The sequence below is a fragment of the Flavobacterium cerinum genome, assembly GCF_024496085.1.
Lineage (GTDB): Bacteria > Bacteroidota > Bacteroidia > Flavobacteriales > Flavobacteriaceae > Flavobacterium > Flavobacterium cerinum_A.
On record NZ_CP101751.1, the window covers coordinates 3,977,201 to 4,077,824 of the forward strand.

The 100,624-nt window shown below is 37.4% G+C and carries 104 protein-coding genes, 1 tRNA gene and 1 other RNA gene (1 of these 106 only partly in view); 70 read left to right on the forward strand and 36 right to left on the reverse strand.

Features of this window, described 5'->3' with window-relative positions; translation table 11 throughout:
* On the reverse strand, positions 1–1,982 hold the 5' portion of the coding sequence (locus NOX80_RS18065; RefSeq protein ID WP_256551206.1) for a B12-binding domain-containing radical SAM protein. It extends 220 nt beyond the left edge of the window; 1,982 of the gene's 2,202 nt are visible here — the first part of the coding sequence; its start codon is at positions 1,980–1,982; its stop codon lies beyond the left edge, outside the window.
* Between the two features lie 92 nt (positions 1,983–2,074).
* On the opposite strand from NOX80_RS18065, the gene NOX80_RS18070 reads away from it, so the two are divergent.
* Positions 2,075–6,145, forward strand: coding sequence for a DUF7948 domain-containing protein (locus NOX80_RS18070; protein ID WP_256551207.1), 4,071 nt, complete (start codon positions 2,075–2,077; stop codon positions 6,143–6,145).
* A gap of 22 nt (positions 6,146–6,167) precedes the next feature.
* On the opposite strand, the gene NOX80_RS18075 is transcribed toward NOX80_RS18070, so the two are convergent.
* The 3 genes from NOX80_RS18075 to rpmH all read right to left on the reverse strand — a co-directional run bounded on the left by NOX80_RS18075 (position 6,168) and on the right by rpmH (position 10,355).
* A complete protein-coding gene (locus NOX80_RS18075; protein WP_256551208.1) occupies positions 6,168–7,124 on the reverse strand; it encodes an ion channel in 957 nt (318 codons plus the stop codon).
* A 116-nt stretch (positions 7,125–7,240) separates the two neighbouring features.
* Complete coding sequence (gene carB / locus NOX80_RS18080; protein WP_256551209.1) at positions 7,241–10,093, reverse strand: carbamoyl-phosphate synthase large subunit; 2,853 nt, start codon at positions 10,091–10,093, stop codon at positions 7,241–7,243.
* Positions 10,094–10,193: 100 nt separating this feature from the next.
* Positions 10,194–10,355 (reverse strand): 50S ribosomal protein L34, encoded by a 162-nt coding sequence (rpmH, locus tag NOX80_RS18085; RefSeq protein ID WP_026979292.1) that lies wholly within the window; start codon positions 10,353–10,355, stop codon positions 10,194–10,196.
* 251 nt (positions 10,356–10,606) lie between these two features.
* On the opposite strand from rpmH, the gene NOX80_RS18090 reads away from it, so the two are divergent.
* Positions 10,607–11,122, forward strand: a complete 516-nt coding sequence (locus NOX80_RS18090) for a DUF2892 domain-containing protein (RefSeq protein ID WP_256551210.1) — start codon at positions 10,607–10,609, stop codon at positions 11,120–11,122.
* 141 nt (positions 11,123–11,263) lie between these two features.
* On the forward strand, positions 11,264–11,965 hold the full coding sequence (locus tag NOX80_RS18095; protein ID WP_256551211.1) for a TlpA family protein disulfide reductase: 702 nt from the start codon (positions 11,264–11,266) through the stop codon (positions 11,963–11,965).
* Here the strand turns inward: NOX80_RS18095 and NOX80_RS18100 are convergent.
* Positions 11,962–12,858, reverse strand: a complete 897-nt coding sequence (locus NOX80_RS18100; protein WP_256551212.1) for a lytic transglycosylase domain-containing protein — start codon at positions 12,856–12,858, stop codon at positions 11,962–11,964. The genes NOX80_RS18095 and NOX80_RS18100 overlap by 4 nt on opposite strands.
* Entirely contained in the window at positions 12,851–13,537 is a 687-nt protein-coding gene (locus NOX80_RS18105) for an alpha/beta hydrolase (RefSeq protein WP_256551213.1), read from the reverse strand. Before NOX80_RS18105 ends, NOX80_RS18100 begins: the two co-directional genes overlap by 8 nt.
* A 146-nt stretch (positions 13,538–13,683) precedes the next feature.
* Here NOX80_RS18105 and NOX80_RS18110 point away from each other — a divergent pair, with 146 nt between their 5' ends.
* Positions 13,684–13,965, forward strand: coding sequence for an N-acetyltransferase (locus NOX80_RS18110; protein ID WP_256551214.1), 282 nt, complete (start codon positions 13,684–13,686; stop codon positions 13,963–13,965).
* Positions 13,966–14,048: 83 nt separating this feature from the next.
* Here NOX80_RS18110 and mtaB read toward each other — a convergent pair whose 3' ends face one another.
* Positions 14,049–15,377, reverse strand: a complete 1,329-nt coding sequence (gene mtaB / locus NOX80_RS18115) for a tRNA (N(6)-L-threonylcarbamoyladenosine(37)-C(2))-methylthiotransferase MtaB (RefSeq protein ID WP_256551215.1) — start codon at positions 15,375–15,377, stop codon at positions 14,049–14,051.
* 174 nt (positions 15,378–15,551) lie between these two features.
* On the opposite strand from mtaB, the gene NOX80_RS18120 reads away from it, so the two are divergent.
* The 4 genes from NOX80_RS18120 to NOX80_RS18135 all read left to right on the forward strand — a co-directional run bounded on the left by NOX80_RS18120 (position 15,552) and on the right by NOX80_RS18135 (position 19,738).
* Entirely contained in the window at positions 15,552–17,168 is a 1,617-nt protein-coding gene (locus NOX80_RS18120) for an ABC transporter substrate-binding protein (protein WP_256551216.1), read from the forward strand.
* 60 nt (positions 17,169–17,228) lie between these two features.
* On the forward strand, positions 17,229–17,900 hold the full coding sequence (locus NOX80_RS18125; RefSeq protein WP_256551217.1) for a response regulator transcription factor: 672 nt from the start codon (positions 17,229–17,231) through the stop codon (positions 17,898–17,900).
* Positions 17,901–17,902: 2 nt separating this feature from the next.
* Complete coding sequence (locus NOX80_RS18130) at positions 17,903–19,204, forward strand: sensor histidine kinase (RefSeq protein WP_256551218.1); 1,302 nt, start codon at positions 17,903–17,905, stop codon at positions 19,202–19,204.
* 81 nt (positions 19,205–19,285) lie between these two features.
* Complete coding sequence (locus tag NOX80_RS18135; protein WP_256551219.1) at positions 19,286–19,738, forward strand: PepSY-like domain-containing protein; 453 nt, start codon at positions 19,286–19,288, stop codon at positions 19,736–19,738.
* A gap of 47 nt (positions 19,739–19,785) precedes the next feature.
* On the opposite strand, the gene aspA is transcribed toward NOX80_RS18135, so the two are convergent.
* From aspA to NOX80_RS18150, 3 genes are all read right to left on the reverse strand, one after another.
* Positions 19,786–21,177 (reverse strand): aspartate ammonia-lyase, encoded by a 1,392-nt coding sequence (aspA, locus tag NOX80_RS18140; protein WP_256551220.1) that lies wholly within the window; start codon positions 21,175–21,177, stop codon positions 19,786–19,788.
* Positions 21,178–21,329: 152 nt separating this feature from the next.
* Positions 21,330–22,499, reverse strand: coding sequence for a GlmU family protein (locus NOX80_RS18145; RefSeq protein ID WP_256551221.1), 1,170 nt, complete (start codon positions 22,497–22,499; stop codon positions 21,330–21,332).
* A gap of 107 nt (positions 22,500–22,606) precedes the next feature.
* A complete protein-coding gene (locus tag NOX80_RS18150; RefSeq protein ID WP_256551222.1) occupies positions 22,607–22,858 on the reverse strand; it encodes a type B 50S ribosomal protein L31 in 252 nt (83 codons plus the stop codon).
* 242 nt (positions 22,859–23,100) lie between these two features.
* On the opposite strand from NOX80_RS18150, the gene NOX80_RS18155 reads away from it, so the two are divergent.
* The 5 genes from NOX80_RS18155 to NOX80_RS18175 are packed head-to-tail and all read left to right on the forward strand — an operon-like array spanning position 23,101 to position 28,889.
* On the forward strand, positions 23,101–23,628 hold the full coding sequence (locus tag NOX80_RS18155) for a DUF4199 domain-containing protein (protein ID WP_256551223.1): 528 nt from the start codon (positions 23,101–23,103) through the stop codon (positions 23,626–23,628).
* A 9-nt stretch (positions 23,629–23,637) separates the two neighbouring features.
* Positions 23,638–24,594 (forward strand): glycosyltransferase family 2 protein, encoded by a 957-nt coding sequence (locus NOX80_RS18160; RefSeq protein WP_256551224.1) that lies wholly within the window; start codon positions 23,638–23,640, stop codon positions 24,592–24,594.
* 26 nt (positions 24,595–24,620) lie between these two features.
* On the forward strand, positions 24,621–26,351 hold the full coding sequence (locus tag NOX80_RS18165; RefSeq protein WP_256551225.1) for a phospho-sugar mutase: 1,731 nt from the start codon (positions 24,621–24,623) through the stop codon (positions 26,349–26,351).
* 1 nt (position 26,352) lies between these two features.
* Positions 26,353–28,179, forward strand: a complete 1,827-nt coding sequence (locus NOX80_RS18170; protein WP_256551226.1) for an ABC transporter ATP-binding protein — start codon at positions 26,353–26,355, stop codon at positions 28,177–28,179.
* Between the two features lie 8 nt (positions 28,180–28,187).
* Positions 28,188–28,889, forward strand: a complete 702-nt coding sequence (locus NOX80_RS18175; protein ID WP_256551227.1) for a hypothetical protein — start codon at positions 28,188–28,190, stop codon at positions 28,887–28,889.
* A gap of 94 nt (positions 28,890–28,983) precedes the next feature.
* On the opposite strand, the gene NOX80_RS18180 is transcribed toward NOX80_RS18175, so the two are convergent.
* The 3 genes from NOX80_RS18180 to NOX80_RS18190 are packed head-to-tail and all read right to left on the reverse strand — an operon-like array spanning position 28,984 to position 33,930.
* A complete protein-coding gene (locus NOX80_RS18180) occupies positions 28,984–29,712 on the reverse strand; it encodes a hypothetical protein (RefSeq protein WP_256551228.1) in 729 nt (242 codons plus the stop codon).
* A 47-nt stretch (positions 29,713–29,759) separates the two neighbouring features.
* Entirely contained in the window at positions 29,760–32,228 is a 2,469-nt protein-coding gene (locus tag NOX80_RS18185) for a TonB-dependent receptor (protein WP_256551229.1), read from the reverse strand.
* On the reverse strand, positions 32,212–33,930 hold the full coding sequence (locus NOX80_RS18190) for a M23 family metallopeptidase (protein WP_256551230.1): 1,719 nt from the start codon (positions 33,928–33,930) through the stop codon (positions 32,212–32,214). Before NOX80_RS18190 ends, NOX80_RS18185 begins: the two co-directional genes overlap by 17 nt.
* Before the next feature lie 187 nt (positions 33,931–34,117).
* Here NOX80_RS18190 and NOX80_RS18195 point away from each other — a divergent pair, with 187 nt between their 5' ends.
* The 4 genes from NOX80_RS18195 (at position 34,118) to rny (ending at position 36,485) form a co-directional block, all read left to right on the forward strand.
* Positions 34,118–34,408 (forward strand): hypothetical protein, encoded by a 291-nt coding sequence (locus tag NOX80_RS18195; RefSeq protein ID WP_256551231.1) that lies wholly within the window; start codon positions 34,118–34,120, stop codon positions 34,406–34,408.
* A gap of 7 nt (positions 34,409–34,415) precedes the next feature.
* Entirely contained in the window at positions 34,416–34,709 is a 294-nt protein-coding gene (locus NOX80_RS18200; RefSeq protein WP_256551232.1) for a cell division protein ZapA, read from the forward strand.
* A gap of 53 nt (positions 34,710–34,762) precedes the next feature.
* A non-coding RNA gene (gene ssrS / locus NOX80_RS18205) (6S RNA) lies at positions 34,763–34,868 on the forward strand.
* A gap of 51 nt (positions 34,869–34,919) precedes the next feature.
* Positions 34,920–36,485 carry a ribonuclease Y gene (rny, locus tag NOX80_RS18210; RefSeq protein ID WP_256551233.1) on the forward strand — a complete coding sequence of 522 codons (1,566 nt, stop codon included), beginning with the start codon at positions 34,920–34,922 and terminating at the stop codon, positions 36,483–36,485.
* A 79-nt stretch (positions 36,486–36,564) separates the two neighbouring features.
* On the opposite strand, the gene xerD is transcribed toward rny, so the two are convergent.
* Entirely contained in the window at positions 36,565–37,470 is a 906-nt protein-coding gene (xerD, locus tag NOX80_RS18215) for a site-specific tyrosine recombinase XerD (RefSeq protein WP_256551234.1), read from the reverse strand.
* A gap of 88 nt (positions 37,471–37,558) precedes the next feature.
* Here xerD and NOX80_RS18220 point away from each other — a divergent pair, with 88 nt between their 5' ends.
* Entirely contained in the window at positions 37,559–38,146 is a 588-nt protein-coding gene (locus tag NOX80_RS18220) for a porin family protein (RefSeq protein WP_256551235.1), read from the forward strand.
* A 50-nt stretch (positions 38,147–38,196) separates the two neighbouring features.
* Here NOX80_RS18220 and NOX80_RS18225 read toward each other — a convergent pair whose 3' ends face one another.
* Complete coding sequence (locus tag NOX80_RS18225) at positions 38,197–40,599, reverse strand: T9SS type A sorting domain-containing protein (RefSeq protein WP_256551236.1); 2,403 nt, start codon at positions 40,597–40,599, stop codon at positions 38,197–38,199.
* Between the two features lie 191 nt (positions 40,600–40,790).
* Positions 40,791–41,396, reverse strand: a complete 606-nt coding sequence (locus NOX80_RS18230; RefSeq protein ID WP_256551237.1) for an outer membrane beta-barrel protein — start codon at positions 41,394–41,396, stop codon at positions 40,791–40,793.
* Positions 41,397–41,569: 173 nt separating this feature from the next.
* On the opposite strand from NOX80_RS18230, the gene NOX80_RS18235 reads away from it, so the two are divergent.
* From NOX80_RS18235 to NOX80_RS18245, 3 genes are all read left to right on the forward strand, one after another.
* Complete coding sequence (locus NOX80_RS18235; protein WP_256551238.1) at positions 41,570–42,124, forward strand: porin family protein; 555 nt, start codon at positions 41,570–41,572, stop codon at positions 42,122–42,124.
* Positions 42,125–42,256: 132 nt separating this feature from the next.
* Positions 42,257–42,670 (forward strand): type II 3-dehydroquinate dehydratase, encoded by a 414-nt coding sequence (gene aroQ, locus NOX80_RS18240; protein WP_256551239.1) that lies wholly within the window; start codon positions 42,257–42,259, stop codon positions 42,668–42,670.
* A gap of 63 nt (positions 42,671–42,733) precedes the next feature.
* Entirely contained in the window at positions 42,734–45,217 is a 2,484-nt protein-coding gene (locus tag NOX80_RS18245; protein WP_256551240.1) for a DUF5686 and carboxypeptidase regulatory-like domain-containing protein, read from the forward strand.
* A 44-nt stretch (positions 45,218–45,261) separates the two neighbouring features.
* Here NOX80_RS18245 and NOX80_RS18250 read toward each other — a convergent pair whose 3' ends face one another.
* From NOX80_RS18250 to NOX80_RS18260, 3 genes are all read right to left on the reverse strand, one after another.
* Positions 45,262–45,948 (reverse strand): dienelactone hydrolase family protein, encoded by a 687-nt coding sequence (locus NOX80_RS18250; RefSeq protein WP_256551241.1) that lies wholly within the window; start codon positions 45,946–45,948, stop codon positions 45,262–45,264.
* Positions 45,949–46,036: 88 nt separating this feature from the next.
* Positions 46,037–50,566 (reverse strand): LamG-like jellyroll fold domain-containing protein, encoded by a 4,530-nt coding sequence (locus NOX80_RS18255; RefSeq protein ID WP_256551242.1) that lies wholly within the window; start codon positions 50,564–50,566, stop codon positions 46,037–46,039.
* A 105-nt stretch (positions 50,567–50,671) separates the two neighbouring features.
* The gene (locus NOX80_RS18260; RefSeq protein ID WP_256551243.1) at positions 50,672–54,706 is read right to left on the reverse strand and encodes a M14 family zinc carboxypeptidase; all 4,035 of its coding nucleotides are present in this window, start codon (positions 54,704–54,706) and stop codon (positions 50,672–50,674) included.
* 440 nt (positions 54,707–55,146) lie between these two features.
* Between NOX80_RS18260 and NOX80_RS18265 the strand changes: the two genes are divergently transcribed.
* The 3 genes from NOX80_RS18265 (at position 55,147) to NOX80_RS18275 (ending at position 56,769) form a co-directional block, all read left to right on the forward strand.
* Entirely contained in the window at positions 55,147–55,323 is a 177-nt protein-coding gene (locus NOX80_RS18265) for a hypothetical protein (protein WP_256551244.1), read from the forward strand.
* A 157-nt stretch (positions 55,324–55,480) separates the two neighbouring features.
* Positions 55,481–56,374, forward strand: a complete 894-nt coding sequence (locus NOX80_RS18270) for an HNH endonuclease (RefSeq protein WP_256551245.1) — start codon at positions 55,481–55,483, stop codon at positions 56,372–56,374.
* A complete protein-coding gene (locus tag NOX80_RS18275; RefSeq protein ID WP_256551246.1) occupies positions 56,371–56,769 on the forward strand; it encodes a (deoxy)nucleoside triphosphate pyrophosphohydrolase in 399 nt (132 codons plus the stop codon). Before NOX80_RS18270 ends, NOX80_RS18275 begins: the two co-directional genes overlap by 4 nt.
* A 73-nt stretch (positions 56,770–56,842) precedes the next feature.
* Here NOX80_RS18275 and NOX80_RS18280 read toward each other — a convergent pair whose 3' ends face one another.
* The 4 genes from NOX80_RS18280 to NOX80_RS18295 form a co-directional block, all read right to left on the reverse strand.
* Complete coding sequence (locus NOX80_RS18280; protein ID WP_256551247.1) at positions 56,843–57,997, reverse strand: WG repeat-containing protein; 1,155 nt, start codon at positions 57,995–57,997, stop codon at positions 56,843–56,845.
* 363 nt (positions 57,998–58,360) lie between these two features.
* Entirely contained in the window at positions 58,361–58,846 is a 486-nt protein-coding gene (locus NOX80_RS18285) for a hypothetical protein (protein ID WP_256551248.1), read from the reverse strand.
* Positions 58,847–58,849: 3 nt separating this feature from the next.
* Positions 58,850–59,266 (reverse strand): hypothetical protein, encoded by a 417-nt coding sequence (locus NOX80_RS18290; RefSeq protein ID WP_256551249.1) that lies wholly within the window; start codon positions 59,264–59,266, stop codon positions 58,850–58,852.
* A 52-nt stretch (positions 59,267–59,318) separates the two neighbouring features.
* Positions 59,319–60,026, reverse strand: coding sequence for a S24 family peptidase (locus tag NOX80_RS18295; protein ID WP_256551250.1), 708 nt, complete (start codon positions 60,024–60,026; stop codon positions 59,319–59,321).
* Between the two features lie 253 nt (positions 60,027–60,279).
* Here NOX80_RS18295 and NOX80_RS18300 point away from each other — a divergent pair, with 253 nt between their 5' ends.
* From NOX80_RS18300 to NOX80_RS18365, 14 genes are all read left to right on the forward strand, one after another.
* On the forward strand, positions 60,280–60,534 hold the full coding sequence (locus tag NOX80_RS18300; RefSeq protein ID WP_256551251.1) for a hypothetical protein: 255 nt from the start codon (positions 60,280–60,282) through the stop codon (positions 60,532–60,534).
* A gap of 1 nt (position 60,535) precedes the next feature.
* On the forward strand, positions 60,536–60,754 hold the full coding sequence (locus NOX80_RS18305; protein ID WP_256551252.1) for a hypothetical protein: 219 nt from the start codon (positions 60,536–60,538) through the stop codon (positions 60,752–60,754).
* Between the two features lie 658 nt (positions 60,755–61,412).
* Entirely contained in the window at positions 61,413–61,664 is a 252-nt protein-coding gene (locus NOX80_RS18310; RefSeq protein WP_256551253.1) for a hypothetical protein, read from the forward strand.
* A gap of 131 nt (positions 61,665–61,795) precedes the next feature.
* A complete protein-coding gene (locus tag NOX80_RS18315) occupies positions 61,796–63,442 on the forward strand; it encodes a hypothetical protein (RefSeq protein WP_256551254.1) in 1,647 nt (548 codons plus the stop codon).
* Between the two features lie 3 nt (positions 63,443–63,445).
* Positions 63,446–63,682 (forward strand): hypothetical protein, encoded by a 237-nt coding sequence (locus NOX80_RS18320; protein ID WP_256551255.1) that lies wholly within the window; start codon positions 63,446–63,448, stop codon positions 63,680–63,682.
* Between the two features lie 21 nt (positions 63,683–63,703).
* Entirely contained in the window at positions 63,704–64,036 is a 333-nt protein-coding gene (locus NOX80_RS18325; protein ID WP_256551256.1) for a hypothetical protein, read from the forward strand.
* Between the two features lie 2 nt (positions 64,037–64,038).
* Positions 64,039–64,830 carry a DNA adenine methylase gene (locus NOX80_RS18330; protein ID WP_256551257.1) on the forward strand — a complete coding sequence of 264 codons (792 nt, stop codon included), beginning with the start codon at positions 64,039–64,041 and terminating at the stop codon, positions 64,828–64,830.
* 25 nt (positions 64,831–64,855) lie between these two features.
* A complete protein-coding gene (locus tag NOX80_RS18335; RefSeq protein WP_256551258.1) occupies positions 64,856–65,161 on the forward strand; it encodes a hypothetical protein in 306 nt (101 codons plus the stop codon).
* Complete coding sequence (locus NOX80_RS18340) at positions 65,158–65,577, forward strand: hypothetical protein (protein ID WP_256551259.1); 420 nt, start codon at positions 65,158–65,160, stop codon at positions 65,575–65,577. Before NOX80_RS18335 ends, NOX80_RS18340 begins: the two co-directional genes overlap by 4 nt.
* Before the next feature lie 12 nt (positions 65,578–65,589).
* A complete protein-coding gene (locus tag NOX80_RS18345) occupies positions 65,590–65,859 on the forward strand; it encodes a hypothetical protein (RefSeq protein WP_256551260.1) in 270 nt (89 codons plus the stop codon).
* Between the two features lie 4 nt (positions 65,860–65,863).
* Positions 65,864–66,259 (forward strand): hypothetical protein, encoded by a 396-nt coding sequence (locus NOX80_RS18350; RefSeq protein ID WP_256551261.1) that lies wholly within the window; start codon positions 65,864–65,866, stop codon positions 66,257–66,259.
* A complete protein-coding gene (locus NOX80_RS18355) occupies positions 66,256–66,879 on the forward strand; it encodes a hypothetical protein (protein ID WP_256551262.1) in 624 nt (207 codons plus the stop codon). The genes NOX80_RS18350 and NOX80_RS18355 overlap by 4 nt, the downstream gene beginning before the upstream one ends.
* Positions 66,880–67,088: 209 nt before the next feature.
* Complete coding sequence (locus NOX80_RS18360; protein ID WP_256551263.1) at positions 67,089–67,304, forward strand: hypothetical protein; 216 nt, start codon at positions 67,089–67,091, stop codon at positions 67,302–67,304.
* A 2-nt stretch (positions 67,305–67,306) separates the two neighbouring features.
* Positions 67,307–67,534, forward strand: a complete 228-nt coding sequence (locus NOX80_RS18365; protein WP_256551264.1) for a hypothetical protein — start codon at positions 67,307–67,309, stop codon at positions 67,532–67,534.
* Positions 67,535–67,715: 181 nt separating this feature from the next.
* Here NOX80_RS18365 and NOX80_RS18370 read toward each other — a convergent pair whose 3' ends face one another.
* The gene (locus NOX80_RS18370) at positions 67,716–68,177 is read right to left on the reverse strand and encodes a hypothetical protein (RefSeq protein ID WP_256551265.1); all 462 of its coding nucleotides are present in this window, start codon (positions 68,175–68,177) and stop codon (positions 67,716–67,718) included.
* Positions 68,178–68,495: 318 nt separating this feature from the next.
* Here NOX80_RS18370 and NOX80_RS18375 point away from each other — a divergent pair, with 318 nt between their 5' ends.
* The 22 genes from NOX80_RS18375 (at position 68,496) to NOX80_RS18480 (ending at position 81,285) form a co-directional block, all read left to right on the forward strand.
* On the forward strand, positions 68,496–68,816 hold the full coding sequence (locus NOX80_RS18375) for a hypothetical protein (RefSeq protein WP_256551266.1): 321 nt from the start codon (positions 68,496–68,498) through the stop codon (positions 68,814–68,816).
* A gap of 386 nt (positions 68,817–69,202) precedes the next feature.
* Positions 69,203–70,516 (forward strand): hypothetical protein, encoded by a 1,314-nt coding sequence (locus NOX80_RS18380; RefSeq protein ID WP_256551267.1) that lies wholly within the window; start codon positions 69,203–69,205, stop codon positions 70,514–70,516.
* Complete coding sequence (locus NOX80_RS18385; RefSeq protein ID WP_256551268.1) at positions 70,503–71,387, forward strand: hypothetical protein; 885 nt, start codon at positions 70,503–70,505, stop codon at positions 71,385–71,387. The genes NOX80_RS18380 and NOX80_RS18385 overlap by 14 nt, the downstream gene beginning before the upstream one ends.
* Before the next feature lie 20 nt (positions 71,388–71,407).
* Positions 71,408–71,962, forward strand: coding sequence for a hypothetical protein (locus NOX80_RS18390; RefSeq protein ID WP_256551269.1), 555 nt, complete (start codon positions 71,408–71,410; stop codon positions 71,960–71,962).
* 37 nt (positions 71,963–71,999) lie between these two features.
* Entirely contained in the window at positions 72,000–72,554 is a 555-nt protein-coding gene (locus NOX80_RS18395; RefSeq protein ID WP_256551270.1) for a hypothetical protein, read from the forward strand.
* 77 nt (positions 72,555–72,631) lie between these two features.
* On the forward strand, positions 72,632–72,982 hold the full coding sequence (locus tag NOX80_RS18400; protein ID WP_256551271.1) for a hypothetical protein: 351 nt from the start codon (positions 72,632–72,634) through the stop codon (positions 72,980–72,982).
* Between the two features lie 3 nt (positions 72,983–72,985).
* Positions 72,986–73,252: a hypothetical protein gene (locus NOX80_RS18405; protein ID WP_256551272.1), complete on the forward strand. Its 267-nt coding sequence runs from the start codon at positions 72,986–72,988 to the stop codon at positions 73,250–73,252.
* 25 nt (positions 73,253–73,277) lie between these two features.
* Positions 73,278–74,126 (forward strand): bZIP transcription factor, encoded by an 849-nt coding sequence (locus NOX80_RS18410; protein ID WP_256551273.1) that lies wholly within the window; start codon positions 73,278–73,280, stop codon positions 74,124–74,126.
* Complete coding sequence (locus NOX80_RS18415; protein ID WP_256551274.1) at positions 74,095–74,277, forward strand: hypothetical protein; 183 nt, start codon at positions 74,095–74,097, stop codon at positions 74,275–74,277. Before NOX80_RS18410 ends, NOX80_RS18415 begins: the two co-directional genes overlap by 32 nt.
* Entirely contained in the window at positions 74,250–74,807 is a 558-nt protein-coding gene (locus NOX80_RS18420) for a hypothetical protein (RefSeq protein ID WP_256551275.1), read from the forward strand. Before NOX80_RS18415 ends, NOX80_RS18420 begins: the two co-directional genes overlap by 28 nt.
* A gap of 12 nt (positions 74,808–74,819) precedes the next feature.
* Positions 74,820–75,302 (forward strand): hypothetical protein, encoded by a 483-nt coding sequence (locus tag NOX80_RS18425; RefSeq protein ID WP_256551276.1) that lies wholly within the window; start codon positions 74,820–74,822, stop codon positions 75,300–75,302.
* A 1-nt stretch (position 75,303) separates the two neighbouring features.
* A complete protein-coding gene (locus NOX80_RS18430) occupies positions 75,304–75,588 on the forward strand; it encodes a peptidoglycan-binding domain-containing protein (RefSeq protein ID WP_256551277.1) in 285 nt (94 codons plus the stop codon).
* Position 75,589: 1 nt separating this feature from the next.
* Complete coding sequence (locus NOX80_RS18435) at positions 75,590–75,988, forward strand: carboxypeptidase-like regulatory domain-containing protein (protein WP_256551278.1); 399 nt, start codon at positions 75,590–75,592, stop codon at positions 75,986–75,988.
* Positions 75,988–76,473, forward strand: a complete 486-nt coding sequence (locus NOX80_RS18440) for a hypothetical protein (RefSeq protein WP_256551279.1) — start codon at positions 75,988–75,990, stop codon at positions 76,471–76,473. Before NOX80_RS18435 ends, NOX80_RS18440 begins: the two co-directional genes overlap by 1 nt.
* 73 nt (positions 76,474–76,546) lie before the next feature.
* A complete protein-coding gene (locus NOX80_RS18445) occupies positions 76,547–77,815 on the forward strand; it encodes a hypothetical protein (protein ID WP_256551280.1) in 1,269 nt (422 codons plus the stop codon).
* 32 nt (positions 77,816–77,847) lie between these two features.
* Positions 77,848–78,126, forward strand: a complete 279-nt coding sequence (locus tag NOX80_RS18450) for a hypothetical protein (protein WP_256551281.1) — start codon at positions 77,848–77,850, stop codon at positions 78,124–78,126.
* Entirely contained in the window at positions 78,095–78,622 is a 528-nt protein-coding gene (locus tag NOX80_RS18455) for a hypothetical protein (protein ID WP_256551282.1), read from the forward strand. The genes NOX80_RS18450 and NOX80_RS18455 overlap by 32 nt, the downstream gene beginning before the upstream one ends.
* On the forward strand, positions 78,592–79,092 hold the full coding sequence (locus tag NOX80_RS18460) for a M23 family metallopeptidase (RefSeq protein ID WP_256551283.1): 501 nt from the start codon (positions 78,592–78,594) through the stop codon (positions 79,090–79,092). Before NOX80_RS18455 ends, NOX80_RS18460 begins: the two co-directional genes overlap by 31 nt.
* Complete coding sequence (locus tag NOX80_RS18465) at positions 79,092–79,559, forward strand: hypothetical protein (RefSeq protein ID WP_256551284.1); 468 nt, start codon at positions 79,092–79,094, stop codon at positions 79,557–79,559. The genes NOX80_RS18460 and NOX80_RS18465 overlap by 1 nt, the downstream gene beginning before the upstream one ends.
* Before the next feature lie 5 nt (positions 79,560–79,564).
* Entirely contained in the window at positions 79,565–80,581 is a 1,017-nt protein-coding gene (locus NOX80_RS18470) for a hypothetical protein (RefSeq protein WP_256551285.1), read from the forward strand.
* A gap of 7 nt (positions 80,582–80,588) precedes the next feature.
* Complete coding sequence (locus NOX80_RS18475; RefSeq protein ID WP_256551286.1) at positions 80,589–81,020, forward strand: hypothetical protein; 432 nt, start codon at positions 80,589–80,591, stop codon at positions 81,018–81,020.
* A 4-nt stretch (positions 81,021–81,024) separates the two neighbouring features.
* The gene (locus tag NOX80_RS18480) at positions 81,025–81,285 is read left to right on the forward strand and encodes a hypothetical protein (protein ID WP_256551287.1); all 261 of its coding nucleotides are present in this window, start codon (positions 81,025–81,027) and stop codon (positions 81,283–81,285) included.
* A gap of 98 nt (positions 81,286–81,383) precedes the next feature.
* Here the strand turns inward: NOX80_RS18480 and NOX80_RS18485 are convergent, their stop codons facing one another.
* The 3 genes from NOX80_RS18485 to NOX80_RS18495 form a co-directional block, all read right to left on the reverse strand.
* Entirely contained in the window at positions 81,384–81,692 is a 309-nt protein-coding gene (locus NOX80_RS18485) for a hypothetical protein (RefSeq protein ID WP_256551288.1), read from the reverse strand.
* Positions 81,693–82,567: 875 nt separating this feature from the next.
* On the reverse strand, positions 82,568–83,935 hold the full coding sequence (locus NOX80_RS18490) for a tyrosine-type recombinase/integrase (RefSeq protein WP_256551289.1): 1,368 nt from the start codon (positions 83,933–83,935) through the stop codon (positions 82,568–82,570).
* Between the two features lie 66 nt (positions 83,936–84,001).
* A tRNA-Met gene (locus NOX80_RS18495) sits at positions 84,002–84,075 on the reverse strand.
* Positions 84,076–84,221: 146 nt separating this feature from the next.
* Between NOX80_RS18495 and NOX80_RS18500 the strand changes: the two genes are divergently transcribed.
* Both NOX80_RS18500 and NOX80_RS18505 read left to right on the forward strand, forming a co-directional pair.
* Positions 84,222–84,614 carry an START-like domain-containing protein gene (locus NOX80_RS18500; protein WP_256551290.1) on the forward strand — a complete coding sequence of 131 codons (393 nt, stop codon included), beginning with the start codon at positions 84,222–84,224 and terminating at the stop codon, positions 84,612–84,614.
* Between the two features lie 52 nt (positions 84,615–84,666).
* On the forward strand, positions 84,667–85,506 hold the full coding sequence (locus NOX80_RS18505; protein WP_256551291.1) for an aminotransferase class IV: 840 nt from the start codon (positions 84,667–84,669) through the stop codon (positions 85,504–85,506).
* Here the strand turns inward: NOX80_RS18505 and NOX80_RS18510 are convergent.
* The 5 genes from NOX80_RS18510 to NOX80_RS18530 all read right to left on the reverse strand — a co-directional run bounded on the left by NOX80_RS18510 (position 85,503) and on the right by NOX80_RS18530 (position 90,071).
* On the reverse strand, positions 85,503–86,063 hold the full coding sequence (locus tag NOX80_RS18510) for a YqgE/AlgH family protein (RefSeq protein WP_256551292.1): 561 nt from the start codon (positions 86,061–86,063) through the stop codon (positions 85,503–85,505). The genes NOX80_RS18505 and NOX80_RS18510 overlap by 4 nt on opposite strands.
* Positions 86,064–86,178: 115 nt before the next feature.
* Positions 86,179–86,454 (reverse strand): HU family DNA-binding protein, encoded by a 276-nt coding sequence (locus NOX80_RS18515; protein WP_136402359.1) that lies wholly within the window; start codon positions 86,452–86,454, stop codon positions 86,179–86,181.
* A 179-nt stretch (positions 86,455–86,633) separates the two neighbouring features.
* A complete protein-coding gene (fmt, locus tag NOX80_RS18520) occupies positions 86,634–87,581 on the reverse strand; it encodes a methionyl-tRNA formyltransferase (RefSeq protein ID WP_256551293.1) in 948 nt (315 codons plus the stop codon).
* A complete protein-coding gene (locus NOX80_RS18525) occupies positions 87,582–89,474 on the reverse strand; it encodes a RecQ family ATP-dependent DNA helicase (RefSeq protein WP_256551294.1) in 1,893 nt (630 codons plus the stop codon).
* A 57-nt stretch (positions 89,475–89,531) separates the two neighbouring features.
* A complete protein-coding gene (locus NOX80_RS18530; RefSeq protein ID WP_256551295.1) occupies positions 89,532–90,071 on the reverse strand; it encodes an AAA family ATPase in 540 nt (179 codons plus the stop codon).
* Positions 90,072–90,218: 147 nt separating this feature from the next.
* Here NOX80_RS18530 and NOX80_RS18535 point away from each other — a divergent pair, with 147 nt between their 5' ends.
* The 4 genes from NOX80_RS18535 to NOX80_RS18550 all read left to right on the forward strand — a co-directional run bounded on the left by NOX80_RS18535 (position 90,219) and on the right by NOX80_RS18550 (position 93,389).
* The gene (locus tag NOX80_RS18535; RefSeq protein ID WP_371926065.1) at positions 90,219–90,503 is read left to right on the forward strand and encodes a DUF493 family protein; all 285 of its coding nucleotides are present in this window, start codon (positions 90,219–90,221) and stop codon (positions 90,501–90,503) included.
* Positions 90,504–90,515: 12 nt separating this feature from the next.
* Positions 90,516–91,232: a DUF4290 domain-containing protein gene (locus NOX80_RS18540; RefSeq protein ID WP_256551297.1), complete on the forward strand. Its 717-nt coding sequence runs from the start codon at positions 90,516–90,518 to the stop codon at positions 91,230–91,232.
* 14 nt (positions 91,233–91,246) lie between these two features.
* Positions 91,247–92,554 carry a UDP-N-acetylglucosamine 1-carboxyvinyltransferase gene (gene murA, locus NOX80_RS18545; protein ID WP_256551298.1) on the forward strand — a complete coding sequence of 436 codons (1,308 nt, stop codon included), beginning with the start codon at positions 91,247–91,249 and terminating at the stop codon, positions 92,552–92,554.
* Between the two features lie 64 nt (positions 92,555–92,618).
* On the forward strand, positions 92,619–93,389 hold the full coding sequence (locus NOX80_RS18550; protein WP_256551299.1) for a sulfite exporter TauE/SafE family protein: 771 nt from the start codon (positions 92,619–92,621) through the stop codon (positions 93,387–93,389).
* A gap of 50 nt (positions 93,390–93,439) precedes the next feature.
* On the opposite strand, the gene hisS is transcribed toward NOX80_RS18550, so the two are convergent.
* Entirely contained in the window at positions 93,440–94,810 is a 1,371-nt protein-coding gene (gene hisS / locus NOX80_RS18555; protein ID WP_256551300.1) for a histidine--tRNA ligase, read from the reverse strand.
* A gap of 228 nt (positions 94,811–95,038) precedes the next feature.
* Here hisS and NOX80_RS18560 point away from each other — a divergent pair, with 228 nt between their 5' ends.
* Positions 95,039–96,280 (forward strand): ABC transporter permease, encoded by a 1,242-nt coding sequence (locus tag NOX80_RS18560; protein ID WP_256553042.1) that lies wholly within the window; start codon positions 95,039–95,041, stop codon positions 96,278–96,280.
* Here NOX80_RS18560 and prmC read toward each other — a convergent pair.
* Positions 96,271–97,137, reverse strand: a complete 867-nt coding sequence (prmC, locus tag NOX80_RS18565; RefSeq protein WP_256551301.1) for a peptide chain release factor N(5)-glutamine methyltransferase — start codon at positions 97,135–97,137, stop codon at positions 96,271–96,273. The two genes, NOX80_RS18560 and prmC, sit on opposite strands and share 10 nt — an antisense overlap.
* A gap of 1 nt (position 97,138) precedes the next feature.
* Positions 97,139–97,624 (reverse strand): GNAT family N-acetyltransferase, encoded by a 486-nt coding sequence (locus tag NOX80_RS18570; protein ID WP_256551302.1) that lies wholly within the window; start codon positions 97,622–97,624, stop codon positions 97,139–97,141.
* A gap of 136 nt (positions 97,625–97,760) precedes the next feature.
* Here NOX80_RS18570 and ribD point away from each other — a divergent pair, with 136 nt between their 5' ends.
* From ribD to NOX80_RS18585, 3 genes are read left to right on the forward strand one after another with little or no spacing between them, the layout of a single operon-like run.
* Positions 97,761–98,804 (forward strand): bifunctional diaminohydroxyphosphoribosylaminopyrimidine deaminase/5-amino-6-(5-phosphoribosylamino)uracil reductase RibD, encoded by a 1,044-nt coding sequence (gene ribD, locus NOX80_RS18575; protein WP_256551303.1) that lies wholly within the window; start codon positions 97,761–97,763, stop codon positions 98,802–98,804.
* Positions 98,797–99,396, forward strand: a complete 600-nt coding sequence (locus NOX80_RS18580) for an HAD family hydrolase (protein WP_256551304.1) — start codon at positions 98,797–98,799, stop codon at positions 99,394–99,396. The genes ribD and NOX80_RS18580 overlap by 8 nt, the downstream gene beginning before the upstream one ends.
* 10 nt (positions 99,397–99,406) lie before the next feature.
* The gene (locus NOX80_RS18585) at positions 99,407–100,015 is read left to right on the forward strand and encodes an IMPACT family protein (protein WP_256551305.1); all 609 of its coding nucleotides are present in this window, start codon (positions 99,407–99,409) and stop codon (positions 100,013–100,015) included.
* A 6-nt stretch (positions 100,016–100,021) separates the two neighbouring features.
* Here NOX80_RS18585 and NOX80_RS18590 read toward each other — a convergent pair whose 3' ends face one another.
* Positions 100,022–100,432 (reverse strand): acyl-CoA thioesterase, encoded by a 411-nt coding sequence (locus NOX80_RS18590; RefSeq protein ID WP_256551306.1) that lies wholly within the window; start codon positions 100,430–100,432, stop codon positions 100,022–100,024.
* Between the last annotated feature and the right edge of the window lie 192 nt (positions 100,433–100,624).

The following is a 100,624-nucleotide window of genomic DNA, read 5'->3' on the forward strand; positions in this document are numbered from 1 at the left end:
GTCAAACTGGCCATTTCAAATTGCCTTCCTTTTTTATTTTTGGTAAAATAGGATACTGTTGGTTTTCCTCCTATCCAAACCACCTTTGCCGTCGGTTTAATCATAAAAGTATCGTCGTCCTGCAAAGCATTATAAATATAATCTGATGTTACTTTTGTACGTGGTATTTTAAAATCAAACCAATCCTGCAACGGATAATCAAAGCAGATTCCATGCATATAATTGAACAGTGATTTCTTTAAGCCAAAACTAAACTTATCATGATCCGTTCCGGTTTTATCAATATGGATGATATCGTTATTTGCGAATGCACCGATCGTTTCCGTTTCTTTTTGCACACCGAATTTTTCAGGGTACATCCCAACCGGACTATGCGCTGTCATCGCAAACTGATGCCAGAATCCCGATTGTAAAATGCCCAACTCAAATAATTGTCGTACCATTTCCAGACTATCGATAGTTTCCTGAGCCGTTTGTGTCGGAAAACCATACATCAGATACGCATGGACCATAATTCCCGCTTCAGTAAAATTCCGGTTAACGCGAGCCACCTGCGCTACAGTTACGCCTTTCTGAATCAATTCCAGTAAACGATCTGAAGCCACTTCCAATCCTCCGGAAACCGCAATACATCCGGAAGCTTTTAGCAACAAACATAAATCTTTGGTAAAGCTTTTTTCAAAACGAATATTCGTCCACCAGGTTACAGCCAGTTTCCGTTTTAAAATTTCCAATGCAACTGCCCGCATTAAGGCAGGAGGTGCAGCTTCATCAACAAAATGAAAGCCATTTTGCCCGGTTTGCGTAATTAGCTCTTCCATTCGGTCCACTAACATCTTAGCCGCTATCGGTTCGTAAACTTTGATATAATCCAACGAGATATCGCAAAAAGTACATTTCCCCCAATAACAACCGTGCGCCATTGTAAGCTTGTTCCAACGCCCGTCACTCCACATACGATGCATCGGGTTTACAATTTCGATCACCGAAATATATTGATCCAGCAATAAATCGGTGTAATCCGGTGTTCCGACTTCCGACTGTTTATAGTCCCGACAAGCCGGATTATTATAATAAACAACCTTATTATCTTCTAAAATAAAGGTTCTTTTTAATTCTTCTTTACTCAATTTTCCCGCTACATAAGCAATCATATTCTCAACCGGCGCTTCTCCGTCATCTAATGTGATAAAATCGAAAAATTCCATTACCCGTACATCACTTAATGATCGTAATTCAGTATTCGGAAAACCGCCACCCATCGCAACCTTAATATTCGGATGGTGTTTTTTAATCCATTGTGCGCAACGGAAAGCACTGTATAAATTGCCCGGAAAAGGAACCGAAAAAGCTACAATTTCAGGATTTAGAACCGACAATCGTTCTGCTAATAACTGCAAGGTTATTTGATCGATATACGTATATTCCTGTTGCAGATGATTGTATAATTCATCAAAAGAATTCGCTGATCGTCCTAATCGTTCTGCATAACGGCTAAAGCCAAAATTCGGGTCGATACATTCTACAATCAGATCTGAAATATCTTCCAGATAAAGCGTAGCCAAATGTTTCGCCTTATCCTGCGTTCCCATAGTACCAAAAGCCCAGTCCAATTCTTCCAGCTGTGCAAAACGAGAGGCTTCCGGTAAAAAATCTTCCTGACAAATCAAATGTGCCAGAGTCGGATTTTTCCCCTGAAGAAACAAAATAACCGGATCAATCGTTTTGATGTATTCGTCCTGCAAGGCTATAATACGCTGACTATTATCCGTCCATTCCGTTGTCTGACTTTCGATTTCAGCAAACATTTCAATTAATCCCTTTTTCGAGAACAATTTTAAGATGACCTCAATGCCCAAATCCGCCTGAAAGGAGCTTATATTTTTGGTATTCAGGAATCCCTTTACGTAGGCCGTACCCGGATATGGAGTATTCAGCTGTGTAAAAGGCGGTGTAATCAGAAAAATGGTTGTCGGCTTCATTGGCTATACATCATTGAGACTGCAAAAATATCATTAAAATGTGAATTCTTTCTATAATAAACTATATTTGCCCCTTTTAGCACTTATAATCCATGGCCTTTATTACAAAAACTTGCATTCGATATTTTCTATTACTTTTATTTTTCCCATCATTTATACTATTAGCACAAAACAAGTCGGAAACAAGCGGTTTTAAAGAAAATGTAGGTCAGATTGTAGATCAAAAAGGAACTGCAAACAATGCGGTTGCCTATTTATTACACACCAGAGGCTTAAACGTACAACTAAAAAAACAAGGATTTTCATACGATCTCTATGATATCAAAACGGTTCCTTTAACAAAAGAGGATGCGCTCTTCTTTCCGGAACATCCAACGATAACAAAACCGAAAACATCTTCTCAATATTCTTTTCACAGGGTAGACATCAACTTTCTGAATGCCAATCCAAATGTAGCGCTTATCGGGAAAGAAAAATCAGATGACTATGAAAATTATTACACCAGCTCGATAAACACACCGGTTGCAAAAGTTTATACCTATCAAAAAGTAGTGTATCAGGAATTGTATCCGAATATTGATCTTTTGTTTTTTATACCGGATGATCACTCAAAAGCAGTTGAATACAATTTCATTTTAAAACCCGGAGCACGATTGTCGGACATACAATTTGAGGTTAAAGGGGCCAAAACGGATTTGGAAGACAATAAGATCAAAATGCGCGTTCGCTTCGGATCGATGGAGGAAGTGATGCCTGCCAGTTGGATCGAAGACAATCAAAAAAACAGAAAAGAGATTGCCATTCAGTATAAAAAAATCAAAAAAAACACCTATGGCTTTGCCGGTCCTGCCGGTTACAATGATAAAACAATTGTTATCGACCCGGTTCCGATTCGTCTATGGGGTACTTATTATGGTGGAAGCGGTAGTGAAAACATAAACGATATCATCACTGATAACTTAAATAACATTTATATAAGCGGGATTACTTCCAGCCCAAACAATATCGCTACAGCCGGATCTTACCAGCCGGATCTTACCACAGGTTTTAATGGCTTTATTGCCAAATTCGATCCTAATGGCAACCGAATTTGGGCGACATATCATACTGCTTTTCCAATTGTCTTGTGTACCGACAAAGACTACAATGTTTATTTTGCCGGAGATACGACCACACCAGTAGCACAACTAACCACACCAGGATGCCATCAACCGAACAAGGATATCCACAGGGATGCCTATGTTGTTAAATTAAATACGAACGGGCTCAGAGAATGGGGAACCTATTATGGTGGAAATTTTAACGATTCTGCTCGCGGGATCATTGCTGACAATGCAAATAATGTTTATCTGTGTGGCCAAACCGATAGTGGTACCGGTATTGCTACAGCCGGATCTCATAAGCCGAATATCGATGCTGCCAACAGCACCACGGATGCTTTTCTTGTAAAATTCTCAACACAGGGAGTCCGAATCTGGGGAACTTATTATGGTGGTACCGGAGCCGAGAGTTTTAACTCTTGTCTCATCTCAGACGACAATTTTTTATACGCCGTTGGCGGCTCCTGGAGTAATAATAATATTGCAACACCTGGTGCTTATCAGACTAGCCTAAATGGAGGTAGCGACAATATCATTATTAAATTCGGATTGGATGGACAGCGTATATGGGGAACCTATTTAGGCAGTACTGCTAATGATAACATTCATTTTGGAAAGTTAAAAGGTACAGCAATCTATCTGGTTGGAAAAACAATGGGGCAATCCGGAATCGGAACGCCCGGTACTTTTTTTGAGACGTTCCAGCTTATTCCTAATATAATGCCTTCTATTATTGAGAGTAGTTATATCATAAAATTTGATGTTGCAACCCAAGAAAAGGTATGGGGAACGTATTTTCCTGATATGATAATGGGGCTTTCTGCTAATCAAAATCAGGATGTTTATTTTTCCGGTTATACAAAAATAAGCACCGGAATCACAACTCCTGATGCCTATATGCCAACTAAAATCAATGCCAGCTACAATTCTACAGTCTATCTGGTTAAACTGAACAGTTCAGGTCAGCGGGAATGGGGTACCTATTATGGCGGAGAAATTAGCGATCAGATGGGATTAACAGCTGTTGACAGTTCTAATGATATTATTTTGTATGGCACTTCTGTCAGCAGAACTGGTATTGCTACAACAGGGTCACATCAACCGGATTTTGCTTCTGTTCCCACTGGAAATACAATCGGCGCTGATACTTTTTTAGTTAAATTTAAAGACTGCCATTCGGCTACAACAGCTAGCAGTAATTCCCCGGTTTGCATTAACGGTAATTTGGAATTAACTGCCAGTGGAGGAACAAATTATCAATGGTCTGGTCCTAACGGTTTTTCCTCTACACTTCAAAATCCGACAATTCAGAATGTAACAGCTTTACATAACGGACAATATAGTTGTGTTATAACCGGTACCGGTGGATGCGACAATACCATTACACTAAATGTAACGGTAGGTAATGCCGCTATTCCCACACCTTCCCTGTTGAATTTACCGGCAATTAATGGCGATTGTAACACTGTCATCACAACAATTCCTACGGCACAGGATAACTGTAGCGGACTGATACAAGGTATTACAACAGATCCGTTAACATATACGATTCCCGGTTCCTATACTATAACCTGGCATTATGGAAGCGGAACAAACAGTATTACCCAGACACAAAATGTAAACATTACCGCCACTCCGGAACCTACAGCCAGTAATCCACAATCATTCTGTATCCAACAAAATGCTACTATTGCCGATATTACAATTAGCGGTCAGAATATTCTCTGGTACGACAATCTTAACGGAAATATAGTAAATACCGGTACGCTATTACAGGACAACACTACTTATTATGCCTCACAAACCCTTAATAATTGTGAAAGCTCGTTAATTCCAATCACGGTAAGTCTGGTTACAACTCCATTACCAAACGCGACTACTTCGCAGATACTTTGCGATAATCAAAATGCTACTTTAGCCGATATCCAAATAACAGGAAACTCTATCAAATGGTATGATAGTAGCACAGGAAACACAATACTACCTGCAACAACAATAATACAGAACAATACTACCTATTTCGCAACTCAAACGATAAATGGATGTGAAGGCCCTCGAATAGGAATACACGTCACGTTAACCCATACTGTTAATGCACAGGATTATGCTACTTATATTTGTGATGATCAAAATAATAACACGGAACTAGTCGATCTTACTTCTTTTAATACCAATATCGTATCGGACACTTCTATTAACTTTTCGTATTACACAACGCTTTCCGGTGCCGAAAACCAAAGTGATAATGCATCAATAAATAATTACACCAATTATGGGCTGACAATGGGTTCCAATATCGTTTATGTTCGTGCTCAGGCTGCTAACGGTTGTTATCAGGTTGTACGTTTAACACTAACACTGGTCAATCCGCCACGTATCGAAATTCCCGATGTTATGGCAATCTGTTCCAATAACACGATTATTCTTAATGCAAGTGGTAATTACAGTAGCTATCTATGGTCTACCGGTGCGACTACTTCATCTATTACAGTGAGCCAACCTGGAAATTATACCGTTACCGTTACGCAAAACCATGGAATGGTGAGTTGTTCGACGACTAAAAATATTAGTGTGGTAACATCCAACGCTCCGGTTATTAGAAATATCGTGACAACCGACTGGACCGAAAATGAAAATACAATATCAGTAATTCTTACCGGCGGTAGCATTGGTAACTACGAATATTCATTGGACGGCATACATTTCCAAAACAGTAATAGCTTTACCAACCTGAGTAGTGGGAATTATACCGTTTATATAAAAGATAAAAACGATTGCGGGCAAACCACTAAAGATGTTTTTCTACTCAATTATCCCAAATTCTTTAGTCCAAACGGAGATGGCCATAATGACAGATGGCGAATTAAATTCTCAAATTATGAAAAAGGATTAACCGTACGAATCTTTGATCGATTTGGTAAGTTTATCAAAGAGCTTAAGCATAATGATTCCGGTTGGGATGGCACCTATAATGGAGCGCCACTTCCCGCTACCGATTACTGGTTTGTCGTAATACGAAAAGACGGAAAAGAGCACAGAGGTCATTTTTCGTTAATCCGTTAAAAAGAAAACGTATAGTGTGCCACTATACGTTTTCTTTTTGAATACTGTTCAGCTTATCCACATATAATATTGTCTCATCGCTATCGCGGTCGGCTTCAAACATCGGACTAAATTTTGCACCATAAACAATTTCACGTAAGGTATAAGAAGTACGCTTTACTACTGTGGCACTAAACATATCGTCAAACACCTTTACAAAAACCAGGATTTCCCCTTTCTGTTTGGCATAATCTTCTTCCGTAAAGGTAAATAACGGACTATTTTCTGTGATCGGATGCACTAGTGTCCAACTCAGTGCCAACATATTAATTTTCTCCAATTCCAGATCGAGTGTAAAAAACTTATTGATTTTTTTGCCGTCTTCTTCCAGGCTTAATCCAATTGTTGCCTTAGCTTCAGCTTCCATTAGGTTGGTGTTCTTATAAGGCGTCATTCGCAGCATCAGGGCTTTACCGTCTTTATACGGTGCGATAACTGCATTTTGCGAAAAACGTATCAAGGCTTTCGGTTTACTAAATCTTCCGTAAAACAAACCGGTCGCAATGGCAAAACTCAACAATCCGAATAAGGCTTCAACCGACGCAACAAAACTGGTCATAAAACCGGTCGGACTAATATGTCCGTAACCTACAGTCGTAAAAGTCTGCGCACTGAAAAAAAACGCCTGTCCGAACTGATCAACTGCCGTAACAGCAGTGATTCCCTGTAAATGTTCCACTCCGATCAGAAAGTAAATACAGGCAAAAAGAAAGTTGACAATTAAATAAAAGGCGAAGATGATAAACATGAATTTCCATCGCGGTACATCGATCATCGCATGATACCAGCTAATCCGTTCAGTAATTCCGACTCCTACTTTCCGTACATTGGCATTTCCGTCTTTATTGACAAAACGTCCGCCATAAATAGACGCATTGCTTCCGAAACCTGTATTTTCATCGGCCTTAGCCCTCGAACTAATTCGTTTTAAGAATGCCATTGTACTTTTTTAAGTAAAGCTACTAAAAAAACAGCTTCCATTTTACTACATATTTACGGTGTTCTATCAATAAAAAAGCCCCGGATTTACCGAGGCTTTGTTTGTATAGTGTCCTGTTATTTACTCAGGTACATTTTTCTTCTGGAGTACAATTCGTAGAACTGATCGTCTTTCAGGTCATCAATAAACAAGATGCTTTCTCCTGTTGATTTCATTTCAGGACCTAAAGCTTTGTTTACGTTTTTAAACTTACTGAATGAGAATACCGGTTGTTTGATTGCATATCCGTTTAATTGCGGGTTAAAATCAAAATCCGTTACTTTATTTTCACCCAACATTACTTTTGTTGCGTAGTTTACATAAGGTTCTCCGTACGCTTTTGCGATAAACGGCACCGTACGCGATGCTCTCGGATTCGCTTCAATGATATAAACCGTATCGTCTTTAATCGCAAACTGGATATTGATAAGTCCTACCGTTTTTAAAGCTAAAGCTATTTTTTTCGTATGATCTTTAATTTGCTGCATTACAAACTCACCCAAATTGAACGGCGGTAATGTTGCATTACTGTCACCCGAGTGAATTCCACAAGGTTCGATATGTTCCATAATACCGATAATGTATACATTTTCACCATCACAGATTGCATCCGCTTCCGCTTCAATCGCTCCGTCAAGATAATGATCCAGTAATAATTTATTATTCGGTATTTTACGTAACAAATCCACTACGTGTTCTTCCAGCTCTTGTTTGTTGATCACGATTTTCATCCCTTGTCCGCCCAATACATATGATGGTCGAACCAATAACGGGAAGTCCAGTTGATCAGCCAGTTTCGATGCTTCTTCAGCACTTTCAGCTACTCCGAATTTCGGGAACGGAATTTTTAATTCTTCCAATAATTCCGAGAAACGCCCCCTGTCTTCCGCCAAATCCAAAGCATCAAAGCTTGTACCGATAATCTTAACTCCGTATTTCGATAGTTTTTCAGCTAATTTCAATGCAGTCTGTCCGCCTAACTGTACAATAACCCCTTCCGGTTTTTCATGACGGATGATATCGTAAATATGTTCCCAGAAAACCGGTTCAAAATACAATTTATCCGCTGTATCAAAATCAGTTGATACCGTTTCCGGGTTACAGTTGATCATTATGGTTTCGTAACCGCATTCAGCCGCAGCCAATACACCGTGAACACAAGAATAATCAAACTCGATTCCTTGTCCGATACGGTTTGGTCCGGAACCTAAAACGATTACTTTTTTGCGATCGGTTACTACACTTTCATTATCCACATAACGAGTACCGTCTGCTTTTTCGATTTCGGCTTCGAAAGTAGAGTAATAATAAGGTGTCTTCGCTTTAAACTCAGCCGCACAGGTATCTACTAATTTGTAAACCCTTTTTACGCCTAAATCTTCGCGTAGTTTATAGATCTGACTTTCCAGACATCCCAACATATGAGCAATCTGTCTGTCGGCAAATCCTTTTTGTTTTGCTTCCAGCAATAATTCTTTAGTTAATGTATCGATATTGTGTTTGGAAATTTCTTTTTCCAAAGCATATAGTTCTTCATATTGTTTTAAGAACCACATATCGATTTTCGTAATTTCATGGATACGGCTCAACGGAATTCCCATTGCAATTGCATCATAGATTACAAATACGCGATCCCAGCTGGCATACGTCAACTTATCTATGATCTGATCATAATTTGTATATCCTTTTCCGTCGGCTCCTAGTCCGTTACGTTTGATTTCCAATGATTGCGTGGCTTTGTGTAATGCTTCCTGAAACGAACGTCCGATTCCCATTACTTCTCCAACAGATTTCATTTGTAAACCTAAAGTTCTGTCGGCTCCTTCAAATTTATCGAAGTTCCAACGCGGTATTTTTACGATTACATAATCCAATGTCGGTTCGAATAAAGCCGAAGTTGATTTGGTAATTTGATTTTGCAGTTCATCCAAACTATATCCTAAAGCCAGTTTAGTAGCGATTTTAGCAATCGGATATCCGGTTGCTTTTGATGCCAAAGCTGAAGAACGCGATACACGAGGATTGATTTCAATTGCTACAATATCTTCTTTTTCATCCGGCGAAACGGCAAACTGAACGTTACATCCGCCGGCAAAGTTACCGATACTACGCATCATCAGGATCGCCATATCCCGCATTCTCTGGAATGTTCTGTCTGATAACGTCATTGCCGGAGCAACCGTAATACTATCTCCTGTATGGATTCCCATCGGGTCCATATTTTCGATTGTACAGATGATGACTACGTTGTCGTTTTTATCGCGTAACAATTCCAATTCATATTCTTTCCATCCCAGTAGCGCTTTATCGATCAACACTTCATGAATTGGCGATGCTTCCAGACCTCTGGTTAGTAAATCGTCAAAATCTTCTTTTTTATGTACGAAAGCAGCTCCGGTTCCACCTAAAGTAAACGAAGGTCGGATTACCAAAGGAAAGCCGAATTCCTGAGCAATTTCTTTCCCTTTAAGGAAGGAATTAGCTGTTTTAGCCGGTGCTACCGGAATTTCGATTTTAGCTAATAATTGTTTGAATTGTTCCCGGTCTTCCGTTACATTAATGGCATTTACATCAACACCGATCAAACGTACGTTAAAATCCTGCCAGATTCCTTTTTCATCTGCTTCCAAACACAGGTTTAGTGCAGTTTGCCCACCCATTGTCGGCAAAACAGCGTCAATTTGCGGGTGTGCTTTTAGGATTTCTATAATGGATTTTGTTGTTAACGGTTTTAAATAAATATGATCCGCCATGGAAGGATCCGTCATGATGGTCGCCGGATTGGAGTTGATCAAGATAACTTCAATTCCTTCTTCACGAAGTGATCGAGCGGATTGCGATCCGGAGTAGTCAAACTCACAGGCCTGTCCGATTACGATAGGCCCCGAACCGATAATTAAAACCGATTTTATTGAATTGTCTTTAGGCATTGTGTTGTGTTGTATGTAGTTATTTTATTTTTAACGAAAAGATATAAAAAAAGGCGTTACCTTAAATAAGTAACACCTCTATTTATGATTTTAAAAATCATTATTTTTTATGTCTTGGTTCTGATGAAACCGTTAACTTATGTCTTCCTTTAGCTCTTCTACGTGCTAATACTTTTCTTCCGTTAGCAGAAGCCATTCTTTCCATGAAACCGTGCTTGTTTCTTCTTTTTCTTTTTGATGGTTGAAACGTTCTCTTACTCATTGCTTTTATCTTTAAATCGTGTTTTTAAATAGGATCAGCTTTGAATTATCTCGCTTCAAAACCGAGTGCAAATATACAAAGACTTTTATTTCTGGCAAGTCCTTTTAAAAAAATATTTTTATTTCTGTTAACTGCTTTGCTCTTTAGCGATTAACGTCGTGGGAATTCCTTTAAAAAACGGGCTTTACGAAACTTAATTTCGCCCGATCATTTCATTTTATTACATTTGCAAACCTAAAACAAAAACAATTATGTTTCACAGAAATATCAAACTAATTATAGCCGCTATCATCATTGCATTGGGAATCTGGCAATTTACCGAGAGTAATATCGGGAACGGAATCTTCTTATTATTACTTTCGTCAATCTTTATCTTATTATACTTTAAAAACGAGTTTATTTTACTTGCTTTTTTAAAGCTTAGAAAACAGGATTTCCCGGGTGCTCAAAAATGGCTTGCTTATATTAAAAATCCGGATACGGCTTTGGTTCGAAAACAACAGGGATACTACAACTACCTGAATGGTCTTATGGTTTCCCAAACCAATTTATCGGCTGCCGAGAAATATTTCAAGAAAGCAATTGAATTAGGATTAAACATGGATCAGGATCTGGCTTTAGCCAAACTAAACCTGGCCGGAATTGCTATGACACGCAGAAGAAAATTAGAAGCTACGAACTTATTAAACGAGGCTAAAAAACTGGACAAGCAGAATATGCTTAAAGATCAAATCAAGATGATGAAAGATCAAATGAAGAAAATGTAATCAAAAACACTGATATTCAATTAAAAACGCCTTTTTTAGAGGCGTTTTTTTTTATCTTTGTAACGCAACCGAAATGCGTTTATCGCATCTTATAATAAAGAATGTTTACCTCCAACAAGTACCACCTAAATGTATTTGCCTATGAGAAACATCTACTTTATAATTGTTTGTATCTTTCTATCTTCTACAGTTACTGCTCAAGATAACACTACCCTTTTGTTTTCATACACCTTACACCGGAATTTAAAGTCCTATTCCAAACAATCGGATCTGGCTTATCAAACCGGTGATACCGAACGCGGTCATTTTCTCTTTGATTCTCTTGTTCAAAACCAACTTGTAGGAACGCTATTTGACGATTTCAATTTAAAACGCTATCATAAAAACAGATTACGCCTCAGCACCGTTAGCAAACCGGTTTTTCTGATCACATATGCTTCCTGGTGCGTTCCTGGAAAAGGTGAAATTCCGGCCTTAAACAAACTCGCCCGACAATACGGAAAGGACGTACAGTTTATTGTATTGTACTGGGATCGAAAAGCCAACATCAAAAAGCTATCTAAAAAATTCGACAGTCGGATTATGATTTGCTACGCACACGAAACCTACAACAGAGACGCGTATCTCGTATCAACATTAAAACACAGTCTCGGTTTTCCGCTTACCTATTTACTGGATGAAAAGCGAAATGTAGTTAGCATCAAACGCGGTATTATCAAGCCGGATCAAAAAATCACGTATGCCAAAGCAGTCGACGCTAACTACACCTCTTTCAAAGAGCACCTCAATTGCCTTTTGATCAACAAAATCAACGACTCTTCACAAAGATTAGCCAAACACTAGCGTTTATACCCTTCCAAAGGAATATCGATCACATAGGTTTTATTAGGTGTTACTACTAATTTCTTATCGCGCAACCACGGATTATGAACTTTTAAAATCTTATAATTAATTCCCTGATCTAATGCAAAAGTCGCCAGATCATCAATATTAGCGGTTATTTCGACTTTTCGTACCGGAATTTGCTGATACAACACCTCTTTCGGTAAATCATAACCATATTTCACCTGATTCGTCATAATTTCTTTTAAGGCCAGAATGCGGAATACATAACGGGCCGTTTCATCATTCAACAACAAATCATAATAATCACTCACTTTCTGACTTTCAATCTGCTTGTTAACACCGTTCATTCCTCCGTTATAAGAAGCAGCCGCCAATGTCCAGTTCCCAAATTTCGCTTTTGCAGCCAATAAGTATTTACAAGCTGCTTCCGTTGATTTTTCTAAATGATAACGTTCATCTACCGTTTCGGTTACTTCCATTCCTTTTTCTTTGGCGGTATCCGGCATAAACTGCCATATACCTCTTGCTCCGGCTGAGGAAACCGCATTAATTAATCCGCTTTCAATAACAGCCAGATATTTAAAATCATCCGGCACACCATATTGTTTTAAAATCGGTTCTATTACCGGAAACGCCCGATTTGCTCTTTTGATGATCAGTGCAGTGGTAGCATGTAAATTCACATTCACTAAAAGCTCACGATCCATTCTTTCTTTTACGTCTGATAGTGTCATCGGTACTTTTTCACCGGCAAAATCAATATTCAGCGGTAAATACACATGATTTTTCACATCCACATCGTTTCCGGTTCCGGCATCCGTCCAATAAACCATAACACCACTTGTCAGTATAACGGCAGCCACAATGGCTATTCTTTTCACTTTATTCATCTTCCGTATTTTTTATTGTATTTTCTCCTAAAATTATAGCCGGTAAATTACGATTTAACCAGCGGTATTTATTTATAATCATCACGTGAGTTCCGCCTTTTATAATAATCGCATCGTGAATATTTTTTAGCGGGAATACCTCATCCTTATCTCCATGAATATGAACAATACTAGTATCGGCTTCTTTTCGATTCCATGAAACAACTTGTTCCAATGCCCAGTCAAGGTATCTTTTATCCCGCATTGACAAGAACTTTTCATATAACTGAATCCGGCTTTTCGCCGTTTCTCCAAATGCATATTTAGCCAGTACTTCGATATTTCCAAATAGTCCTGTCGGAATTAATTTATAAGCCTTTGTTGTTTTAGCAAATTTTATTCGTTTTGGAAACTCCGTATTGGCTTTAACACTGGAAATAATAATGGTTTTTCGCACCGGAATAATCTTAGCCATTTCCTGCACCAATATCCCTCCGAAAGAAACACCAATTAATACCGGATTTTCTGCTTCAATTTTTTCAGTCATTCTTTTAGCATAAGCTTCCAGACTTTCTTTAGGCTCCGGCAAAAACCATTCCAGCCAATGTACCTCAAACTGATCTTCAGGCAATTTTATGTGTTCAAAAATGATAGGATTAGCTGCCAGTCCCGGCATTAAATAAACGGGTATTTTACTCATTATCTGATGTTTTAACGCTTCACTAACGCGGAATCTTATGAATTTTTCCGAAATTTGTATAAAAATAATTCATTCCGGATAATTTTACAATTGGTTTCCGGGTTAAATTATTATCAACTATTTCTTCTATATGAATACTTTATATCATGGAAATTAAAGACAACGAATTATTAAGACAATTCGAAAATCAAACTGAAAACGGACTATTAACTGTTGAATATTCCCTTCAGGATCGAAAACTATTTTTAACCAAACTGAACCACTCCGAAAAGGAAGCTCCAGAAACTATCGATGCTTTTCTAAAAGCGATTATGTCTAATGCCGAAGAAAAAAGGTTTCGGGTTGTTCCGACACACCCAAAGATTACTTCTTTTTTCAGAAAGAACCCGGTTTATAAGGAATTACTCCCTCCGGGAATTAAAATATAAAACAACAAAAACGGCTGCCTTACGACAGCCATTTTTTTATCTATTACACCTGACAGGTTTTAAAACCTGTCAGGTATTATATTTTATACCGGAACGTTGACAAAGTCCATACGAACGGTTCCGTCTTCGTCTATTTTGGTAAGCTGAATGTCGTGTAAGGTATTTACCAACTCCGGATTCCACGGTGTTTTAACTTTTACGTAATTCTCCGTAAATCCGTGAATGTATCCTTCTTTATTTTCACCTTCAAACAATACTGTACGATGGGTTCCCAATTGACTTTCATAAAATGCTCTTCGCTTTTTAACTGAAAGTCCGCGTAGCATTTTACTTCGTTTACTTCTTACATTCATCGGCACTACACCTTCCATTTCAGCAGCCTCTGTATTATCTCTTTCCGAATAGGTAAATACATGCAGATAAGAAATATCCAGTTCGTTCAGGAAATTATACGTTTCCAGAAACAATTCGTCTGTTTCTCCCGGAAATCCTACGATTACATCCACACCAATACAAGCATGCGGCATTACCTCTCTGATTTTAGTCACTCTGTCAGCATACAATTCCCGTAAATAACGACGCTTCATTTTTTTCAGAATCGTATTGCTTCCCGATTGTAACGGAATATGAAAATGCGGAACAAAAGTGCGGCTTTTCGACACAAACTCGATCGTTTCATTTTTTAGCAGATTCGGTTCAATCGATGAGATTCGTAATCGTTCGATTCCTTCAACCTCATCCAAAGCCTGAACCAGTTCAAAAAACGTATGTTCGTGTTTTTTATTTCCGAACTCTCCTTTTCCGTAATCTCCGATATTAACTCCGGTCAGTACAATTTCTTTAATGCCTTGTGCCGAAATTTCTTTAGCATTTTTCATTACGTTTTCCATTGTATCACTACGGGAAATCCCACGTGCCAACGGAATCGTACAATACGTACATTTATAATCACAACCATCCTGAACTTTTAAAAAAGCACGGGTTCTGTCACCGATCGAATAACTTCCTACATAAAAGTCGGCTTCCTCAATTTCACAGGAATGCACTTCTCCCATGTCGTTTTTCGACAGGTCATTGATATAATCGGTAATTTTAAATTTTTCGGTAGCTCCCAAAACCAGATCCACGCCATCAACCGAGACCAATTCTTCCGGTTTTAGCTGTGCATAACAACCAACAGCCGCCACAAAGGCTTTATCATTATTCTTTAAGGCTTTCTTTACGATCTGCTTGAACTGCTTATCCGCGTTTTCCGTTACCGAACAAGTGTTGATAACATATATATCGGCTATTTCTTCAAAATCCACACGATCAAAGCCTTCGTCCTGAAAACTCCGGGCTATGGTAGATGTCTCTGAAAAATTCAGTTTACATCCCAACGTATAAAAAGCAACTTTTTTTCTGTTTTCCATAATGATAAGCTACCTATAAAGTAGTAACTTTAGTTATATTTACATCTTTTTTAAAAAGAGTTTGCAAAGATACATACAAAATTCGGCTTGGTAAAATCCATTAGCAGATTTATATCTCTAATTCACATTATATTAAGACTTTACAACAGCCGACAAACCGAAATCTATTTCCTGATGCGATCAATAATCTTTTCCATATCAACCTTTTGTCTTGCGATTTTAACGGTTTCTTGTGGTAAAAACAATACAGACGATAAAGAACATCTGGTTTTTCGCTATAACGAAAGTGCCAATGTCAGTTCCCTGGATCCTGCTTTTTCAAAGAGTCAGGCTATTATCTGGCCATGTAATCTGATCTTTAACGGACTGGTTCAACTGGATGACAGTTTACACATCCAACCGGACATAGCCAAATCCTGGACGATTTCACCGGACGGAAAGACCTATACCTTCACGCTACGTAATGATGTTTATTTTCATAAAAGCGGATATTTCGGAAAAGACAGTACGCGAACTGTTACCGCTTCCGATTTTGAATACAGCTTAAAACGATTACAGGATGAAAAAGTAGCTTCACCCGGCGGTTGGATACTTCAAACGGTAGCAGACATGAAAGCGAAAAATGACAGCACTTTTGAAATCAGACTACAAAAACCTTTCCCTGCATTTTTAGGATTGCTATCCATGAAATATGCTTCGGTTGTTCCGAAAGAAATTATTGCAACACCCGGTTATGATTTTCGGGCCAACCCTATCGGAACCGGACCTTTCCAAATGAAATTATGGGAAGAGAACGTTAAACTGGTATTGCGTAAAAATCCGCTCTATTTTGAAAAAGACGAACAAGGCACACGATTACCTTATCTGGAAGCCGTAGCCATCACTTTTCTACCGGATAAACAAAGCGGTTTCCTCCAATTCATTCAGGGTAAACTGGATTTTGTCTCAGGATTAGACCCTTCTTATAAGGATGAAATTCTAACACAAAAAGGGGAATTGCAACCGAAATACCAGAATGATGTCAACCTGATTACCGGACCTTATCTGAATACCGAATATTTAGGTTTTCGTATGGACGGAACCGACAAAACGATATTGGATAAACGGATTCGTCAAGCAATGAATTATGGTTTCGATCGTAAAAAAATGATTCTATATCTCCGTAACGGAATGGGAACACCGGCTACAAGCGGAATTATCCCCGCCGGATTACCGGGTTACAGCGCATTAAAAGGTTATGACTACGATCCGCAAAAAGCACGGGAACTCATCTCCGCCTATAAAAAAGCAACAGGAAATCAGAATCCGACTGTATATCTTTCAACCAATGCGTCTTACATTGACATTACAGAATATTTACAGCGGGAATGGCAAAAAATCGGTTTAAATGTTCAGGTCGACGTAACGCCTCCGGCCACATTGCGCCAGGCTATTGCCACCGGGAAGGTTTCATTTTTCCGGGCTAGCTGGATCGCCGATTATCCCGATGCTGAAAACTACCTTTCTCTGTTTTACAGTAACAATTTTGCGCCAAACGGGCCAAACTATACCCATTTTAAAAATAAGTCTTTTGACGCCTTATATGAAAAAGCCTTTTTAGAAACCGATGATGCCAAACGCTATGAATTATACAAACAGATGGATGCGTTAATCATAGAAGAAGCACCGATTATCCCGTTATTTTACGACAGAGTAGCCCGATTTAGTCGTAAAAATGTAGAAAATCTGGGAATAAACCCGTTAAACCTATTACAACTTAAAAAAGTAAAAAAGGTTCCGAATCATTCCTAATTCTTTCCCAAATTCCCCATTAACTTGCGTCCATTTATGTAATCATCACACTTAAAGCCTATGAAAATTCTGCTAATAGAAGACGAAAAAGGACTACGCGAGGTTATTCAGCAATCTCTGGAAAAAGAAAAATTTATCGTAGAAACGGCGGCGAATTTTAATGACGGACTTGATAAATTAGGATGCTATGAGTATGATTGCGTAATTGTAGACATTATGCTACCGGATGGTAACGGTCTGGATTTGGTTGCCGAAATCAAAACCTTACACAAACAAGAAGCCATTATCATTATTTCGGCCAAAGATGCTGTTGAAGACAAAGTAAGAGGACTCGATATCGGAGCAGACGATTATCTCAGCAAACCCTTTCATCTGGCAGAACTTCATGCCCGAATCAAATCGGCGATCCGAAGAAAAAGTCATAACGGCGATAAGCTGATACATTGGAACAACGTTACCTTATCACCCGAACAACGTGTTGTAACTGTCGGCAAAACAGAATTAACACTTAACCGTAAGGAATTTGATCTCTTATATTATTTCATCACAAATCCGAACCGACTGATTAATAAAACCGCACTAGCCGAATATGTATGGGGTGATTATATTGATCAGGCAGATAATCTGGACTTTGTCTACTCTCAGATAAAAAATTTACGAAAAAAACTAAAAGATGCTGCGGCTGAAATCGATATTCAAGCTGTTTACGGCATTGGTTACCGAATGAGTTAAATATGAAACTTCAGGTTTATACATTACGTTACCTCCTTATCGCCTTACTGGGTGTTATTGCGTTATGGGCCAGTCTTTTTTACATGGTGATTCTGGAAGAAGTGTATGACAATATTGATGACGGTCTTAAAAACTCAAAACTACTCATTATCCGAAAAGCGAAAGAAAGTCCGGAGCTACTGACCAAACACGAATCGGAGATTAATCAGTTTACGATAAAACCGGTTCCGATGGGACGATTTATTGCCCGAAATCACAGTGATGACGACGATGACGATGATAATCAGGATGTGATTTACAACGATCATCAATATATGGAATACGATGATGATTATGAGCCGGTGCGTGTATTAAAAACAGTTTTTATGGCATCAGACGGTAATCCGTACGAATTAACGATTACTGCTTCGATGGTAGAAGAAGACGAGCTTCTGGAAGATTTGATGACCGCACTGATTGCACTTTATATCATGCTGGTCGTTAGCATTGTGATCATCAATTATTTTATTCTGAAAAAAGTTTGGCGCTCCTTCCATTCACTTTTGGACAAATTACGCCATTTTAAACTTGGAACCGGTACTGTTTTTCACGCTCCACCTTCTCCTATCGATGAATTTAAAGTATTAGGCAAAGAACTGGAAGCGTTATTAAAACGCAACGAAGCCACTTATAATAGTCAGAAACAGTTTATTGAAAATGCTTCACATGAGTTGCAAACACCGTTAGCCATTAGCATCAACCGATTGGAACTATTCGCTGAAAACAACATGTTAACCGAAGAACAGATGGAAGATGTCGGTAAAATAACCGATACCCTTTCCAGACTGGTCAAATTAAACAAATCGTTGTTAATGCTGTCAAAAATTGAGAACAGACAATTTCCGGATGAAGAAGACATCGATTTTAATGAATTAACCGAACAAATTGCATCCGACTTTGATGATTTTGCGGCATTTAAATCCGTTTCCTTACACATTGATCAAAAGGAACCGTTGACGTTTAAAATGAACAAAGGACTGGCAGTAACACTTTTAAGCAATCTGATCAAAAATGCCATATTACACAATCAAACAGGCGGCACAGTTGCAATTACACTATCCGAAAAACAATTGATCATTCGGAATTCCGGTTCCGACCAACCGTTAGATCCTGATTTTATTTTTAATCGTTTTGCCCGTCACGGTACCAATGAACACTCCACAGGATTGGGATTAGCCATCGTACAATCGATTATTTCCAATTATAATTTGTATATTACATACACCTTTGACAAGGAACATGTTTTTACTATTACGTTCCCATAAAAAAAAGTTCTTTTTTGTTTTTCCCAATTGTTTCCCAATTCAGGTTGTAATCTTGTATCAAATTTAAAAATCAATACAATTATGAAAACAATATTGAAATCCAATTTGACCCCGGTTGTACTATTATTAATCCTATTAACCGGATTTACCGTACAAGCACAAAAAACCAATATCAAAATGGCACAGTTACCGGCTAATGCGCAAAACTTTTTGAAAAAGCATTATCCGAAACAAACACCGAATTATATTTTGAAAGACGAAGAGACCTTTTCTCTGGACTATAAAGTACAATTAGCAGACGGTACTGAAATTGAATTTGACCGAAAAGGAAACTGGGAAGAAGTAGACGGCAATAAAAACACTATTCCGAACAGCATCATACCGGCACCGATTCTAACGTATGTCCAAAATCACTACAAAGGTGCAGCGATTGTAAAAATCGATAAAGGAGCCTGGGATTATGAAGTGGACCTGAATAATGGCCTGGAGCTAAAATTCAATTCTAAGGGAGAATTTTTACGAGTTGATGATTAAGCTTACAGATATAAAAAAACCGAACAATATGTTCTGTTTTTTTATTTTTATCCTTTAGGTGCCAGCATATTTTCAGGATTCAGAATATCATCCAACTGTTCTTTGGAAAGAATATTATGCTCCAAAACCAAATTGTATACACTCTTCCCGGATTCCAATGCTTCTTTTGCAATTTTGGTACTATTTTTATATCCGATATACGGATTCAATGCCGTTACAATACCAATACTGTGCAACACCATTTCACGACAATGTTCAACATTAGCTGTAATGCCATCAACACATTTCATTCGCAATGTATCCATACCATTTGCTAACAACTCCATCGATTCCATAATAGCATACGTCAATACCGGTTCCATTACATTTAACTGTAACTGTCCTGCTTCTGCCGCCATAGTAACTGTCAGATCATTTCCGATTACACGGTAACATACCTGATTCATTACTTCCGGAATAACCGGATTTACTTTCCCCGGCATAATAGAAGACCCCGGTTGCATCGGCGGTAAATTGATTTCATTTAATCCGCAACGCGGTCCGGATGAAAGCAATCGCAAGTCGTTACAAATCTTAGAAATTTTGATCGCCATTCTTTTTAAGGCAGAAGAATAGATCACATATGATCCGGTATCCGGTGTCGCTTCAATCAGATTAGGTGCCGATACAAAAGGATGTCCGGAAATTTTAGCCAGGTTTTCAGCACATAACTTTGCGTAACCCGGAACAGCGTTTAATCCGGTTCCGATAGCCGTTGCGCCCATATTAATTTCAAAAAACAAAGCTGAATTCTGATTTAATCGTTCGATTTCTTCTTCCAGATTCGCCGCAAAAGCTTCGAATTCCTGTCCTAATGTCATCGGAACGGCATCCTGCAACTGTGTACGTCCCATTTTCAATACCGATTTAAATTCTTCTCCTTTTTTACGGAAAGAAGCAATCAATAATTTTAAATGGCCGATCAATTTAACATTCGAATTAATTGCAGCCAGCTTTATCGAAGTCGGATATGCATCATTAGTTGACTGAGAAAGATTAACATGATCATTCGGTGAACAATACTGATATTCCCCTTTCTGATACCCCATTATTTCCAGTGCTCTGTTAGCCAATACTTCATTAATATTCATATTGGTTGATGTTCCGGCTCCGCCCTGTATCATATCGACAGGAAATTCTTTATCAAATTTCCCTTCAATCACTTCTTTAGCCGCTGTAACTATAGCATTTTTTATTTTTTCATCCAGTAAACCAAGTGTAAAATTGGTTTCGGCCGCTGCCCATTTTACATAGGCTAACCCTTTAATAAACTCCGGATACTGAAATAACCGAACTCCTGAAATATGGAAATTATCAATTGCGCGTTGGGTTTGAATCCCGTAATATGCCTTTTCAGGAACATTTAAATCCCCTAACAAATCGTTTTCAAGTCTATACATTGTAAGATAATTTTTGAATTACTACATTTTAAAGATACTGCTTATTTTAGAGATTTTGCTTTGCCTTTCGTTAAATTTAAAACAAGATCCAACAAAAAACCACAACCGTTTCACAGTTGTGGTCGTTTAACCTTATTTTGTTTTAAAATGACCTAGCGCCATTTTTTAGTTTCTTCAAATACATGCTCTAGTATTAACTGGTCTTGTTCCGTAAAAGGTATATTACGTCTGGACATAACCGTTTTCGCAGTTGCAAACGCTTTTTCAGGTATATATTCGGTAAATCCGTCAGCTCCCCCCCATGAAAAACTCGGAATAAAGTTTTTCGGAAAACCGCCGCCGTAAATATTAGCACATACACCTACCACCGTACCGGTATTAAACATGGTATTAATTCCGCATTTACTGTGATCTCCCATCATCAGACCGCAAAACTGCAATCCTGTCTTAATCATTGCTTCTGCTTCATAACTCCACAATTTCACCTCTTCGTAGTTATTCTTCAAATTGGAATTATTACTATCAGCGCCCATGTTACACCATTCTCCTAAAACAGAATTCCCTAAAAATCCGTCATGTCCTTTATTAGAATACGCAAACAATACCGAGTTACTGATTTCGCCTCCTACTCTGCAATGTGGTCCGACAGTTGTAGCGCCGTAGATTTTCGTTGCCAGTTTTACCTGAGCTTCTTCACATAACGCAAAGGGTCCGCGAATTACGGTACCTTCCATAATTTCGCTGTTTTTCCCGATATAAATCGGTCCGGTAGCTGCGTTTAGCGTTACAAACTCCAGTTTAGCGCCTTCCTCGATAAAAATATTTTCCGGAGCTATTACGTTCACGCTTTTCGGAATGGGTTGCGAAATCCGCCCTTCCGTAAGCAAGTCAAAATCTTCCCGTAAAGCGATGTCATTTTTCTTAAAAATATCCCACGTATGCTCTATTTTGATACAATCATCTGTATATTCAATAATCTCATAAAGATCAAAATCTACTTCTTCCTGTGTATCCTGCGTATAAAATGCAATTACATCGTCATTATGAAAGACGGCCTGATTCGGTTCCAGATTTGTGATCATTTCCGTCAATATTTCATTCGGTAAAAACGAAGCATTGATCATTATGTTTTTTTCCATTTCCACCATCGGGAATTTTTCCATCAGGTATTCTTCGGTTAATGTAGTTGTGGTATAACCCAGGAATTTTTCCCATTTTTCCCGAATGGTCAGGATTCCGATTCGGATATCAGCTACCGGTCGGGTAAACGTAAAAGGTAGCAGTGCCTCTCGGACAGCTCCGTCAAAAAGTATGTAGTTCATCTGTTATTGCCGTATGATTCGTTACCAAAGTTACAAAGTTTTCTTTCAGATATAAAAATAAAAAAAGCTTCCCGTTAAGGAAGCTTCTTTTAAATTTTGAACACTTATTACTTACTAAATTTAGCGTATTTGTTTTTGAATTTATCAATACGTCCAGCAGTATCGATAAGTTTCGATTTACCAGTATAAAATGGGTGAGACGTTCTTGAAATCTCCATTTTATACACTGGATATTCAACACCATCAACTTCGATAGTTTCTTTAGTTTCTACTGTAGATTTAGTAATGAATACATCTTCATTTGACATATCTTTAAATGCTACTAATCTGTAATTTTCCGGGTGAATTCCTTTTTTCATGATGTAAATCTTTTATTGGTGGTTGTAACCTGTTTTGAAGCTTTTGTTTTTCAAAAAGGTATAAACAGTCTACAACTTTTTGTTTATAATCTTTTTTTATTTCAGGCTGCAAATGTACAACTAATTTTGAAATATCAAATCTTTACTCCGATTTTTTTGGTTTTTGATGCTGTATAATTTTTAGTGCTGCTATAAAGGTAATTCTTATATTTGTAAATTAATTAACCAAAAACTAAATTTTTATGAATGCTACAATCAAAAAAAACGGGATTAATTTTGGTATCATAATGGGTGTATTCTCCATTTTAATCACTACTTTAATTTATGCAATCGATGTGTCATTATTTGTTAATCCCTGGATAGGAATTGCAAGCATTATTATTTACATTATTTTGGGAATCGTGTTACTTTCCAAAACTAAAAAAGAATTGGGAAGCATCACGTTTAAAGAGGCTTTTACCGTTTACTTTTTAGCAGCTGCTATCGGTGCGGTACTATCGGTTTTATTCAATATTATTTTATTTAATTTTATTGATCCTTCCGCAAAAGAAACCATCAGCGAGATGACCATTCAATATACCGTGGATATGCTTAAAAAATTCAATACGCCTACTTCAGCGATAAAGGAGACTATTGAAAAAATGAAAGAAACTGACAATTACAGTATTCCAAGCCAGTTAAAAGGATTGGTTTTCAGTTTTGTTTTCAGCGCAATATTCGGTGCTATTCTGGCTCTGATTTTCAAAAACAAAACCACTACATTAGAATAAAAAAATTAAATGAATTTATCCATTATAATTCCTTTACTGAACGAGAGCGAATCGCTCCCGGAATTGCATTCCTGGATTGTCAACGTCATGACAAGTCATAACTTCTCCTACGAAGTGATTTTTATTGATGATGGCAGTACCGATAACTCATGGAAACTGATCGAAGAGTTATCAGCAAAAGATCCCAATGTAAAAGGAATCCGATTTTTAAGGAATTACGGAAAATCACAGGCATTACATGCCGGTTTTGCGAAAGCCGAAGGTGATGTTATTATCACTATGGATGCTGACTTACAGGACAGTCCTGATGAGATTCCGGAATTATACAATATGATTATCAACCAACAATACGACCTCGTGTCCGGTTGGAAAAAAAAGCGCTACGATTCGGTTGTAGCCAAAAATTTACCTTCAAAACTGTTTAACTGGGCGGCCCGCAAAACATCGGGTGTCCAGTTAAATGATTTTAACTGCGGACTGAAAGCCTATAAAAATATCGTCATCAAAAACATTGAGGTTTCCGGCGAAATGCACCGCTATATTCCGGTATTGGCAAAGAATGCCGGTTTTGCAAAAATCGGTGAGAAAGTCGTAATCCATCAGGCACGAAAATACGGTTCAACCAAATTCGGAATGGAACGTTTTATTAACGGATTTCTGGATCTGATCACTATTTGGTTTATATCGCGCTTCGGAAAACGACCTATGCACCTTTTCGGAGCTTTAGGAGTGTTCATGTTCACGATCGGATTTTTATCGGCCGGCTATATCGGTTTTATCAAACTTTACAGACTGTATCACCATCAGCATACTATTTTAGTAACCAGTAATCCGTGGTTTTACATCGCTCTGACTACTATGATCATCGGAACACAACTATTTTTAGCCGGCTTTTTAGGCGAAATCATCCTACGAACAAAAAACAACGAGGAGCGCTATAAAATTGCCGAAAAGGTTAATCTTTAGTTTATAACAACATTAAAAAATTGAACATGCACATCGAACAGCAGTTACTAGATAAGGTCAACATCTGGCTTAACAGTCCGGTATTTGACCATGAAACTCAGGAGAAAATCAAGGAAATGATGACTTCTTCCCCTAAAGAACTGGAAGATAGTTTTTACAAAAACCTGGAGTTCGGAACCGGAGGAATGCGAGGAATTATGGGCGTTGGAACGAATCGAATCAACAAATATACTTTAGGAAAAAACACTCAGGGATTATCTGATTATTTAAAAAAATCGTTTCCCGGCGAATCTCTTAAAGTAGCGATTGCCTACGATTGTCGTCATAACAGTAACACATTGGCCAAAGTAGTTGCAGATGTATTTTCCGCTAACGGTATTCAGGTATTTTTATTTTCGGATATGCGTCCGACTCCGGAATTATCATTTACCGTAAAATACCTGGGATGTCATGCCGGTATTGTACTAACCGCTTCACACAATCCGCCGGAATATAACGGCTATAAAGTATATTGGCAAGACGGAGGTCAGTTAGTTCCGCCACAAGACCATGAAATCATACAAACGATCGAATCATTAGAGTACGATCAGATACTTTTTGAAGCCAATAATGACCTTATTGAATACATTGATACCGCTGTAGACGATGCTTTTATCAACTCAGCTATCGAAAACGGAAGTTTTAACACTCCTGCTTCGGCTAAAGAAAAATTAAAAATCGTTTTTACCTCCTTACACGGAACCTCTATCAAACTGGTTCCCGATGTATTGGAAAAAGCCGGTTATACCAATGTCGCTATTGTTAAAGAACAGGCCGAACCGAACGGCGATTTTCCAACGGTTAAATCCCCTAATCCGGAAGAACCGGAAGCATTAACCATGGCTTTGGAATTGGCTGAAAAAACCGGTGCCGATATTGTAATCGGAACAGATCCGGACAGCGATCGTCTGGGAATTGCCGTAAGAAATACAGAAGGCAAACTGATCTTGTTAAACGGAAACCAATCGATGGTCGTGATGACACACTTCCTTTTGGAGCAGTGGAAAAAACAAGGTCGCATTACCGGAACTGAATTTATCGGATCAACCATTGTATCTACTCCGATGATGCTGGAATTAGCTGACGCCTATGGTATTGAATGCAAAGTAGGTCTTACCGGTTTTAAATGGATCGCTAAAATGATCAAAGATTTCCCGCAACAACAATTTATTGGTGGCGGAGAAGAAAGTTTCGGCTTTATGGCCGGCGATGCCGTTCGTGATAAAGATGCGGTTACCGCTACACTACTAGTTTGCGAAATTGCAGCTCAGGCTAAAGAAAGAGGAAGTTCGCTTTACGAAGAATTGCTACAAATGTATGTTGACTTCGGTTTTTACAAAGAACATCTTATTTCCATCACTAAAAAAGGAATCGACGGTGCTAATCAGATCAAACAAATGATGTCGGATTTGCGAGAGCATCCTTTAGAGGAAATCAACGGCGAACGCGTTATCTTTGTGGAAGATTATCAAAGTTCCGTTACAAAGAATCTATTAAACGGAGAATCAGGAGCACTTGACATCCCGAAATCCAATGTTTTAATTTATTATCTGGAAGACGGTAGTAAAATATGTGCCCGACCAAGTGGTACGGAGCCAAAAATCAAATTCTATTTCAGCGTTAATGCCCGAATAGAAAGTCTTGATGAAATCGATGCAGCTGAAGAATTCCTGGACGATAAAATCAAGAATATAATTACAGGAATGAATTTATCTTAAAATGACTTACTTTAAACAAATTTTCCGCTTTGCGGTTCCTTACCTTAAATATGCTTACCTGAACGTATTGTTCAATGTGCTTTATGCCTTGTTCAGTACGATCTCTTTTATGGCATTGATTCCGATGTTATCTGTATTATTCGGTGAGACAGAAAGAATTACTCAGGCACCGGTATATACCGGTCTCGCTGATATTAAAGCGTACGGAGAAAATTATTTCAATTATTTCGTAACCACCACTTCCGAAAGCAAAGGCATTGATTATACTTTAGGCTTTCTGGTTGTGATTATCATCTCCATCTTCCTGTTAAAAAATGTTTTTAACTATCTGGCTTTGTTTTTTGCTACTTTCCTTCGAAACGGAATGTTACGCGATCTGCGAAATGCCATGTATAAAAAGGCTGTGGAATTACCGCTTTCCTTTTTCTCCGAAAAACGAAAAGGAGACACAATTTCCCGTATTACCTGGGACGTTGGTGAGGTTCAAAGTTCCTATCTTTCGATTCTGGAGCTTATTGTAAAAGAACCGTTGACAATTATATTTACGATTGTCGGAATGTTAATCATCAGTGTAAAGCTGACTATTTTTGTATTCATCTTTATACCGGTTTCCGGTTTTGTTATCTCACTTATCGGGAAACGATTAAAAAAACAATCCACTGTCGCACAACAGGAACAAGGAATATTTTTATCTATCGTTGAAGAAACTCTGGGCGGATTAAAGGTAATCAAAGGCTTCACTTCTGAAGACTATTTTAATAAAAAATTCAGCACTTCTACCGATCGTTATTTTAACCTTTCTAATAAAATCATGAACCGTCAGAACATGGCTTCTCCGGTTAGTGAATTTATGGGAATTATGGTTATTGCTATCTTGCTATGGTTTGGCGGTCATATGGTATTGGTTGAAAAAACCTTACTGGGCGCTCAGTTTATCGCTTATATGGGATTAGCCTATAACATCCTTACACCGGCCAAAGCAATCTCTAAAGCGTCGTATGATATTAAACGAGGAAATGCTGCCGCTGAAAGGGTTCTGGAAATTCTGGAAGAAGTTAACCCGATTACCAGCAAACCGGATGCGATTCAAAAAACGACATTCGAAAAAGATATTCATATCGAGAATATTAACTTCCGTTATGAAGATGAAAATGTTCTGAAAAACTTTTCACTGGATGTTCCGAAAGGTAAAACGGTTGCTTTAGTTGGTCAATCCGGTAGCGGAAAGAGTACAATTGCTAATTTACTGACTCGTTTTTATGACGTACAGGAAGGCGCTATCAAAATTGACGGCATCAACATCAAAGATTATGATTTGCATGCCTTACGCGGACTGATGGGATTGGTTACACAAGATAGCATCTTATTTAATGATACGATCAAAAACAATATTTTATTAGGTAAACAGGATGCAACCGATGACGAGATCATTGCCGCACTAAAAATCGCTAATGCCTATGAATTTGTAAAAGATCTTCCGAACGGAATCGACACTAATATCGGTGATAGCGGAAACAAATTATCCGGCGGACAAAAACAACGTTTGTCCATCGCGCGGGCTGTTTTGAAAAACCCGCCAATTATGATTCTGGACGAAGCGACATCGGCTTTGGATACTGAAAGCGAAAGACTGGTACAGCAAGCACTGGAAAATATGATGCAAAACAGAACTTCAGTTGTTATCGCTCACCGTCTTTCAACGATACAAAAGGCAGATAAAATCGTGGTGATGCAAAAAGGAGAAATCGTTGAGCAAGGCACACACGATGAATTGCTTGCATTAAACGGTACTTATTCGAAATTAGTTATGATGCAATCCTTTGAATAAACAGTAATATGTACCGACAAAGTCCGAATATCACACTTCCTGAAAACCCGGATACCATTATCTGGAAGTATCTGGATTTGTCGAAATTTTTGGATTTGTTGTTGTATCAGAAAATGTTTATGTCGCGTTCGGATAAGTTCGAAGACCAATACGAAGGCACATTTAGTGAACCTACATTTGAAGAAATTAAAAAAATAGCGGAGAACAACCCCAAGTTCCTGCAATATTATAAGTCACATCGCGAAAACGTCGTAATCAGCAGTTGGCATACCAACGAATACGAATCTTTCGCGATGTGGCAAATTTTCACCAAAAACAATGAAGGTCTGGCAATTCAATCGACCATAGGCCGCCTAAAAGAAGCTTTGGCTCCTGAAAAGCATTTTGAACAATACATTGGTGAAGTTAATTATATCGATTATAAAAAGGAGTACATTCCTTTTGACGATGCCTTTTTCCCCTTCCTTTTTAAACGTAAAAGCTTTCAATATGAAAAGGAAATCCGGATCATTTCGGACGTTACTTCCCAAAAGCTTTCTATTAATGAAGGTTTAAAAATCAATGTTGACATCAACACCTTAATCGAAACAATCTATATTCATCCGAAATCGGAAAATTGGTATAAGAAACTGGTAATCGAACTGGTTGCCAAGCTTGGCTTCGATTTTAACATTGAGAAATCGGATCTGGAAAGTGATATTCTGATCTAAAAAAATTCCGGATAATAGCCTGGACTTTCACTGCCTACTTTTTAAGTATCCGATTTGAATTTGAAATAAAGAATTAACTATTACGGAAATCGGATTAGATCGGCATATATTCTTCAGCCTTCCACTCTTTATCCATTAAGTTAACGTAGAAATAGTGTACTTTATCATTTTTATCAAAAGCACCGTTTTTATTGATATCTTCAATCGTTCTGAAATACAAACGATTTTGTACTTCAACGATATTCCAGTCCAACAATTCCTGTAAATCATCAGACATTTTAGCGAATTTCGTACCGTTAAAGTTACTCAGATAAAGTGCTTTGATATCGTTAGCATCGATTTTTCCGTCGCGATTCGTATCCGAATCCACTAAAGAATACACTAATATTTGTTTTTTGGTTTTATCAGCAATCGTATTTAAATAGGTCGCCGTTTGAATTTGAATCGTCTTATCCGTCAGACTACGCATATCCGTTGAATCGATGTGCTGAAATTTTAAATTCTGAAAGTATCCTGTAATCTCAAAACGGTTGTAATTTGAAATCGCATAACTTACCGAATTGGTTTTACTGGAGCCGTAACTACTACTCGGACCGTCATAAACCCGAATATCTCCTATGGCATGAATCAGGTATTTTGTTCCATCCATATAAATCGGAAGATCCGCGATTTTAATTTGAGAAGAATCCCTTTTTACCGGATTGCTAGCCGTAGTATTTTTTGTCCCTTCGTAAATTACTTTAGGCTTATTACTTTCCGGCTCTTTACATCCAATAAAAAGAAACGTCAGAAGCAAGGCGGTACAGGTTACAAACTTTTTCATCTTCAAAAATTAAATAGTCTTTCAAATATATAACTTTTACACTGGAACTACAATCTTACATTTAATTTTAAATTGAATGTACGAGTGGTCATATAGTTCGGAATTCCGTACTGACTTTTAGTGTACACATCCCTTACCCATGTATTGGTAATTGCATTCTGGTTATTGAAAAGGTTAAAAATTTCAAATCCTAAAGCCAACTCACGGAATGGTTTTAACCAGTTTTTATTTGATTTAATTGCAGTGTCTTTAAAAACATAGGAAAATCCGGCATCTGCTCTTCGGTAATCTTTTAATCGCAGCTGATAATTATACGGATCGGCATAAGAAGGAGACCCACCCGGTAATCCGGTATTATAAACCAGATTCAGATACATTTTCAGATTCGGAATATTCGGCATATAATCCTGGAAAAGCAATCCGAATTTCAAACGCTGATCCGTTGGACGCGCAATATAGCCTTTTCCATCCTGATTTTCTTCCGTTTTCAAATATCCGAAACTGAACCAGGATTCTGTTCCCGGCACAAATTCTCCGTTTAAACGGAAATCAGCACCATATACATAGGCCGTTGCATCGTTATTTGCTGCATAACGGATTCTTACGTTATCAATGGTGTAAGTATTTACATCCGATAAATGTTTATAATACGCTTCCGAAACCAACTTAAACGGTCGACCCCACATTTTAAAGCTGTAATCATTTCCTAAAACAATATGAACCGACTGTTGCGCTTTTACATTAGGTTGAACCACTCCGGCCGCATCCCGTAATTCCCTGTAAAAAGGCGGCTGATGATAAACTCCTCCGGACAAACGGAATAACATATCCATTTCCCAGGCCGGTTTAATTGCAAACTGTGCTCTCGGACTAAACGTAATCTGACTGTCACCGGTTACAATATTATCACCGCTAACCTGCCATTGATGCGCTCGAACACCTGCATTAATCCAATATTCACCCGCACCGATCTCACCGCGATAGTTCCATTGTGCATATCCTGAAAAACGGTTAATCTGAACAAAATTCGTTGCTCTTACATTCTGATACGGCGCTAACGGTCCGGTATAAGGCGTATACGGTTGATCATGTGGAATATCTAAAATCGGAGCCGGCAATGAAAAACCAGCCGAATCAATTGCTTCCCATTCTACAATACGGTCGCGAATATCTTCTTTTGTATATTTAAAACCCCACTCCACCTGATGTTCACTGGTTTTAGACGAATGGAATCCTTTCACTTCAGCATTAAAAATAAGTGCATCCAGATTGTTTCGGGCATGACTTAACTGCGAACCTACACCACGGGAATACACTACATCACCAAACGTTTCAGAACCGATATTACTATCCACTTCACCAAGAGCATATTGTGCTTCTATATCAAAGTGTTCCTGTTCCTGCGTATGATAAGCTGAGCCGATAAATTTCAATTTAAAATCATCACTCACCTGATAAACCGATTTTAACGCTCCGAATAAAGTCAGATAACGATCTTTTTCCTGTCCGTCATAAAAAACCTGTAAAGCGATCGGATTATCAATTGTACCGAAATTCGTCTGACGCGAAATCGGTTGGTAATTATAACGGTTTTGCGAAATATTTCCTAAAAAGCTCCATTGCCATTTGGTCGAAGCATCAAAGTTGATTAAGGTTTGAACATCAACGAAAGTCGGTCTGAAATTCGTTTCTGTTTCCTGACTTTTTACCAGCAAACTATTATCCCGGTAGCGTACTCCGGTAATATTACTCCATTTCTGATTTTTAGAAACCAGATCCACAGTAGCGCTTCCTCCTAACAAACTCGCATCTACAGCAGCCTGAAACTTAGTCGGACGACGATAGGTAATATCCAGAACCGATGAAAGTTTATCACCGTATTTAGCCTGGAATCCTCCGGCAGAGAAATCAACATTCTGTACCATTTCCGTATTGGTAAAACTCAAACCTTCCTGTTGTCCGGAGCGAATTAAAAACGGACGATAGACTTCAATTTCATTCACATACACGAGGTTTTCATCATAATTCCCTCCCCTAACAGCATATTGTGTACTTAATTCGTTATTGGAATAAACACCCGGAAGGGTTTTCAGAATATTTTCCACACCCGCATTGGCTCCCGGTATTGTTCGGATTACTTCCGGCGCTATGGTTGTAACCCCTTCTACTCTTTTTCTCCCTTTTGAAACGACCACCTCACCTAATTGTTCCGCCCGTTGATTTAAAACAACGTTCAGCTCATAATCTTCATTCGGTTTTAATTCAATAACCGTAACCGCCTTTTTAAAACTAACGTGTGTAATTTCAACTGTTATTTTCTGATTTGCCGGAACAGTTATCTGAAAGAAACCATTTTCATTCGAAATGGCAGAAGCGGCATTAGCTTTAACAGATGCTTTTGCGATCGGTTTATTGGATTCATCTAAAAGAACACCTTTTATTCTGGCGGTTTGCGCATAGGAGCTCAAACCAATAAACAAAATACAAATCGCAATAAAATCAATTATTCTTTTCAAGAGAGGTCGGTTTTAAGGTTTTAAAAAAGTGCGTTTCAAAGGTAGTAGAATTTCCAATATTATCTGACACAATAATTTTCAAATCATTTCTTCCGTCATCATAAATCAAATCATTCAAATCATGCACCAGTAGTTTTGTTTTATAGTCGTATTTCATTAAAATCCACTTTCCGTTCAAATAGCCGTTATATTCTTTAATTCCGGACAAATCGTCCTGAATATGAACACTAATCGTATCCAATTTATCAATTGTACTTCCCGTTGTAAAATTAGTCCCGTAAATACGCGGCCCGACTGTATCCTGCATCAGCATAAATTTCCCAAGCTCTTTTGTACGAATTGAAAACAAGTCGCCTTTTTTAGTTGTCGTATAATATTCCGGTTTACTACCGTCCATCCGACCGATAAAACTTCTTTTATAGTCCAGATTCGGCATTCCGGCTACATTAAACGTTATTGTAATATTATTGTGCGCCGGCACGGTATCATCGTGTAAATCCAGTATATTATTTTTAACATCAAAGCGCAAGTAGAAATCTTCATAAAAGGCATTCGCCGGTACAAAGACTGAAATATTGTCTTTTGTAAAATTATGATCGTTAGCCGATTTGATAAAATAAGGTGTCGTTACATCTTTTCGCACCAATTTTACCGGCTGATCAGAATACGCTACCGGTATATTGATCACGGTTTTATTATTATGAAAATCCGAAACCTCAATACGGTAAGAGAAGGTATCTTTTTCTTTGATACTTATCTGACCGTTTTTCTCATTTCCGCTGATAATGGAAAACGGATAATTCTTTTTATAAAACAGTTTCTGATAGCGCAATTTTGTTCTTTTATAGCGTTCAAAATCAATAAAATTATTGATATAGCGGGATTCGTCAAACGAAAACGAATCAAACTGATAACCGTAGAGTTTTGTACCGTTTAAAAAAGTTTCCACTTTATAAACTCCGTTTTTACTGTAATTATTATCCGAAGTGTCATAGGCATCCAGTGCGAAACCGATATTTCCTTTCCCCGTCACCTTACTTCCAAGATAAGAACCGTCTTTTTGAAGAGATAATCCGACTACTACCGGATTTTGCGACTGATTTACAACAGCATCATCACTAATCGGATACACTACGATTCCGTTAATTGACGGTGCTTTCGTATCTTTTGTTTCCTTATCCATCCCGAACAACAGCGGGTTCAGCGTCTTTTCCGTTTTAGTATCGCGATATTCAAAATGCAAATGCGGCCCACCGGATCCGCCTGTATTTCCGGACAAAGCAATCAACTCACCTTTTGTAACCGGCAATTCGGAAGCCATAGGAAACAATTCAATTTCAAATTTTTTCTGCGCATACTGCTTTTTCCGTACGTATTCCCCTATTTTACCGCTATACCCTTTTAAGTGACCATAAACTGTAGTCACACCATTGGAATGTGTGATATAAAGTGCGTGTCCGTAACCGAAAGTAGAAACTTTTATTCTCGAAACGTAGCCATCGGCTACAGCAAAAACCGGCAATCCGGTACGTTGTTGTGTTTTGTAATCCAATCCGGAATGAAAGTGATTTCCACGTAGTTCACCAAAAGTTCCGGACGATTGCAACGGAATATCTAAAGGTGACCGGAAATAATCCTTAGGGTATTGATTTTGTGAAAAACCGCACAAAAACGAGAAGCAGAAAAGCAGCAACAGTCTCATAAAACGAATTTAGGCTAATATAAAAAACAAATATAAAACAAACTAAAAATACTGCAAAAACTTAACTAACTATAAGACAAATTATTACCAAACACGGCCAAAGAATTTCTAATTTTTTAGTAAAACTATTGGTATTTCTCATCAGGAATATTAACTTTGTAAAATCATATAATGAAATCAGTCTGCAATGAATGGATTATCGGAAATCATTGATTCTCTTGAACATAAGTTTTCCAAGCTGCTCCTTAAAATGGAAAGTCTGGAACAACGCAATCAGGAATTACAAAATGAGTTATCGAAATCAACAGCAGTGATACATCGCCAGAAAGATGAAATTACGGCCTTACAGGCACAGTATGAGAATTTAAAAATGGCGAATTCATTATTAGGCAGTGAAGAAAATAAACGAGAAACGAAACTCAAAATAAATTCATTAATACGCGAAATTGATTACTGCATAGCACAACTTTCGGAATAGAAGGCTTATGGATGACAAGCTAAAAATAAAGATATCTATCGCCGACAGGGTTTACCCTCTAACTGTGGATTATACACAGGAAGAAGGACTTCGAAGCGCCTCCAGAAAGATTGACACTATGATTAAACAATTTGAGGAAAACTATGCCGTACGCGACAAACAGGATGTTTTAGCGATGTGTGCTTTACAGTTTGCCTCACAGTTAGAGCAAAAACAAATTGACAAATCCGCTGATTTTCAAGATGCTTTTGACCGCTTAAAAAATATGGATGACCAATTGAATTCGATTCTGTCAAAATAAACACGTTCTTTAAATAGATTAAGATACTGCCTACATTAGTACCTATTTGATAAACTCAACACTAACAAATTAAAATGAGTGAATCATCGTTTCTAAAGCATGCTGTCCAGAACAGATCCTTGAACAACGAGTTAACTCAAAACTTGTCTTTACGAGTTTATGCAATAACCCTAATGTAGGCTTTTTTTATATATAACTTTCAAACATACCATGAGCACAACACTTATAATCATTATTTGCTGTATTGCAGGAACAGGAATCGGTTTTGGAATTGCTAAGTATTTAGAAAAAATCAATGCTTCCACATTGATTAAAAATGCAAAAAGTGAAGCAGCTTCTCTACTAAAAGATGCCAAAGCTGAAGGAGAGGCCATCAAAAAAGATAAAATTCTCCAGGCTAAAGAAAAATTCATTGAATTAAAAGCAGAACACGAACAGGTAATTTTAGGTCGCGATAAAAAGATTGCCGAAGCTGAGAAAAGAACACGCGACAAAGAATCTCAAGTATCGAACGAATTGGCTAAAGCCAAAAAAAGCAATGACGAACTTGACAACAAAGTAAACGATTACAACAGCCGAATCGAAGTACTGGATAAAAAGCAACAGGAAATCGAAAAACTTCATAAAAGTCAGGTAGAACAACTGGAAGTAATTTCTGGTCTTTCTGCCGAGGAAGCTAAAAACCAATTAGTAGAAAGCTTACGAACTGAAGCAAAATCGAGTGCCATGTCTCATATTCAGGAGACGATTGAAGAAGCTAAGCTTACTGCACATCAGGAAGCCCGAAAAATCATTATCAACACTATTCAACGTATCGGAACGGAAGAAGCAGTTGAAAACTGTGTTTCTGTATTCAACATTGAGTCGGATGATGTTAAAGGTCGTATTATCGGACGTGAAGGACGTAATATCCGTGCTTTAGAAGCTGCTACAGGAGTGGAAATCATTGTTGATGACACACCGGAAGCGATTATACTTTCTTGTTTTGACCCGGTTCGTCGTGAAATTGCCCGTTTGGCTTTACACAAACTGGTAACTGACGGTCGTATTCACCCGGCACGTATCGAAGAAGTAGTAGCTAAAACCGCTAAACAAATTGACGATGAAATCATCGAAGTCGGTAAACGTACTGTAATTGATTTAGGTATTCACGGTTTACATCCGGAATTAATCAAAATCGTAGGACGTATGAAATACCGTTCTTCTTACGGACAAAACTTATTACAACACTCGAGAGAAGTTGCCAAACTTTGCGGTGTTATGGCAGCTGAATTAGGCTTAAACGTTAAACTAGCAAAAAGAGCCGGTTTACTACACGATATCGGAAAAGTTCCGGAAACCGAAAGCGAATTACCACACGCTATCTTAGGTATGCAGTGGGCTGAGAAATACGGTGAAAAAGAAGAAGTTTGCAACGCAATCGGAGCACACCACGATGAAATTGAAATGAAATCGCTTATCGCACCGATTATTCAGGTTTGTGATGCTATTTCAGGAGCAAGACCGGGAGCAAGACGTCAGGTATTGGATTCGTATATCCAACGTCTGAAAGACCTTGAAGATATTGCTTACGGTTTTAACGGTGTTAAAAATGCCTATGCTATTCAAGCCGGACGTGAATTACGTGTAATCGTAGAAAGCGAAAAAGTAAGCGATGAAATGGCTTCTACACTTTCTTTTGATATTTCGCAAAAAATTCAAACTGAAATGACGTATCCGGGTCAGGTAAAAATTACCGTAATCCGTGAAACCAGAGCAGTTAATATTGCAAAATAAAATTCACCTACATAAAAAACAAAAAAGCATTTCTTAACCGAAATGCTTTTTTTATTCTACATTCTTTCCTCTTTTCTCCTCACTCTTTATTCCGCGGATGATAGGCATGCAATACTTTTGAAAGATGTTTTCTGTCAAGATGCATATACACCTCAGTAGTTGTAATCGATTCATGGCCCAACATCATCTGAATCGCACGTAAGTCGGCTCCGTTCTCCAAAAGATGAGTCGCAAACGAATGCCGGAATGTATGCGGACTAATCGTCTTTTTCAAATTAATTTTAACCGCCAGCTCTTTTATAATCGTAAACACCATAGCACGGGTCAACCCGCTTCCTCGCCGGTTCAAAAACAAAGTGTCTTCGAATCCTTTTTTGATTTGCTGGTGATTTCGTATACTTTCCTTATACAATAGTATATATTTTTGAGTCGAAGCACCAATTGGCACAAAACGCTGTTTATTTCCTTTTCCGGTAACTTTTACGAATCCTTCTTCAAAAAACAAATCTGACAGCTTTAGCGCTATTAATTCAGAAACCCGAAGCCCACAACTATACAGCGTTTCCAACATCGCCCTATTGCGCTCTCCTTCATTTTTAGACAGATCAATTGCCTGAATTAGCCCGTCGATTTCTTCAGTTGACAAGGTATCCGGTAATTTCCGCCCCACTTTGGGTATTTCAATCAATTCTAACGGTGTCGTTTCCCGATATCCTTCGAAAATCAAAAAATTAAAAAAACTTTTTAATCCCGAAATAATCCGGGTTTGCGATCGCGCATTCACTTTATCCGAAATTTCATAAATAAAAGCCTGAATTTCCTGTTCATCAATTTTTACGGGAGATACATCCTGCGCTGTATTTTCGAGGTAATTAACCAGTTTTTCAATATCAAAAACATAATTTGCTATTGTATTTTCCGACAATCCTCTTTCCAGTTTCAGATAGGATTTGTACTCTTTTATATAGGATTCCCAAGCAGACATAAGCAACCGGTTTTTCAATCAAAAATTAATTTGTAGGTATTTTGGCATCATTTCTGCATAAAGTTAAAAAACTTAAAAATTAAGCATTATGAAAATCGTAAAATTTTTATCAGCCGGGCTGTTATTCGTAGCCGCAATAACTACAGCCAATGCACAAGAAAAGGCAACTTTCGGGATTAAAGGTGGAGCTAACTTTTCCACAGTGACTCAGGGTAAATTTGAAGACGGTCCGGATTCCCGTACCGGTTTCCATATCGGTGTAGTAGGCGAACTTCCTATCGTATCTAACGTATTCTCTATTCAACCGGAGGTTTTATATTCCCAACAAGGCTTTGAAAGCAACTATAGCTTACTCGGGAATTCATATACCACAAAACATAAAATCGATTATTTGAATATTCCGGTTTTAGCCAAACTATACATCATCAAACAACTTAGCGTTGAAGCCGGACCTCAATTCGGTTTTAAACTAAATGAAAGTCATGATACCAATAACAGCTCTATCGAAACCAACGAAGTGAATAAATTTGATACCGCATTAGCTATCGGCGCATCTTTTAACTTTGACAACGGTTTGTTTTTAACCGGTCGTTATACCTATAGTTTAAACGAAGTCGTAAAAGATACGGATGCTAAAAACAAAGTATTCCAGGTAGGACTAGGATTTAAGTTCTAAAACAGAAACAAAAACGCCTCTCCGATGAGAGGCGTTTCTTTTTATACAAACTATTCAACTGTGAATTTTATACTTTTCACTTCATCTGATTGATTTTTATACGTCAACAGATAAATTCCTTTGGCATATCGGGAAACGTCAACCGAAAACAGTTTTTCTTTTTCCTGGTTACTTCCAAAATCATAAACCGTTTTTCCATAAAAATCAACAATTGAAATCAATTCACAATTTCTGGTTTCAATATTTAGTTTTTCATTTGCCGGAACCGGATACAATAGTGGTTTACTTTCAAACGCATTCTCTTTAGCCATCTCCAAACCTTGAGTTTCCGTTAGCATCTTACCGCTAGTTGAAATTCTATTATTTTTATACGTTGTACCGGTACAAATTGTCGCCAATTCCGATTGGGTAACCGGAACTACTTTATTTGTCGGTACCGCCGGATTAAATCCACCCTGAGCCGCATATGTCTGCGCATCGGTAATATAATTAGATCCTGTCATATTATATCCTGCAGGAGCCGGTTTTAATTCAATCGGATACGTTACCACATACAATACGTTTTGCGCATCCGGGTTATCAGTACGCTTTAAGTTTAAGATAAATTTCAGCTTAAATGTTTTGATTCGCGGCGCAAGGAACTCATTTCTTGGTGTGATTAAATTCGGATTTATAGATTCAACATTATAATTAGACACAAAATGACTGAGATCGAGGAATGAAAAACTATTTGCGACAGGCATTTTTTGACTATAACTAAATAGTCGCATATAGCCAGTTTTCCAATTACATGAAATTTCAGATCCGCTGCCTTCATAGCACGAGAATTTCGGCGTTGCATTTGGATAGTAATCCAGTCTTCTTGCACTACCTAACTTAGGAGTTACACTATATGAATAGGTAAATGAATAGTCATTCTTATAATTTTTTATTCCTATAGGCATAAATGCATTTTGAAAAACAGCTGCAGTCTCATCAACCAATGGTCCTTTTGTCGTTCCTGCTATCTCCAAACCATTATTCATATCCACATCAACACCAACAATAGTAGAATTTGGATTGGCTTTCGCATATTCAATTGACGGCTTAACATATTCCGTAACCAACATTACTTCTGCATCTTGTAATACCAATCCACTTGCCGGGTTGATTGCATATTTAAGAGCATCTCCTGACAGCTTATAATTTCTATCAACAAAATTATACAAACTTTTTATTTCTAAATATTTTGGATTAGAAAGCCCTACTTTTTCTCTATTTATAAATTCTTTTGTTGTGCTTGTTTCCGTATAATACATCACCGGAGCATTGATCAATGAAAAAATCCCCATGGTTTCGTTATACAACGGTTGTCCGCCGGTAGTTCCCGGCAAATACCCCTGCATTTGCGAACCCGGTAAACCGATTGTCAGATCGTGCATCGGATGCTGTGTTGCAATAGTTCCTTGTATTCTCACATCCAGATTCACACTTAAAGGTGCTATTTCCAAAGGACCACTTCCACTTAAACCACCTCCAAACAGACCATCTAAAAAATTAACCGCTTTACTTACATAAGGCAATGCTTTTAATCCCGCTTTAAGAAACTGACTCTCTTTCATTGAATTTCCTAATGTTTTAATCGCATTTATTGTAATTCCTCCATCAGCAAGATCTGTATACATTTTTTCATAGCCATTTATAAATTTTTGTGTCGTAGTATGCACTTTCATCATCTTATCATTGATGCTGTTCGCCGACTTCCAGAAACTACCATCTGATGATACCGTTCCTTGCCCATCTGAAATAGAAGTAATTGTTCCGGTTATTTTTCCGGTTAGTTCAACCGATGAGTTACTGATCAACTCCGAATACAATAACAATCGTGACGATTCCGGAAAGCTACAGGTACAAGGATCGTAGTTCATTTTAAACTCGGCATATGCCCAGAAATTATTATCGTTATAAAACTTTAACGCCGTACTGATCGATGGATTTTGTATATGCGGTGTATTCAAAGCCTTTTCAACATTGGCCATATCCAGAAGATTCGTCTGGAATCCCGGTGCGAATTTCAAGGTAAGCATCGCTCCATTGTAATTCATATTACGACACCATTTTACCAAAATACGTAGTTTACCGGTATATTTATTATACATCATAACATACGTATGCTCCGGACGACCTAATAGCGGATTATTGTTGTTATCAAATCCCAAATTATAGGCCACCATTTCCCATCCGTTTTCCGGTTTCATATCTTTAGTAAGCGAAAGCGGCAACAATTCCAACTGATTCGACTGGAATGGATTTGGTGTAAACGTATTCGGATTACACTGTGAATTGATTGGATAAAACGGGTTTGTTGTCGTCCAATCAAAATAATTCAGATAATTCGTTTGTTGTGGATTAATCGGATTTCCCGGATTGGTTGAGATCCCGTTTGGCGGACAAAAACTTTGCCCCAAAATCATTTTTGTAACAAAAAAGAAAAGTACTGTTATTTTAAATTTTATTTTAACAATAATTTTACTGTTAAAAAAATAAATTGATCTTAAAAAAAACTCCGCTTTCTTAAAGAAAAAGGAGTCAGATTTTTTTCGTACATTAAAGATATAAAAAAACCTCCCAATGGGAGGTTTTCTTTTATAAAATCTAAATCAGATTAGAATTTGTAAACTAAACCTAATTTAATGCTAGCCATGTTTACATTTAAACCGAAGTTATTTGTAGACTCAGCACCATCAGCATCTGGCTTAGAAGTTTTGTATGCTAATTCACCAAAAGTAGCTTCTAAAGCGAAGTTTTTAGATACGAAATAGCTAATACCCGGAGCTAAAGCAACGTCAAATCCGTTTACTTTTCCTTCAGCAGAAACACCACCTGTAGTAGTTTTAACTTTACTGTTGTTATAGTCAAATCCTAATTGACCGAACATAGAAAATTTAGAAGCTGGAGTGAAGTAGTATCTACCGAAAGCACCAACTGTAAATTTATCAGTTTTAGTTTCAGTTAAAGCGTTTGGCTCATCTTTCTCAGAAGTATATCCAAGTTTTACTCCAACTGCAATGTTCTCAGTTACGAAGTAAGCAGCTCTTGGAGAAATATCGAAAGAGTTGTTTTTAGCATCACCAGTTTTTGTAGTACCAAAACCTACAGAACCAGAAATGAATACATCTCCTTTAGAGAAACCTTCACCTTTAGCTTCTTCCTGAGCGTTAGCAAATCCGAAAGCGAATACTGCTGCTACTGTTAAAATAATCTTTTTCATGATTGTTTTGTTTATTAAAATTAACGGAGCAAATGTATAAAAAAAACTATTCGTTGATCATGACATTTGTCTAAAAGAAAAACAATTTTAATACTATTTTTCATAAAAAAACGTTATATATTTGATCAACAATATCTTACACAATTATTAAAAAAACCCTAAATTTTATTTTTATGAAAAAAAACCTGTTGTTTTTAGTAGTATTCACCTTATTTTGTACTCCTTTTTACGCCCAAATGATCCAATTTGGTGTAAAAGCCGGAGTGAATTTTGCTAATTTTACCGGTGGCGATGTAGAAGGTTACGACTTTAAAACCATTACAAGCTATCATGCCGGAATTGTATCGGAGATTAAATTACTAGAAAACCTTTCCATCCAACCTGAGCTTTTATATTCTACTCAAGGAGCGAAACTGGAAGGATTAGGGGAGCAGATTAAAAATGAATTGGGCTATATTTCCATACCGGTATTGGCTAAATTCTACTTAACCTCAAACAAACTTAGTCTTGAATTGGGACCGCAAGCGTCTTTCCTTGTAAGCGAACGCAATAAGGTTAGTACTAATGATTCCAAATCGTTTGACTTTGCCGTGGCCGGTGGTTTGAGTTATAAAATAACCAATAGTATTTTTATACAAGGGCGATATGCTCTCGGTCTGACCGAAGTTTCTAAAGATGCTGATGTCAAAAACTCGACTATTCAGTTTTCTTTAGGCTACCTATTTTAGCATCACTCATATGTTAGTTAGTGAAGGGATTGTCTTCGGACAATCCCTTTTTTTATCACATCGCATAGGTTTTAAAACCGGACAGGTGTACTGCCACATTATTTTTATTTATTTTTACCAAAAAGAGCATACATGAGACTCATTATTATTAATGGCCCTAATTTAAATCTGTTAGGAAAACGGGAACCGGAAATTTACGGCTCTCAAACATTTGAAGACTATTTCGAAATTCTGCAAAACCGCTTCCCGAATATCAGCCTGGAATATTATCAAAGTAATATTGAGGGGGAACTAATCTCGAAAATTCAGGAAAAAGGATTTGATTTTGACGGAATCATCTTGAATGCCGGTGCTTATACCCATACCTCAATCGGAATTGGCGATGCTATTAAAGCCGTGACTACTCCGGTAATTGAGGTTCATATTTCCAATACTTTTTCCCGCGAAAGTTTTCGCCATCAATCTTATATTTCACCGAATGCTAACGGTATTATTATCGGATTCGGATTAAAGAGTTACGACCTGGCGATACAATCTTTTTTATAACCCATGCAACCATTGTCGATTTTAAATCGTCATATATACAAAACGCCTTAACTCCTTAAATGAATGAAAAAGACAATTACATTATTTGCCCTTTTATGCACCTTCTTATCTATGGCTCAAATCCGCGGAAAAGTTGTGACATCTACAGGACAAGCTTTGCCTTATGCCAGTGTACTTATCGAAAACACGTATAACGGAACCTCAACCAACGATAACGGTTTTTATGACCTGAGTATTAAGAATCAGGGAAAATATACTCTGGTTTATCAATGTTTGGGTTTTAAAACCAAAAAACTGACGATTAATGTTACGCATTTTCCTTTTAGTGTAGAAGATGTGGTTCTTGCTGATGAAAATTTCACTTTGAATGAGGTGGTTATTAATAATAAGGAGAATCCGGCCAATGCTATTATTCGTAATGCTATTGCCAGCCGAAAAAGAAATATGTCTTTATCCGATAAATTTGAAGCCGATTTCTATTCCCGTGGAATTTTTCGTGTAAAGGATATGCCTAAAAAAATATTAGGTCAGGAAATCGGTGATATGAACGGATCCATCGATTCTACCGGATCCGGAATTATTTATTTGTCGGAAACCGTTTCCAAAATTGCTTTCGAAAAACCGAACAATCTTCGTGAGGAGATTGTCGCTTCTAAAATAAGTGGTGACGACAAAGGATTTAGTTACAATACGGCTCGCGGTACGCATTATGATTTTTACGAAAATTATGTAAATCTCGGCATCAATATGGTTTCCCCTATCGCTAACAATGCATTTAATTATTACAAATACACATTGGAAAGTACTTTTGTGGATAGTGATAACAACTTGGTCAACAAAATAAAGTTAACGCCTAAAAGAGATAAAGAACCTGTTTTTGAAGGTTACATTTATATCGTAGAAGATTCATGGGCTATTTATGCGGTTGATTTTGATATTAAAGGCTACCGTATGCAGGAACCGGTATTGGAAACAATGAAACTTACGCAAAACTTCACCTATAATAAAGGAACCGGAATCTGGGCCAAAAACATTCAGACTATGGACTTTACAGCGGGTATTTTCGGAATTAAATTTGCCGGAAAATTTACGCATGTTTTTAGCAATTATATATTCCGTGACCGATTTGAAAAGAAAACATTCCGAAATGAAATCGTTACCATTCAAAAAGATGCCAATAAAAAGGATAACGAATACTGGAATACTTTCCGACCGGTGCCTTTAACTGAAGAAGAAGTTACCGATTATCACAAAAAAGACAGTATCCAGACACTAAGAACGTCACAGGTATATCTTGATTCGATTGATGCTAAAAAGAATAAATTCAGCTTAAGTGATATCCTTTTCGGTTATAGTTACCGTAATTCGTTTAAAAAATATACACTTACTTACGATGGTGTAATCGACCCGACTTCCGTTAATTTTAATACGGTACAGGGATGGAACCTCAACAGCGGATTTTCTTTCCGCAAATGGGATAACGAAAAAGGTACGGGTACTACAATTTCAAGTAAACTGAATTATGGTTTTGCTGAAAATCGTTTGCGCGCCATCGGAACAATTTATCACCGTTTTAATGCGATCAATGATGCCTACTTATATATAGCGGGTGGTAGCAGTATCCAACAGTTTAATGCTGCTGAACCGATTAGCAATATTCTTAACTCGGTTACCACCTTATTCTTCAAAAATAACTTTGCTAAATTCTACAATAAAGAATTTATCAGTATCAATTACGGACAAGAAGTTGTCAACGGTATTACTTTAAACGGAAAACTGGAGTATTCTGCACGAAAACCATTGTTCAACAATACGGACTACGTAATTTTTAAACGCGATAAACCGTATACTTCTAACAATCCTTTGCTTCCGGAAGATAATACTGTAGCCGCATTCGAAAAACACAACCTGGTAAAAGCCGGAATTTCTACCCGAATTCGTTTCGGTCAGAAATATATTTCCCGACCGGATCGCAAACTGAATATTCCGAATGAAAAGTATCCGTCTATTTTATTATCGTATGAAAAAGCTTTTGGCGGTAGTTCCGATAATTATAATTACGATTTTATTTCCGGAGATTTGGTTTATAATAAAAGAATCGGAAACAAAGGTGACTTAGGAATCCGTTTTAAAGCCGGTAAATTTTTTAATGCCGACCAGATTTCTTTTATCGATTACAAGCATTTTAACGGAAACCAGACGCATATCGGAACCAGCAATCGTTATCTGAATGTATTTAACCTGCTTCCTTATTATTCAAACAGTACCAATAATGCCTTTTTAGAAACGCATATTGAGCACGATTTCAAAGGTTATATCATGAATAAAATTCCGTTGCTAAACAAACTGCAATGGAACCTGGTTGTCGGATTCCACCAAATCAATACACCTGACACAAAACCGTATCAGGAATTCACAGCCGGATTTGACAATATCGGTTGGGGTAAATTCCGTATGTTCCGTGTGGATTATGTTCGTTCTTATCAAAACGGATTCCAGACAGACGGAGTTGTTTTCGGTCTGAAAATACTCAATATCATCGAGTAATTATAAAACAAAGGGCTGTCTTAAAATGAACAGCCCTTTGTTTTTTATTTCTTTTTTACTTGTTTTAGCATCCACTCGTAAACTTCATCTTTTCGGAATATATTTTCCACATTACTGTGATTTCCACCTTTAATAACGGTTAACGTTACATCGGCATCCGGCTTACAGGATTTGATTGCTTTTACAATTTTTTTGGACTCAGATAACGGAACGATAAAATCTTTATTTCCGTGTTGCACCCATAACGGTATTGTAGCCAGTTTACAAGCATCGTTTACATTTCCGCCGCCACAAATCGCCACCGCCGCTGTAATTTTATCGGCATATTTTCCGGCAAAGTTCATGGTTCCGTAACCGCCGAGGCTCATTCCGCAAACATATACCCGCGTTGAATCGGTATTGTAATTCTGTTGTACGTATTCCAATACATTTAATACTTTATCGGGATTCCACGGTCCGGACGGCAATTGCGGAGCGACAACTATGGCCGGGATTTTTTTGCCGTTTTCAATTGCTTTCAATACGCCGTAACGTCGAACGCGTTCCAGATTAGTTCCGGAAAGACTACGTCCGTGCAGGAAAACAATAACCGGAGCTTTTTGATCCAATACTTCCTGATCCGGAAGATTGATATAAAACGGATAATCGGTTTTATCGGTAATGGCTTGTAATTGCGCCTTTGTAACCGTTACAGAAAAAAGACAAAACAGAAGGAATAGATACGTTTTCATGCATATAACAGATAGGGAATGCAAAGTTACTTTTTTACGATCAAAATCCGGTCAAAAAATAAGCCTCAATTACTGAGGCTTACTTTTTTTATTTAATAATAATCTTTTTACTGATTGACCCTTTGTTGGTATCGACCTTAACAATATAGGTTCCGGTACTCACATTGTTAACCGGTAACACTATTTCCTGTTGTTCCATGGTAGCGGTTCTCCAACTATTGAGTTGTTGTCCCAAAACATTATATAAGCTAACACTTCCAACTGAAACATCCGTCAGTTTATTTTGAATACGGATCTGATTGTTTCCTTGCAGATAAGCCACATTTACACTTTCAAGTACATTTTCGGTAACCGACAATCTTTTCGTTTCAAAGCACAAAGTAAAATTGTAATTTTCTCCTGCCGGAATAGCCACTTCATAATCTGAATTTCTGATATCGTAATAGGAATTCGTTATATTATTATGGATATAAACCGGCTGATCCGGGTTGAAATTTTCCAGTGCGTCAATCTTAAATTTTACGATTCCGGCAACATCGGTTTTTACATATAGCGGATAAAAACTGGCATCATTAAAATGTCCGACACCCTGAATAACCAGTTTTTTATCTCCCAAATGAAATAGCATATCCTGAGGCAAATCATCATCAATTACAATTCCGTCATAACCGTAATCCCAATCATCCGTTGCCAAACCATCCATAAAGGCTAATAATATCTGACGATGATTCCCCACAGCCGATGTAAAACCTAAACGAATTCTGCTGTTCGAATCTTCGGAAATCGGATCATTTCCGTTATTATTAAAATGATCATTAGTTACCATAGCATTATTTGCAACCGTGGTATTTCGGAACATCACATTTGAAGTAGCAGCATCTTCTTTCACAAAAGCACGCTGATTATTATCGAATACAAGCGTCCCTCCTGCTGCACCGGCATGTAAGAAGAAACCTTGTCCGACAGGTATAAAGCGGCCCGGAACACGAGAACTGGATCCTAACCCGCTGATTCCCGGTGGCGATACCGGTGGTGTTCCTCCTGAAAGATTACGCGTTGCATAACCGCCTTGATATTGCTGTAACACATGTGTATTATTTGTAGGATAATGTTCCCAGAAATAAATCGCCCCATTTATAACAGCTGAATTATCGTTTATAAACTGTTGTGCATCCAAAGCCGAAGCATAAGGGTTACCACTCAGATTAATATTATTCGCCGATATCGCATTAGTGATTCTTCCGTTATACGGTTTTCCTACAAAAACATAATTCTGAGTTGCCGTTCCGGCATTACTTCCTTTCATTGTAAATCCGCTGGAAGGCGTTAAAATACCCGTTTCGTTAATCTGTGTCCAGTTGGCATATAAATCGGAAAGATTTTGAAATTTATAAATCCAGTAACGCGCCAGACTAATCGGTGTTGTAGCAGAACCATCATAACCGCCTATCCAATTAATGGTTGCCGGAGCTGCCGCATTTGTTCCGTCTCTTAAAACACCGCTAACCGTATAATTGTTGTTATTTGTTGTTGCATTGATTGCTCCAACCGGAGACGACCAATAGTTATAGTTAAATCTATTGGATTGCCCTTGCTGATCGCGCTCAATAGAACCGGAACTGGTTGGATCCAGATCCGAATTATAGGTTTGAACCAATTGGGAACGTCCCTGAAGATCTATTTTACCATTTATTCGTAAAAAATGACTCACTTCGACTTTAGAATCATTCGTTGCGAAAAGCGTATTTGAGTTAACAAAAAGCCCTAACAAAGTCTTGTTTCCACTTGATGTTACGTTATGCGCCGTTCTTACGATATTCCAGTCAATTGGCGTTGTTCCGTCCACAATTGACAACGAATACGGTAAATCTTGCGTTGTTCCGTTTAACCAGGTCGCCGTTGCACTCCATAATCCGGTAGCATTACTATCATATGGCATCGGAGCCGTTTGTGTATTGATATCAATTTTGCTAGGATTTACAAGATTACCTCTATTCTTATTTAATGAGTTGTCATTGATATGGGTACCGATATACGTATTCATCGAATAATAGGCTGTAAGACTCGCCCATGTTAACGCGCTAACGTCATTTTTAGTTACCGTAGACGGCATTATTCGTCCCAAAGTATTTGCTCCGGAACTCATAATCTCCTGATTCATTATATAGCGTAGTTCAGTAAGAGTTAACGCCCTGCTCCAGATGCGTAGTTCATCAAGATCCCCTTTAAAGATATTGACGATACTGCTTTTATTACGATATTCGGCACCGATAGTAAAAATACTGGTTGTTGCTGTCGGAGCCGGCATACTACCGGATCGATCCAATACGCCGTCAATATAAAGACTAAGCGTCCCTGAATTATAAACCGCAGCAATATTATGCCAGATATTATTAGGTAATGTCGTGTTCGAAATCAAAGAATTACCGTTCCATTCCATACGAATCTTATTATCGTTCTGAATCACCAATCGATAACCGGTTGTCCCGTTATGTTTAGAAACGATTGTTTTATCGTTTGTAGCATTGTTAGCTCCAGTAGGTCGTGCCCATCCCATAATTGTAAAAGCACCGGTAAGATCATTTTTATTATCCACTTTAACAGCATCATCAACACCGTCAATGGTAATATGGCGCGGCAATACCACTTCATGTGCTACACCAAAAGCAATATATTTTGTTCCGTCAAAATCGTAGAAACATTCCTGGTTTGTACCGTTTGTATTTAAGAATACCATATCGATTCCGGTGGTAAAAGCCGCATCACTAGCGATGATCATCACATAAGCGTCATTACCGGAAAGTGCAGGTAAGCTAGCGAGATCCGTTGTAGCTAATGATACCTTTACAGTAGCAACATCGCCACCGGTTTCTACTACCTTCCATTTTTTATTGGTTATATCCGTTGAAGTTGTTACCGTTGAAGGCCCGAATGTTACGGTTAACGGAGTCGCACTGGTCGTCATAGCTTGCCCGTTACTTCCCCATACCAAATACTTTCTGTCGGCATCAAATGTATTCGTATTGGCCGAATTGGTAGTCAGAATATTACCCAATCCCATTGTAATAACAGCACCGGAATTGATACTTTTTGATTGTTTTTGATTTAATTGTGCCGAATCGTCTCTTCCGATTCCGGCAATATCGTAGTTAAATCCGGTTGGTGCGATGTTCCAGATCGTGGTTCCGGCGGAGTTTACATAATTCTGACTCACACCGTTTGTTCCCAGTGTAATTCCGTATTTAATCGCCAGATAGGACTCGATTCGATTACGTTCAGTCGCATCATTTTTACGTGCTGAATACGATATAACCTCAGCGATTCTTCCACCGAAACTTCCGTCAAAAACCTGACTTCTTCCCAGCCAATAACGACGATTTGCCAACGAAATCCATTGTGGAACCCCTACTTCGGTATTGGAAATACTTAGGGCGTTACTGTAAAGCTCCTGTTTGGTTGCAGCACTGTTATGCCTACTATTGATGATGTTAACACTGGAGTAAGTTCCATTTACCTGAGCAAGTCCATACCCTCTTTCATTAACATCAGGTGTACTTGCTTCCGGTGTCGATCCGACACAATAGCTCACCACTTCATTATCAAAACGTATCGAATATTGGCCGAATCCAATCCCCGTACCGTCTTTTTCATAAGTACTGGTAGCACTTGACTGAGCACAATATAAATCAACGCTGGCCGTAGTCGAAGTAATCGTAGCCGGATTATCGTTTATAACCACAATAAAGAGGTCATGCGAATAAAAACCTGATGTCCCTTGTAATTCCGCTCTATTAGAAAGATAGGTATAGTTGGATGCTGAAGTCGAAGGATTATTTCCAAACTCCACCACCGGATTAAAATTAATATTCTTGGTGGTATTATTTCGATATACCGGTCGGTTGGTTAATGTGGCATTTGTCGCATCAATCACTTTAGCGTCATTTCCTTTTCCGCGATCAGTCCATATATTCACATTGGCTCCATCGGTTCCCACAGTTGATCCGTTGACCTGATCGGCTCTTAGCCAGGTTTCCAAATTGGCTGTAATTCCACCCGGACCTGTTGCAATTGTATTATTAACTGTTCCGGTAACGGTAACATAATCGATAAAAAATTGCCTTGATGCACTTCCGGTAGTCGTTACAAAGCGAAATTGTGCCGTAGCAGCAAAGGTCGAACTGGTCGAGAAAATTGTTCCGATCAGCGCATAATAATTTGTATTATCATTCACATCCCTTATGGTGGCTGCAACCCCTTTGTCAACAGTTCGGACAGTAGTCCAGGCCGCAACAGGATTGTCACGATATTGCAGTGTAATTCTGTCATTCGTGCTTAACGAATTTCCTCTGACAAAAAAACTCACATCAACTTTATTATAACCGGCGGTACTGATCACAGGTGATGTCATGTTACTTCCGTTAACCGGTACCTGTATTTTAGACGTTCCGTTATACGCATTACCGGTTGTCAAAGTAGCTCCAACAAGTACCCAGGTTGTAGATCCTTCAAAACTATCCTGATGTAGTTGTGTAGTCTGTCCGGATACCAAACCCGGTAAAAAGCAGATTGCCAATAGTAGTAATCGCCTCGTAAGCGGTGTTGTAATTTTTAATTTCATAGGGGTAAGTAGTTTTGTTCATAAGTTTTAAATTTGGGGGCTAGAATTTGGGTTGTTGTCGTTGTTGTTTTTGGCTCCTCTTTTCAAAGGAGCCAATAGTATTTTTTAAAGCACTTTTTTGAAAACAGTCTGATTCGTTTCCGTTATAACTTTTACCAATAAAACGGCTTCACTGGTGAAAAGGTTGGTTGTATAAGTCGGCGTACTCATCTTTTCTGACTGATAAATTAATCTTCCTAATAAATCATAAACAGCAACGGATATCAGGTTTTCTTTTGAAGATCGCACTGTAATCTCGCTATTCTGTTTACTGACACTGATAGCTGCAATATCGGCATTAAAATCGTGGTTTCCTAATGTTGAGTTCTTGAAAACCAATTCAAAACGATCGTTATTCACTCCTTCTTCAGCCGAAAAACCATAGCTATTCTGCTTTAGATCGTGAATAGTATTCAGCGTTTTATCTTTTAGAAAAATATACTGTTCACCCGTAAACAATCCGTCGAAATGATCAATTGAGATATTATAGTTTCCGGCTGTCGGAATATTTACTCCTAATGCAACACTGTCATTATTGTCAAAAGGTACCGGGCGACCCTGAATAGCATACGCTTCATTTCCGATCGTACTGTATAAAGCGGCTCCGCTCGCACCGAAATCTTTCGCATCAATTCCATAATCAGCCGCTACCGTTGCTCCGGTCATATAACCGATCAGAATTTGGCTAAAAGCATCATTATTTCCGCTTAGATTTAACCAGATACGGTGTTTTTCTATCGCTTCATTTTCAACCAATGCCGGTGCATTATTAATTTTAAAGAATTGATTAGCATTATTGATCAACCTCATACTATTACGGAAAGAAACCGCTCCGTTGGTTACAGCATTCACGAGAAATCCTTGTCCAACCTGGATAATTCCGTTTGGTACAGCACCTCCGGCTTGCGCTGCCGTTCCTCCTAACTTTGTGTATTTCGCATAGTTATTCAACGGGTACAAACCGGTTGACGGACTAGAAGGTGTAGCATGTGTCCAGAAATACAAACTTCCGTCGATAGTTGTATTAACGGTTCCGCTTCCGCTGATATTCGCATTGATAAAGTCAATCGCATTGATCGTAGACGGATATGGATTTCCGATCAAATTATACCCTGTAGTTGTACCTCGCTGTACATTGATGTTAACATTACCGTTATTTAAAACTCCTGTATAATGTCCCGAGAAAACCGCAGGAGTCGTCGCACTCCATGTATTCGGAATACGGATCAGATATCCTTTTCCCGCTGTAAACGCATTCGTACTCGGATTGATTGTTTCATAAGCACCGATCGGTCCGTTTAACGGATTATAAATATAAAATCGGTTGGTTAAGGTTTGCGGTGAAAAAGCTAATAAATTTTGTGATGCTACCGGCGATGACCAGTTCGTATAATCCAGACGGATCATCGGGGAACTGTTTCGGTATACATTACTATTTCCGCTGTTCGTGTTATTTTCTACCTGAACGAGATTCGCATTATTCTGAATAATAAGATTAGCTGTTGCGGCTACTGTTACTTCACGATTGATAATAAAGTTATGCCCCGTTTGAATTGTAACGACAGCCGTTCCGCTAATTGTAAGTGAACAAGCTTCCAGATTTCCCGTTGAGGTAAAATTACCGTTGATAATTGCATGCACATCATTGTTCGGAGCGCTATTACTCCAGCTACTTCCGTTCCACGTGGTCGAAGTGGCACAAGGGACACCTTGTATCGTGAAATTGGTATTTGGAGTTACATAATTATTACAAGTATTGATCACACTTACAGTAGCCGTTCCGTCATTTGCGATATCAGCTGCTGTAATTGTTGTCGATAACTGTGTAGTACTGATAAAAGTGGTTGCTTTATTTACACCATTCCAACGGATAACAGATTCCCCGTTAACAAAATTAGTTCCCGTTACGATTAATGTAAAATTAGCTCCTCCTTCCAATGCTGTGTCCGGAGAAATCGTAGTGATCGTCGGATCCGGTTTTACCGTTACCGTTACTTCTTTTCGCGCACTTTTTAACGGAGCGAATTTCCAGTTAAAAAACTGAAAGAAAGTCCCGGTTCCACTATTACTTTTAATGCTCACAGTATTATTCGTCATCGGATATGTAATCCCCGAAGTCGCCACAGTAAGATTAAATCCGTTGATTTCACGTGATACCAGACGAAGATTGTTCTGCGCCGGCAAATAAAAATCAAGATCAATATCCTGTGTTGCAGTCCCTGTAATACGAATTACTTTCGATTCCAGCATCGCTCCGGAACTGTCTTGTAATTCTACTAAAATTTCACCAATCGCACTGGGTCTGATACTTACCGATTTTAATTTAGTTGGTGTTGTACAGTCAAATACCAAATATTTATTGGCTACAGTAGCTTTAGCCGTTGGTGATCCTGTTGGTGTTACAGGACCAACATTCGCTAACGCTACTTCACGTTCTACAAAATACGAGCGGGTAGTTGTAAGCGTCGGAGTTGTATAAGAACTGGCGGTTGCCAGTGCTGTTGTGCTTGTTGCGGTGTCATACCAACGAATCGTTCCGGAATCAGCTGTTGATAAAGTAGCGGTCTTTCCTTTACAAATCGTAGCATTTGTGACAGTTGGCTCAGCTGTAGTCGCTACCATTTGCACATTTAGTACAGTAGTCGCATTATTAGCAACCGTAGCCGCGATGGTTTGCGATACATATCCCGGTGCTTCAAAAGTAATATTATAATTTCCGGCGATCAGTAATTTATAATAATCACCATGTAGCGATCCGGTTTTAACCCATGCCCCTTTTAAATCGTAGCCCGGAATATATACTTTCGCATTAATCGGGTTTCCGGACATATCGGTCACTTTACCTTGCAATCCGTAATTCGCCTGTTTAATATGATCCAAGAAGGCTTGTTTATTGTAGTTCCAAAAATTAGGTAATTCAGAAGCAGCCGGAAATTTCGTAGTTGAGATTTCAATTGTTACTTCTTTATTATGCATATAGTAGTTATTGTAATCCTGACGACCACCGCTTACGGTGTACCAAAGCGAACCATTTGTAGTTCCGGGATACTGACCCGCAAACACATCGTCCATATAACCATTATTATTACTCGCATTTTGACAAGATTGTGCATAATTTTTAGAAATAAACTTAAAGTAATTGTCATGCGGATGTAAATGGTTCGGTGAAGCATAAGCATCCCACGGATAATTGACCACTTCTACTCCTCCGTGGAAATTCGCAGCCATTACAAAATTTCTTGTTTTTTCAAAAGCCAGAAAAGCTAATGTTTCCGGTTGGTAGGCAAAAGTATCCGGATGCAAGCCGTTTAACGGATCCGGGTAATTTCGGTTTAAGTCTCTACCATTAGCATTGGCTCGGGTTGCCGTATTTCCGGCAGAGTTCATAACATCGTTACCGGTTGTTTTATACGATCCGTCAGGGTTTGAAAGCGGACTAATATAAATTTCGGTTGTATTGACCATATTGGTTACTTCCGAATCCGTACCGTAACGAGTTACCAGATGATCAATAAGACGCATCATTAACGGAAAGCCGGTAATTTCATCACCATGCATTGATGATGAATAGAAAAACTCAGGTTCTGCTTCATCGGTCTGGCAATTGTCGGATATTTTTAAAATCCACAGATTACGACCATTCGGGGTACTACCGATATTTTCCAGCTTACATAAATTCGGATATGTATTAGCATAATACTGCATCTTAGCTACATATTGTGAATAGGTCGGATAAGCATCCCAAGTGGTATCCCATTGTGCATTGGGAGCCATTGCATTTTTATTAGCTTCGGCACTTGGAATCTCATTATCTTCCGTACGCACCTGAAACGGTATATTATAGGTCAGGAATTTATCAAAAGTAATTTTATCAGCGTAAGCTTCCACTTTTAAATCATCCTGATTCACTCTTTTATGACTCAACGATAAAAACGCGGCTAATTTTTTAAACTGTTGTTCGTTGGCAGCCTGGAAAGTAAAAATTACCTCTCCTTTCGTTTTTAAATAATATTGTGCTTTCGCAAGATTCGTTTCTGTCTGGGCAAATACTACAGATAAGGAGGATAGTAGAAATAAAATAATTAATGTAGTTTTTTTCATATAATTATGCTTTTGGGTTTTCAAAATTAATGAAAAAAAATTAACATAACTTTATATGTTAGTATTGTTTTATTAAATAAAAAAATACAAATAGTTCGGTATTTTTAAATAATTGCTGATTTATTGTTACCAAAAGGTTATTTCGAAATTCAACATCAATTCCTACAAAAGCAGACATTCATAACATTTTGTTACCACACGGCGTGATATTTCTCTATAAAAATACACTTTTTAGATCACATAACGCACTAAATGTTATTCAAAACCTACCAAAAAAAATCATCTTTTTAAACCTTCTCCTTTTTAAAATTCTGCACCTTTTTTACAATTTGATCAACAATTGATAACCCACGTTTATCGCTCAAAAGTCGATCCGTCAGAAGCAGTTGTTGTAACATTTTTCTACTATTAAATACTGATATCTTATAAAATCATTCATCATGAAAAAAACATCCAGAGCTTATATCCCAATAGGATTACTATTTTTACTTTTAGAAATAAGAATTGAAAAGAGTGAACCGCTTTTAAAATACGGATTACTATTCCTAGCCACCCTATTTTTTATTGCCGGGTTTGTGACTATTGTAAAAAACGGAAAAGGGAATATTGAAAAATAGTTTATTACTGATTTTCTCTTTAAAATTCCAGTAGATCCCCTTCATTCACCTAGAAATAATCCTAAATAGTTATTTTCATAAAGAACATAAAAACAATACATCTCACCCTTTGTATTAATTTATATTTTTTGTAAAATTGTTTATTGATCAACTTATTATGACATATTACTGGGTAAATCAAGGTAAAACGTATAACGAAGAAAATAAAGGTGGTTATTTATGGGCGCCTTTAAAAAACTCATTAAATCACAGTGTTTTTCATTGGGAAACAATGAACGATTTAAAAACAAATGATATTGTTTTTAACTATTGTAAAGGTTATTTAGTTGGCTACTGTATAGTAACGTCTTTACCTTATAAAATTGAAATACCACCCGAATTTAAACGCAACAATGATTGGAACATTGACGGTAGAATGGTTAATGCAGAATATCACAAATTCGAAAAAAGCATCCCACTTAAAGAGCTCTACGAAAACATTAAAACTCTTTTACCACGAAAACATTCCCCAATAACAAACAATCCAATAAAAGCAAATCAAGGCTATTTATATAAAATTAGTAACGATTGTGGTGTTAAAATTCTAGAGACAACTAACACAACCATGTCCCTAGGTATAATAGCTCCAACTGAAGCTACCGAGTTACCACCAAATGACATCCCAGACACCACGTCCAGAAAAGGATTGGTCACTTCTAGAGTCGGACAAGGAGCCTACAGAAGAAAGGTATTACAAAGATGGCAAAACAAATGTGCTGTCACAGGTTGTAGCATTACCGAAATTTTAATTGCATCACACATAAAGCCATGGCGTGAATCTAATGATCAAGAAAGATTAGATGTTAATAATGCCATTTTATTATCTCCTAAATACGACGCCCTATTTGACCGTCATTTAATCTCTTTCGAAGACACAGGCGAGATAATTATTTCCAAAAGAATAACTCCTGACAGTTTAGGCGATTTAAAATTATCCGGAAAAGAACGTATTAATAATCTAACAGAAGCTAATAAAACATATTTAGCACATCATAGAAAAAAAATAGAATGAAAATTATAAATGTGGTTTGCGGTATTTCAATAAATGATAACGGCATCTTTTTAGCCCGGCTAAATACAACAAAACGAAATGCTGGTCTATGGGAGTTTCCAGGCGGTAAGACTCATGAATTGGAAACGCATCAGGAAGCTTTAGTTAGAGAATTTTTTGAAGAACTTAATATTGACATTCAGGTTAACGAGTACTTCATGAAGTCAGAAATCATTATTGATAAGAAACAAATAGTACTTCATTCTTATTTCGTTGATTTTAAAACGGAACCAAAATCTTCAATAGATCATGATTTATTAGGTCGCTTTAATAAAGCAGAACTTTCCAATTTAAAGCTATCAAAAGCCGATATTTCATTTGTTGATCAAATTATTAAAAACAAGCTTATCAATTAAGCCAAACTTTTCAACTACTAAAAAATACCCCATCGTTCACTATGGGGTATTTTTATCTTTAAATTATACTATTTTAATTCTTAAAATACTCCACTCCATTTTCTCCCAACAATCCTTTTTTTCCTTTTATGGTTGTCACTTCAAACAAACCGAACTGCCAATGATCATTAATCTGAATTGGCTCTAAAATTTTTATTTTCGTATACTTCAGCTCAACCTCTTTATAGATTGAATTTAAGATAAATATTCCTTTTCTATTCTCTTTTTCAAGAAAACAAACAGCTCCCAACTCGTGTTCAATTTTATCATATTTATAATCCAATATGATTTTTCCCGTTTCATCTACCAATCCAAATTTCCCTTTTTTTTCTACCAGAAAAGTACTACTCCCGTTATGAGGTCGGAATTTTTTTATAACTCCATCATTTTTTAGAATGATTTTATCTTTATCAATAGCATAAACAAAGTATTCCGCACCATTTTTGATAACAACATTATCTTCTGAAAAAGCAACTATTTCACCGTACTTTTTTTCAATTTCCTTATATCGATTTTGCTTCCTATCGCGTTCTTCAATACTTTCCTCCATAGCGACAAGCGTAATTTTCGGTCCTGCTATCGGTTCATCCGTATCTAAAAACGTATCATCCGTATAAATCGTTTCTTTTCTATCACTATCATCTCTGGAAATAGCCACCCAATCAAATTTGTTTGAATCTTTATTTTCGACCTTCGACCTTCTTATAATTTCATATTGGATTGGTATAATTAACTTTCCTTTTGAATTGATCAACCCAAGCTTACCTCCTTTTTCAACTTCAAAACTTTCATTGACAACCGGAGTTACTCTATCATATTCAGCAGGTATCAAACTCTTATTATCTCTTAATATGCCTTCTTTATTGTTTTTATAAATAAAAATCACATTGGAATAATTAGACATTTGCACAGAATCCAAATAGGCTCCAGAGAATAATACCTTTTTATTTTGGTCAATAATTGAAATCTTACCGTTTTTTCTGATCACATATCTCCCTTTAAAATTCGGTGTGGTTATCGCAAATTCACCCATTCCGGTTATAAATGGTTTTACCTTAACCTGACCCAAAGTATCACAAAAACCCCAAAGATTTCCTTCTCGATAAGGCAATAACAGCTCATTCTTTTTTAAACTCTGAGAAAAAACATTGGTAACGGTAACTAAAAAAAGTAGGTAAAAAACACGCATAACTCGTAAATTAGGAAAATAAATTAAAACATATTGATGATCATCATTCTTGTAAATACTTCGATCTTTTTTACTACATTATAAGTCTTAGGTAAGGAATATTTTTTTCAAATCATATTCATTTTCATATTCATTACGGACAGCCCTTAACAAACTGGAAAGTTTTGACATAAAAAAAACGGTCTTAAATTACTTTAAAACCGTTTAATCTGTTCCGCTGAACTCGTAGCGAGGACGGGAGTTGAACCCGTGACCTCAGGGTTATGAATCCAAAAAGTGTTATTTTTCAATTCATAACACTCAGAAAATCAGCGTTAATCTTTTCAACAAAAACACAAAACGTATGCGGTTTTATATTCGGAATTATTTATTTTTTATAAACTCATTATATTGATCATCGGTAAAATACATTGCTCTCACTATTATTTTTCTTGCATCATCCGATTTGCCTTCATTTTTTTTCAACTCGTCATTATAAATAGTTAACTGTTCTTTAGTCAAAACTTTTCTAAATATTGTCTCGTTCTTAACTAGATAATTAATAAATTCAGTGATGTTTTTTTTATCATCAGCACCTTTTATGTTGTTATACAACTCCAGCCTTTTGCTCCAAGATTTTGAAAAAAGCGTGTCAAGTACTTTTTTTTGATTCTCAGAAAAACTTAAAAAATTTAGCATCTTATAGTTTGCGTCTTTAAAAACATTTTCGTTTGTTTTCTTTCTTTCAACAATCATTTCCATTACGCCAACTCTTAATTTAATTTCATCTTCAATATTCAGTTTTTGAGCAATCACATAAATAGGTGTTAATAAAAGTGAAATGAACAGAATTAAAGTAGTTTTCTTCATAAATTAGTTTTTATCGATATAAATCCTTTTGATTTCACTTAGCTGTTTGTCGCTTAGAAAAAATCTTAAAAGTTTATCCTGGTGCTCTTTTTTATATTGAACTAATTGATTTGAATTTAACAATTCTCTAAATTTAACTTCAGACTCATAAACAACCGGCGCAATCTCTTCGTTTGACTCGCTGTTTACTCTTGCTAATTTATCTTTTTCTTCTTTCCAAATTATTTCGCAAGCTGATTTTTGTCCATTACTCAAATTTAAATACATTGCTTCGTTGTTCTTTTTTTGCAAGAATTGCTCTTCTGTTAATTTCATACTTGTTTTTGCATTTAACATAGTGATTGATTTTGAAACTCGACAACCAACAGTTGTAAATAGGACAAAAAGAAAAGAAACAATTGTAAGTGTAATTTTTTTCATATAATATATTTTTAAATTTTCAGGAAAGTTAAATCTTTTTATTTTTATTTAGCTAACTCATAGAGTTGATTCTAATACTAGCCTTGACTAAAGCCATAGCACTAACATTGGCAATCGGAACATCTTTGTCGTTATGATGTTTGTTTTGACTAACAAGCTTGATAAATTCATCGCCTTTATCACTTTTTTGAACATATTTAACCGTAACCATTTCATCCCCTTCAACGTTAAAACTAATAAGATACATTTCTCCAAAAAAAATGTTTTCTAAAATATTGTGAACTTGTTTATACATTATTATGTCACCGCTTTTCAGTAAAGGATACATGGAATCGCCCGTAACATAAATCGCTCCATCACATTTAGGCAAGTTAGGAATCTGAATATAATCTACAGGTATTGTTTCAGACGAATCGCTAAACAACGTAACTATTCCAGCGGATGCTTCAATATTGTAAAGGGGAACCGCTTGATTTTTAATTAATCGATCTGATTTTAATTTAAAAACATTAGTATCAGCATCAGTCTTTAACATGTCGCCTCTACCTGTCATCAACCAGTTCAAATCAACATCATCAAACAAGTTTGACAAATCCAATATTATTTGATATGAAGGTTTGTTAGAATTGTCCCTTTCTAATCTATAAAGCTTTTCAGGAGAGGAATACCCTAGTTTTCTCGCTAATTCCCCAACATTCTTAATACGCTTTATTTCACACACTTGCATAAGTCTTTCAAAAAAACTAGTGTTATTTTTCAAATTTATTTGCATTAATCAAACTTGTTTGTATATTTGTATTGTAAAACTGAAACAAAACGGAATTGCGGTTGTTGCAATTCCGATAAAAAACGGAAAATAAAATTAAGCTATTTGTACCAAAGTGTACCAATAATAAAATTTTTTTTTCCGCTTGAAAAAAAGCAACAAAAATCCGTTGAAAAACACCGGATTAAAGAGTGCGTTTCAATTGAACATATTGATTTTGTAAGACAACTATTATGCCAATAAGGATATGATAAGTAAAGAAGAAACTCAAAAGATAAAAAAAGTACTTGGGTCGAAGTATTCCCCGGTGATTATTGATCGCCTAAACAAAAGGAAAATCACCAATGCTAAGAGTAATCCCTACTCACCGGAATCGATTCAGAAAATTGTAACCGGAAAAATAGAAAACTCACGAGTTGAACTGGAAATTGCAAAGCTGGTTTATGAAACAGTTGAAGCGAAGAAAAAAACGGAAAAAGAAAAAAAACGACTATTAAAATAAAATGATACAGGCAGAAACGGCATATAATATTGTACAGGCTCTAACTCCGGAAGAGTTAGCGAGATTGTGCGGTATGATGCAAGTTGAGCCGATCAATAAACCGACTAAGAAAAAAGTCAAAGTAAAAAAAATCTGCCAAGTGGAAGCCGCAGGATGGACAGTAGAAAATGTTATCGAAAAGCTTTTAATATCATTTATAAATAAGGCAGAAAAACGTTAATTGAAATCTTGGAACCGCTTGAAAAGGATAGAAACTACCCTTTTCTGAAATTAGATTTTATTTCGGTTGTTGGAAATAACAATTCCAACAGCAATACCTATGCAAAGGATTGCCAACGCTTGCGATGTGCAAACTGTAAACCTAAAATTAAAATCATTGCTAGTAATACTAATTTCGGTAGTATCCATAGTCAAATACCGCAAGGTTTTGGTTCTCCTTGCGTATGTTTTAAAAGCGGTTTCAAGTTTTTTTGAGAATACAAGCAGAAGGCTTGCAAGCCGGTTCGTTGCCGGATATTCTCGCACAGAGCGCAAAATGCGTATTTAATTCCCCTAAGCTGGGAGTAGCTGAAAGTTTAGACGCCGACACTACTCCTTCGCTAAGGGTTAACCATCTAAATAATTGACAAATAAATGGATGAAATTATTAATAAATCCGTTGCAAAGCTGTTGCAACTAGATTTTGTCGTTGGCTGCGTAAAGCACGACTATACCTTTGATCAAAAGGTTGTCCAAATTTCTTTTACAAAGATAGAAGAATTCGACTTAAAAGCAACTCTCAAATGTATTCCTGTAGAGCATATCTGTTCGATCCGAATAATGACAGGAATAAATACCGCATTCTTCTATATCAACTCTTTGGTTTAAAATCTTTAGTTATGGAATTTGTAAACAACAACAATTGTTTCCTAATGGCGTGGCCTACATCATCAGGAGAATTTAAAAAATCACCGATAATCAATTGTATTACACCCGAAGAAAACACCGCAAATACAGGTGATCGCGTAATAGGATTTAAAAACAAATCGGGACAAGATCGGATTTACTTGATTTCTGAAATTTTATCGGAAAGCAAGTCCAGTAAGCCAGGATATAAAGCATTTAAAGCTAAAGTTTCTTTAATACAATAAAAATAATGGAGAAACCATCCATAAATAATAAGGTATTCGACCTAATTAAAGGTATCGGTACCACAAATCAAACCAACACCGAACAACATTCTTTACCATTAAGCATTGAGCCGGAAAAAGACAACTGTATAATGGCGGTTTATCCGGCCATGACTACCGAAACTATTGCCGCTACAATGGATAATTTTAGACTTTTTGTTCCGGATTACAACGCAAAGGTGGTTGAGGAAAATATCGCCATCGCCAACCATAATTCCGAGGTTTTCACCAATATCAAAGACTTAAACCCAGTACAAGCCGGATTTAGACGCGCATTCATGCTTAAATACGGCAAGTGGGTAAATTACCTGGACAAGAAAACACTCGAAATCAAAGAACGCTACCAGCTTAATGATATGAATGCGCGCCAGTACAATGCCCTTGCAACGGAGTTTTGCAACGAATACGGCAACATCGTTGAACTGATGCCTTTACAAACAATCAAATATTCAACGGAAATGTTTTTCATGAATTTCCTACACGCATACAACGGTCAGCTGAGCAAGAAAAATGCAATTCACATGAAAATGGATATTGCGTACAAAAAGCCGCTTCCGCCTGTAGAGATAAATAGCTTGCAAATAACGAACTTAATGCGAAACGGAGTTAAAGCCATCAATGTGTGCAAGAAAACGGTTATAAATCACCGGAAGCGGCTTGAAGAAGCCGGAATACTTGTTGACTACGTTTATCAAGGTTTTTACCGCGGTACTTTACACCAATTCAACCCGGAAATATTACAAATCATTGACCTTGCAACCGGAAAAAATGCCAACACTGAAAATCAATCGATTAGCAGTAAAAAAAGGAAAAACTTAGCTGAGTTCAATGAGACTACAAGAACTAAAAAAAATGAGTGTGAAATAAAAGAGAATGTTGAAAACAATTCTCTGTCCAAAAGGAGTTCGCTCGGTTCCTCGCTCACGAGTTTTAATTCTACTTTCTACAGGAACACAGATCGCAAGATGCAAAAGATTTCACCAGAGGGGGCGGCCAAAATTGTTAAAACTGATGCGGTTGATTCGGTAGAACTGACGGTAAGTGAAAAATTACAGCGGTTAATCGTTCATCCGCAACAATTAGCCGAAGAATTAGCCAGCGGAGAACACTGGGATTACTCTCCGATCGATATCCGGGTATTGTTCCGTGAAGCTTATGAAGGAACATTAACCACTGAGGAATTTAAGCAGCTACTAATTCAGGACTTTTTAAAGACTTCTGCAAAAATATGGCGTGGCAAACGAGTTTTTGTCGGCTCATGGAAAAACACAATCAATGTGTTTTATGATAGCTGGTTTATGAATGGAAAATTCACGTTTTCAAAGCAAAACCAGTTTGATTACCTGAAGGAATACCGCTGGCGAATTAACCACGCTCGTAAGTGGTTCCTGTCTAAACCGGATTTTAACCCGCTATTCCCGTCTGATTATTTCGACAGATCACGGACCGATCGCAAAGAAGTTGGTTTTGGCTACACGTCAAAAGCCTGGAACCGCCATTTGAAATATATGGAAAACCGCGCGGCGAAGCAGCGCAAAGCGGAAAATAAAACACAAACCCGAAAACAAAGCTTATCGGCGGCCAAAGCGGTTGAGGCAAAAATCAAAATGTATCTAAAAGGTCGAGTGTCGGTTGAGAACCTGTACATCTTTGTTCAAAACAAATACCCGGCTTTCCTTGATAATCTTTCATCGATGGTGTGGAAAATTCAAAGTTCTAATCTTAAAAACAATAATTAATCAATGGCCTTTGCAAGTAAAGAAGATTCACGTATTAGAATGGTTGCATTAACCATTAACGGAATGGACAACATTGTTTGGTATTCCCCAATTCGAGGAAATAAAAAATCTGACGATGTTATCATAAACGGAATGTTGTACAGGTTCCAGGCTCGCCCGGAAATCAAATATGTAAATAAGATCCAGTTCTACAACAACATTGGGAATAATGAACTAATCCGGGAGTATCAAATAAGATAGTGTTAAAAAACTACAGTTACTATGAAAAAAGTTGTACTAGAAAATCTATCAATTAAAGACTTGGAATTGATTCAAGATAGAGTTAATGAAAAAATTCAAGTCCTTAATTCAAATCTCTGGGATGATATGATAAAAATCGATCTACTGCAAGAATTGTGGTTTGATTTGAGAAAAAAAATTGAAAACACTAAAAATTCTGATCGAAACAAAATTATAATGCGGGTTAGCACTTCAATAGTACTCATGGAATTGTTTCTTAACCTAATAGCTGCTAATACAGGGTTAAACGGGTATGAAAGCTACTTGCTTCTTGATTTAGCAGGGAGACTAAATAAACAGATAATCAATTTATAATCATGATCCTGACAAGACCTGGTAATAAGCGTAAAATAGTGAAAAAGATTGCTCCTTTTTTTCCTGATCACAAACTACGTATTGAACCGTTTTTCGGTGCGGGAGGTTCTTTTTTTTCACTGCCGAAACCAAAATATTCAATACTTAATGATTTGGACGGTGATGTTGTTAATCTGTATTTGACTGTTTTAAATAAAAAAGAGCAATTGATTGAGGAATTAATAAAGGTACCGGTTTGCGATGGTTTAATGAAGTATTGGTACAGACACCAAGAAACTGATGAAGTTATGAAAGCCGTGCGATTTTTGTTTTTATCCAACTTCACTTATATGGGAAAAGGTTATACGGTTAGATATGGGATAGACAACTCAAAAAGAAACATTTTAAAAAACATTGATTCGGTTTTTTTTTCTCTTCAGGACTGTAAAATAATGAATGTAGACTTCCGAGAAGTATTAAAAAAAATATCATTCAGTAGTACGGTTACGCGAAAATCAGATTCGTTTATCTATATGGACCCTTGCTACCTGGAAACAGAGAATTTTTATAAGGTTCCAAAATGGACAAAACAAGACACACTCGATTGTCTTGATATAATGGTTGATTCCGGAATTAATTGCGCTATGAGTGAATTTGATCATGAATTTGTACTCACAGAAGCAAAAAAAAGAGATTTAAATATCATTGAAATCGGAGAACGTCAGAATATTAATAATCGAAAAACAGAGGTATTGATCACAAATTATTATACATCCTTAAACGTCAATAATGAGCAATTGAAAATAAACTACTAACCAAGCCATCCAACTAACCACCAAAATGAAAGAATTATACCATATCCGAACAAAATCCCAACTATACCGGTTATACGCATCGCAGATGCCGGAACGGGAAATAAGAGCCGAAATTAATGAGATTATCCGCGAAAACCGTCCGAAAAACACCTTTCCGGATAGACCGCATTTTGCTCGCGCTCTTAGAACGATAGAGGTAATTACTTTCATTGACACTAATGGTACACCGGATGGTTACAAATTATCAGAAGAGTTACAGTATAAACTTAACGAGTACCGAAAAGAAGTTGCTGAAGAAAAAAGAAAAACCTTTAAAAACTTAAAACCATGAAAACAGAAAACACAAAAACAATGCGCGAAGCATGGCTGCACAGAGCCGATATCGTAAACAAAATCATTGAAGCAATCGCAACACGTGGTCGCAACTTTTTTGCTCACCAAGACAAAATCGCGATTATCTCGGTAGATGAAAAAGGGCAACTGTGGTATAACTGTGAATACATCTCACAATCTGATCATACTGGAAAATTTTGCTTGTCTGTGACCAATCCTTTAAGCGACTTTAAATGGTATCACGGAGGCACACTAAAAGCATTAGTACTCGACTTTGTAGACTTCATATATACGGGTGAATATTCAAACGGAAATCACGGATATGGCGGTTTATTTTGTCCTCACTGGGGTTATTCCGAAAAGGATATGCAGGAAATCCAAACCATTGCAAAGGAGTTGAATTATTTACAATAAATTATTGAAACCATGATACCAGAAATTAAAGGTTACAATTTATCTACTGATTACGAAATGCTTTGGAACTTGATAAACTCAGGATATAGAGTACTAGGGTGGATTGTATATCCAAGATATACGGAAAGCATCATATTTGATTCCGTGGAGATAAAAAAGCCGGATGATTATTATCGGATCGGCTCCAGAGGAATTGGTTACGAAAGACATAAAAAAAGCAAAGAATGCTTTATTGAAGATTGCAAGGACCTTCAATTAAAGTTTATTAATCTAAAAGACTAATACGATGAGATTCAAAAGCAAATATTATATCGTTTTCCCTCGCAAAATGGTCGAAGAAATCGAATGGCCTAAAGAGTGGGGACATCAGTGCGCTGGAAACGTAGCCGAAATGCTTAGAGAACATTTAGGGGTATCAAGAATAGCGAGTGAAATAAAATTCCTTATTTCTGAATCTGAAAGATGGAAAATGATTTATGCTTTCAATGTGAGCTACCAGGACACCGAAGATTTTCTCAATTCCCAATGCAGCACTTTACACTTTAACTCGAAAATCGCAATGAAAAAAGCTGAAAAGGCTTTAAAAAAAATGGGAGCAAAAAAACTAACATGCACCGAATCTTATCGAGACGTGATTTTGCAACACGCTTATTATAAACATAACAACGAATTTAAACCATGAAAACAGAAGAAAACACCCCTACAATCCAACCTCTAACCAATTTGGTTTCTATGACTGATTTTGTAACCTATTTTCAAAACCGATCCATTAGACAGCTATGTGAAATGTATCCTAGAATATTTAATTACATTGCATTTAAGTGTAATAATGAGATTGGCGACTTCAACCGTGTAGAGGTTGCAAAATGGGAATTGATCGGTAATTATGCAAAGTTTCTAAAACAACCACTAAAGCTGGAAATGTTCCTCCCGGTTGATAAAAATGGTGATTATCAAACAAAACCTATTATGATGGAATCGGATGGTTTTGAAGGTGTTTGTTGGAGTTATGAAGATTATAAAGCTGCTGAGAAAAAAATATTATTTAAAGATTTCAGAATATCGACCGAAGAGGAATCAAAAATTGGTTTCGCGTCCTTTTATTTCGGAGAAATAATTTGTCTAACCAATGGAAATACAACCATTCCATTTTTTCCTAATCATACTTTACTTGTAGATTTTTTAACGATAGTAGATACGGTTCATGCTAATATTTTGCAAGGATCCGGAAAGGAAAATGATTCAAAAATAGAACTTACGGACACAGCTTTAAAACAAATATTCGGTCATGCCGGCTATTAAATCCGACTGTCCGACACGGACGGAAATCAACCGTCACTTTTTAATTAGCTACGAAATAACTGGCGAAAAAGGCTCAAGGCTGATCGGAGCCGGTAAATACGAAACCCTTGTCGGCGAAAAACTTAAAATAAAGCACTTTAACGAGGTTTTAAACGGTAAGCGATATCAATATACTTTCAAAATAACGAAATCAACTAAATATTTAAAATATGAAAACAACCTTTTTTACAACAATGGTAATTGCGATGGTGTTTGCATCGTGTAATCAATCCGATATTAATGAAAAAGAGTATGAAGTTACCCTCTCTTCAAGTATTAGAACTGTGACAATTGATAGTTGCGAATACGTCGTTTATGATGTTAGCAGAGGAGGAAATATTATTCACAAAGAAAACTGCAAGTTTTGCCAACAAAGAAAAAAGTAACCATGGAAAAAAAACTTATCACTCATATTACATCAGATGAAAAGTATTATTACCTAACTAGAGAAGTTGTAATCTTTTCGTTTCCCCTTTTTGACATTCCAAGAACAAGGATTGGTAGAGAATTACTATATAAGGACGAATGTCTTGATAAGGTAAAGGAGTTTGAAAGACAGGCGCACGAAAGATTTACTTATGTAAGTACAAAAAAAGAAACAATCGTTAATCAATAAATTTCTAATGATACACGTCTTAATAATTCTTTCAAGCCTTCTTTTAGGGGCTGGGATTCCCTTTGTTTTGTATGTTCTTTTATTCGGTTGGTCAAAAACAACAAAAATGTTAACATCTGTCAACTTGGAAAGTGTGATGTATGATTTCCTATCTAGTTTATTGTTTGTCTTTTTCTTAAACCTATTTTTTTCTAAGGTATGAGTAAATTTTAGCAATAATTATTTTTAATACTAAAAATAAAATATATGAGTAAGCGCCTATAACAAAATAAATAAAATCATACTTAATTATATAATTAACAAGTATTAAAATATTTAGATAAATAACAGCAATAATAGTATTTGCCCTAAAAACATCTTTTATTTCAGACGGCTTTCCGTTGTTTTCAGTCTTATCTAAATAATCAAATAAAAGTTGGGTGTAAAATAATGTTAACATGAACCATGTTAATGAAAGGCAAAAGCAAAGTGATATGATAAAGTAAAAATCAATATCGCTAAACGGATTATCGCCTACTAAACCAATTAAGCTTGGTTTAAACAAATAGATCGATACGAAAAAAGAAGGCATTGCCGAAACTATAGTTAAAAATGCAGCTTTGTAAGTTAACTCTAACTTATTAAAATCTTCAAAATTAAACATGTTCTGATTATTAAAATTTCACCCGCAATTTCAATAAACCATTGTAAAGTTGAAATAAGTATTTACACTTAAAAAAATAAGTAATAACACTAAAGATTTAGTTATGCTAGAAACGATATTAAAAATAATTGACCATATATATTTTAAGATGATATACTTCCTATGCCTGGGCTATACAATTCTATACACTGAATTATGGTTTAATCAACTAAATGACCCACCGTTCGAGAGACTTTCGGCAATCATAATCAAGTTTACTGTTATATCAACAATAATTGCAACTATAACCGCAAGCATTGTTTTAATAAAAAATAAACGATGGAAATAATAAACACTGAGGTTAAACAGAGTAACGGTAGTCAATATTTTATTTTTCGAACGGCAATGTATAATATCTATTACATTATATCTTATTCCGGTTGCAGCTGTAGTTATATCGGTTGTGATTATAATGACATAGAAGTAAGGACTATTAAAATTAGATATTCCAGTAACGGAGAATTGGTAAAGAAAAAGAATGGCGGTACACGGATAAGGTTAACAGATCAGCTTTATTTACACTATAATGATTTGGTAAACCCAAATAAAGAAACCATTGATTTGATAATGGAAGAAATCAATAAACACTACTTACTTTAAAAAGCGGCTAAATAGCCGCTTTTTTCATACTTCAAAGGTTAATTGCAACAATTGTTGCAATTAACCTTTATTTTTTTTTATAACAATACCGTGTCTGAAAGTTATAAAAACATGCTCTAACCTGACGTAACGTGACGTATCGTGACATAACGTGACGTAACCTGACGTATCGTGACAAGCCTAATTCAACCTGATGCAACTTTGCAATGTAATCATTAAGGAGAAAAAAAGAGGTGAGCGATAACTTGTACAGGCCATTACAGAACGGGAGTCAATACGATCATTTAATACCGTTGAGATTTTGCGAAGCAACTGATCTCGGTTCCGGCACTACTGCTTATAGCGTTGACCAAATGGCTGCCTGGATAAAAAAACATTTCAGGCAAATGGAAAAAGTCGCCCCTCTCCTTTTGCAACAAAACTTGCAACAAACTGTTGCAACGGTTCATTACTGGGTGTACAGTCACTTTCAGTATAAAAGAGACAGTACAGAACAATTATTAAAATCTCCGGCTTGCGCATGGTTTTCCCGTGCAAAGGGCATGGATTGCAAAAGTTATTCGATTGTTTGTTCGTCAATCTTGCTTAACCTGGGCATTAAGCATTATATCAGACGAATCAAACAACCGGCAAGTAAGTACCCTAATGATTACACACACGTATATCTGATTGTTCCTGCCTGTCAAAAAACAGGCAAATTAACAAACGGGTATTACACACTTGATGCGACAACAATTTACAATAAAGAACCATTATTCACTGAACCAAAAGATTTATTTATGGAAACATTTCCACACACTGGTTTAAATGGCGTCGCACGCCCGGGTCCCGGAGGCCTCGGTATCTCTCTTGGAGATATTAAAAGTTTCAATTTCGGAAGTGTTTTTTCCGGGATGTCGTGCTGGGGCGGTTCCGCCTACAACGCAAGCGACGTGCAACAAAAAATCCCGGGCATCATAAAAAAATACGAGAAAATTTACAACGATGTAAATATCGCCGTTGCAACAAAAGATATGGCGAAGTTATCCAAAGCAGTTGCCTACGCTATGGCATGGCCACATGCTTGCTGGGAAAAACTTCAAAACATTTTTATGGGCAACAACTGGAATGTTTGTACGGATGATAGTATCCGAATCACACAGCAAGTGCATGTTGATTTCAATAACAAAGTAAATACTTTGCTGGCTGCCTATATCGACAAGTATTATATAAAAACACTCTCAGGAGCAACCAAAGTAACCGCATGTGCTTACGATGTTCTGCCTGATGAGTATGCGGCAATGTTTTTTTCGGACATCGGTCCGGATGGATGCAAAACCGTTGATTCATATACATACATGATCAAGCCCGGAATTACAATTGTTCCAAAATTTGAAATCACACCGGATTTAATCGCATCGATTAACAACGGTACTGCCGCGCCAGCTGCACCAACGTTTTTGCAACAGTTGCAAAATGTGGCTGCAACCTTTGGAACAACAACACCGCCAGCCGGCAACACATCAATGCCAGGCGGTAGTTATACTCAGGACCCGTCTGCGGGCGGCTCGCAAATACCCGGAACTGTTGCACCGGGCAGCGACAACGACAACAAAGGTTTTAGTATGTTAGGCTGGACGGCAATTGCAGTCACTTTTGTTGGCGGAGCGGTGCTTATTTCCAAACAAATGAAAAAATCAAAGCCAAATGGAGCAAAGTAAGTTAGCTGGCGGAGGTACTAATGTGGGAGGGGGATGGTTGTCTAGGCAATTTAGAAGAGTTTCTTCATTAATTAATGATAGTCCTTTTCTGAGATTCTTTTTCGGAAACGTTTCCGCAGGTCTAGAAGTGGCTGCTGATTTGCTTGGATCTATAGGTTTAAAAACTGCCTCTACTCATGTTGAGTTAAACACAACAGAAGAGCAGCAGTTGAATAATTGGGCAGATAATTTTCTTGTGCAATTAAAGCCAAAGCTAGAGCAGTTTGCTCGCGCCTCAAGTGATCAATCCACAGTACAATCGAAGATTGATTTGATCAATGATATGTACAGACAGCTTGGAGCGATTCAGGCGCATTTTTCAGCCGGTTCGTCCGGAATGACGATAAACCAAACCGCAGCGCGAAAACAGTTTGTAAACGAGCTGACAAATCAAATTAGGATGGTTGTAGAGTTGCAAACAACATTGATTCCAGTACCTATCAGTATCAACAATAAAAACATTGCTATGAATTCGGTTAACACTAATGGAATTACAGCTAATTCATCCGTTGTGAGCTTTGTCACTCCACAGGTCTCAACAAACGTAAAAACCGGTACAGTTAATCCGGAGTTGGTAATACCGACTTTGCCTAACCTGGTTTTTAATCCTGATCCATCATCTGCAATTAAAGACGTTGCCGATAGTGATCCGATAAAAACAGACCCGACAACGCCTGTTGCAACAAATCCAACAAATGTTGCAACGCCTGGTAAAAAGAAGAATGTTTTACTAAAGGGACTAGGTGTTGTAGCGGCCGGATTTATTCTGTATAAAATTTTTACTCCGGAGAAAAAAGCAACAAATAAAAATACCAAACAAAAAAGAAGTTAAACAACTTAAATCTTAATAAAATGAAGTTTAAAAAACCATCAGGCGGTGATATCGGAACATCATTCGCATCCGTTGGGGCAGGTGTTGCATCGGGATTTGGTTCTCGCGCAATTATCGATGCGGCAACAAAGCCGGCTATCGAACTCGCGCCGACTAAAAAAGAGTTAAATGCTAAAATGCTTGGTCAAGGTTTGGCCGTTGTCTTAGGGCTAAGTTTAGTCGCTGCCACATCTGGAAACGATTCAGGGGCGCATATCACAAAAGGTGCTGGTGTAGGTATGGCTGTTGTAAACGCAATTGACTTTGCGGCAACATACACAAAACGAAACGATTTACTTACTACCAATACCGCTGCTTCACGTGTGCTTAGATCAGGCTTAGGTCTTGGATGTCCTTGTAACTCCCCGGCAGAGCAACGCTATTATCCAGCATTAGCTCAACCGATCATTGATCCTATGGAGGGCATGACAATGGCTGAAAGAGTTGCCTATCGCGATGCGATGTTAGGTAAAAATAGTAGTAATCCATTATTACAAGTTAATGAGAACGCATGGCAAACAGCCATCGCATCCTAAATCAAATATCAACTAAATAAAAAATTAAAAATATATCATGGGACAAGACAGACAAGCAGCATTAAACAGAGCAATTGCTGTAGCGCAATCAAAAGGAATTGACGTACGTAATGCAAGATTTACTGATAAGACAATGTATTTTGTTTTTGATGCAAAAGGGAAAAGCAACATTTTAGAGCTTATCGATGCCGATACAAAAAAGATCGAAGGTACAACCAACTTTGACGGTAATACCCTGAATAAAGGACGTTACTTGGTTATTGACAGTTTGCGTGTATTGGGAGAAGATACGGCCACGGAGTTCGGTAAAGCCAAATGGAAATCAGAACTAGATCCGGTGTCTAAAAATTCAGAACTTAGAATTCATCAGGATGGTATTTTGGTTGACATGCCGGTAACCGATTTTCATAATGAAGGCCAATCATCCAGTAATGATGATGACTTCCGCGATATTGTTACCGCACCAATCATCATGCCGGAAACTGTATATGGATTCACCTGGAATTTCCCTAAAGGTCAAACTGTGTCGAATACCTTAACATCGGCTTTAATCAGAATTGAAGCGAGATGTATTCAAATCTTTACATCGTAGTTTTTCATAATTATAATTTGATTGGTTAATGTAAAAGCCCTGTTTTTTCAGGGCTTTTAAAACAAAAAACTTAAACTATGACTAAAGAAGAAGTAATTTATTTCAATATTCCTGCAGGTCAAACATTCGATGCTTTTAGACAGGTTTTACCTGAAGGAACCATGTTAGGCACTGTTATTTTTCACAATGATCGTGACAATAATTATATCCAGGCGGCTATCAAAAACGATGCAGGTGTTGAGATTTCAAAAATGCAACACATAGCCAATTACAGATCAAGGAATGCGAATTACGAGCAAGGAATGAAACCAATTCCAATGAACCCGTTTGGTAAAACCTATACCCTTGAAATTAAACTGGCCGAGGCTCTTGCAACTGATTTTGTCGGGCAGGCAATTTTTATCTACAAACAAAACGAATGTTATTAATCTATGATCAAAACAGGCTACAATTATCGCGCGGTAACCCGAAATGAGAGATTCTCTTTAAAAGGAGTTACCAGTCTAACAATTTCCAACTGGGGAAATTATGATATTGAAGTTTTCGGAAGAACCTTACCGGCATTGTCCGGAGCTAATCCGGCCTGTTTTAGAATAGATGGAGACGGAAGTCAGACCGACCTTGATTTTACTATCGAATTCGAAAGCGGTAAAGGCGGTTTGGTGTATATCGATTACCGATCAATTATAAACTGTTAAAATGCGACAACAAAAAGAACAGCAAATGTTAGATATAATTCACAACCTCGAAACTGACCAATATTACGCCGTAAAGGTAGTTAATACAGATACTAATGCAGAGTTGGGAAATAATCTGACTGGCCAAAAATTGATTTCAGACTTTGAAAGCGTTGAAGGCTTTTTTAAGTATTTGATTTCAAAAGGAATTAACCGAATCACAGTACATCCCAAACGTAAAAACGGATCAACATACGTTTTTAAAGGTGAACCAATTGTTTTTAGTATCAGTGATGATAATCAACATTATCAAAGAGAGTTGGAAAAAATTGCAAAGGCTTTGCAACACGCGCCGGAACCTTTGCAACAAAACACCGCTATTTCATACCCTCAACCAGCACCACCGGTTTTAAACGGTCCTTTTGGACTTGGTTTTCCGGAATATGTCGGGCTACATGTGGCGGCTAATGATAAAACACGTCTTGAAACCGAAAACGAATTCTTAAAAAAGGAAAACGAAAGGTTAAAGGGAGAGAATCAGGAGTTAAAAGAAGAACGTCTCAAAAAAGAGTACGACACCGCTAAAGCTAGCGGTAATAAGGAACTCCTTTTGGGACTTGGCGAAATTTTGGGTCCCGTGATCGGTAAGTTTATCGGTGGCGGTGCTGCGGCTCCTACTGGTTTAAACGCTCCGGAATACAATCAGCAACAGGCTGTTCTTAATCAATCACCGGAGTTAGCTTATTTAGCTAGTCAATCGCCGGATTTTTTACGCTTTATTACCGGTGTGTGTAATTTAATCAATACATCACCTGGTTTCTACGATCAGTTAAACAGTTTAATAACTACACATACACAAAACAATGCAGATAACGATACAAACACAGGCAACTAATCCAGTTGACCTAAAAGCCATAGAAAAGAAATTAACAGTAATCGCCCAGCTGCCGGCTGATGATTTGGACAGATTGTTCCAGATTGCGGAAAACCCGAAAGCCCTTACGGCATTAAAAAGCAAATGGACGATGCTAAAAATGATGTTTTAGCAATGAATCTAAAAAAAAATACCGGGCTTAACTCACCGGTTGATACTGAAGATGTTGTCGCATACAGTTCAACCGGAAGTAAGTCTGAATCATCATCGAGAAACTCGGATCTAAGAGTCAAAGCGCTTGAAAAAAGTTTTGACGTGTTACCATGGCTTATTAAAACCGGTGTGATAGTTGGTTTAAGCGCGCTTGGTGGTTATCTGATTTACCGAGCTTTCACCACCCGTTTTGAAAAATGGGATACAAAATCCGGATATCCTAACGCTAATATCACTGATGCTGAAGCTTCCACAAGAGCGAACGCTCTTTTTCAAGCAATGCTTGGAGCCGGCAACGACATTAATGCGGTTGCCGATCAATTAATTGGACTGAATTACAACGCGTTTGTTAAAGTCTATAATGCATTCGGTAAGCGTCAAGGGGTAATGCCGTTTTCAAAAAACATGACTTTAACCGAATGGATAGTAGATGAATTTGACGGAACTGAATTAAGTTATCTAAGAGGGATAATGGGCGGTTTTTTCTAAAAAAACAAAGGTATGCAAATAACACAAACACAAAAAAAATACGCTTTAATCGGCTTCGGGGTTGTTGTAGCAGGAGTGGCTGGGTATTTTTTTTACAATAAAGTAATAAAGCCAGCAGGTGATAAAGGTGCGGCTATAGACCCAACGGGTAACGGTACGGTGACCTCACCAAATGTGCCAACCCAAACATTTAACGCGGCCCGTATAGCTGATGATTTATACAGGGCAATGGAAGGCGCGGGTTATGCTTCATTTTTGAATCCTAATGAACGCGATCAAATTTTTAAAGCTTTAGAGCCGGTTAAAACCGAAGCGCAATTCAAGCAAGTTTCTGACAAGTTTGGGCGTAGATCGTATAATACACTATACGGCAATCAGGTCAACTGGAATCCGTTTGCCAGTCTGCCGCTTTTACCGCTTAGGACATGGCTAGAAACTGAACTCGAGTACGAGGACTATATTTTATTGAAAAAAAAATACCCTAACTATCTATAACATGAGTAAAGGAATATACATTTTTCTCGGTACATGTGCTGTGCTTGGCTTGGGGTATTATATGTACTCGAAGAGCAAAACGCCATCAACTGAAAACGATACGCTTCCGCCAGTGGTACAATTGGATTATAATAAAGTTTTAAAATCCGGTGTTCGCGGCGAAGAAGTGAAGGAGTTACAAAGACGATTGGGAGGTTTGGCAGTCGATGGAATATTCGGACCCTTAACCCTTTCTCGTCTAAAGACTGTAAAAGGAGTAACACAAATAACGCTAAGTCAATTATAATATGATCATATCAGGAATAGTTTTTTTAAAAGACGATGGTAAGAGCGTGTATGGTGGTACGGTTACTGTAAAAGAAACAGGACAAACCGCTACTACTAATATAGACGGGACTTTTTCGATAAACGTTCCTGATTTTAACAGTGTTCTTTCGTTCGATTTTTACGGTCTGACATTGCCGGTTGAAAAAACAGCAGCTGAAGTCACCGGACAAACAACCTGGCTACAGCTTGACCCCAGTGACCCGGGGGCACAGATTAAGATCAGGCCGGATTATAAACCTGTTTACTGGATGATTGGTATTGCGGCCGTAACCGGTATTGCCGCGTTGGTTTTGTTAGCCACCGGCAATAATTCTGAACCGCAAAAAAAAGAAGTTAAACCAAAAGAAGTTGAAGTATAATGGCTAAGAGTTATTTAAATCAATCCGGATTGCCTTTAGGGTTAAGAAACAACAATCCTGGTAATATTGTGAAAACAAGCATCGCATGGGATGGAAAAATACCAGTATCTCAAAATCCGGGAACATTCGAACAATTCTACGAATTGAGATACGGGGTTCGTGCGCTATTAAAGCAATTAGTTACCGATATGAGCCGCGGATTAACAACGATTTCGCTAATTATCAATAAGTACTCACCACCTCATGAGAACAATACGGCAAGCTACATTCAAACTGTTTCTAATACAATGGGAATTGGCGTAAACCAAGCGATTACCACGCTTAATAAAGCTTTTTTATTGAAGCTGGCTAAAGCGATTGTGGCGGTTGAGATTGGGAGTAATTATGCAGGGTATGTGACTACGCAAGATTACGAGGACGCTTTTGCGATATCAGGTTTAAACTTGGCTAATGTTAAGCTTCCGGCTCCAAAAAAAAAAGTTTGACAATAATAATTCCGATTGCATTAACTGGAATCGCTTGTTTTTCAATATATAAAATTTTCAAATCCCAAAAAGAATGATAGGTGTTATTATCCCTGAAGAGACAGGAGGCGTTTTTCAAAAACCGCGTGAAATAGTGATCGGCACGGCTTTCAGTCAGCGAGGGCGAAATTTAACACCTCAATCTTTGCTTAATGCGTTATCTATCGAGGTTCGTCCCGATGATATAATCATTTTAACGTGCTATATAAAAAAAGCGAACGCAAATGATTCGTCATTCCGGATAATTACAGAAAGTCGATTTTTGGATTTGGATCCAGGTTATTACGAGAGTGTTGGTGATGAGACTGAGTGGAATTATTTACCACTTAATTCGCGCGAATCAGCAACTGTGGCGGAAGTTCAACAAGACAACTCTGTTACGTATAATTTAGGCGTGATTTCGGAAAGCGTGTATGATGTTATCAATAATTCCATAACTCAATTCAATATGTCCCGCCAAGACAGGGTTTATTTAATCAAAACCCGTCAAGACGGTGTTGATTACCTGTACATGTTTGCAGGTGAACCTGGAATTTACGGAAGTGAATTTAACCAGCTAAACGACGAAGATTTAGTGCTTATTTACCGTTCGGATATCAGTTCTGATTTTCCCGATTTTTCATCGCTACCGGTTTTTTCCGGTAATACTGCCGCAATCGATGGTGGGTTACACGAGGGTGATCCGTATCTTATTAATGATTCAGGAGATTATCACCTGTCCGTTGTGAAAGAACCGGTTGAAGTTGCTGAGTTGCAACTTGAATTCGAACCGGTTGAAGGTTACCAATGGCAACGGATCATGTTTGAGAATTACCGGGGGCAAACAATGTCTGCTGTAATCGACTGGGGTGACGGTCAAACGGATTTAGTCAATAATAATGATTTTGTTCGGTTAGAACATAATTACGATCTGTCGGTAGAAAGGTATAATGCTGCCTTGCAGATTACCAATAGTCAAAGAGTTAACTCATTATCCATTGGTTTAGAAGCTAAGGAGCCCTATCAAAGATTGACTAAAATTTCAGGCCTGGGATTATTGAGAAACTGTGAGCAACTAAATTTTCACGGAAGTCCCTTCATCGTGTTTGATTATTTATCGCTACCGGCAAAAACAATCTACTTGAATTTAGCAGACTGTAGTCTCGAGCAGTCAAGCATTGACGGTGTATTAAGCATGTTAGTTGGTTATGGACTAACAAACGGCTATGCCAGGTTGAATGGGAATAATTCCCCACCTGGTACTTCCGGTCAAGGCCACAAAAACACCTTGCTTACTAGAGGTTGGATAGTGCAGACTGAATAAATTAAATATCAACCAAATACCATAAACAAAAAATGCCAATAGAACACATTATGCAGTTTTTAACATTGTTTTTTGGCTCAACAACATTTGTTTCCATTTACATTGCTTGGAAAAGCCGGAAATCAGATGTGAAAAAAGCCGAAGCCGTTGCGTTGGAAAATATGCAAGTCGTTTACGACAAGTTTACCGAACAAACCGATCGAAAATTTGAAGAAATGCAAACGTTGATTTCCAAACAAGCAGAAGAAATAAAATCATTAAAATCACAAATTGCGGACTATGAAAAACGATGTAAGCATTGCCAAAAGTAAATTGATTATTGGGTTAATTTTTTGGGTAGTAATGATCGCCGGGCTAATCAGTTTAGTATCGTGTGGCTCCACCCGAAAAAAAACGGAAATCACCGATATATCCAAAATCACCGATACCATTGTACATAAAAAAATAATCGTTTCGAAAGATTCATTAATTGTAATTCCGGGTACAACATTAAAAGTGTCAGTTCCGGCCGCGCAGCTTGACAACGGCCAACCAGTCGAAACAACCACCGATCGCGGGCGGGTGATTCTTCAAAAGTCCGGAGAAAATATCGAAGCCGTTTGCGTAATAGATGATTTGGTTAAGGTTATCCAATTGCAACAGACGGTAATTGAGAACTACCAAAAAATCGCAAGCGAACAAACGAAAACCGAAAAAACAGAATCGGTTAAAATTCCGTGGTATGACAGATTGTTCGCTTGGTTATCGATAGCCGTTTTGATTTATATGATCTTATTATGGACGTTCAGAAAAAAAACAACTACATAGCCCCGGTATTATGGGGAATTACAATAACTGGTTTAGCAATACTATTAACTATGACAAAAAAAGCATTCGCGGCCATCGTGCCAAATCAAAAAATAAGAGGTTGTGACGCTCATGGTTGTGGTTCTTTCGGGGCATCCCGCGGAGGTCGCACGCATAACGGAGTTGATGTGGTGGTTACGCCTGGGCAAAATATTGTATCTCCGATTTCTGGTACCATAACTCGCTTTCCTTATCCCTACAAAGGAGATTTTAATTACAAAGGTATTGAGATTAAAAACAGCGAATATACTGTTATGATATTCTATATGAACACTACAGTTTTAGCTAATACTAAAGTTACCGCCGGACAAACGATCGGAAAAGCGCAAAACATTGCTGCTAAATATGGCAATGGAATGACACCTCATGTTCATATTGAGGTACGTGATTCAAAAGGGAACTTAATTAATCCTACTAATATGTTTGTATAATGGGAACTGCAAAAAAAATATTAATCACCGGAGGTGTTATTATCGTTGGGCTTGCTCTTATGGGGTGGAATAAAGCTAAAAACTTAACTAAGGTTTTTTCGAAAATAGATATCATCCCATCATTACCAAAAAACATCGACATTAATTGGAAACGCTTGTTTTTTAAATTAGATATAACCTTTACAAACGGATCAAATGAAGACCTTTCTTTAAACGGGTACGTTGTGACTTTAAAACGTTTAGACATTTACTATGATGGAAAATATGTAGCGAGTGCTTATCCGTACTTGACGTCAATTTCAATACCGGCCTACAATTCATTGATTGTACATGATATACCGGTCGAAATTCCTCTGACAGCAATGCCTAACATAGTATTACAAATCACCGATTTCAATTTATCGTTGTTGAAGGTAAACGCCACAGTAGATGTATTAGGTAAAGAATACTTAATAACCCAAGACTAACGAATATGAGTGCGACAACAGAATTTAACAGCCTTACCGGTAAAGAGGTTTCCCGAAAGTATTTAACCGGCTTGATCGGGCGCGCCCGGAAAGAAAAGAGTACTGAAGTGATCTCCCGATTATCCGGTATGCTGAAAAACAATCCAGGTATCGATCGATTTGTAATTAAAATCACAAATCAAATCAAAGAAAATCCGCCGGCAAAGAAAAAAACAAAACCAGCAACGGTTAAGCGTAATCCAGCCTCAAAACAAAAGCCTGTTACAAAACCTTTGCAAAGAACAATCCGGAAAGCAAAACCAACCGGTTTAAACAGTCCGGAAGTTCACAGCAATCCTAATTCATTAGCTTATCGCTTGGCCAATAAGCCGGAAAATGTAGAGTATTACAATATAGCCGATCACGATATTGCCGAGTACTTGGGGAATATTGAAAAAAAGCAAAAAGAATCGGTTGTTATTTCCCTTACCGGTGGACAAGGATCGATGAAAACCCGGCATTGTTTCCAACTTATGAATGCTTTCGGGCAAAACTATAAAATCGGTCATGCTTCTATTGAGGAGCATCCGGAGAGTAAATTATACCTTGACAAAGCAACTCAGTACCTTAACAACCGAGCTTTGCAGAGCATTGTTGCTCCGGAAATAAAAACAATGTCAGATCTGGACAAACTTATCCGGGAAAACGATGTAATTATTATCGATTCATTTACTAAAGTACAGGAGATGTGCAAAGGTTTTGAAGTTGATAAGGATTTGCGAAAAAAATACAATGGGAAAATATTCATTGTCATTTTTCAACAAACGACAGACGGGAAAATGCGGGGAGGGTCTAAAAGCCAATTTGATGCGGATATCGTGTTATTTACTGAGAAAAAAGACGACTACCGGGATAACTATATATATGCAGATAAAAACAGATACCAAGACAAACCGCTCGATGGTTTGCATTATAATATTTTTTCCGGTTCATTAATCAGGAAATCTGATCCGAATAGAAAACTAACTTTTAATGTGCAATGATAAGACCATGAAAAAAAATAAAACAAATCGTAATTCGTCAGCTAAAAAAAAGGAGACTATTGCATTTAAACCCGGTCCAAACGGAGGGGAATACGCTGATTATAAACTTGGTACAATCGCAAGAGATAAATATCGAAAAAATTATAGTGTTAGTTATGGTTATAATCAATACTTAGGTGCGGCAAATTTAACGGAGGCAAAAAAAATCTTAGATAAATATACAGCTAAAAAAACAAAACATTTACCTATTCATGAAGTCAAGGTGGGTGATAGAATTAAGTACGATAACGGAAAGGAAAGGTTTACGTTAACCATAACCGCTGTTAACCACAGAGATGGAGAGGTTGACGTAAAGTGGAGAAACAAAGAGGGGCAGATTTATTCCTACGACTTTGAAAACGGATTTGTAAAAAAAATCAAAACAACTAAAAAACAATAACTATATGGGAATTAAATGGAAAGGCATGGCTAAAAGTAAAAACGTAGAAGATCGCAGAAGTACTAAGCCTGGCCGAAAAATTGTAACAATGAGTTCTGTTGGCGCGGCTCCGAAAAAGAAAAAGACAACTGGACTAAATGGACCAGCTTCAGCAACGAAAACGGTAAGGGTTTCGAAAGCAAACGGCACCAAAAAAGATGGAACCTTGAAAAAGAACCATCGCTACGTTAAAGGTGGTGGAATTGTCAAGGTGACCAAAAAATAAAACCTCGGAATTTCCGAGGTTTTATTTTTTAGAAAGTATAGTTCAATTCTTCTTCTTGTTTTGTGCTAATTATTTAGAAATTGATACGTTTGGATTTCTTAGTTTGAAATCTTTGTTGTAATAATATTATTTAGCATTTCATCAGCGATCTCCTTTGACAATTCCACATTTTCAAGGTTTCTGAGTAAATAACAACTTGATTCGTGATATGAAATATGATCAAACTTTTCAGGAGAAAAATATCTTTTAATATACAATGAATACACTCGGTATCGTTTGGTGTTTTTGATCGTTCCGTCTGGATTTATGTTTTTTTTGTTCTTTTTTGTTTTCTTTTCATTAGGAGTTGGAGCCCCCATAAAGCCAAATGAAGCTAAATTATTTTTACTCTTTATATCTAAAGCCAATAATGTCAAAGTGTTGAAAAGAAAAAAAACATGCTTATTATTGTTGTCAACTCCTAGACAGTTTTTACTTGTCGAGTCTAACAATAAATTAAATCTATAATCAGATAATCTATGGTTTTTCAAGTAAAATTGAAAAATGTATACATCTTTGTCAAGATGTAATATTTCAACGATATAATGTTGGTTTATAAACTCCGACTTAAAAGTGTGTATTTCAACATTTACATTATTAACTATCTTAGATCCTTTAGATGTGCAATTGTAGCTATTTGTCCTTATGTTATTACCCATTAAGAGATATGAGTACTGTTAGAAAGCTAGATAATCGTATTTACTAGATCTATTTTTATTAACGTCATCAATTGACAGCACACGTCCGGTATGAATAACCTTGTAATCAACATCAATCTGAGTTGTGTCCACATCAAATTTTGAAGGAACAGCCTTGTTTGTTGCTTTTGAAAGCTTAGTCAACTTGTTAAACATAGTTTTGATTCGGTTTGGTTTCAGTTTTTAATACGTTTTATATATTACGTATGTCACACAAGTTTTTTATGATTAATACGTCTTTTATCTTGCAAATGTACATTTTTTTTTTTTATCTAACTGTCTTTGCAGTTAATTTTCCCTTCTTTGCAGTTGTATCTTTACCTTTGTAAGTATTTAATAATCACGTAGCAATCTTGGTTAACGCATAGTTAATAAGGTATATGTTAGTTTTTGTTATGGCAATGGTAAAATATATTGACAAATCCGGCAATTGCAAAACTGTTTGGTTTGATGTACCTAAATTGGTTGAAAGAAATCAAAAAATTCTATTTAATTAAATCTAATAAAGAACCAATCTTGTTATTTCGGTCTTTGCATTAAACAACCTACGCAGCTTTCGGAAGCGGATTTTTAGCCAACCATTCGTTAGCTTTGGTTAGCGCTTCTGAATAATCATCAGGTAAAACCGCATCGATATCACGTAGGTATTTTTCAAGCGCAAACATTGTTGCGTGACCAGTGATCAGCATTAGTTTACTTTTTGCTTCAAACGGAGTACATAACTTAACAAATTCATAATATAGTTTTGTAATATAGGTATGTCGCCAGCTGTATAGACCATATTCGTCACCTAATCCAAATATATCTTTAACTTTCTTAAATCGTTTGCCCCAGTAACCGCGGCGGTTTGTTTCTTTTGTTGCCCAATCCAATCCGAACCCGTCAGGAGTAAATAAAAAATTGCTTGGATTTAAATTCTTTAAATCAGGCAATTCCTTCAGTAAAATATCCGGAATAATTTTTGTCTTCACTGGCTGATTTTTAGCCTTAAATCGCATTTTTTTTCCAACTAAATCTATATCCATTACTCGAAGTCTTGCAACTTCAACCGGCCGTAAAAAATTATAAGACACAAATTTTATAAAAAGATCAAGCATCTTATCATTCTGAAAAAGATAGTTTAACAAGTCTCTCTCTTGTGTTAAAGTGTAAGTTTTGTTTTTTTTAGCTGTAGATTTTAAAACCTTTATTTGGCTTACGAAATTTGTTTTTATATGTTCGTCCTCTTCTAATATGCCAAAGAAAGCAGAAATAACCGATCTTGAATTGTTCCGGTTCTTTGGTCCGGTTCTAACAAGTAAATCATTAAGAAAGTCAATCACAATCCTTTTTGAAATATCAGTGACATAAATGTTTTGATGACCGTTTTCAGATAGCCACTTGTCAAACTGATTAATTCTAATTCGATAGTCAGGATAAGAGTTTTCGCCTAAAGTTTTTTCCCATCTCTTTAATACGTACTTGAGCGCATCAGAAAAAAGAAGGCCGTTTTCTTTAGTTTCTGTTGGTTCAGGTTTTAAAACGATTGGATTTAAATTCTTTAATTCTTCTGATTTCGGGGTAAAGCCAGGTATAAGATCTTGTAAATTAGAAATAATCTTTTCAATATCTAGTTTTTCTTTATAGGGATTAAAACCAGCTATTAATAATTTCTCTATTGCCTTTTTTAAAATGTCAAACGCCAAGGTTCGAGATTCGAATGTCTTGAACATCTTGTTTACCTCCAAGTAAAGTCCAGGCTGTCTTGTTAGTTTGCCGGTTTTAGGATTGCGATATGAGTAATACACGTACCACCTTTTTTTTATATTGCCATTAGCATTATAAACTTTAGGACCCGAATAGTTTAGATTAATCTGTTTCAAATCGTATGCGGTAGCGTATGCGGTTTGTAAAATTTCTAATATTTTAGACATAAAAAAACGGCTTTAAATTGCTTTAAAACCGTCTAAACATTATGTTTTGTTGTTCCTCTGAACTCGTAGCGAGGACGGGAGTTGAACCCGTGACCTCAGGGTTATGAATCCTGCGCTCTAACCGACTGAGCTACCTCGCCATTTTTGTTTGTGTTACATCCTTGAATGCGGGTGCAAATATAAGACTAAATCCGAAGCTTCCAAACATATTCCGAAAAAAAATATTTTTTTTCAATTTCTTTTTTTTTGTATGTATTATTCTATATATTTCCGAAAAATTTAATATATGGAAGGTAAAATAAAATATGAATTGGAATTCCCGATTATGTCTTCTCCGCAATTATTGTATCAATATATTTCAACACCTTCCGGTTTATCAGAGTGGTTTGCCGATAATGTAAATTCAAGAGGCGAATTTTTCACCTTTATTTGGGACGACTCTGAAGAGAAAGCACGACTGGCTTCTAAAAAGTCAGGTGAGAAAGTAAAATTCCGCTGGGTAGATGATAATGATAAAGACAGCGAATATTATTTTGAATTGCGTATACTGGAAGACGAAATCACAAAAGACGTTTCTTTAATGGTTGTCGATTTCGCCGAACAAGGTGATCTTCATGAAGCGAAATTACTATGGGAAAATCAGATTTCCGATTTGAAACATGTTATCGGTTCTGCCTAATTTTTAAGATATATAAAGTATATTTGCCCTGAAATAAAATCAGGGCTTTTTTATGGTTAATTATAACGGCGCTATCGTTGAAAATTCCGGAATAACAATCGATGGCAACAGAGGATTCCTTTACGGAGATGCAATTTTTGAAACACTGAAAGTACTGGACGGAAAAATTCTGTTCCTGGAAGATCATTATTTCAGACTAATGGCTTCTACCCGAATCGTTCGAATGGATCTTCCGATGAATTTCACAATGGAATATTTTGAAGACCAGGTGACTCGTTTATTAGCCGTTAAAACCGCTTCCGCTGCTTTCCGCGTACGTTTTACGGTTTTCAGACAAAACGGAGGGTTTTATTTACCAACCAGCAACGAAACGGCTTTTCTGGTAACAGCAGAACCGCTAACAAACCCAATGTATGCAATCGAAAATTCGGCATACGAAGTGGAATTATTCAAAGATTTCTACATCACCAAACAGCTATTATCGACTTTAAAAAGCACGAATAAAATCGTTCAGATTACCGGAAGTATCTTTGCTGATGAAAACGGTTATAGCAACTGCCTACTATTAAATGATGATAAAAATGTTACGGAAGCCTTACAATCGAACCTTTTTATGCTAATAAACGGTCAACTCATCACGCCTCCTTTGGCGGATGGTTGTTTGAACGGAATTATGCGAAAACAAATTCTGGCATTAGCCCGTAAAATTGAGGGATTAGAGGTTATTGAGCAATCTATTTCTCCGTTTGACCTACAAAAAGCAGACGAACTGTTCCTAACAAACGTTATCAAAGGAATTCAACCGATCACAAAATACCGCAAAAAAGAATATAAAACGGATTTAGCGACAGAATTACTAAAAAAGCTAAATGCTTTTGTACGGTTAAATTAATTGAGTACCGGGTTTTCCGGCGCATTGGACCAAATCAGATAATCGCCACCTAATTCCATGATTTTTTCTTTCCAGAAATGAGTTGTGGGCTTACCGATTATTTTGTTTTTGTAGCTGTTTTCACTAACAATCCACGCATTTTCTTCCAGCTCGTGTTCTAACTGATGGCTATCCCATCCGGTATAACCCAGAAAAAAACGGATATTACCCTTTTTGATTTTCCCCTGATTAATCAATTCTTTTGTCAGCTCAAAGTCACCTCCCCAATAAATTCCATTGGAGATTTCGACGCTGTTCGTAATCAGTTCCGGGACATTATGGATAAAATACAGATTATCCTGCTCCACAGGTCCGCCATTATAAATCTTAAAATTCGCATTAATTTCAGGGATCAGATCATGAATCGTATATCCCAAAGGTTTATTAAGGATAAATCCTACTGAGCCTTCGCTGTTGTGATCGGCCAATAGAATAACGGATCTGTTAAAAGACAAATCTCCGATTATAGAAGGCTCTGCAATGAGCAGATTTCCTTTTTGAGGCTTAATTGAAATCATTTTAGCGATAGTTTAAAATTAAATTTAACAAAAAAAGACAATTGAGCCAAAAAAAAACGTTTAAGGAATAAAAAAAACCTCTCAAAGAGAGGTTTTAACTTTTTTCAAATGTATTTTATTTGTTTACTGAACCTTCTAACTCAGCTCCCGCTTTGAATTTTACAACATTTTTAGCGGCAATTTTGATAGTTTTTCCTGTTTGAGGATTTCTTCCTTCTCTTGCAGCTCTCTTAGAAACTGACCAAGAACCAAAACCTACTAAAGATACTCTTCCACCTTTAGCTAAAGTACCTTCAACATTGTTTAAAAAAGATTCCAAAGCTAATTTGGCGGCTGCTTTAGTGATACCTGCATCAGCAGCAATTGCATCGATTAATTCTGATTTGTTCATAATTCTAGTTATTAATTGTTTGGTTAAAATTAATTAAATGTCTTACAAATTTATGCGGATTTACCAATTACGCAAGTCTTTTCAAGGTTTTAACCTAAAAATGTTAATAACTAGAGCTGTTTGTTAATAAACTTTGTTGCTTTTTTCATTTTTTTCGCAACTATTAGTGTTTGTGGGGCTTAGAAAGCGACTGCACTTTCTGAAAAAACAATTCCGTTTAGCAATTCGGATGCTTTCATCCTTTTCTTACCCGGGAACTGTAATTGCAAAATTGTGATATAACCGTCCGATACCGCTACTTTAATTTCTTTTTTAGTCGTTTGTATCGTTCCCGGAACTAACGAATGTTGCGCTTCTTCAAAAGCGGTTTCATAAATTTTAACATTCCATTCCTGATCATTATCTTTTACAAAACACCAGGCAGCCGGATACGGACTAAGTCCTCTTACCAAATTGTGAACAGTTAATCCGTTTTGACTCCAGTCTATTTTACAATTGTCTTTATTCAGTTTATAAGCCGTTTTAATATCAGCGCTTTCGGATTGTATTGTTGTTGTCGCTTCTTCTTTTTCAATAAGCTGTAACGTTTTTACAACGGTATCCTGACCTAACATCATTAAGCGATCATGTAATTCACCGGCTGTTTCATTAGCACCGATTTCCGTCTCAGCCCGTAAAATCATTGCTCCGGTATCAATCTTATCATCAATAAAAAATGTTGTTACACCTGTTTTGGCTTCACCGTTGATAATCGCCCAGTTAATCGGAGCCGCTCCTCTATATTCCGGTAATAAGGACGCATGAAGATTAAAGGTTCCTAATGCCGGCATTTTCCATACCGCTTCCGGAAGCATTCTAAAAGCAACCACTACCTGTAAATTAGCATTCAAACTTTGCAATTCCGATAAAAACTGCGGATCTTTTAAATTCGTTGGCTGCAAAACCGGCAATCCTTTTTCAAGTGCGTACTCTTTTACCGCCGAATATTTTATCTTTTGCCCTCTTCCGGCCGGCTTATCCGGCGCTGTAATCACAGCAGCAATTTCATAATGATTCTGATATATAGTGTCAAGAATCCCGACAGCAAACTCGGGTGTTCCCATAAATACGATACGTAATGCCTTCATCTATTTTAGAATATATTGATTTTGTTTGTTTATGGTTATACTATTGTGTTCCAACAATAATTGTAATGCAAAGATAGTCGCATCCGGCGTTACTTGTAATCTGTTTTCTATTTCCCTTGAAGTTAACGGTCCGCTTTGGAGTAATCCGACAATTTCCTCCGCTATCCTACCCGGATTAGCATACTCCTCTTTCTTACTCATGCAAACGGAACAGATTCCGCAATCCGCAACATTGGTTTCCCCGAAATATTCTAATAAAAATCCGCTTTTACATTGCTTTTTATCCGCCACATAAGCAATAACGGTATCCAACTGCTCTATTTTAAGATTATTCTGTTTTTCCAGAAACGTAACCAATCGGTTAATCACACGATCATCTTCCCGTGCCTCATTAAATGTAAGCTGACTATCATTTGCCTGGCTTTTATAGCTGATACTCTCTTTATCCCGCAACACCGTTAAAATCTGATGCACTTTTTCCTCCGATACATTTGCTTTACGGGCAATTAAGGACGTATTAATCCCAACTTCCATATCATATATTCCGGGATAGTTTCTTAAAATCGAAACAATGACATCCTCGTGCGCCCGGTTCAGACTGATATAACGAATGATTTCTTTACTATCCAGCAAAAATTGTATCGTGATCTTTTCCGAAAAATTAGCCGACAAACTAACCACACCTTGCCGGTCTAAAAATTGAAGCGCATTAAACGTCTTTAAAACCGGAAACTGATATTGTGCACAAAATCGGTTGAGATTAAAAACAAAAGTTTCATTAAACCCTTCGCCGTAAGCTACCTGAAAATAATTATTCAATTTTAGATATACCAATTTCAGAAAAGCTTTATCCGGCAATACTTCTATAAACTGATTTTTGGAAGAAGCAATATCTGACGGCGCAACCAATATAACGGCAAACGCTTTGGCGCCATCCCTGCCCGCACGTCCGGCTTCCTGATAATAATTTTCAAGATTGTCCGGCAATTGAGTATGAATGACCGTTTTAACATCCGGTTTATCGATTCCCATTCCAAAAGCATTGGTTGCAATCATCACCTGAGCTTTATTTTCAAGCCAACGCTGCATTTGCTGTTCTTTTTCTTTTGCCGGTAATCCGCCGTGATAAAATGTGGTCGTAAATCCTAAATTAGTCAATTGTGAAGCCAATTCATGGCAGGATTTCCGATTTCTGACATAGATAATGGATGATTCGGGATTTTTAGCCAGTATTTGCTGTACGCGATATAATTTATCTTCCGTTTCAAACACCATATAGGCTATATTCTCACGAGCAAACGATTTTTTAAAAAGCACGGGATTATTTAACCCTAACTGTACACAAATGTCTTCTTGTACTCTTTTAGTAGCCGATGCCGTCAAAGCAAGAAAGGGCACTTTAGGATAGTATTCTTTTAAAGCGGCTATTTTCAGATAAGCCGGCCGGAAATCATGTCCCCATTGCGAAATACAATGCGCTTCATCGATTGCAATAAGGCTGATCGGTAAACTTTTAATCCGCTCTACCACCCATTCCGACTGTAATCGTTCGGGGGAAAGGTATAGAAATTTATAATTTCCGAACTGGCAATTATCCAACAAATCAATAACCTCATCAGCAGCAATTCCTCCGGTAAGTGCAATGGCTTTAATATTTCGCTTTTGAAGGTTCTGAACCTGATCTTTCATTAAAGCAACCAAAGGCGAGACAACCAGACAAATACCCGGAAGCAGCATTCCCGGAACCTGAAAACAAATGGACTTCCCGCCGCCGGTTGGCAACAGGGCAAACGTGTCCTTTCCGTCAAGAACCGACTGAATAATAGCGTCCTGCGGAACCCGAAAACTATCGTATTTCCAGTATTTCTGAAGTATCTGTAAAGCTTCGGACATCAAATAAATATTACGAAAAACCTTGAAACGGATTGTTCAGGGTCCAACTTCTATGGATTATCTTGAAAGTTTGTCTAAGATAAAAAGAATTCTGTTATCTACAGTATCGCGCGGCACCTCAATTAAGTTGTAACCGTATTTTTCATAAGTTTCAACAAGGTGTTCGTGAATCAGAATAGCTTGTTCGTAACTTTCATAACGGGCATCGTCGCTAATGTAAATATCTTCCCAGGGCGGAAGAATAAAAATTCCGGTATATTGGTGTTCCCGGCAGGCAGCATCGAAAAAAGCAGGATATGAATCACCGATGTAATGCATATAAGCCAGTACATCCGGAATACCGCGGTCCAGAAAAACGATACCGGCCTTTTCCTGAGTTGCATTTACAAACTGTTTTTTTCTGCCTTCCAGTAATAATTCGCTGAATAAAAGTGGTTTCTCAAGAAAAAGTTGTTCGATTCCTTGTTTGCGGGCCTCTAAAGTTACTTCGCGTGAAATTTCAGGATAACAAGTATATCCTTTTTCCGTAAGACTGTTGATTAGCGTGGTTTTCCCCGATCCGGGGCCGCCAATTATAACGATGATTTCCTTATCCACTTTTTGAAAATAAGGCGCAAATTTACATTTTTTTGTGGAATGAACAGAAATAGTTTTTAATTTTATGATTTCAGGTTCCTTCAAATTATAGGAACAGACCTTGATTATTCATAACTCTAACGTATATTTGCTTTTATTTTTATGAAGATGGATAAAAAGACAGAAGAATTTTACCACAGACTTAAAGAAGAATTAACCAATTCGACACTATGGCCTTCCGAATATTTGTTTAAATTTATTGTTCCTGCCGATACTGAAAAAGTGCAGACGATCGAAAAATCGTTCGACGGCATGGGAGCTGTAATCCAGACACATCATTCCAAAACAGGTAAATACACCAGCGTTTCAATAAACGTAACCATGCAAAGCGCACAAAGCGTAATTGACAAATATTTGGAACTTACTAAAATAGAAGGCATTATTTCGCTATAAAGGGGAGGAACTATGAAATACAATCCAGAAGAGGCAATATATTTTCTTGAATACAATGCCGAAAGGCCGCATCTGATTATTCCGGAATACGGACGCCATTTGCAAAAGTTGATTGATCAGGCAACGGCTATCGAAGATCGGGAAGAACGCAACAAAGCAGCCCGATATATCATTTCGGTGATGGGAAGCCTTAATCCGCATTTAAGAGATGTTCCCGATTTCCAACACAAATTATGGGATCAGCTTTTTATTATGTCTGATTTTAGACTGGATGTCGATTCGCCTTACCCGATACCGAGCAAAGAAGTGCTGAATCAAAAACCGGATCGCTTAGCCTATCCGCAGAATTTTCCGAAATATCGTTTTTACGGTAACAATATCAAGTATATGATCGATGTTGCCAATAAATGGGAAGACGGAGATTTGAAAAGCGCTCTGATTATGGTTATCGCTAACCATATGAAGAAATCCTACCTGAGTTGGAATAAAGACACCGTAAAAGACGAAGTGATTTTCGAGCACTTATACGAATTATCAGGAGGCCAGATCAATCTGCTAAAAACAGATGAGGAATTATCCAACACAACCGATCTGATGCGCGTAAACAAAAAGCAATCCAACAAAACACAGTTCGGAAACAAACAGAACAACAATAATAATAACAATAAGAAAAATTATTCCAACCAGAAGAATAATAACAATAAGAACAATAATAACCGAAAAGCTTAATTTTCTTTCGAAACATGGGAACATTTAAAATAGAAGGGGGAATAAAATTAAAAGGAGAAATTACCCCTCAGGGCGCTAAAAATGAGGCGCTGCAAATATTGTGTGCAGTATTGCTAACACCGGAAAAAGTAACTATTTCGAATATTCCCGATATTATCGATGTTAATAAATTGATCACCCTATTAGGAAATCTTGGCGTAAAAATCCAGAAAATCGGATCCAATGCCTATACATTCCAGGCCGATGACGTTAACCTGAAATACCTGGAATCAATCGATTTTAAAGATGAAGGAAGAGCATTACGCGGTTCGATTATGATCGTAGGTCCGTTATTGGCCCGATTCGGAAAAGGTTATATCCCAAAACCGGGCGGAGACAAAATCGGAAGACGTCGTCTGGATACCCACTTCGAAGGTTTTATCAACCTGGGAGCTAAATTCAGATACAATAAAGAAGATTATTTCTATGGAGTTGAAGCTGAAAAGCTAAAAGGCGCTTATATGTTATTGGATGAAGCTTCGGTTACCGGAACTGCTAATATCGTAATGGCTGCTGTTCTTGCAGAAGGAAAAACCACAATTTATAATGCTGCCTGCGAACCGTATTTACAGCAATTATGTAAAATGCTAAACGCTATGGGGGCCAAAATCACCGGAATCGGTTCCAATTTACTGGAAATCGAAGGTGTAGAAAGCCTGGGCGGATGCGAACACCGAATTTTACCGGATATGATCGAAATCGGATCATGGATCGGTTTAGCCGCGATGACGCAGAGCGAAATCACCATTAAAGATGTAAGCTGGGAAAATTTAGGTGTTATCCCGAATACCTTCCGAAAACTGGGAATCACACTTGAGAAAAAAGGAGACGATATCTACATTCCGGCTCATGTTGACGGATATGAAATCAAAACGGATATCGACGGATCTATCCTTACCATTGCCGATGCGCCGTGGCCCGGATTTACACCCGACTTATTAAGTATTGTATTGGTCGTTGCTACACAAGCTAAAGGCGAAGTACTGATTCACCAAAAAATGTTTGAAAGCCGTTTATTCTTCGTGGATAAATTAATTGATATGGGCGCTAAAATTATTCTTTGCGATCCGCACAGAGCGACTATCATCGGACATAACTTTAAATCACAGTTAAAAGCCACCACAATGTCATCACCGGATATTCGTGCGGGAATTTCATTGTTGATTGCTGCTTTATCGGCTAAAGGAACCAGTACCATCCAAAATATCGAGCAAATCGATCGCGGATATGAAAAAATTGACGAACGTTTACGGGCTATCGGAGCGAATATCGTTCGCGTTTAACCCTATATACATTTACAACAAAAGAGCTGAATTCGTCTGAATTTGGCTCTTTTGCTTTTGAAACATGGAAACGACTACCCTACTTTTACTATGTCTGGCTGCTTTTATAGCCGGTTTTGTAGACGCTATTGTTGGCGGCGGCGGATTAATACAAACTCCGGCCGCTTTGATCTTATTACCTAATTATGCCGTATCTTCCGTGATCGGGTCGTTAAAAATTCCTGCTTTTTGCGGCACTTCTTCGGCTGCTTATCAATATCTCAAAAAAGTGACCGTCAAATGGCGTTTGTTTTTATTGATGGCCGTTTTAGCTTTCGCTTCGGCTTTTGCCGGATCACAAGTACTCACAATGGTTAGTAATGACTTTATGAAGCCGTTGCTTCTCGTTATTTTAATCGCTCTGGCTATTTATACATTTGTCAAAAAGGACTTTGGTCAACGTAAAGAACAAGCCGAAATCAGTTATAAAACAGTCGTGATTCGAGCGGCTATTATCAGTTGTATTGTCGGTTTTTACGACGGGTTTATCGGTCCCGGAACCGGAAGTTTTTTCGTTGTGGGTTTTATTTCCCTTTTAGGAATGGATTTCCTTCAGGCTTCCACCAATGCAAAGCTGGTCAATCTGGCTACCAACTTCGGATCGATCTGTTTGTTTCTGCTAAAAGGAAAAATCATCTGGATGATTGCACTACCAATGGCCGTCAGTAATGCTTTAGGCGGTTGGATCGGTGCCAAACTTGCTATTAATAAAGGAAACGGTTTTATCCGGATTTTCTTCCTGATCGTTGTAATCGGAACTTTAATCCGGTTTGCCTACGATATATTCTTTCAATAAAAAAAGACTGTCTTTGCGGACAGTCTTTTTTATATTTTAGCTCTGATGGATTATCCTAATATAGTTTTCAGTTCGTCAAAACCTACTTTACGTTGTTCACCCGATGTTAAATCTTTTACAGCATATTCATTATTTGCAATTTCTTCAGCTCCAACAATCACAGCATAAGGAATACCGCGTTTATCGGCATATTGAAACTGTTTTCCGATTTTAGCATTGTTCGGATATAGTTCTACTTTGATTCCCGCTTTTCGCAATTCTCCGATCGCTTTCATCGAATACAAAGCTTCCGCATCACCAAAATTCAGAAACAAAGCTTTTGATGTTGCCGTAACCGTTTCCGGAAATAAATTAAGTTCTTCCAGAACCAGGTAAATTCGATCTAAACCGAAAGAAATCCCTACACCACTCATATTTTTCAGTCCGAAAATACCGGTCAGGTCATCGTAACGACCTCCACCGCCAATCGATCCCATCGCTACCGTTTTTGGCGCGGCTACTTCAAAAATAGCTCCGGTATAATAATTTAATCCGCGAGCCAATGTTACATCCAGATCCAAAGCCGATTTATCCAATCCTAAAGCGGTAACATTTTCGCAGATAAAACGCAATTCTTCCACTCCTTTTAATCCTTCTTCCGAAGCAGCTAACAGGCCGGATAATTTTTCGATTTTTTCCGTGATTGATCCGGTAAAATTAAATAACGGCTGTACTTTTTGAATCGCTTCTTCTGCAATTCCTTTTTCAGCCATCTCTTTTTTTACACCGTCCTCACCTATTTTGTCCAGTTTATCCAATGCAACCGTAAAATCGATCAATTTATCTTTAGCGCCGATTACCTCTGCAATTCCGGATAAAATTTTTCGGTTATTGATCTTAATCGTCACACCATCTAATCCTAAAGCGGAAAATACACTATCGTATAATTGCACCAGTTCCACCTCCTGCCATAATGAAGTTGATCCGACTACATCGGCATCACACTGATAAAACTCTCTGAAACGACCTTTCTGAGGTTTATCCGCGCGCCAAACCGGTTGAATCTGATAGCGTTTAAACGGAAACTCGATTTCATTCTGGTGTTGTACAACATAACGTGCAAACGGTACGGTTAAATCATAACGCAACGCTTTTTCTGAAATCTGAGCCGTTAGTTTAGCACTATCTTTGGCTTCCAAAAATCCCTCATTGGCTTTTGCCAGAAAATCACCGGAATTTAAAATTTTAAAAATCAGACGATCGCCCTCTTCCCCGTATTTTCCCATTAAGGTTTCCGAATTTTCAAAAGACGGTGTTTCGATCGGTTGAAATCCGAATTTTTCAAAATTGGACTTAATAATGGTAAATATATAGTTCCTTTTTGCCACCTCAATAGGTGAAAAATCACGTGTTCCTTTCGGTATACTTGGTTTTTGTGCCATTTTAAAATTGAAAATTTAATTGTCGAACATCCGGACAGTTTCGTTATGAACTTCCTGTTTTCCTGTTATGCAAATATCTTACTTTTTAAAATGATCTCCGTTCCATTTTTAAAAAAAAGCGACATCCCTTTGACAGTTTCGGTCAACATTACTCCTTAGGATATTATTCTTACACATTTTAAAAGAAAGTGTGTAACAAAATCTGTATTTTAGTGACAAATTAGCATGATGTTCGGATTATTCAGAGAAAATACAAAAATTGCATTGGGCGCGATCAAAAGTCAATTACTGCGCACCATTCTTACCGTTATGATTATCGCAATAGGAATCACCGCACTGGTTGGTATCCTTACTGTGGTTTCGGCACTTGAAAATACGATTGCGAAGGATTTTGCTTCGATGGGTGCCAATACCTTTTCAATCAGTCAATACGATTTATCTTCTCAGATCAACAATAATGATCCGAACCGAAAAGTGAACCCGATTATCAGTTATCCGGAAGCCCGGGCTTTTCAGGAAAAATACAATTATCCGTTATCGACGACTTCGCTTTCATTTACGGCTACCAGCAAAGCCGAAGTAAAATATGAATCCCAAAAAACCGATCCGGAAATCACCATTGTAGGTGTTGATGAAAACTTTTTACCGAACAAAGGATTAGAAACTACAAAAGGACGAAACTTTACCGGTTTTGATGTCAAAAACAACAATTTTGTTTGTATTCTCGGATCCGATTTTGAAAAAGGGCTATTTAAAGATACCAATGCAATCGACAAAACCATTTCGATTCGAGGTGCTCGTTTTAAAGTGATCGGCGTATTAAAAGAAAAAGGATCCACATTCGGGAACAGTCAGGATTTAAGAGTCCTGATTCCAAACCAGATTGCCCGTTCCATTTTTTCAACTCCAAATATCAATTATGATTTAAGTGTTATGATCGGCCAGAAAGAAATGATCGATCAGGCGATTGATGATGCTACAATCACGATGCGAAAAATACGAAAACTAAATCCTGTGGAACAGAACAATTTCGGGATTGAGCGCAGTGATGACCTGATCAATACTTTATTATCCAATACACAGTTTCTAGGTTATATTGCATGGGGTGTCGGTGTTATCACTATTTTCGGTTCCTCTATTGCGCTAATGAATATCATGTTGGTTTCCGTAACGGAAAGAACACGTGAAATCGGAGTACGTAAATCGCTTGGAGCAACAAAGAATACGATTGCCTGGCAGTTTTTTACAGAAACACTTGTTATCGGACAGCTCGGCGGATTGGTTGGTATTTTACTTGGAATTTCGGTCGGTTTTATTATTTCGGTCGCGATCAAGTTTAGCTTTGTCATACCGTGGATGGCCATTTTTGCCGCTTTTGCGACCACTTTTATCGTTGCGATTGTATCCGGTTTATATCCGGCCATTAAAGCCTCAAAACTAGACCCGGTAGAAGCCTTACGTTACGAATAAGATTTTCGTACCGCTTTCGTCATTCGATCGTTTTCATAAATATCTTTACGAAGTTCGATGTTTTCAAAAGCATATTCCTGCAACAAATCTTCCATTTCTTTTCCGAGATATTGATTGATTTCAAAGAATAACAATCCGTTTCGGTTTAGATTTTTAGTTGCCAGTTGTGTTATTTTACGATAAAACAAAAGCGGATCGTGATCCTCAACAAATAAAGCCAGATGCGGCTCGAAATCCAGTACGTTTTTAGCAATTTCCTGTTTTTCCAGATTTCGGACATACGGCGGATTTGACACAATGATATCAAATGTTTCCGACAATATATCGGTATTCAGTATATCCTGGTGCCAAAAAGTGACTGATGCTTCATTTTGTCGGGCATTTCTACGGGCCACTTCCAGTGCTTTTTCCGAAACATCAATAGCAAAAACTTCGGCTTCCGGCAAATTTTTCGCTAATGAAACCGCAATACATCCGCTTCCGGTACCGATATCCAGAATTTTTATCTTTCGATCCCCAGCTATTTCAGGTACCGAATTGATAATCCATTCAACCAATTCTTCCGTTTCAGGACGCGGAATCAAAACGTTTTCATTTACATAAAACGGCAATCCGAAAAATTCCGTTTCTTCAAAAATATACTGAATCGGTTTTTCTTCTTTTAACTGATGTAATACCGTTTCCCATTGCAGCAATTGCATTCCGTCCAGTTCAAAATCCGGCTTCAATACTAAATCCACCCGTTTCATCTGATGAAAAGCTTCCAGTGTGATATAGAAAAAACTATCGATTTCCTTTTCATCGTAAACCGGTAATAATTCTGTTTTAAAATAATCGCGATACTCTTTTAATAACATCTTATAAATCTTTGATCATCCAAACCGGACAAGAACTATGACCGGTATTTCCCAACGGGGCATCTAAATAGTAAAATCCTGTTCGCTCATATAGCTTACGGGCGGCTTCCATATTGGGTAACGTTTCCAGATAGCAATGGCTAAATCCGAATACTTTCGCCCGCTCCAAACATTTTTTCATCATAGCGGAACCCAATCCCAAACCTCTTGATTCCGGAAGGAAATACATTTTCTGCAATTCACACGTATCATCCGAACCGTTAGCCAACGGAGCGATACCGGCACAACCGATAATTTTCCCGTTTACCAAAGCTACAAAATAAGCTGATTTAGGCGTATTATACGTTTCAAACATACAATCCAGAGCTGAATCAGCATAAGCCGTTCCGACTTTAGGTACGTCATGTTCCAATAAAACACTACGTATTACTACTGCTACCGTTTCATTATCCTTTTGTTGAATTTCCCTTATTTCGATTGGATTCATTTTTTACGTAACTTATATTTGCAGATTAAACTACAGGGATTACATTTGCCTGTTACAAATCGTAGCGAATGTAAGCAGCTTGCCTGACAGTTCATAAACATTTAGAAAAAAATTATAAAATCAACCGGAGATTTCCTTGAAAACGCACGAGTATTACATAAACCGCTGTATTGAACTGGCCCGAAACGGCCTGGGCACAACTTATCCCAATCCATTGGTAGGAAGTGTTATTGTACATGACGGAAAAATAATAGGCGAAGGCTGGCATCAGAAAGCAGGTCAGGCGCACGCAGAAGTTAACGCTGTCAATGCTGTAAAAGACAAAACTTTACTTTCGCAAGCCACAATTTACGTAAGCCTTGAACCGTGTAGTCATTTCGGAAAAACACCGCCGTGTTGCGATCTGATCATTCATCAGAATATTCCTAATGTTGTTATCGGCACCGTCGATCCGTTTGCCAAAGTAGCCGGAAACGGAATACGAAAATTAACCGAAGCCGGAAAAAATGTAACCGTAGGCATACTGGAAGAAGCCTGTGATGAACTCAACAAACGTTTTTTTACTTTTCATCAGAAGAAACGTCCTTATATTATTTTAAAATGGGCCGAAAGTCAGGATGGCTTTATTGCACCGCTTCAGAAAGACGAGCAAAAACCCGTTTGGATTTCGAATACCTATTCCCGCCAGCTGGTTCATAAATGGCGTAGTGAAGAACAAGCAATTTTAGTCGGCACGCAAACAGTAATCGACGACAATCCCCAATTAAATACACGCGATTGGTCGGGTAATAATCCTATTCGGGTAGTTTTGGACAGAACCGGTAGAATTCCGGCCAAAGCAGCAGTAAAAGACGGTTCAGTTAAGACCTTTATTTTTACTGAAGTTGAAAATCCCGAAAATACACCGGCTGTTTTTTTTGAAAATTGTATCTTTGATAGTTCACTTCCTTTTTCGATTGTGTCCGCTTTACATCAAAACGAAATCCAGTCTATATTAATAGAAGGAGGCCGACAAACCCTCCAACTGTTTATCGATGCCGGATTATGGGATGAAGCGCGCGTTTTTAAAGGAGCGATTATGCTTAACGAAGGTATCAAAGCCCCCGTTTTAAAAGGTATAGTAACAAAACGGCAACAAATTTTGAATGATGAACTCTTAATTTTCAGACAACATGATTGATACTATCATATTTGATTTTGGCAATGTTTTTATCAACCTGGCCGAAGAAGCCCCTTTTGAACATATGCGAAAAGCCGGTTTGGTTTGTTGGAATGAAGATCTGGACAACCTGAACAAACGCTATGAAAAAGGCAAAATCAAAGAAGCCGACTTTTTTGCCGGATTACAACGTTATATTCCAAACAAAAGTTTTACTGAAATTCGGGATGCCTGGAATGCCATCTTACTGGATTTTCCGTTATACCGACTTGAATTTTTACAACGGCTATCAACCAAATACCGTTTGTTTCTTTTAAGTAATACCGATGCTACTCATATCGAAAAATTCGAAAATAAAGTCGGACAGACTTTTAGCCGTGAATTTTATCAATGCTTTGAAAAAGTTTATTTTTCATTTGAAATCGGACTTCGAAAACCCGATCCGGAAATATTTAATTACATCATCAACAAACACGATTTGTCACCAAAAAGAACACTTTTTGTAGACGATAACAAACACAACACTGATGTTGCTTCCAATCTGGGACTTAATATCTGGAATTTACAGGTAGGCAAAGAAGATGTTGTCGATTTGTTGGATAAAAACTGGTAATGTTACTGCATTGGAAAAAGACACTTATAAAACGCTTGCTTCTCCTTCAGAAGAGATACTCTATAAAGAAAAAAACAGTAAATTTTTTGGTTATGCCTTCCCTATTACATCAGAAGACGATGTAAAAATCCTATTGGATGACCTAAAAAAGCAACATCATAGCGCCCGACACTGGTGTTATGCCTTTCAAACCGGCACTGAAAAAATTTATTTTCGCGCTAACGATGACGGAGAACCTAATAACTCAGCCGGTATGCCAATATACGGTCAGATACAATCATTTGATGTAACCAATGTACTCGTTGTTGTTGTGCGTTATTTCGGCGGTGTAAAATTAGGCGTAGGCGGATTAATTTCAGCTTATAAAACAGCCGCTCAGATGGCATTGGAAGTTTCCGAAATAACAGAACGCACAATCGACATCCATTACCTGATTCGTTTTGATTATAAAAACATGAATAAAGTAATGCGGGTTATCAAGGAAAAAAATCTGGATATTATTTCACAAAAAATGGAAATGAGTTGTGAGATTGAAATCGCAACCCGAAAAAAAAATGCCGAAATGATTTTCGACATTTTTACTAATCTTTATGAAGTAGAAATTCTTGAAAAAGAGTAAACTTTTTTAGTTTTCAACAAAGGCAGTTAACTTTTCCGTAACATAAGCCGGAGGCAAAGTCGGCCTTCCCGTTTTCATATCCACAAACACCAAAACGGAGTTCCCTGTTGTTAATAACTCTCCTTCTTCATTGTATATTTCATAGTCAAATTCGATCTTAACAGAGGTCTGACTTTTGAAGATTGTTTTCACCGTTAGCAGATCGTCGTAACGTGCCGGTTTACGGTAATTCATACTCAGTGAGACCACCGGTAACATAATTCCGTTTTCTTCCATCCATTTATAAGAAAGTCCCAGATTTCTAAGCCATTCCACGCGTCCCATCTCAAAATACTGCGCATAATTTCCGTGATAAACGACCCCCATTTGATCCGTTTCGGCGTAACGGACACGAACCTGAAATTGATATTCTTTCATATTAATTTTTTGTTAATTTATTTTAAAAAGATTTTTAAATGTACTTACAATTTTTTTTTCATAAAATCAATACGACTTATATTTTTTTTTTGGAAAAATTGTCCACATATTTGTCTCTCCAATTTTAGTGAAAGTACCCAACTTTTACTTTTTGCATTCAACATAAAAAAAACGTTAATTATGCCCGAATAT

Bases quoted from the DNA above. Each gene is read 5' to 3' on its own strand.
- NOX80_RS18070 (WP_256551207.1), top strand. From the start codon at position 2,075: ATGGCCTTTATTACAAAAACTTGCATTCGATATTTTCTATTACTTTTA.
- NOX80_RS18075 (WP_256551208.1), bottom strand. From the start codon at position 7,124: ATGGCATTCTTAAAACGAATTAGTTCGAGGGCTAAGGCCGATGAAAAT.
- carB (WP_256551209.1), bottom strand. From the start codon at position 10,093: ATGCCTAAAGACAATTCAATAAAATCGGTTTTAATTATCGGTTCGGGG.
- rpmH (WP_026979292.1), bottom strand. From the start codon at position 10,355: ATGAGTAAGAGAACGTTTCAACCATCAAAAAGAAAAAGAAGAAACAAG.
- NOX80_RS18090 (WP_256551210.1), top strand. From the start codon at position 10,607: ATGTTTCACAGAAATATCAAACTAATTATAGCCGCTATCATCATTGCA.
- NOX80_RS18095 (WP_256551211.1), top strand. From the start codon at position 11,264: ATGAGAAACATCTACTTTATAATTGTTTGTATCTTTCTATCTTCTACA.
- NOX80_RS18100 (WP_256551212.1), bottom strand. From the start codon at position 12,858: ATGAATAAAGTGAAAAGAATAGCCATTGTGGCTGCCGTTATACTGACA.
- NOX80_RS18105 (WP_256551213.1), bottom strand. From the start codon at position 13,537: ATGAGTAAAATACCCGTTTATTTAATGCCGGGACTGGCAGCTAATCCT.
- NOX80_RS18110 (WP_256551214.1), top strand. From the start codon at position 13,684: ATGGAAATTAAAGACAACGAATTATTAAGACAATTCGAAAATCAAACT.
- mtaB (WP_256551215.1), bottom strand. From the start codon at position 15,377: ATGGAAAACAGAAAAAAAGTTGCTTTTTATACGTTGGGATGTAAACTG.
- NOX80_RS18120 (WP_256551216.1), top strand. From the start codon at position 15,552: ATGCGATCAATAATCTTTTCCATATCAACCTTTTGTCTTGCGATTTTA.
- NOX80_RS18125 (WP_256551217.1), top strand. From the start codon at position 17,229: ATGAAAATTCTGCTAATAGAAGACGAAAAAGGACTACGCGAGGTTATT.
- NOX80_RS18130 (WP_256551218.1), top strand. From the start codon at position 17,903: ATGAAACTTCAGGTTTATACATTACGTTACCTCCTTATCGCCTTACTG.
- NOX80_RS18135 (WP_256551219.1), top strand. From the start codon at position 19,286: ATGAAAACAATATTGAAATCCAATTTGACCCCGGTTGTACTATTATTA.
- aspA (WP_256551220.1), bottom strand. From the start codon at position 21,177: ATGTATAGACTTGAAAACGATTTGTTAGGGGATTTAAATGTTCCTGAA.
- NOX80_RS18145 (WP_256551221.1), bottom strand. From the start codon at position 22,499: ATGAACTACATACTTTTTGACGGAGCTGTCCGAGAGGCACTGCTACCT.
- NOX80_RS18150 (WP_256551222.1), bottom strand. From the start codon at position 22,858: ATGAAAAAAGGAATTCACCCGGAAAATTACAGATTAGTAGCATTTAAA.
- NOX80_RS18155 (WP_256551223.1), top strand. From the start codon at position 23,101: ATGAATGCTACAATCAAAAAAAACGGGATTAATTTTGGTATCATAATG.
- NOX80_RS18160 (WP_256551224.1), top strand. From the start codon at position 23,638: ATGAATTTATCCATTATAATTCCTTTACTGAACGAGAGCGAATCGCTC.
- NOX80_RS18165 (WP_256551225.1), top strand. From the start codon at position 24,621: ATGCACATCGAACAGCAGTTACTAGATAAGGTCAACATCTGGCTTAAC.
- NOX80_RS18170 (WP_256551226.1), top strand. From the start codon at position 26,353: ATGACTTACTTTAAACAAATTTTCCGCTTTGCGGTTCCTTACCTTAAA.
- NOX80_RS18175 (WP_256551227.1), top strand. From the start codon at position 28,188: ATGTACCGACAAAGTCCGAATATCACACTTCCTGAAAACCCGGATACC.
- NOX80_RS18180 (WP_256551228.1), bottom strand. From the start codon at position 29,712: ATGAAAAAGTTTGTAACCTGTACCGCCTTGCTTCTGACGTTTCTTTTT.
- NOX80_RS18190 (WP_256551230.1), bottom strand. From the start codon at position 33,930: ATGAGACTGTTGCTGCTTTTCTGCTTCTCGTTTTTGTGCGGTTTTTCA.
- NOX80_RS18195 (WP_256551231.1), top strand. From the start codon at position 34,118: ATGAATGGATTATCGGAAATCATTGATTCTCTTGAACATAAGTTTTCC.
- NOX80_RS18200 (WP_256551232.1), top strand. From the start codon at position 34,416: ATGGATGACAAGCTAAAAATAAAGATATCTATCGCCGACAGGGTTTAC.
- rny (WP_256551233.1), top strand. From the start codon at position 34,920: ATGAGCACAACACTTATAATCATTATTTGCTGTATTGCAGGAACAGGA.
- xerD (WP_256551234.1), bottom strand. From the start codon at position 37,470: ATGTCTGCTTGGGAATCCTATATAAAAGAGTACAAATCCTATCTGAAA.
- NOX80_RS18220 (WP_256551235.1), top strand. From the start codon at position 37,559: ATGAAAATCGTAAAATTTTTATCAGCCGGGCTGTTATTCGTAGCCGCA.
- NOX80_RS18225 (WP_256551236.1), bottom strand. From the start codon at position 40,599: ATGATTTTGGGGCAAAGTTTTTGTCCGCCAAACGGGATCTCAACCAAT.
- NOX80_RS18230 (WP_256551237.1), bottom strand. From the start codon at position 41,396: ATGAAAAAGATTATTTTAACAGTAGCAGCAGTATTCGCTTTCGGATTT.
- NOX80_RS18235 (WP_256551238.1), top strand. From the start codon at position 41,570: ATGAAAAAAAACCTGTTGTTTTTAGTAGTATTCACCTTATTTTGTACT.
- aroQ (WP_256551239.1), top strand. From the start codon at position 42,257: ATGAGACTCATTATTATTAATGGCCCTAATTTAAATCTGTTAGGAAAA.
- NOX80_RS18245 (WP_256551240.1), top strand. From the start codon at position 42,734: ATGAAAAAGACAATTACATTATTTGCCCTTTTATGCACCTTCTTATCT.
- NOX80_RS18250 (WP_256551241.1), bottom strand. From the start codon at position 45,948: ATGAAAACGTATCTATTCCTTCTGTTTTGTCTTTTTTCTGTAACGGTT.
- NOX80_RS18255 (WP_256551242.1), bottom strand. From the start codon at position 50,566: ATGAAATTAAAAATTACAACACCGCTTACGAGGCGATTACTACTATTG.
- NOX80_RS18260 (WP_256551243.1), bottom strand. From the start codon at position 54,706: ATGAAAAAAACTACATTAATTATTTTATTTCTACTATCCTCCTTATCT.
- NOX80_RS18265 (WP_256551244.1), top strand. From the start codon at position 55,147: ATGAAAAAAACATCCAGAGCTTATATCCCAATAGGATTACTATTTTTA.
- NOX80_RS18270 (WP_256551245.1), top strand. From the start codon at position 55,481: ATGACATATTACTGGGTAAATCAAGGTAAAACGTATAACGAAGAAAAT.
- NOX80_RS18275 (WP_256551246.1), top strand. From the start codon at position 56,371: ATGAAAATTATAAATGTGGTTTGCGGTATTTCAATAAATGATAACGGC.
- NOX80_RS18280 (WP_256551247.1), bottom strand. From the start codon at position 57,997: ATGCGTGTTTTTTACCTACTTTTTTTAGTTACCGTTACCAATGTTTTT.
- NOX80_RS18285 (WP_256551248.1), bottom strand. From the start codon at position 58,846: ATGAAGAAAACTACTTTAATTCTGTTCATTTCACTTTTATTAACACCT.
- NOX80_RS18290 (WP_256551249.1), bottom strand. From the start codon at position 59,266: ATGAAAAAAATTACACTTACAATTGTTTCTTTTCTTTTTGTCCTATTT.
- NOX80_RS18300 (WP_256551251.1), top strand. From the start codon at position 60,280: ATGATAAGTAAAGAAGAAACTCAAAAGATAAAAAAAGTACTTGGGTCG.
- NOX80_RS18305 (WP_256551252.1), top strand. From the start codon at position 60,536: ATGATACAGGCAGAAACGGCATATAATATTGTACAGGCTCTAACTCCG.
- NOX80_RS18310 (WP_256551253.1), top strand. From the start codon at position 61,413: ATGGAATTTGTAAACAACAACAATTGTTTCCTAATGGCGTGGCCTACA.
- NOX80_RS18315 (WP_256551254.1), top strand. From the start codon at position 61,796: ATGGCGGTTTATCCGGCCATGACTACCGAAACTATTGCCGCTACAATG.
- NOX80_RS18320 (WP_256551255.1), top strand. From the start codon at position 63,446: ATGGCCTTTGCAAGTAAAGAAGATTCACGTATTAGAATGGTTGCATTA.
- NOX80_RS18325 (WP_256551256.1), top strand. From the start codon at position 63,704: ATGAAAAAAGTTGTACTAGAAAATCTATCAATTAAAGACTTGGAATTG.
- NOX80_RS18330 (WP_256551257.1), top strand. From the start codon at position 64,039: ATGATCCTGACAAGACCTGGTAATAAGCGTAAAATAGTGAAAAAGATT.
- NOX80_RS18335 (WP_256551258.1), top strand. From the start codon at position 64,856: ATGAAAGAATTATACCATATCCGAACAAAATCCCAACTATACCGGTTA.
- NOX80_RS18340 (WP_256551259.1), top strand. From the start codon at position 65,158: ATGAAAACAGAAAACACAAAAACAATGCGCGAAGCATGGCTGCACAGA.
- NOX80_RS18345 (WP_256551260.1), top strand. From the start codon at position 65,590: ATGATACCAGAAATTAAAGGTTACAATTTATCTACTGATTACGAAATG.
- NOX80_RS18350 (WP_256551261.1), top strand. From the start codon at position 65,864: ATGAGATTCAAAAGCAAATATTATATCGTTTTCCCTCGCAAAATGGTC.
- NOX80_RS18355 (WP_256551262.1), top strand. From the start codon at position 66,256: ATGAAAACAGAAGAAAACACCCCTACAATCCAACCTCTAACCAATTTG.
- NOX80_RS18360 (WP_256551263.1), top strand. From the start codon at position 67,089: ATGAAAACAACCTTTTTTACAACAATGGTAATTGCGATGGTGTTTGCA.
- NOX80_RS18365 (WP_256551264.1), top strand. From the start codon at position 67,307: ATGGAAAAAAAACTTATCACTCATATTACATCAGATGAAAAGTATTAT.
- NOX80_RS18370 (WP_256551265.1), bottom strand. From the start codon at position 68,177: ATGTTTAATTTTGAAGATTTTAATAAGTTAGAGTTAACTTACAAAGCT.
- NOX80_RS18375 (WP_256551266.1), top strand. From the start codon at position 68,496: ATGGAAATAATAAACACTGAGGTTAAACAGAGTAACGGTAGTCAATAT.
- NOX80_RS18380 (WP_256551267.1), top strand. From the start codon at position 69,203: ATGGAAAAAGTCGCCCCTCTCCTTTTGCAACAAAACTTGCAACAAACT.
- NOX80_RS18385 (WP_256551268.1), top strand. From the start codon at position 70,503: ATGGAGCAAAGTAAGTTAGCTGGCGGAGGTACTAATGTGGGAGGGGGA.
- NOX80_RS18390 (WP_256551269.1), top strand. From the start codon at position 71,408: ATGAAGTTTAAAAAACCATCAGGCGGTGATATCGGAACATCATTCGCA.
- NOX80_RS18395 (WP_256551270.1), top strand. From the start codon at position 72,000: ATGGGACAAGACAGACAAGCAGCATTAAACAGAGCAATTGCTGTAGCG.
- NOX80_RS18400 (WP_256551271.1), top strand. From the start codon at position 72,632: ATGACTAAAGAAGAAGTAATTTATTTCAATATTCCTGCAGGTCAAACA.
- NOX80_RS18405 (WP_256551272.1), top strand. From the start codon at position 72,986: ATGATCAAAACAGGCTACAATTATCGCGCGGTAACCCGAAATGAGAGA.
- NOX80_RS18410 (WP_256551273.1), top strand. From the start codon at position 73,278: ATGTTAGATATAATTCACAACCTCGAAACTGACCAATATTACGCCGTA.
- NOX80_RS18415 (WP_256551274.1), top strand. From the start codon at position 74,095: ATGCAGATAACGATACAAACACAGGCAACTAATCCAGTTGACCTAAAA.
- NOX80_RS18420 (WP_256551275.1), top strand. From the start codon at position 74,250: ATGGACGATGCTAAAAATGATGTTTTAGCAATGAATCTAAAAAAAAAT.
- NOX80_RS18425 (WP_256551276.1), top strand. From the start codon at position 74,820: ATGCAAATAACACAAACACAAAAAAAATACGCTTTAATCGGCTTCGGG.
- NOX80_RS18430 (WP_256551277.1), top strand. From the start codon at position 75,304: ATGAGTAAAGGAATATACATTTTTCTCGGTACATGTGCTGTGCTTGGC.
- NOX80_RS18435 (WP_256551278.1), top strand. From the start codon at position 75,590: ATGATCATATCAGGAATAGTTTTTTTAAAAGACGATGGTAAGAGCGTG.
- NOX80_RS18440 (WP_256551279.1), top strand. From the start codon at position 75,988: ATGGCTAAGAGTTATTTAAATCAATCCGGATTGCCTTTAGGGTTAAGA.
- NOX80_RS18445 (WP_256551280.1), top strand. From the start codon at position 76,547: ATGATAGGTGTTATTATCCCTGAAGAGACAGGAGGCGTTTTTCAAAAA.
- NOX80_RS18450 (WP_256551281.1), top strand. From the start codon at position 77,848: ATGCCAATAGAACACATTATGCAGTTTTTAACATTGTTTTTTGGCTCA.
- NOX80_RS18455 (WP_256551282.1), top strand. From the start codon at position 78,095: ATGAAAAACGATGTAAGCATTGCCAAAAGTAAATTGATTATTGGGTTA.
- NOX80_RS18460 (WP_256551283.1), top strand. From the start codon at position 78,592: ATGGACGTTCAGAAAAAAAACAACTACATAGCCCCGGTATTATGGGGA.
- NOX80_RS18465 (WP_256551284.1), top strand. From the start codon at position 79,092: ATGGGAACTGCAAAAAAAATATTAATCACCGGAGGTGTTATTATCGTT.
- NOX80_RS18470 (WP_256551285.1), top strand. From the start codon at position 79,565: ATGAGTGCGACAACAGAATTTAACAGCCTTACCGGTAAAGAGGTTTCC.
- NOX80_RS18475 (WP_256551286.1), top strand. From the start codon at position 80,589: ATGAAAAAAAATAAAACAAATCGTAATTCGTCAGCTAAAAAAAAGGAG.
- NOX80_RS18480 (WP_256551287.1), top strand. From the start codon at position 81,025: ATGGGAATTAAATGGAAAGGCATGGCTAAAAGTAAAAACGTAGAAGAT.
- NOX80_RS18490 (WP_256551289.1), bottom strand. From the start codon at position 83,935: ATGTCTAAAATATTAGAAATTTTACAAACCGCATACGCTACCGCATAC.
- NOX80_RS18500 (WP_256551290.1), top strand. From the start codon at position 84,222: ATGGAAGGTAAAATAAAATATGAATTGGAATTCCCGATTATGTCTTCT.
- NOX80_RS18505 (WP_256551291.1), top strand. From the start codon at position 84,667: ATGGTTAATTATAACGGCGCTATCGTTGAAAATTCCGGAATAACAATC.
- NOX80_RS18510 (WP_256551292.1), bottom strand. From the start codon at position 86,063: ATGATTTCAATTAAGCCTCAAAAAGGAAATCTGCTCATTGCAGAGCCT.
- NOX80_RS18515 (WP_136402359.1), bottom strand. From the start codon at position 86,454: ATGAACAAATCAGAATTAATCGATGCAATTGCTGCTGATGCAGGTATC.
- fmt (WP_256551293.1), bottom strand. From the start codon at position 87,581: ATGAAGGCATTACGTATCGTATTTATGGGAACACCCGAGTTTGCTGTC.
- NOX80_RS18525 (WP_256551294.1), bottom strand. From the start codon at position 89,474: ATGTCCGAAGCTTTACAGATACTTCAGAAATACTGGAAATACGATAGT.
- NOX80_RS18535 (WP_371926065.1), top strand. From the start codon at position 90,219: ATGGATAAAAAGACAGAAGAATTTTACCACAGACTTAAAGAAGAATTA.
- NOX80_RS18540 (WP_256551297.1), top strand. From the start codon at position 90,516: ATGAAATACAATCCAGAAGAGGCAATATATTTTCTTGAATACAATGCC.
- murA (WP_256551298.1), top strand. From the start codon at position 91,247: ATGGGAACATTTAAAATAGAAGGGGGAATAAAATTAAAAGGAGAAATT.
- NOX80_RS18550 (WP_256551299.1), top strand. From the start codon at position 92,619: ATGGAAACGACTACCCTACTTTTACTATGTCTGGCTGCTTTTATAGCC.
- hisS (WP_256551300.1), bottom strand. From the start codon at position 94,810: ATGGCACAAAAACCAAGTATACCGAAAGGAACACGTGATTTTTCACCT.
- NOX80_RS18560 (WP_256553042.1), top strand. From the start codon at position 95,039: ATGTTCGGATTATTCAGAGAAAATACAAAAATTGCATTGGGCGCGATC.
- prmC (WP_256551301.1), bottom strand. From the start codon at position 97,137: ATGTTATTAAAAGAGTATCGCGATTATTTTAAAACAGAATTATTACCG.
- NOX80_RS18570 (WP_256551302.1), bottom strand. From the start codon at position 97,624: ATGAATCCAATCGAAATAAGGGAAATTCAACAAAAGGATAATGAAACG.
- NOX80_RS18580 (WP_256551304.1), top strand. From the start codon at position 98,797: ATGATTGATACTATCATATTTGATTTTGGCAATGTTTTTATCAACCTG.
- NOX80_RS18590 (WP_256551306.1), bottom strand. From the start codon at position 100,432: ATGAAAGAATATCAATTTCAGGTTCGTGTCCGTTACGCCGAAACGGAT.